This is a genomic window from Pseudoalteromonas sp. P1-25, from assembly GCF_001401805.1.
Classification (GTDB): domain Bacteria; phylum Pseudomonadota; class Gammaproteobacteria; order Enterobacterales; family Alteromonadaceae; genus Pseudoalteromonas.
This window is the reverse complement of sequence record NZ_LKDW01000016.1, coordinates 1-91252: the sequence shown is the minus strand read 5'-3', so window position 1 is coordinate 91252 and position 91252 is coordinate 1. Positions and strand designations below refer to the sequence as shown.

82 protein-coding genes and 1 other RNA gene are annotated in these 91252 nt (G+C 39.5%); 22 read left to right on the top strand and 61 right to left on the bottom strand.

Translation table 11 applies throughout. The annotated features are described in order from the left end of the window. The 4 genes from AN393_RS11635 to fabB all read right to left on the bottom strand — a co-directional run. The coding region (locus tag AN393_RS11635) for a FimV/HubP family polar landmark protein (protein ID WP_327077728.1) at positions 1-2338 on the bottom strand (2338 nt) is incomplete at its 3' end. A gap of 352 nt (positions 2339-2690) precedes the next feature. Next, complete coding sequence (locus AN393_RS11630; protein WP_055015807.1) at positions 2691-3707, bottom strand: aspartate-semialdehyde dehydrogenase; 1017 nt, start codon at positions 3705-3707, stop codon at positions 2691-2693. A gap of 45 nt (positions 3708-3752) precedes the next feature. After that, complete coding sequence (locus AN393_RS11625; protein ID WP_055015808.1) at positions 3753-4874, bottom strand: 4-phosphoerythronate dehydrogenase; 1122 nt, start codon at positions 4872-4874, stop codon at positions 3753-3755. Positions 4875-4986: 112 nt separating this feature from the next. After that, a complete protein-coding gene (fabB, locus tag AN393_RS11620) occupies positions 4987-6201 on the bottom strand; it encodes a beta-ketoacyl-ACP synthase I (RefSeq protein WP_055015809.1) in 1215 nt (404 codons plus the stop codon). Positions 6202-6382: 181 nt separating this feature from the next. On the opposite strand from fabB, the gene mnmC reads away from it, so the two are divergent. The 4 genes from mnmC to AN393_RS11600 all read left to right on the top strand — a co-directional run bounded on the left by mnmC (position 6383) and on the right by AN393_RS11600 (position 11050). After that, complete coding sequence (mnmC, locus tag AN393_RS11615; protein ID WP_055018136.1) at positions 6383-8392, top strand: bifunctional tRNA (5-methylaminomethyl-2-thiouridine)(34)-methyltransferase MnmD/FAD-dependent 5-carboxymethylaminomethyl-2-thiouridine(34) oxidoreductase MnmC; 2010 nt, start codon at positions 6383-6385, stop codon at positions 8390-8392. 106 nt (positions 8393-8498) lie between these two features. Beyond that, complete coding sequence (locus AN393_RS11610; RefSeq protein WP_055018135.1) at positions 8499-8822, top strand: hypothetical protein; 324 nt, start codon at positions 8499-8501, stop codon at positions 8820-8822. Positions 8823-8991: 169 nt separating this feature from the next. After that, on the top strand, positions 8992-9627 hold the full coding sequence (locus tag AN393_RS11605; protein ID WP_055015812.1) for an NAD(P)-binding oxidoreductase: 636 nt from the start codon (positions 8992-8994) through the stop codon (positions 9625-9627). A 355-nt stretch (positions 9628-9982) separates the two neighbouring features. Then, complete coding sequence (locus AN393_RS11600) at positions 9983-11050, top strand: hypothetical protein (RefSeq protein WP_055018134.1); 1068 nt, start codon at positions 9983-9985, stop codon at positions 11048-11050. Between the two features lie 246 nt (positions 11051-11296). Here AN393_RS11600 and AN393_RS11595 read toward each other — a convergent pair whose 3' ends face one another. The 27 genes from AN393_RS11595 to hsdR all read right to left on the bottom strand — a co-directional run bounded on the left by AN393_RS11595 (position 11297) and on the right by hsdR (position 44911). Next, on the bottom strand, positions 11297-11566 hold the full coding sequence (locus AN393_RS11595) for a hypothetical protein (RefSeq protein ID WP_055018133.1): 270 nt from the start codon (positions 11564-11566) through the stop codon (positions 11297-11299). A 13-nt stretch (positions 11567-11579) separates the two neighbouring features. Next, complete coding sequence (locus tag AN393_RS11590) at positions 11580-11975, bottom strand: type II toxin-antitoxin system YafO family toxin (protein ID WP_082422723.1); 396 nt, start codon at positions 11973-11975, stop codon at positions 11580-11582. Positions 11976-11980: 5 nt separating this feature from the next. Continuing rightward, entirely contained in the window at positions 11981-12154 is a 174-nt protein-coding gene (locus AN393_RS20280; protein WP_161804168.1) for a hypothetical protein, read from the bottom strand. A gap of 54 nt (positions 12155-12208) precedes the next feature. Continuing rightward, the gene (locus tag AN393_RS11585) at positions 12209-15484 is read right to left on the bottom strand and encodes a type I restriction endonuclease subunit R (RefSeq protein ID WP_055018132.1); all 3276 of its coding nucleotides are present in this window, start codon (positions 15482-15484) and stop codon (positions 12209-12211) included. A gap of 18 nt (positions 15485-15502) precedes the next feature. Continuing rightward, positions 15503-16390, bottom strand: coding sequence for a DUF4145 domain-containing protein (locus AN393_RS11580; protein ID WP_055018131.1), 888 nt, complete (start codon positions 16388-16390; stop codon positions 15503-15505). Positions 16391-16443: 53 nt separating this feature from the next. Then, positions 16444-17460 (bottom strand): virulence RhuM family protein, encoded by a 1017-nt coding sequence (locus AN393_RS11575; RefSeq protein ID WP_055018130.1) that lies wholly within the window; start codon positions 17458-17460, stop codon positions 16444-16446. Continuing rightward, positions 17453-18781, bottom strand: a complete 1329-nt coding sequence (locus AN393_RS11570; RefSeq protein ID WP_055018129.1) for a restriction endonuclease subunit S — start codon at positions 18779-18781, stop codon at positions 17453-17455. The genes AN393_RS11575 and AN393_RS11570 overlap by 8 nt, the downstream gene beginning before the upstream one ends. Continuing rightward, positions 18781-21204, bottom strand: a complete 2424-nt coding sequence (locus AN393_RS11565; RefSeq protein ID WP_055018128.1) for a class I SAM-dependent DNA methyltransferase — start codon at positions 21202-21204, stop codon at positions 18781-18783. The genes AN393_RS11570 and AN393_RS11565 overlap by 1 nt, the downstream gene beginning before the upstream one ends. A 1-nt stretch (position 21205) precedes the next feature. Further along, complete coding sequence (locus AN393_RS11560; protein WP_055018127.1) at positions 21206-22129, bottom strand: restriction endonuclease; 924 nt, start codon at positions 22127-22129, stop codon at positions 21206-21208. Positions 22130-22448: 319 nt separating this feature from the next. Beyond that, positions 22449-22703, bottom strand: coding sequence for a hypothetical protein (locus tag AN393_RS11555; protein ID WP_055018126.1), 255 nt, complete (start codon positions 22701-22703; stop codon positions 22449-22451). After that, the gene (locus AN393_RS11550; RefSeq protein ID WP_055018125.1) at positions 22704-23324 is read right to left on the bottom strand and encodes an inovirus-type Gp2 protein; all 621 of its coding nucleotides are present in this window, start codon (positions 23322-23324) and stop codon (positions 22704-22706) included. It abuts the gene before it with no gap. A gap of 127 nt (positions 23325-23451) precedes the next feature. After that, positions 23452-23664 (bottom strand): hypothetical protein, encoded by a 213-nt coding sequence (locus AN393_RS11545; protein WP_055018124.1) that lies wholly within the window; start codon positions 23662-23664, stop codon positions 23452-23454. After that, positions 23661-23870: an AlpA family transcriptional regulator gene (locus AN393_RS11540; RefSeq protein WP_055018123.1), complete on the bottom strand. Its 210-nt coding sequence runs from the start codon at positions 23868-23870 to the stop codon at positions 23661-23663. Before AN393_RS11540 ends, AN393_RS11545 begins: the two co-directional genes overlap by 4 nt. Positions 23871-24206: 336 nt before the next feature. Next, on the bottom strand, positions 24207-25340 hold the full coding sequence (locus AN393_RS11535) for a hypothetical protein (protein WP_055018122.1): 1134 nt from the start codon (positions 25338-25340) through the stop codon (positions 24207-24209). Further along, positions 25333-26562: an integrase domain-containing protein gene (locus tag AN393_RS11530; RefSeq protein ID WP_327077727.1), complete on the bottom strand. Its 1230-nt coding sequence runs from the start codon at positions 26560-26562 to the stop codon at positions 25333-25335. The genes AN393_RS11535 and AN393_RS11530 overlap by 8 nt, the downstream gene beginning before the upstream one ends. Before the next feature lie 376 nt (positions 26563-26938). Further along, positions 26939-28030, bottom strand: coding sequence for a cell division protein FtsZ (locus AN393_RS11525; RefSeq protein WP_055018121.1), 1092 nt, complete (start codon positions 28028-28030; stop codon positions 26939-26941). Positions 28031-28103: 73 nt separating this feature from the next. Further along, positions 28104-29003, bottom strand: a complete 900-nt coding sequence (locus AN393_RS11520) for a YafY family protein (protein ID WP_055018120.1) — start codon at positions 29001-29003, stop codon at positions 28104-28106. A gap of 150 nt (positions 29004-29153) precedes the next feature. Further along, positions 29154-29663, bottom strand: a complete 510-nt coding sequence (locus tag AN393_RS11515) for a hypothetical protein (RefSeq protein ID WP_055018119.1) — start codon at positions 29661-29663, stop codon at positions 29154-29156. A gap of 29 nt (positions 29664-29692) precedes the next feature. Then, positions 29693-30829, bottom strand: coding sequence for an HNH endonuclease (locus AN393_RS11510; protein ID WP_055018118.1), 1137 nt, complete (start codon positions 30827-30829; stop codon positions 29693-29695). Continuing rightward, on the bottom strand, positions 30829-31527 hold the full coding sequence (locus AN393_RS11505; protein WP_055018117.1) for an OmpA family protein: 699 nt from the start codon (positions 31525-31527) through the stop codon (positions 30829-30831). Before AN393_RS11505 ends, AN393_RS11510 begins: the two co-directional genes overlap by 1 nt. Beyond that, positions 31527-33293, bottom strand: a complete 1767-nt coding sequence (locus AN393_RS11500; RefSeq protein WP_055018116.1) for a MotA/TolQ/ExbB proton channel family protein — start codon at positions 33291-33293, stop codon at positions 31527-31529. The genes AN393_RS11505 and AN393_RS11500 overlap by 1 nt, the downstream gene beginning before the upstream one ends. A 334-nt stretch (positions 33294-33627) precedes the next feature. Beyond that, on the bottom strand, positions 33628-34908 hold the full coding sequence (locus tag AN393_RS11495) for an McrC family protein (RefSeq protein WP_161804167.1): 1281 nt from the start codon (positions 34906-34908) through the stop codon (positions 33628-33630). A gap of 42 nt (positions 34909-34950) precedes the next feature. Next, positions 34951-37278, bottom strand: a complete 2328-nt coding sequence (locus tag AN393_RS20565; protein ID WP_055018114.1) for an McrB family protein — start codon at positions 37276-37278, stop codon at positions 34951-34953. A gap of 42 nt (positions 37279-37320) precedes the next feature. Further along, a complete protein-coding gene (locus AN393_RS11485) occupies positions 37321-39012 on the bottom strand; it encodes a hypothetical protein (RefSeq protein ID WP_055018113.1) in 1692 nt (563 codons plus the stop codon). A 1-nt stretch (position 39013) separates the two neighbouring features. Further along, positions 39014-40846, bottom strand: coding sequence for a restriction endonuclease subunit S (locus tag AN393_RS11480; protein ID WP_055018112.1), 1833 nt, complete (start codon positions 40844-40846; stop codon positions 39014-39016). Beyond that, positions 40846-42336 carry an N-6 DNA methylase gene (locus AN393_RS11475; RefSeq protein WP_055018111.1) on the bottom strand — a complete coding sequence of 497 codons (1491 nt, stop codon included), beginning with the start codon at positions 42334-42336 and terminating at the stop codon, positions 40846-40848. The genes AN393_RS11480 and AN393_RS11475 overlap by 1 nt, the downstream gene beginning before the upstream one ends. Positions 42337-42454: 118 nt before the next feature. After that, positions 42455-44911 carry an EcoAI/FtnUII family type I restriction enzme subunit R gene (gene hsdR / locus AN393_RS11470; RefSeq protein WP_055018110.1) on the bottom strand — a complete coding sequence of 819 codons (2457 nt, stop codon included), beginning with the start codon at positions 44909-44911 and terminating at the stop codon, positions 42455-42457. Between the two features lie 164 nt (positions 44912-45075). On the opposite strand from hsdR, the gene AN393_RS11465 reads away from it, so the two are divergent. Beyond that, complete coding sequence (locus tag AN393_RS11465; RefSeq protein WP_055018109.1) at positions 45076-45915, top strand: hypothetical protein; 840 nt, start codon at positions 45076-45078, stop codon at positions 45913-45915. Next, entirely contained in the window at positions 45912-46655 is a 744-nt protein-coding gene (locus AN393_RS11460; RefSeq protein ID WP_055018108.1) for a hypothetical protein, read from the top strand. The genes AN393_RS11465 and AN393_RS11460 overlap by 4 nt, the downstream gene beginning before the upstream one ends. A gap of 329 nt (positions 46656-46984) precedes the next feature. On the opposite strand, the gene AN393_RS11450 is transcribed toward AN393_RS11460, so the two are convergent. Then, positions 46985-47170 carry a hypothetical protein gene (locus AN393_RS11450; RefSeq protein WP_055018106.1) on the bottom strand — a complete coding sequence of 62 codons (186 nt, stop codon included), beginning with the start codon at positions 47168-47170 and terminating at the stop codon, positions 46985-46987. Positions 47171-47979: 809 nt separating this feature from the next. On the opposite strand from AN393_RS11450, the gene AN393_RS11445 reads away from it, so the two are divergent. Beyond that, a complete protein-coding gene (locus AN393_RS11445; protein ID WP_055018105.1) occupies positions 47980-48858 on the top strand; it encodes a hypothetical protein in 879 nt (292 codons plus the stop codon). Between the two features lie 24 nt (positions 48859-48882). Here the strand turns inward: AN393_RS11445 and AN393_RS11440 are convergent, their stop codons facing one another. From AN393_RS11440 to AN393_RS11430, 3 genes are all read right to left on the bottom strand, one after another. Beyond that, on the bottom strand, positions 48883-49845 hold the full coding sequence (locus AN393_RS11440) for a replication initiation protein (RefSeq protein ID WP_055018104.1): 963 nt from the start codon (positions 49843-49845) through the stop codon (positions 48883-48885). A 710-nt stretch (positions 49846-50555) separates the two neighbouring features. Then, entirely contained in the window at positions 50556-50840 is a 285-nt protein-coding gene (locus AN393_RS11435) for a hypothetical protein (protein WP_055018103.1), read from the bottom strand. Between the two features lie 129 nt (positions 50841-50969). Then, on the bottom strand, positions 50970-51362 hold the full coding sequence (locus AN393_RS11430; protein ID WP_055018102.1) for a hypothetical protein: 393 nt from the start codon (positions 51360-51362) through the stop codon (positions 50970-50972). A gap of 648 nt (positions 51363-52010) precedes the next feature. On the opposite strand from AN393_RS11430, the gene AN393_RS11425 reads away from it, so the two are divergent. Beyond that, positions 52011-52196, top strand: coding sequence for a hypothetical protein (locus AN393_RS11425; RefSeq protein WP_055018101.1), 186 nt, complete (start codon positions 52011-52013; stop codon positions 52194-52196). Between the two features lie 109 nt (positions 52197-52305). Continuing rightward, on the top strand, positions 52306-53457 hold the full coding sequence (locus tag AN393_RS11420) for an Arm DNA-binding domain-containing protein (RefSeq protein ID WP_055018100.1): 1152 nt from the start codon (positions 52306-52308) through the stop codon (positions 53455-53457). A gap of 144 nt (positions 53458-53601) precedes the next feature. Here AN393_RS11420 and AN393_RS11415 read toward each other — a convergent pair whose 3' ends face one another. From AN393_RS11415 to ssrA, 4 genes are all read right to left on the bottom strand, one after another. After that, the gene (locus AN393_RS11415) at positions 53602-54075 is read right to left on the bottom strand and encodes a hypothetical protein (protein ID WP_055018099.1); all 474 of its coding nucleotides are present in this window, start codon (positions 54073-54075) and stop codon (positions 53602-53604) included. A 344-nt stretch (positions 54076-54419) separates the two neighbouring features. Next, positions 54420-55511, bottom strand: a complete 1092-nt coding sequence (locus AN393_RS11410) for an IS91 family transposase (RefSeq protein WP_055018098.1) — start codon at positions 55509-55511, stop codon at positions 54420-54422. Further along, positions 55508-56341 carry a tyrosine-type recombinase/integrase gene (locus AN393_RS11405; RefSeq protein ID WP_055018097.1) on the bottom strand — a complete coding sequence of 278 codons (834 nt, stop codon included), beginning with the start codon at positions 56339-56341 and terminating at the stop codon, positions 55508-55510. Before AN393_RS11405 ends, AN393_RS11410 begins: the two co-directional genes overlap by 4 nt. A 903-nt stretch (positions 56342-57244) precedes the next feature. Next, positions 57245-57601: a transfer-messenger RNA gene (gene ssrA, locus AN393_RS20075) on the bottom strand. A gap of 265 nt (positions 57602-57866) precedes the next feature. Here ssrA and AN393_RS11400 point away from each other — a divergent pair. Next, complete coding sequence (locus tag AN393_RS11400) at positions 57867-59492, top strand: DUF342 domain-containing protein (RefSeq protein ID WP_055018096.1); 1626 nt, start codon at positions 57867-57869, stop codon at positions 59490-59492. Here AN393_RS11400 and rnt read toward each other — a convergent pair. Next, positions 59476-60168 carry a ribonuclease T gene (gene rnt, locus AN393_RS11395; RefSeq protein WP_055015815.1) on the bottom strand — a complete coding sequence of 231 codons (693 nt, stop codon included), beginning with the start codon at positions 60166-60168 and terminating at the stop codon, positions 59476-59478. The two genes, AN393_RS11400 and rnt, sit on opposite strands and share 17 nt — an antisense overlap. Positions 60169-60369: 201 nt before the next feature. Between rnt and AN393_RS11390 the strand changes: the two genes are divergently transcribed. Beyond that, positions 60370-61248 carry an OmpA family protein gene (locus AN393_RS11390; protein ID WP_055015816.1) on the top strand — a complete coding sequence of 293 codons (879 nt, stop codon included), beginning with the start codon at positions 60370-60372 and terminating at the stop codon, positions 61246-61248. A 133-nt stretch (positions 61249-61381) separates the two neighbouring features. Next, positions 61382-62584, top strand: coding sequence for a tyrosine transporter TyrP (tyrP, locus tag AN393_RS11385; RefSeq protein WP_082422720.1), 1203 nt, complete (start codon positions 61382-61384; stop codon positions 62582-62584). A gap of 48 nt (positions 62585-62632) precedes the next feature. Here tyrP and ggt read toward each other — a convergent pair whose 3' ends face one another. Further along, positions 62633-64306 carry a gamma-glutamyltransferase gene (gene ggt / locus AN393_RS11380; RefSeq protein ID WP_055015817.1) on the bottom strand — a complete coding sequence of 558 codons (1674 nt, stop codon included), beginning with the start codon at positions 64304-64306 and terminating at the stop codon, positions 62633-62635. 95 nt (positions 64307-64401) lie between these two features. Beyond that, the gene (locus AN393_RS11375) at positions 64402-64938 is read right to left on the bottom strand and encodes a GNAT family N-acetyltransferase (protein WP_055018095.1); all 537 of its coding nucleotides are present in this window, start codon (positions 64936-64938) and stop codon (positions 64402-64404) included. A gap of 57 nt (positions 64939-64995) precedes the next feature. Here AN393_RS11375 and AN393_RS11370 point away from each other — a divergent pair, with 57 nt between their 5' ends. Further along, positions 64996-65364 carry a hypothetical protein gene (locus tag AN393_RS11370; RefSeq protein ID WP_055015819.1) on the top strand — a complete coding sequence of 123 codons (369 nt, stop codon included), beginning with the start codon at positions 64996-64998 and terminating at the stop codon, positions 65362-65364. 109 nt (positions 65365-65473) lie between these two features. Here the strand turns inward: AN393_RS11370 and AN393_RS11365 are convergent, their stop codons facing one another. Continuing rightward, a complete protein-coding gene (locus tag AN393_RS11365) occupies positions 65474-65812 on the bottom strand; it encodes a P-II family nitrogen regulator (protein ID WP_004588371.1) in 339 nt (112 codons plus the stop codon). Positions 65813-65990: 178 nt separating this feature from the next. Here AN393_RS11365 and AN393_RS11360 point away from each other — a divergent pair, with 178 nt between their 5' ends. Both AN393_RS11360 and AN393_RS11355 read left to right on the top strand, forming a co-directional pair. Then, positions 65991-66542, top strand: coding sequence for a GspH/FimT family pseudopilin (locus tag AN393_RS11360; RefSeq protein ID WP_055018094.1), 552 nt, complete (start codon positions 65991-65993; stop codon positions 66540-66542). A 79-nt stretch (positions 66543-66621) separates the two neighbouring features. Continuing rightward, on the top strand, positions 66622-67152 hold the full coding sequence (locus AN393_RS11355) for a GspH/FimT family pseudopilin (RefSeq protein ID WP_055015821.1): 531 nt from the start codon (positions 66622-66624) through the stop codon (positions 67150-67152). Positions 67153-67166: 14 nt separating this feature from the next. Here the strand turns inward: AN393_RS11355 and AN393_RS11350 are convergent, their stop codons facing one another. The 13 genes from AN393_RS11350 to murJ form a co-directional block, all read right to left on the bottom strand. Then, a complete protein-coding gene (locus AN393_RS11350; RefSeq protein WP_055015822.1) occupies positions 67167-67589 on the bottom strand; it encodes a type IV pilin protein in 423 nt (140 codons plus the stop codon). Between the two features lie 9 nt (positions 67590-67598). Further along, positions 67599-70820, bottom strand: coding sequence for a pilus assembly protein (locus tag AN393_RS11345; protein ID WP_055018093.1), 3222 nt, complete (start codon positions 70818-70820; stop codon positions 67599-67601). Between the two features lie 2 nt (positions 70821-70822). Further along, complete coding sequence (locus AN393_RS11340; RefSeq protein WP_055015824.1) at positions 70823-71326, bottom strand: hypothetical protein; 504 nt, start codon at positions 71324-71326, stop codon at positions 70823-70825. Then, entirely contained in the window at positions 71314-72309 is a 996-nt protein-coding gene (locus AN393_RS11335) for a PilW family protein (RefSeq protein WP_055015825.1), read from the bottom strand. Before AN393_RS11335 ends, AN393_RS11340 begins: the two co-directional genes overlap by 13 nt. A gap of 1 nt (position 72310) precedes the next feature. Then, positions 72311-72871 (bottom strand): type IV pilus modification protein PilV, encoded by a 561-nt coding sequence (gene pilV, locus AN393_RS11330; RefSeq protein WP_055015826.1) that lies wholly within the window; start codon positions 72869-72871, stop codon positions 72311-72313. 108 nt (positions 72872-72979) lie between these two features. Beyond that, on the bottom strand, positions 72980-73684 hold the full coding sequence (locus AN393_RS11325; protein ID WP_055015827.1) for a LytTR family DNA-binding domain-containing protein: 705 nt from the start codon (positions 73682-73684) through the stop codon (positions 72980-72982). After that, positions 73684-74715, bottom strand: coding sequence for a sensor histidine kinase (locus tag AN393_RS11320; protein ID WP_055018092.1), 1032 nt, complete (start codon positions 74713-74715; stop codon positions 73684-73686). Before AN393_RS11320 ends, AN393_RS11325 begins: the two co-directional genes overlap by 1 nt. A gap of 40 nt (positions 74716-74755) precedes the next feature. Beyond that, a complete protein-coding gene (gene ispH / locus AN393_RS11315) occupies positions 74756-75685 on the bottom strand; it encodes a 4-hydroxy-3-methylbut-2-enyl diphosphate reductase (RefSeq protein ID WP_055018091.1) in 930 nt (309 codons plus the stop codon). Continuing rightward, positions 75685-76125, bottom strand: coding sequence for an FKBP-type peptidyl-prolyl cis-trans isomerase (gene fkpB / locus AN393_RS11310; RefSeq protein WP_004588360.1), 441 nt, complete (start codon positions 76123-76125; stop codon positions 75685-75687). Before fkpB ends, ispH begins: the two co-directional genes overlap by 1 nt. Next, positions 76122-76622, bottom strand: coding sequence for a signal peptidase II (gene lspA, locus AN393_RS11305; protein ID WP_004588359.1), 501 nt, complete (start codon positions 76620-76622; stop codon positions 76122-76124). The genes fkpB and lspA overlap by 4 nt, the downstream gene beginning before the upstream one ends. A gap of 12 nt (positions 76623-76634) precedes the next feature. Next, positions 76635-79463 carry an isoleucine--tRNA ligase gene (ileS, locus tag AN393_RS11300; RefSeq protein ID WP_055018090.1) on the bottom strand — a complete coding sequence of 943 codons (2829 nt, stop codon included), beginning with the start codon at positions 79461-79463 and terminating at the stop codon, positions 76635-76637. Between the two features lie 29 nt (positions 79464-79492). Next, on the bottom strand, positions 79493-80419 hold the full coding sequence (ribF, locus tag AN393_RS11295) for a bifunctional riboflavin kinase/FAD synthetase (RefSeq protein ID WP_055018089.1): 927 nt from the start codon (positions 80417-80419) through the stop codon (positions 79493-79495). Between the two features lie 84 nt (positions 80420-80503). Next, a complete protein-coding gene (murJ, locus tag AN393_RS11290) occupies positions 80504-82042 on the bottom strand; it encodes a murein biosynthesis integral membrane protein MurJ (protein ID WP_055015841.1) in 1539 nt (512 codons plus the stop codon). Positions 82043-82336: 294 nt separating this feature from the next. Here murJ and rpsT point away from each other — a divergent pair, with 294 nt between their 5' ends. Continuing rightward, positions 82337-82597, top strand: coding sequence for a 30S ribosomal protein S20 (gene rpsT, locus AN393_RS11285; protein ID WP_004588355.1), 261 nt, complete (start codon positions 82337-82339; stop codon positions 82595-82597). Positions 82598-82667: 70 nt separating this feature from the next. On the opposite strand, the gene AN393_RS11280 is transcribed toward rpsT, so the two are convergent. Next, positions 82668-83051 (bottom strand): response regulator, encoded by a 384-nt coding sequence (locus AN393_RS11280; protein WP_055015832.1) that lies wholly within the window; start codon positions 83049-83051, stop codon positions 82668-82670. Between the two features lie 102 nt (positions 83052-83153). Between AN393_RS11280 and AN393_RS11275 the strand changes: the two genes are divergently transcribed. The 3 genes from AN393_RS11275 (at position 83154) to smrA (ending at position 84653) form a co-directional block, all read left to right on the top strand. Then, complete coding sequence (locus AN393_RS11275; RefSeq protein WP_055015833.1) at positions 83154-83591, top strand: hypothetical protein; 438 nt, start codon at positions 83154-83156, stop codon at positions 83589-83591. A gap of 106 nt (positions 83592-83697) precedes the next feature. After that, positions 83698-83943: a hypothetical protein gene (locus tag AN393_RS20560; protein WP_082422715.1), complete on the top strand. Its 246-nt coding sequence runs from the start codon at positions 83698-83700 to the stop codon at positions 83941-83943. A gap of 128 nt (positions 83944-84071) precedes the next feature. After that, complete coding sequence (gene smrA / locus AN393_RS11270) at positions 84072-84653, top strand: DNA endonuclease SmrA (RefSeq protein WP_055018088.1); 582 nt, start codon at positions 84072-84074, stop codon at positions 84651-84653. Between the two features lie 148 nt (positions 84654-84801). Here smrA and AN393_RS20450 read toward each other — a convergent pair whose 3' ends face one another. Then, entirely contained in the window at positions 84802-84942 is a 141-nt protein-coding gene (locus AN393_RS20450; RefSeq protein WP_162838342.1) for a hypothetical protein, read from the bottom strand. 96 nt (positions 84943-85038) lie between these two features. Further along, positions 85039-85956: a glyoxylate/hydroxypyruvate reductase A gene (locus AN393_RS11265; RefSeq protein WP_055015835.1), complete on the bottom strand. Its 918-nt coding sequence runs from the start codon at positions 85954-85956 to the stop codon at positions 85039-85041. A gap of 161 nt (positions 85957-86117) precedes the next feature. On the opposite strand from AN393_RS11265, the gene AN393_RS11260 reads away from it, so the two are divergent. Next, complete coding sequence (locus AN393_RS11260) at positions 86118-87824, top strand: lysophospholipid acyltransferase family protein (protein ID WP_055018087.1); 1707 nt, start codon at positions 86118-86120, stop codon at positions 87822-87824. A 41-nt stretch (positions 87825-87865) separates the two neighbouring features. On the opposite strand, the gene dapE is transcribed toward AN393_RS11260, so the two are convergent. Next, entirely contained in the window at positions 87866-89050 is a 1185-nt protein-coding gene (gene dapE, locus AN393_RS11255) for a succinyl-diaminopimelate desuccinylase (RefSeq protein ID WP_055018137.1), read from the bottom strand. Between the two features lie 261 nt (positions 89051-89311). Between dapE and AN393_RS11250 the strand changes: the two genes are divergently transcribed. After that, the gene (locus AN393_RS11250) at positions 89312-89965 is read left to right on the top strand and encodes an OmpW family protein (RefSeq protein WP_055015837.1); all 654 of its coding nucleotides are present in this window, start codon (positions 89312-89314) and stop codon (positions 89963-89965) included. A gap of 60 nt (positions 89966-90025) precedes the next feature. Here AN393_RS11250 and AN393_RS11245 read toward each other — a convergent pair whose 3' ends face one another. Then, entirely contained in the window at positions 90026-90562 is a 537-nt protein-coding gene (locus AN393_RS11245; RefSeq protein ID WP_055015838.1) for a thioesterase family protein, read from the bottom strand. Positions 90563-90665: 103 nt separating this feature from the next. Here AN393_RS11245 and AN393_RS11240 point away from each other — a divergent pair, with 103 nt between their 5' ends. Continuing rightward, positions 90666-91160 (top strand): hypothetical protein, encoded by a 495-nt coding sequence (locus AN393_RS11240; protein WP_055018086.1) that lies wholly within the window; start codon positions 90666-90668, stop codon positions 91158-91160. Positions 91161-91252: the final 92 nt, after the last annotated feature.

The window sequence follows — 91252 nt, the reverse complement described above, 5'->3', positions numbered from 1 at the left end:
CTACAAGCTCAGGTTCTTCTACAAGTTCAGGTTCTTCTACAAGCTCAGGTTCTTCTACAAGTTCAGGTTCTTCTACAAGCTCAGGTTCTCCTAGCTCTGGTTCATCAATAAGTGAAGACGCTAAAGTTTCAATATCATCTTCGTTAAAATCGCTCTGTGCATCAGCCAGTTCTTCAACAGAATCAGCCAAAGCGCTATCTATATCTCGCTCTGTATCATTATCTGTTGTTACTTGAGCTGCAGGTGAATCTTCAACTTCATCAATTAGGCTGTCTATGTCATCTAAATCAAAGTCATCGCTTTCTTCAACGAGTGCATCAGCTGAGGTTTCATCAGGTGTGTCGCCCGCGTCATCAATTAGACCGTCTATATCATCTAAATCAAAGTCATCGCTTTCTTCAACGAGTGCATCAGCCGGGGTTTCATCAGGTGTGTCGCCCGCTTCATCAATTAGACTGTCTATGTCATCTAAATCAAAGTCATCGCTTTCTTCAACGAGCGCATCAGCTGGGGTTTCATCAGGTGTGTCGCCCGCGTCATCGATTAGGCTGTCTATGTCATCTAAATCAAAATCATCGCTTTCTTCAACGAGTGCATCAGCCGGGGTTTCATCAGGTGTGTCGCCCGCTTCATCAATTAGGCTGTCTATGTCATCTAAATCAAAGTCATCGCTCTGTTCAACGAGCGCATCAGCTGGGGTTTCATCTGGTGTGTCGCCCGCTTCATCAATTAGGCTATCAATGTCACCTAAATCAAAGTCGTCGTTTTCTTCAACGAGTGCATCAGCAGAGGCCGTATCGGTGGTATCACTCGCTTCATCAATTAAGCTGTCTATGTCGTCTAAGTCAAAGTCATCGTCTTTTGGTGAGTCTGTATCAGCTTGTTGATCTAATAATTCATCAATATCAAAGTCATCGCCTTCTTCTTGGGCAAGCTCTTCGCTTAAGGCGGCCAACTCATCATTGCTTTCGACATTACTATCAACACTCGGTTGCTCAACCTCAGGCAAGTCAATTTCAGGTAAGCTATCGTCCTCATCAAATAAATCGTCTAGATCATCGCTGCTTAAAATATCGTCTGACTCTTTTGCATCACCTAAATCGAGGTCAATTTCATCCTCTGGTTTCTCATCTACAGGCTCATCAAAGCCCTGCTGCATGAAAATATCTAACTCGTCTCCTGCACCGCCTTCATCATCAAAAACAATATCATCACTTAATAAGCTTTCTAATTCGTCTTGATCGAGCAAGTTTTCAGTATCAGAAAATTCCTCGTCTAACGCATCATCAAGAGAATCGTCAAATGCAATATCACCCTCTGGCAAAATATCGTCGCTATGATTGTCATCAAGTTGAATATCTAAATCATCAAGAGGGTCAGGAATGATTGGATCGTCTGGCGCATCATTACTTTGCGGCTCGCCTTCGGTAAAGCTGGGCGTTTGTGGTAGAAAGTCGTCGTCATCTTGCGTTTCCTCATCTTTGTTGGTGCGCTTTCGTAAAAACATCACCACAGCAAAAATAATTAATAATGCAGGAATGGTCATTAATAAAATAAGTACAAGCGGTTTAGACATGAAAGCGCCTAAGTCAAAAGGTTCTTCTTTTGGTACTTCTTGTACTTTTTGTTGCGCAATTATTTCATTTTGCTTTTCAATGAGTTCTTTTAACTGTTTTTGAATTTCGCTGTCTTGGCCTAGTTGCTCTTTTACATTAGCTAGTTCTTTTGAAATGCCCGACAGTTGCTTTTTGAGATTATTATTTTCAGCTAATATTTCTTCTACATTATTAACCGAACTTTTAAATTGCTGCTGCAGCTCTACAAGTTTATTACCTTGCTGCGTTTTTATTTCATTTAATTCTTTTTGAATTTCTTTTTTAGCGTCGTCAACATCGGCTTTACGTGCTTGAGTAACTTTAGTTTGCGCAGCGTTAATTTCACTGGTGGTTAGTGTGCCATTTTTCTTTTTTTCCCACAGCGCGTCGTCTTGCTCTGAGCGCTGTTTAGCAAGCTGTGGATCTACGCGTCTAATTTCCGCTAAAGTGGGTATTTTTAAATAGGCACCACTTTGCATGTGGTTTAGGTTTTGTTCTAAAAATGAATTAGGGTTTTTGTTATACAAGGCTTGCATAACTTGGTAGATACTAACTGAATTATCTGGGCGTACTTTGGCAGCAATACGCCATAGTGTATCGGTTGGCTTTATAGGCCCTATTGATCGCCCTTGCGCACCATAGTCAGCGCCTTTTGGCCCCTTTAATTGGGTGCTGTCTTGAGAGTAAATTGGAGTTACTACCAATGCAGACGCTAATATAATAAGTGAAGCTAAACCGCGCATGCTGATCCTTTAATGTGTAAATGTTAAATGCTTTGCTATTTATTAAGCTGCTCAACATTAATTATTCTTGCCGTAACCAGCCAAACAGCTGATCTACATTTGTTATTACAATCTATTTTTATTGCAAGCTCTATTCCAGTTACAAACTATAAACCAGTTACGGTCTAATATCCATTGCAACGCTTTGAAAATAAATACCTTAAAACTTTATTCTTAATACTATTTTATCGTGATAGATCAAGGCGTTTAGCTTAGTAGCAACGCTAAGCGGCAATAATTTGGCTTCTCCAAAAACAAAAGCGGCAAACTCTTAAAGTTTGCCGCTTAATTTACACACAATATTAGCTGCTATTTATAAGTAGTTAGCGATTAACTCTTCAGCTATTTGTACGCTATTTGTTGCAGCCCCTTTGCGGGTGTTGTCACTCACAACCCACATATTTAAACCATGCGGGTGCGAAATATCGGCGCGCAAGCGGCCAATGTAAACCGTATCATTACCACTGGCATCTGAAACCGCGGTTGGGTAATCTCCTTCGTCTTCAATAAGTTCGACCCCTGGCGCATCATTTAAAAGCTGCTTAACGTGCTCAAAGTCATACGGCATGCGTGTTTCAATATTGATTGACTCAGAATGGCCAAAAAATACAGGTACACGTACACAGGTTGGGTTAACCGCAATGGTAGTATCGCCCAAAATTTTATGTGTTTCGTTTACCATTTTCATTTCTTCGCGTGTGTAGCCGTTATCTTCAAAGGTATCGATTTGAGGGATAACGTTAAATGCAATTTGCTTAGGAAAAATTTCGTTTTCCATTGGACGCGCATTCATCAAATTGGCGGTTTGTTTTGCCAGTTCATCGACTGCTTCTTTGCCTGCACCAGATACAGCTTGGTAGGTAGATACATTAATGCGGTCAATACCATAAGCATCGTAAATGGGTTTAAGGGCAAGCATCATTTGAATAGTAGAGCAATTAGGGTTTGCAATAATATTGCGGTTTCTAAAGTCTTCAAGGCTTGCTGCATTCACTTCTGGTACCACTAGCGGCACTTCAAAATCATTTCTAAAATGTGAAGTGTTATCAATTACAACACAGCCAGCGTCGGCCGCAATTGGCGCGTATTTTTCTGACACACTGCCACCGGCTGAAAACAAACCAATGTGTGCTTGGCTAAAGTCAAAGCCTTCTACGTCTTGTACTTCAATGGTTTCGCCACGAAACTTTATGTCTTCACCTGCGCTGCGGCTACTGGCTAGTAAAAAGAGTTGGTCTACCGGAAACTTACGATCTTCCAGGGTTTCAATAATTTGACGACCTACTAAGCCTGTAGCGCCAAGCACAGCAACATTATATTTTTGCGACATATTTTATCCTCTTTAAGCACTGTTATAACAACAATGCTAGTTAAATTAGTTTGCGGTGTTAAAACCAAGCTGAGCGAGTGTATTTGTATACTGCCCATTCCCTTGCACTGTTAAAGTGCTAAACTCACGCCTTACTGGGTAGTTTTTACGTAAACTATCAAACCCATCTTTTGCTAAGTGACGTAGCAAAATGCCATCATCGCGGCGTACGTCGTAGATTAAATGCACTAAGCGCGCAATATCAGCCTCAGTAAAGGTGCTTTCTAAATTTAAGTTTGTAACAGCAGGTTGTGGTAAAAAATCAGAAAGCGATTTTTCTGCGGTTACGTCTTTTAATTTACATAGAGCCTGATACAGCATTTGTGTGCCGCGGGCTTTTCCTTCAAGGGTATGCCCGGCAATGTGCACGCTGGCATAGCGCACATGATCAAGCAATGGAATTAAAATGTTAGGCTCGTTTTCCCACACATCAAGAACCAAATCTAAGTCTGCCCCTTGCTCCATAACCGATAACAAAGCCTGGTTATCAATCACTTCTCCACGGCTAGCATTTATAACAGCCAACCCAGGCTTTAACGCGTTTAGGCGTTTTTCATCTATTAAATGATGTGTTTTATGCTCACCAGTTTTAATCAGCGGCACATGAAAAGTAACCGCATCTACACGCTCAAGTAGGTCATCAAGTTCTACATGCTCGGTTAATAAGCCCTGCTCATGTTTAATTGGGTCACATAATAAAACATCAACATCAAGTGCTTTTAGTTTTTGAGCTAAACAGCTGCCAATATTACCCACCCCAACAATACCTATTGTTTGCCCACTCAGTGAGGTTGCGTTTTCTTGGCTTAAAGCAAATAAGCTACTTATTACATATTCAGCCACCGCGATTGCATTACAGCCAGGGGCACTGCTAAAAGCAATGCCTTTCTCGTTAAGTAAAGGTGTATCTATATGATCAACACCAATGGTGGCGGTACCTACAAAGCTTAATTTATTAGCCTTTGCAAGCAGATCACTGTTTACTTTAGTAACCGAGCGCGTAAGGAGTACATCAACATCAATTAACGCATCAGGTGTTAAATTTCGTCCATCAAAGCGCGTTACCTCACCAAAGTCTGCAAAATACTGCTCAACTAAAGGCATGTTTTGATCGGCAAGAATCTTCATTGGGGAGTCCGTATGGCAAAATGAGGCGCTATTGTAACGAACAACCAAGCAATTACACAAACTAAAAAGCCGAGCAATGCTCGGCTTTTAATCACTATAAAGAGAAAACGAATTAACCTTTATATTTACTCATAACTAATGTGGCATTTGTACCACCAAAGCCAAAGCTATTAGACATTACCGTATTAAGCTGTGTATCGCGGCGCTCTGTTACAATGTTAAGGCCTTGTGCTTGCTCATCTAGCTCTTCTACGTTAATAGATGGCGCTACAAAGTCGTTTTCCATCATTAAAATTGAGAAAATAGCTTCGTGAACACCCGCAGCACCCAATGCGTGACCCGTTAATGATTTAGTCGCACTAATAAGCGGCGAGTTACCACCAAACACTTCTTGAATGGCGCCTAGCTCTTTAACATCACCTACTGGCGTAGAGGTACCGTGCGTGTTTAAATAATCAATGGGTGCATCAACGCCTTGCATTGCTTGGCGCATACAGCGTACAGCACCTTCACCTGACGGTGCTACCATGTCGTAGCCATCAGATGTGGCGCCATAGCCTACAATTTCTGCGTAAATATGTGCGCCACGAGCAAGTGCATGCTCAAGCTCTTCTACGACAACAATACCGCCACCAGCAGAAATAACAAAACCATCGCGGTTTGCATCGTACGTACGTGATGCTTTTTCTGGTGTTTCGTTGTATTTAGTAGACAACGCGCCCATTGCGTCAAATTCCATTGCAAGGGTCCAGTGTAGCTCTTCACCACCACCGGCAAAAATAACATCTTGCTTGCCTAATTGAATTTGCTCAACCGCGTGACCTATACAATGTGCAGAAGTTGCACACGCAGAGCTTATAGAATAGTTAACACCTTTAATTTTAAATGGCGTTGCTAAACAGGCCGATGTGGTGCTCGCCATTGTACGCGGTACCATATATGGGCCTACACGTTTTACACCTTTTTCGCGCAAAATATCGGCTGCTTCTACTTGCCACTTTGAAGAGCCACCACCTGAGCCTACTAATAAACCCGTGCGCTCATTAGATACTTGCTCATCTGATAAGCCAGCATCTTCAATTGCTTGCTTCATAGAAATATAAGAGTAAGCAGCAGCATCTCCCATAAAGCGCATTGCTTTACGGTCTACGTGTTCTTTAACATCAATATCAATTTTGCCCGATACATTACTGCGTAAGTTGTAATCGGCAAATTCTTGGTTAAAAGCAATACCGCTTTTACCCGCTTTTAATGACTCTAAAACTTCTTGTTTGTTATTACCGATGCTTGATACAACACCGATACCCGTAATTACGGCTCTTCTCATGGGTAATTCCCTTAGCTTGAAACTAAATTACTGTGTATTTTACGCTGTTTTTAGGTGTTAAGTGGTCAGCTTTCTAGCGTACACCTGTACTCTGAATTTAATAGCTTATAAATAACGCCAGACTATTTCAAAGAAAACCCGTAAAATAATAAAAAAATACTGTCTAAAAATTTAATAAGTCATGATAAAAAACGCCCAAATACACTTTAATGAAGTAGGCACACCGGTAGCCGATAACTTTGACGATGTTTATTTTTCTAATGACGACGGCCTTGCTGAATCGCATTACGTGTTTTATCAACAAAACAATATACAGGCGCGGTTACAAAATCATGACCAAGCGCATTTTGTTATTGCCGAAACCGGTTTTGGCACGGGTTTAAACTTTTTAAATGCATGGCAGCACTTTAATGACCACCTTGCCAATCAACAAGTTCAAAATCAAGTAGACAAACGTGTTAAGCGTTTGCATTTTATTTCGTTTGAAAAATACCCGCTTAATGCTGATGATCTAAAAAAAGCATTACAAGCGTGGCCAACACTGCACAAGCTAAGTGATGAATTAACAACGCATTACCCTATTAATTTAGCTGGCTGCCACCGTATTGAATTTAATAACGGCCAAGTTATTCTTGATTTGTATTTTGGCGACGTGCTTGATTCCATAAACGCGATGAGCTACCCGCAATCGGGGGTGGTCGATGCATGGTTTTTAGACGGCTTTGCACCGAGTAAAAACCCCGACATGTGGCAACAAAGTGTGTTTAATGCCATGGTTGATATATCACGCAAGCAAGCAACACTAGCCACCTTTACCGCGGCAGGCTTTGTACGCCGGGGCTTGATAGCCGCAGGCTTTAATATGCAAAAAGCAAAAGGTTTTGGTCGCAAACGGGAAATGCTAATAGGCCAATTAGCCGATGCTAATAGTGCACAGTCATCACCCCCGTACTTTGAACACCCCCCTGCCAAGCTAGAGCATGTTGCTGTAATAGGCGGCGGAATTGCAAGTAGCTGTATTTTACACAGTTTGGCTAAGCGTGGCATTAAAAGCACCCTATTTTGTCAAGATGAAAAACCAGCTATGGGGGCTTCACATAATGTACAAGGTGCGGTTTACCCGCACTTACAAGCTAAAAATTCACCGCACAGCGAATTATTTGCGCATAGTTTTTTATACGCTAAACGCAGCTACCAGCAACTACTTAAAAACGGCTTTAATTTTGATCATAGTTGGTGCGGTGTGTTGCAACATGCGGTAAAAAAACCACTTGCCGATAAACACCTAAACTTAGAACAAAAACAGCTATGGCCTCAATCCTTAATGCGCAATGTAACTGCCGAGCAAGGAGACACACTTGCAGGCGTAACAACCGGCTACCCCGGCGTTTATTTTGAGCAAGGCGGTTGGGTAAACCCACCACAATTAGTAGAAGCAATGCTTCAGGCTGCCCACACTTTACAGCCTTTTAGCCGCCATTTTAACTGTCATGTTAAGCAGCTTAACAAAACACCCGAAGGCTGGTATTTAGCCGCTAATAACATTCAGTACGGCCCATTTAGTGATGTAATAATATGTGCTGGTGAGCATAGCGATGCGTTTGAGCAAACAAACGCACTACCTATTGTAGGAGTACGCGGCCAAGTATCGCATATTCAAGCCAGTGAACACTCTAAAAAGCTTAAAACTGTGTTGTGCCATAAAGGTTATTTTACACCCGCCTATTTAGGTAAACACTGTATGGGCGCTACATTTGAAAAAAACACAAAAAGCCGCGCTGTTACAGAAAAAGATAACCAATTAAACCACGAGCAACTCCTTAGCTTTTACCACCAAAGCGACTTTGCCACCTCATTAGGTGATATAACGTCTGCTAAAGCAGCTGTGCGCTGCACATTTATAGATCACTTGCCAATGGCGGGGCAATGGTGTGAGCAAAGTGATTACATCAACGCCTTTGCTAATTTACGCTTAGGTAAACGCTATCAATACTTGCCTTTGCAAAAGCCACAACAAGGCTTACATATTTTTACCGGATTTGGAGCGCGTGCATTATGCAGTGCACCGCTATTAAGTGAGCACTTTATTAGCACCTTAAATAACGAGCCACGTCCATTAAGCGAGCGTGTAAGCCAAGCTATTCACCCAGCGCGTTTTATAGTGCGTGATTTAATACGAAATAAAATTTAAATGACATCATTCTTTTTTTGCGTAAAATAATACCTTTAAAAGGAATTTATATTACCCATGCGCAGCCTATGTACGAATGCGAATGGGTATAAATAAAAGGAAAAAAATGAAAGCTTTAACTTATGCTGTAGCAATACTTGCTGCTATATCGTTTAACGCATTTAGCCAAAACGTAAGCGAGATCCCCTTACCCGAAGAGTTTGTCACTACCATGGATGTAACTAACGAATACCCAAAGGTACGCACTGGGTATTTAGCCGCCTCTATCAATGATATTGCTAAATTTTATCAACACGCACTTGGTGAGCCTCTCAACATTAAAGGCGATAACAACTACCGCACCCTTTACTATAACTATCAAAGTCATGCCGTACGCATTAGCTTATACCATTATAATTATGTTACCGAAGTCAGTATAATGATTGAATAAACACGGCAAAAAGCGGCTAATTTTCACGCTCAGTTCAGACTCCTACTTTATTCACCAGCAAATTTACCATTTGTGAAGAATAATCATGTTTTACCCTTTAAAAACGCATGCCTACCCCAAGGTCTATTTGTACTAAACACCTTTACACTAAATTGAGAAGGAATTAATTATGAGTAAGACCCTAATTATTGGCGCTAGCGGACAAATAGGTAAAATGGCCACCGAGCTGCTTTTAAACAATGAGCAAAATGTATCTGCATTAGTGCGCGATAAAAGCAAGTTAAGTGATTTAGATAGCCCGTTTTTAACTATTGTAGAGCAAGACCTCGAAGGCGATTTTTCTACTGCGTTAAAAGATTGCGACCAAGTAATATTTGCTGCAGGCTCTGGCGGAAGTACAGGCACAGATAAAACTGTGCTAATTGATTTATGGGCGGCTACCAAAGCAGCCACGTATGCTAAAGAGCATGGCGTTAAGCATTTTATTATGATCAGCTCTATTGGCGCTGACGATCCAGACTCGATAGAAAGCGACTTAAAACCTTACTTAGTTGCCAAACATATGGCCGATGAGCACCTTATCAACAGTGGTTTAAACTACACCATAGTGCGCCCTGGTACTTTAACCAATGAAAGCGCCTCGATGAAAGTAACCACAGAGCGCCCAAGCGATCGTTCTAAAGCTAAAATTAGCCGCGAAAACGTAGCCAATGCCTTGTTGCATATTGCTAAAAATACATTTAATGGCAACCGCGTTTTTGAGTTATTTGATGGTGAAACACCGATTAAAACAGCTGTAAAATAAATTAGGCCTTGTTGCCCTTTGCAACTCCCATGCAAAGGGCACTCTACTTAGGTGCAACAGAACCCTCTATGCACCGCCTCTTCTTTAAATTTATAAATGTAAACAACACGTTTAAATCGCTTTAATAACACAAATCAACATCGTCCCTAATAAAAGCACAGAAAAAACAAGTATTTCCGTTAAAACGGCTATAAAACAGCATGTTGAGATTATGAAAGGTTAATTTTTGTTCAGGCTTTTTTACTAGTTTAATAAGGTTAAATACTAGAAACCCCTTATTTTATCTGGTAAATTAACAGCGTGTTAAAACAATAATAAAATTCCTCAACGGAAGTTGCACGAATAAGGACATAGCGTGAGCGCCTCATTTAAAATTATTTTTAATGGTCAGTTACATCAAAATGCTGACATTAGTACCGTACAAGAGCAACTTTGTCAGTTTTTAAAAATTCCCCATAATGTCGCTGTAAAATTATTTGATGGCCGAGCCTATGCACTCGTTAAAGACCTATCGAGTATTGATGCAGTTAAAACCGAATCTAAACTAAAGAGTTTTGGATTAATAACCAAGGTTGAACCGCATGCAAGTGTGAGGGCGCCCCAAAGTACAGCGGGAACTAAACTAATTGTTACTAACAACGAGCCAGCGGTAAAAAACATAGCCAATACAATAACCAGCATTAAAAAGGCCGGCGTAAATAGCCCTGCCACCCTGCCTAAACTTGCACTGCAAAGTGCGTTATTTTTTTGCTATAGCCTATTATTCATCTGCCTTATTTGCTCAGCAGTAATAAGCTTTAACACACTTAAAATGAGTATGATAGACAGCTCAATAGCTTCACCCTCTACAAAATTAAATTACGTTAATTATAAGCAGTACTTAGCAAATCAAAAAAAGCACCCAGAAGTCACCTTGCCTAACACCCACAGCACAGATGAGCTTAACCAAAGGGCGCAGCAAAAAATTGATAGCTATTTTGCTCGCTTTTCAGCGCACATAAACAGTTACGCAAAGATTCTAAAGCAACCAAACATAAACAGCATGGGCGCAGGAAAGTTAAAGCAGCACTTACAAGAAATAGACGCGCTAGGCACGGAATATATATTTTGGGAGCAATTAATTAACCTTGCTAAATCGCTCAACAACGACGCCCATGTAATGAGCAAGCTTGCTAATGATAACCCAGATAAAATTCAGTGGATCAACGCCGTTGACTGGATAAGCCAAAGCTATATTAGGCAACAACAAAATAAGCCTAACGCTTTACCGGCCTCGCCTACAAACACACAACTCGCCAAGTCACCAATTTTAGATTTAACTCTGCTAATTAGCTTAATGTCGTTCTTAACGCTTATTATTATTAGTATTAAAATGAAAGTAAGATCGTTAAAAATGAAGCTAGCCACGATAAGCGCCGCTTAGATTAAGCCCATAAAAAACCGCCAATTTGATTGCTCAAATTGGCGGTTTTTTATGGTTTTTAAGTAACGAACTTAAATACCTGTATTGGGGGCTGGGGGAGTCTTGGTAGGAAATGCAATCTATTGATTTAGTTATAAATACCAAATCAAAAAAGGGTTGATGGTACCAACCATGGTACTAAAAACAAGTGTCATATTCGAACCCCTACGTTAAATTCGTTTAATAAAACTTTTATAACTTTTTGTCCTACATTTCTTCCCAAAGACTATCAGCATCTACATTTGGGTCTTTTTTCAGCTCTACTTTTTTAGTTTCTTCTGGCCATTCTATATTACTATCTCTTATTAAACCTTCCAGTGTAGTGTATGCAATAACTGTACCTTCATATTCAGTAAGCCATTTATTGCCATCCCACTCTATAAAATCGAATGTCCCAGCCCCTTCACCATATTTTACAGCTACAAAGTGAAGACCTACCTCTGATGGTTCATCAGTAAACCAATTGATGTTTTTCATAAATACTCTCTATCTAAAACTTTTCTCTAAATACTTCGGCTCTTTCAGCTAGGTATTCTAAATATAAAGGTTTAACCTTATATGTTTCATGTGCATTCTCTAAAATTGAAATTAAAAAATAACAGTTTTTTTGAACCGAGCCTTGGCAATAAATTAAAGCTGTATTACTGGTTTTGCTAAACGATACTTTTTTTAAATGCCAACCTTTTGATGTTGAGTCTTTTAAATGTATATGGGCAAGGCCAGATTCCTTTACAGAAAAAGGGAAATCATATGGCACATCTCTACCAAAGTGCGCAGGCCTACCCTTTCCACTTTTATACAATTTAAATTCATCAACAATTTTTTTTAATAACGGTTGTGAAGAACTGGCCTTTACTTCTTCACTAACAAAAACACGCACATCCATATACTTTACTCCACCTCAAAAATTTTAACCGTTGCTTTTCTATTTTGGCTGGTATTTATTTCATCCTCAATTCTTGAGGCTACTTTATTTAATTCATAATCACTAAGTTGTGTTTTTTGATTACTATTAACAACTAACTTCTCCTTCTTAACCAAAGTGGTTTTATTAACATTCATCATGTCACTCCTTTATCATTAAGTTTACTTCTCAAATATTGTAATCGTACCCTAGAATCACTTTCTACTATTTAATCCACTCAACATATCAAATATCACTCGTGCAAATTGCTGGTTTCTTGCGGGATCTGACAACAGTTGCATCATTTGTTCTTGGTGTGCGTCACTGCTTCCTAAAATGGCGTCATCCATCGCTTGAGGGAAATCACCTAACATAGCTTGCTCTGGGCTATTGTTTGCAATCTGGCTCATTACAGAGGCGTTTTCAGTTAGTTTATCGCGCACTGTAAAAGCGTAATTAAGCATATCTTTATTAGTTAGGTTATCAGTAATAAAAACCTCATTAAGCTTGTCGATTATCTGCGATAAGAACGCTTCTTTTTTATCCTTCGCTTTAGCACTACCCACATCATTACTTGGCTCAAGCTTGTAATCAGGCGCGTCTTCTTTTAACTGTATATCTTGCTGGCGTATTTTTGATAGGCGGTAATGGCTCATTACTACGTTGTCTAAATCAAGCTCATCTTCAGTTACTACTTTTTCACGTAACAGTGGGCGCAAGTGGCGAGCAAATAAGCTTAGCTTTTCAAGCTCTTTGTCATCGTATTCCACCAGCTGCGACATAAACTCGTAAAAGCGGGTAAAGCTGCCTAAATCCTTTTTGAATATTTCTAGGCGGTCTTTTTCTTGTTTACACTCTTTAAAGCTTGTTTCTGCGTTAGCTATTAATACAGCGTCTTCAGTCTTTTTAGTGCGTTCAAACATTTCTTTGGCTTTTATATACGCCTCAATTGCAGATGCGTAACGCTTTTGCCAACGCTCTTTAGCTGGGTGAATAATATTACTGATAGCCGCGTTTGACTTATTCTTGGTAAAGAAGGCTGCACAAAACTGCTCAACCTCAGCCCACAAAAATATACCGCTAGCACGTAGCTTTTCAAACAAGTCAAAAACAATCTGAGGGTCAGTAACATCAGCAAGTTCTGCTGTTTGGTAGTAAGGCTGAAATGCATCTAATATGTCTTCAGGGTCATTAAAGAAGTCTAATACAAACGTGCCTGTTTCAGCTTTACTTGGGTAAGTACGGTTTAGTCGCGACAGGGTTTGTACACACTCAACGCCGCCTAGCTTTTTATCTACGTACATAGCGCATAGTTTTGGTTGGTCGAACCCTGTTTGAAACTTATTAGCCACCAGCATTACTTGGTAATCGTCACTATCAAAGGCTTTTCGCATATCGCGGCCTTTAAGTTCAGGGTTCATGCTTTTTTCGGTAAACTTTTTATCTAAAAATGCAGCGCTATCAGGATCGCTTTTAGTAAATTCAACTTCGCCTGAAAATGCCACCATAGCGCGTATTGTCGAATAACCTGTTTTTTGCTCTGCTAGGGCTTCAGCTACATATTTATCAAATGCTAACTTATAACGTACCGCCTCTTTACGTGAGCCCGTTACTACCATTGCTTTGGCTTGCCCGCCTAATAAACCCATTACGTTATCTTTAAAGTGTTCAATAATCACTTTAACTTTTTGCGATATATTATGGTCGTGTAAACGCACCCATTGATTAAGCTTTACCGCTGCCTTTTTACTATCAACCTCTTCATCTGCCGCTTCTATTTTTTGAGCCAGTTGGTACATCACCTTATAGTTAGTATAATTTTTAAGTACATCTAATATAAAGCCTTCTTCTATTGCTTGGCGCATTGAATATATGTGATACGCCACTGGCTTATTTTGTTTTGATGGAGGTAGTTCTGGGTCAGGTAACCGACCAAATAGCTCGATTGTTTTTGCTTTAGGTGTGGCAGTAAACGCATAGTAGTTAAGGTTCGCACTACCACGGCGGGCTGCAACGGTTGCATCGAGTATATCCTCTGACGATAACTCAACATCATCGTCAGCCTCTTCAGTCATTAGTACTTCTTTTAACTGGCGAGCTGTAGAGCCACTTTGTGATGAATGAGCTTCATCGGCAATAACTGCATAGCTGCGCTCTTTTAAGCTCGTGCTGTTTTCAATAGCGCGTAATACAAACGGAAAAGTTTGAATGGTTACAATAATAATAGGCTGAGCGTTTTCAAGTGCACTGGCGAGCTTCTCTGATTTAGAGCCATCACCTTCTTTATTATTAATACGCCCTACTACACCGTCTGCATGCTCAAACTGATAAATAGTATCTTGCAGCTGATCATCAAGTACTGTTCTATCTGTTACAACAATCACTGAATGAAATTGTTTATTACCTTGCTCATCATACAGAGTAGAAAGCTGGTGGGCTGTCCAAGCAATAGAGTTCGACTTACCTGAGCCCGCACTGTGTTGAACTAAATACTTGTTACCTGTGCCCTCTTCAATTGCTGCATCAATCAGCTTACTTACTACATCCCACTGATGATAGCGCGGGAAAATAAGCGTTTCTTTTTTGTATTTACGCCCTTCCCAATCTTCCTTGTCTTCTATCTGCAAATGTACAAAGCTACCTAAAATGTTAAGCAGATTTTTAGGCACTAATACTTCATTCCACAAGTAATCGGTGGCATAACAGCTAGTGTCTTCAGGCACATCATTGCCTGCACCACCTTCGCTTGTGCCTCTGTTAAAGGGTAAAAAGAAGGTGTCATCTCCTGCAAGCTTAGTCGTCATATACACTTCATACTGGCTTACAGCAAAGTGGACTAATGCACCACGCTTAAAGGTAAGTAGTGGCTCTGGTTTTTTAGTCGCAGGGTCTTTAGGTAAGCGGGTTTGTTTGTATTGCTTAATTGCATTTTCAACCGCTTGTTTAAATTCTGATTTAAGCTCTAGGGTTGATACGGGCAAGCCATTTACAAACAGCACTAAATCTATGCGCCAGCTCTTGGCTTTGCTGCCTGTCGCAGCTAAGTGCTCAGCATTGGCATACGGGCTATACACCAATTCTTGTACTATACGACAGGTGTTTTGCTCATAACGCGCTAAGGTTTCGGGGTTTAGGTTGTGCTCTGGTTTAAATTGGCACAGTTCAAAACGCGCATTACGAATTTTTAAACCGTGGCGCAGTACACCTAATACACCATAAGTGCGTGAGGCTTTATCTGTGGCGTTTCTATCTGCTTTTTTAAGCTTGGCCACCAGCGCTTCTAAAAAGTGGCGTTCAGGGTCATTGGGGAACACCTTACACAGCTTTTGCCACTCTTTAGGTTGGGTGTTTTTAACAAAGGTCAGCGAATCTTGTTCATATAAAGCGGTTTCACAGTTATAGCCAGCGGCTGTGCCTTCAGCCCAGCCATTAGCTACCATCTGACTAATTATGTCGTCTTGAAAAATTCGTTCTTGAGTTAAATCGTTCATGATTTTATTCTTATTTTGTTATTTAACATTATCTAATTGTTCGAGCTTGGGTAGCTGCTGCTTCTTTTTCTCATATTTTTTAGCCAACTTGTCATACACATGGTTGAGTTCGTTGTAGCGAGCATTTCGATCATAAAGTTCTAAAACAAACTGGAAAACTTGAAAAGCGTACAATAAATCGAGTTCAGCAACATTTGAACCGTGCGTCCCTTCGTTACCAATCAGCCTCAATGCATCAAGGTATTTAGCCTCTTCAGGATGAGTTTTCTCTAAATTTTTTATCATACGTCCGAGGTTATTATTATTCTCCTCAACTTGCATATCCTTGCAAAAGTTTTCAATTGCGCGTCTTAATTTAGATGCGGACGATGGAGGATCAAAATGAAAGTGTTTAAATGCGTCTAATAGCTCTTCAGCTATATGTGAGGGAACATTTTTTGATATCGGGAATATAAAAATAGATGGAGAAAAGTTCTCAATTTTAATTTTTTTAGCCTTTGATGATGACTGACTCATACCTGTTTGATGCTCCAATAACATTCCTGAAGCACTTATACTCTGTTGACAGTTCGCACACTCAAAAAAGCTGTTAAATATAAAAGTATTACCATTCGTAGGCTCTACCGCCTCAGCATGAGCACTTGCAAAGGTAAGAAGTAATGGAATGAAAAACCCCTCACTTTTATTACTTACTTCACGACTTTTATCAATTAGTATCTGTTTTCTTTCTTTTTCAAATCGGTATTTTCGACTGGTAATAAGTAAACTATCTTTATTTACAGGACGTGTTTGTACACTGTCTTTGTCCAATTTCAGTGCATATTTATTACAATAAGGACAAGGAAGCTCAGGGTAGCTGTTTAAGTCAACAAAGCCTGAAATCCTTTTCCATAATTCTATATCCATTATTTCTCTATCCCTTTGTTATTTTTTTACTTTATGTGCAAAATATATTTAAGTTACTTTTCAGGTTTATCCTGCAGCTGCTTTAGCGCATTCGCTAAGTCTAAATCAACCTTTGATGGCTGGGCTTCAATTACTCTGCGGTACTTATCGTATTCTTGTTTGGCTTTTTCAGTCGCTTGTGCCTGTGAAATATTGCCTGCATGGTTAAGCACTTCATAATCACTTAGGCGCAAAAAGTCATCGAGCTTGCTTGCCCAGTCTGCCATTTTCATTAACTTGCCATTACGGGCTTGAAGTTCTGCAAATTCTAAGTAGGAGTTAACCAGCCTGTTTAACGTATCAAGTTCTTGCTCATTTAAGTAGTTTTTACCTGTAACTACCTCTTTACGGGTTGGCTCTGTGCCTGCAAAGCTGGTTAAGCCTAAATGAGATTTGTCGGCATCAATTCGTTTAAACACTAGCTCTGCTGCGGTATTACCATGGGCAGCCCAATGCATCTTGTTTTGTACTTTGGCAAAAAAATCAACACTGGTTTGTGCTTTGCCATCGTAATCAATGCTGGTGGCATATATGTCGCATACCTTGCGCCAAAATATTTTCTCTGATGAACGTATATCGCGGATGCGGTTTAATAGCTCGTCAAAGTATTGCATGTTATCTGGGTTTTTAAGACGCTCGTCATCCATTACAAAGCCCTTAGTCAGGTACTCTTGTAAAGTTCTCGTCGCCCATTGGCGAAACTTTGTTCCTTGCTTGGAACGCACACGATAACCTACAGCTAATATGGCTTCTAAATTATAATGCGTTACATCACGAGCAACTTCGCGCGTACCCTCTTTTCGAACTATTCGGAAATTCCTAATGGTTGCATTTTGTTCAAGTTCGCCTTCGCTATAAATGTTACTTAAATGCTCATTTATAGTCGGTACGCTCTTTTGATATAGCTCAGCTATTAGGTTTTGAGTTAACCACAGTGTTTCAGTTTCAAAACGACATTCAACCTTGGTTTGCCCTTCGTCTGTTTCAAATAAAATAAACTGCCCAAGCGGTGGCGTAACATTATTAGTCATTAGGCTGCTCCCAATTGCGCACGTCGATTTTACCTGTTACTGCGGCAGAGATTAGAGCCGTGCGGCGCTCTGAAAGTAGTTTAATTCCCAATACGGCTTTATCCTCTAACATCTGAAAAGCGCTCTGCTGTTTATTTATAAAGCTTATAATAGCTTGTTGTTCTTGCTTAGGAGGAACTGGGAAGAGGCCATTTGATAAGTATTCATATTCAATACTCTCTACCGTTGCACCATCTTTAGACCAATCAAGTAATAATGAGTTTACGCTACCAAGAATAAACCCTGCGGCATACTGAACATCAATTCTGTCATTAAATTTAAGAGCTTTCATATCTTGGTTCATTGTTACTGGCACTGTATTTATGGCAATCGGTATTGTCCTTTGTAGTATTCCAGAACGGACAACCATTAATAATGCCCCCTCATCAACAAAGTTAGTAGATGATTCTTTTACGGCTCTTTCAGTAACGTAATCTTGGGTTTTATCAATCCAAAAAGATTTCATGTCTTTAGGCGATACCCAAGGTACAGTGCCATTAGTCCAATAACTTAAGTTATCTTTGGTAGGTGTTCCGCCTCCACTGAAAGTACATAAATATTTTAAAGGGACTATCTGCCAATGCGCTGGTACTTCACCCAACCACTCAACACCTGAATATTTCATTGGGGCTTGTGGATTGAGGCCTTTAGTCACTGCATGACTGATCACCGCTTGGCGCTTTTCTTTTAGCAGCTTAATCAGTTGTTGCTGCTTTTCAATTAAGGTATCGATTTTAGCGGTTTCGTAATCGAGGAAATTAGCGATACTTTCTGCTTCTTCATATGTTGGCTCAAGCAACTGTGCATTATTAATCAATTCTTGGTTAAGTATTCTTGCGCCATAAATATTCGTTGAAGCATTCTCAATCACAAACTTAGGTAATGCATAATATAAATATGATAGAGGTAATCGAGCTGAGTCTAAAAAAGACGCTATTGCTTCATTGGTATACATATCTTCACCAGCGAAGGATACTGAGCCAACTGACAACTTAAAGCTATACATTAGCGACCCTTTAGGAGTAATACTCATAGACGCTTCTTTGGCAGCCCTGTCAGAAATGTGTTTCGATGTATTAGTAATAACCTTTTCTTTGAGGTCTGAAATATTGACCCAAAGGTTTTCACCAACAAAATTTTCGTCATTCTTTGTTGGTGGTGTCCACCCGACTTGAAAAGGAGCGATATACTTTACTTTACTAAGTATCCAATGTTCTGGCATTTCATCTAGCCAAGTTACTGAGGCTTTTTTGTAATTTGGATAAGATTGATACTTGCCCATTATGAACGTACCTCTGGTAATAACTCCCTGATTTCATTACTCACTGCATTAAGCTCTTTATCAATTTTAGATAAATCACGCGGGCGCTCGTACTCATAAAAATGGCGGTTAAACGGTATTTCGTAGCCAACTATACCCAGTTCGTTGTCTTTATCATCGCACTTAGTGTCGTTTATCCATGCATCACTTACATGGGGAGCTACTTCACGGTTAAAATAGTTTTCAACCATTTGAGTTGTACTAATACTTGGCTGAGCTGAGCCGTTTAAATAGGCCTCTTTTAACGGGACGTTTTCGTTATCGCGCAGGTCGCCATCTTGCTTATAAGTCACGACCTTACCTTGCCACTTTTTAACATTACCTTGATATTCAAATGCGCCATACATTGGGTCTGCTGAATCTTTATAGATTTTATCAACCACGCACTCTGCCGCTGGATTTTTAAAAGTAATGGCATCGAGCAGCTGTTTTTTCTCTTTGCTGTCGAGCTTAATATTGAGCGCTTTAAGCGCTTGTGTGTAGGTAATATCAAACTGGTTAAAGTCGTCTGATTGCAGCTGCTTACCACCAGCATCGTCACCTAATTGTGTTTGTAGCTGCTGCGCTTTTTCCATGAGTGATTTTTGGAATAACCAAAGCTTAGGCTCTAATACATCTTTAATTTGTTTTTCTTTCAGCTCTGGGAAGTCGGCTTTAATAATCGCTCTGGCTTCAATTTCAACAGTGCTTAAATCACCATACTTGTCGTCAGTAGTCCACTGTGCGCCAAATTTTTCATAAAGCGCCATCATGGCTGCATTGTAAGGCTTAGGTGCAAGACGCAGTGATGCAATGGCTTCATCAGTTACTTGCGCTGATAACCTAAGTGGGCGCTCTATAGTGATACGGCGATAACCAAACTCGTAGGTATTAAATATTTTACTGGCAAAGGTTTTTGCTACATCGGCTTTAGGGTTAGCCGCTTGGCGACCTCGGCTACTTTTAGCCTCGGTTGGTTTAATTAAACCTAGCTCTTCAAGTGTTGTTGTTTCTACTTGTTCAAAGTTACCAAAGCTACGAGTGATAACTTTAATGTCATCTCCGCTCATGATATTACGTTTAGAACCAAGAGATTTACGCATTTTACCGCATAGGTTAGCGCCATTAATTAGTTGAACCTTATTTTTACGCTCAGCGCTTGGCTGCTGTGCTTTTTTGTTCGACAAAACCCACACATAGGTAGCAATGCCTGTGTTGTAAAACATATCAGTCGGTAAGGCTATAATTGCCTCAAGTAAATCAGACTCTAAAATATAACGACGAATTTCGCTTTCACCACTGCCTGCCCCGCCCGTAAATAAAGGTGAGCCATTTAGAATAATACCAATACGCCCGCCGCTGTTAGTAACATCTGCAGAGGCATCGCGCATTTTACTAATAAGGTGCATTAAAAATAATAGCGAACCGTCAGACACTCTTGGTAAGCCTGCACCAAAGCGACCATCAAAGCCCTTAATTGTATGCTCTTCTTTAATATCGCCTTCAATCTTTTTCCAATCGACACCAAATGGCGGGTTAGACAGCATGTAGTCAAACTTATCTACTGCTAGCTGATCATTCGATAAAGTATTACCTAGTTTGATGCGGCTTACGTCTTGCCCTTTAATAAGCATATCGGCTTTACATATAGCGTAAGACTCTGGGTTTAACTCTTGACCAAATGCGCGCATAACCGCATTAGGGTTAAGCTCGTGTACGTATTCCATACCTGAAGATAAAAAGCCGCCAGTTCCCGCTGTTGGGTCGTAAATGGTGCGAATAATCCCTTCTTTAGTTAGGGCGTCGTCGTCTTCCATAAATACCAGTGAGGTAGTTAAACGTACAATATCGCGAGGTGTGAAGTGCTCCCCTGCGGTTTCGTTAGAACTTTCAGCAAAGCGACGTATTAGCTCTTCAAACACTAAACCCATATCGTGATTTGATATAGCTTGTGGGCTTAAGTCGGTCGTTGCGAATTTTTTAACGACTTTAAAAAGTAAGTTGGCGTCATCTAATAGCCCTATAAACTCATCAAACTTAAAGTGCTCAAATATTTCGCGGGCATCGGCTGAAAAGCATTGAATATAACGCTCAAGGTTGGCTTTAATATCACCCTGACCCATTTTGCCTAAATCCATAGGCGAGGTATTAAAAAAGGTTAAGCCGTTTGTGGCTCTGATCAACAGCTTTTCTTGTGCATCTTCTGGGAGGTTTAACGCTTTAATACGCTCAAACTCAGCTACTACTGCATCTTTACTTGGTGCGAGCACACATTCAAGGCGACGTAGTAAGGTGAAAGGTAAAATAACACGGCCATATTGAGACTGTTTAAAATCGCCGCGAAGGAGATCGGCTACTGACCAGATAAAAGCAGCGGTTTGAGAAAAGTTATTATTAGTTGTCATTTTAATCTTCCATAAAGTAATCACTATCGAGCGCTTTTACTTCAAATACATGTTTTGTGCTTACGCCTAAATTATGGGTAAGCATGAGTTCGGTTAGTTGTGCGCCATCCACCAGCACTATGCGTTTTTCTATCATGCCTACATATTCGAGGGCATCTTTACTAAAGCTGCTGGTGGTAATGAACACGCCCTTTTTAGCACGGTGCATATCAAGCGCACCTGCAAAGGCTTGTATATCTGGGCGACCAACTGTTTTATTTGTATAACGCTTGGCTTGCAAGTATATCATTTCAAGGCCGAGTTTATCTTCTTTGATTACACCATCAATACCACCATCTTGTGTGTATTGAGTAGCTTGGCCTGCATCTTTACGTGATCCGCCGTAACCCATAGCGAGCATTAAATCGACCACTAGGTTTTCAAAAAATACGGGGGATGCTGCTAATATCGCTTTAAGTATTTCGTCAGTTAGGTTGGTATTGAGGGTATCAACTGCGGCTTCAATCAGTTCTTCAGGGGTTTTATCTGAGTTATTACTGACTATGCTGGTGGCATTTGCTTGTGTGGGCTCGTTTGCGTCTTTAGAACGTGTTTTAAAATCAATAAAAGCTGCAAACTTGCTTAAGTATTGATTATTGATTGGTTCGCCCGACTCAATTGCAGCTAGCCCTTTTTGTGTGATTTTACAAAAAGCCCTTTTAGGCTGCTCTATTAAACCCGCTTGAACTAAGTAAGTTTTAGCCCATCCCAAGCGATGATAGGCATAGGTTTGCTTGCCGCTCGGTATGCGGAGCTTTAGTTGATCGGCGCTAAGCCCAAGTTTACGGTAAACATCGGCATCAATATCACGCAGTTTAACTGTTTTACCATTGGCTAAGCATGCAAGTAACGGGGTCATAAAAGATTGGTAATCAGGGAGTGACATAGAGTTCCTTTACTGGCGAAGTAGCTATAATCCATTATTAAGTAAAAGATATTATATAAAACTGACCCGTTTATCAAAACAAAGGCCGCTTTAACTCTTGCATGGTAGTGAAATGGTAAATTTAAAGACCAAAGGTGATCGAATACAAAGGCGATCACCTTTTAGAATTAATACAAGGCTTGCCACTAAAACCTTAAGCTATTGAATTTAAATGACAAATAAAAAATCTTTGATTGTTTGGTAGCTTGATCGGTTATTTTCCTTTTTTTATTTTACCGTTTTAAAGCGACTCAGCTATGTACCAAGCCCAGCGACCCCCTTAAAACTCGAACGACAAAGTGCCTTTATATCTCATAAAATGTTTATAAATTAGAAGTTTGGATTCGTAACTGTTATCTTCATTGAGCTTTTTGAGCGTTTCTAACTGCACTAAGCACAAGGCTTTATATTCAAAGTCAGATAGCTCTTTATCTAAGGGTACACCATGCATTACCTTAGCCCTGCCACCATGCTTAAGAGCATTTTTGTTGCCTTTTGGCGCACCTGCTCCTTTTCTTTTGCCACCCCTAGCCATTTAACTACCCTCATTATATTCGAGTCTACTTGAAGAATAGTTTTTTACGGATTGCGAGACACGCCGTTTAGAATAGCATTTAGCAAGGTAACTAAGTCTGTAAACGGCCTCCTTAAAGTTATCGTAAAAGTTAGGCTGATTAATAAATAACTGATAAAAGCAATGTTCAGGTACATAAAGTGTTCCACCAGCCGAAGCTTTAAACCACCCAGCCTGAATTAAACTTATGACCTTACTAGGGTGTATGATTTTATGACCATTAAAAAAGTAAGCTATGTGGTAATGCTGCTTATCAGCTTTGTTTTGCTCTCTTACCCATATATAGGCGAACTCACCGTATGTATTCTTTATTTTCTTTTGAATACTATTAATAAACTGTGAAACAACTTTATTGTCTTTACTATATTGTTCTAATCTTAAATCGAGCCTGAGTACGAGCACTTTTGAAAACTTACAAAGCATCACATCCAATTGCTTTAGGGTAGCTTTAATAATGTCGTAGTAATATCCACTTGGGAAATTCATTATCTCCAAAGCTATATAAGACTCTTCTGATAGTTTTTGATAATGTACTTCAACACCATATTTATCTTTTAATTTTTGAACTAACTGAGATGGCATGATTTTCTCTAAATATTATAAATAACCTGCACTACAACAATGAAGTTAACCGCACTATTACTGACGCTTTAAGCAAGTAAAGGTCATATAAAAGGGTCTAACTAATGAAATAACATCCCTTGTTATCCTAAGAAGTGCTAATTTGGTTGAGTTGCTTTACCTCTGTCAAAGGCCAACCAGTAACTTTTTGAGCTAACTCCACAGGCTCTGAAAGAGTCCTTTCTTTTACTAGCTTGCCGACTAAATAAGACGAAAAACCAAAGTGCTTTTGAATTGCAACTTTTGAAATAAAAATATCTTCATCAGCAATTTTAACTTCTCGTTTAGCTAAAAACCTCATGCTTGCACTCTTGAGTCAATCCAATTAATAACATCACTATATTGCCACCCCATAGCTCGCCCACTTTGCACTAACTTTATACTTTGTGGGAACTCGCCTTTACTCTGTAAATCGTAAATCATAGTTCGAGATAAACCAGTCAAAGTTTGTACATCTTTAAGGCGAAGAATTCTTTTGCTATTAGTTAATAGGTTATCTAAATTCATGATACTGCTCCGAATCATTTGAGACTTAGTCCCGTTAATTTCTAAGATAGACAGATATGTCCGTCTAGGTACGAAGCTATATTGCAAAACTTTTTTCATCGTTTAATTAACTATTCCGTGAGGAATCGGCATTAAAACAACTCAAGTGCACAAAAATCATACATAAAACTTAATTTTTTTATAAGTGAATTGAGTTGCTACTAATATGTGAGTGTAATTTAGAGAGTGTTTATGGTTAATTATTAGTTTTGTCTACAGTAAGTTTTAACTGATTAGCACTGCATACTTATAGTAAAAGCCTGTAGTTAAAAACTGACAAGGCTTTGTGGATGTGCTCTATAGTTTGTATTTAACCTTTTGGCGGTGTGCTAATCCAGCCTCCTTAAATGAGTACTTGATTCTGATCTCAAGTAGCTGTGATTCAATAGGTGTTAAATAACAATTACTTGGCTGCGAAAAAAATGTAGGGCTTATTGCTTTTATCTCATTATAAATAGACTGGCTATACATAAACTCATTTAAATCGGTTAAAGGCTTGCTACCTGTATTTTTAATTAATGATTTAAGATGTGAGAGTATATATTGAGTTACAAGCTTTGCTGAGAGCCTCATAACAAGAGGAACATGAAGTGGATCTACTTTCTCATCGTAACGCAATTCATACTTTAATAAGTAATGTAAAGCACCTAGACACTTGCTTAAATTAGCATCTATTGAGTCAGTGATAGTGTGATTCTTGTATTCGAACTCTTCACTTTTATAAAATGTTGAGTAAAGTTCATAAATATCAGAGCTATACTCGCGATTTAAAAAAGCAACAACCTTATCTCTTAATTTCAGCATTGCACTATTTGGCTTTCCTTTGCCTATTTCTATGTTTAAATATTTAGCAATTTTTTGGGATGAATTCTTTTTTTCTATAAGCATTGCACTATCTAGTGAAGCCTTCAAAAAAATATCCACGCCACTAATAATCGCCCAATCGTTATTTGCAAAACCTAGATTTTTTATTGCGCAAAAAATTTCTTTAGAAAGCTTTAAATAAGTTTGAGTTTTTATTTGCTTGCCAATATTAGCTTTTTGCGCTTTTTCTTTCGTTTGTTGATGTAGAAGTAAGCTATTAGCAAACCGATGAAGGGTGTTGTATTCGCCTATTAGAGCACCTAATGTAAACAGCTCTAAGCCTTCAGGTTGCTCATTATTTAGCAAATTAGACAAAAGTTCTTCCGCTTTTGTTTTTAAATGACTAAGGCTAACCCCTGTTAAATGCAATAAATCAAAGTCATTTAATATCCTATCCGATGTATTAGCCTCAATGGCGTAAATAGACGCGATAACATCTTTTAATATTTGCTTTAAATAAACTTTGCCTCCCTCTGCAGCCTGAAGCCGAGAGGGTTCGAAATCAATCCGTTGGATTGTTGTTTCTTGTAGCAAATTAAGGCTAGCTAACGCTTTAAAGTTAGACAAGAGACTGTACCTTCGCTTTGTGTATATACTCACTCCACCAGCACATCATTTCTCTTCTACTTTCTAGATAGTCACTTCGATTATATGCAGCTCGAACTTGGTTCGTGTCTTGATGCGCTAATGCAACTTCTATTAACTCATAGTCAAATAACCTAGATTCATTTAACACAGTACTTGCAAGTGATCTTAAGCCATGTGCAACAAGCTCCCCTTTATAGCCCATTCGACTTATTGCTGCATTTGGGGTTTGAGGGTTCATATGATCTCTAGGGTTTCTATCAGCAGGGAAAATATATTCTCGGTGTCCACTTATCGGGCTCATCAACTCAAGTAATTTTAGCGTTCTTGGAGTTAATGGTATTTTATGGACTTTAGCTGCTTTCATTTTTTCTGCAGGTATTATCCACACATTGTTTTCTAAATCTATCTCAGACCATTTTGCTTTAGTGGCTTCATTTGGCCTTACCATTGTATGTAATTGCCACTCAATCGCACACCGAGTAGGAAACTTTATACTGGCTCTCGAAAGATCCGCCATAAACTCAGATAACCTGCTAGCATCTATCGTTGGCATCGGCTTTGTTATTGGTTTTGCAAAGCCATCTCTAATTCTTTCCAAAGGGTTATGCTTTATAATTCCTGTATTTACTGCGTAGCCCATAACTTGATTGAGTACCTGACACGTCTTTCTTACTGTTTCAAGAGTGCCTTTTGCAGCAACAGGCCTCAATGCATTAATTGTTACAACAGCATCGATACTACTTATAGGCCGCTTGCCTAGTTCAGGAAATACATGATTTTTTAACTTTCCCAGAATGCCCTCTGCGTGCTTAGGCTTTATTTTTGGTTTGTGAATCTCAAACCATTCCATCGCTACTTTCTCTAAAGTATTTAAACGCGCTTGCGTCTCTTGAATATATTGTTGCTCTTTGAACTCTTTTGGGTCTTTTTCATTTGCAAGAAGCCCACGTGCTTCTTCTCTTTTAACTCTAGCAGCGGCAAGGGTAATTTGAGGATACTGTCCAAAAGAAATGTTTGTCCTTTTTTTAGTGAGTGGTTTGTAGTACTTAAATATCCAACTTTTAGTACCATTAGGTCTAATAGATAGCTGAAGCCCACTACCATCTGAAAGTAAGTATTCTTTTTCTTTAGGCTTAGCTTGCTTAATTTGTGTATCGTTGAGGGGTTTTACAGTTCTGGCCATTTCTTTTATGTATACCATGTTCTAGCCCTGTGAATTCAAGGCTTTCTTATTTTTAGTACCACAGCATTTTCACGAATAAGTGCTGTGGTACTAACCATGGTACTAAAAATACTGGATGCAGGTAAACATCTTGGGATATTACAGGCAATAAAAAACCCGCTAGCCTATATGGTTAGCGGGTTTCCTGTATCTGTTCGGATGTTATCGAACAGCGAATTGGTGGAGCTGGGGGGATTTGAACCCCCGCCTACCTCTTTAAAAACAACAACTTAAAATAATTTGTGTATAAATGGTGTATTTTTTAATTTCTATTCTTAGTATGACTCATGTTTATAGTCATCATGTCGATACAAAACTGTTGATGAGTCTGTACTGATTGAACAGTAGCAAATTTTTATTTTGTACATGGAGCCGGAGCTTGATTGCGAATAAAAGCAGGAATATCAAAAATGTCAGTTGTTTCTGGCTCGGCTTTATTAGGTTCTTTTTCTTCAGGCTGTTTGTCTTTATTCAAGTCATCAATAACCATTTTAGAACTCGCGCCCGTAGCAATAACTAGCAGCTCATAATTGGTTGATAAGCTTTCTATTTTTGAAACACCACAAATAACTAAAGCATTTGAGCTTACTTGCTGACGTACTGTATCGGTAATGAGGTTATAACTACCTAGTGAAATTTCATCTTTGCAATTGACTTGTATTATTACACCCGTACTTGATGACATATCGACCTGATTAACAAGTGGGTTATTGAGTGCACTATCAAGTGCTGTAGTAAGTTCGCTTTCATCATTGCACTTGCCAACACCCAGTACAGCATCTCCCTGGCAATCCATAATTTTAGCAAAGTCATTTAAATCAACGTTTATTAAGCCTTGATAGCAAAGCATATCGATGAGTGATTTTATCAGTGAGTGGAGTATTTGGTTGCTATGCTTAAAGGCGTCAAATAAGCCAATATCATTACCTAGCACTTCAATAAGTTGATCGTTTGGGAGAGTAATAACAGCATTAGCATGCTCTTTAAGCTCATTTAAACCTGCTTGCGCTATATTGCTTCTAAACTGCCCTTCACTACTAAATGGCAATGTAGCTACAAATATCACTGGCTTATTTTGCTCACTAGCAAGTTGTGCAATGTAAGGGCTAGCGCCAGTCCCTGTACCGCCACCCAATCCTGTTGCACAGAGTATTATATCGCAACCATTAATAAGCGTTAAAAGCTGATCTTTACTTTCTTCTGCTGCCTGCAGCCCAACTTTAGGATCTGCTCCTGCACCATATCCATGAGTAAGCTCTGCACCTATCAGTACCGCTTCATCACTCTGTGTATGCTCAAGCACTACTTTGTCGGTATTAACGCTGTATAAGTGCGCCTGCTCAGACTCGCGTTGTTCAAAAATACTGTTCAGCGTATTACAGCCACACCCACCAATACCAAATACACCAATCGATAAACCATCATTTTGTTGAATTAACTGAAACATAACTACTCCTTAACTTTAAAAGGAGCATAGCAAACAGGTGCGTCAATTTTTGACGTACCCAAACTAGTAGGAGTTATTTATAAATGTTAGCGGCCGCTTTAAGCTTGCTAACAATTCTTTGTCGCAGCTTTTCGGGTTTAACAACCTCGAGCCAATGGGCACATTTAAATAGCTCATCGGTCAATTGCTCGGTATCAATAGTTTGGTAGGTAAATAATACGTTTTTATCGTCAATCTGTTGCTTGTCACTCAGCTCGCCAAGCTCAATAAAGCCTTGATTAACCGCAGAGTGCTTGGGTACTTTTACAATTAACTCAATCGCTTCTTGCGACATGCCTTTGTTAATCGCACTACGTAACGACTTTAACTGCTCAGTGCTTGGCTCACGTCGTGTCTTTTGCAAAATGTGCACATTACGAATGCGGTAAACCGGCATCTGGTAACACTTATCGTGAAGCGTCCCCACCATAAACTGCGCCATTAACACACCGCCTTGCTGAACTAAGTTATAAAAGCTTATTTCAGCAAATTTTAACCAATGCGCCTCATCATAAAGCACCCTATAAAGCTCAGCACTCACTGCACGCTTATGCTTAATCACGTGCTCAATTTGATTAACTAACTGAGTATCAATATTCACTTTTAACGAAGGTTTTGGCAGGGTTGCAAGACAGTCAGGCACATGGCCATTAAAACGCTTAAGAGCCTGCTCTGCTTTAATGTGAACTGACTGCTTAACGTCACTCGGGACTGATTGCGGTAGTAATTGCTCAAGCAATAAATAGTGCTCTGCAACTTCGCTGCTCATTAATTTAGAGTTACCACCTCTCCAATGCGCATTGATAGACCAACCATACGGTTTACTACGCGTATCTTTTTCAAGCCCGAAGCAGCCTTGTTCGTAAAGTGATTGCAGGTCTCGTTGAAGCATGCGAGTTGAAATATCAAAGCCATACTGGTTGAGTTTAACCATTATTTCATGTGAGGAGATATACCTAGGGCTCAAGGGAATAATATCAAGAATTGTACTTTGCCTTAAAATGAGCATTTTAATCACTTATAGAGCTATGGTTAATTAGTTTAAAACAACTATAAAGATAGTAGCTTTCAGAAATATCAATTATTACGGAGCTCTAACTTCTAATTCACAGGCTATCTTAATCTGCTCTATATGCTTGCTGTTCAATTCTATTTCCCTATCAATACGCTCTATTTCATCTTGTAGATTGCGCTTTTCTGAGCCTAGCTCTGCATGGCTTAACTTCATTTCAAAGGGTATTTTTTCTATTTTCAACAATTGTATCTTAGCTTTATAGGCCTTCGTACGCTCTGTGACTAGATCATGTATTTTATTTTTAATTTCTAAGTTCCTATTAAATTCACTTATACCTTCAGTAACATCATCTAAAAAATTACTTGTGCCTAGTAGCGCCTGAGTAGCTGCAGATTTACTATCATCATAAACTTTCTGTACCTCAGCCTTTGGTTTTGTACACTTCATGATTAGGCCTGAAATGACCAAAAGTGGTAGAGCTATATAGGTTAGATAAACCCCTACATAAGTAACAGTAAATAGTGTTAGCAAATAAAGTGCTAATGTAAGCCAAAAAACAAAGCTTGCTTTAGAGTGCATATAAATTAATCCTTTAAAATTAAAATTTCTTATCTAATTTGGCGCTGAAAATTCTCAAAGTTATTTAAGGCATCGAATGCAGTAAATACAGTCCAGCCGTGTCTTCTTAATATATTAGAATTACTCATATTAATAAGCACCGCTACTTTACGCCTTGGCCAGCAAAGATCGATTGAAACAAATGTTTCTTTATCTTGAATAACAATCCCTAGCTCAGCACCTGGTAACCTAGTCGACTCACATTTTTGTAAAAGGCCATCTAATGCTGTATCTGCACACTCTCGCAGATTATCGTAATTAAACACGTCAAACTTATGTTGTTCTCGTCTTAGCTGGTTAATTTTGAGAATATCTGAGTTGCTTACATATATATGATCATGATGTGGCTGCTTTTTATGGCAATCTGCACAAAGTACTCTCAAATTATCTCGTTCATTATCTGCTTTATTCCCATTGATATGATGAGTATGTAAGAGCCTTTTTTCAGATTTAAGGTCAACGCCGCATTGCTCACATGTATAATTCAAATCGCTTCTTAACTTAGCTGAAATTGATGGCCAATCTGGCGTATAACCACTTGTGTGTTTCTTACTGTTAACAGGTAAACTTTTAAAGTAGGAGCTATAAACTTCGAAAAATTGTTCAAACGAAAAACTATTAAATACTTGATTTTTAACTTGAGGACTTTGAGTAGAGTAACCCTTGTAATTAAGTATTTTTAAGCAGTTTTTACATACACCTAAATCAGCCTCTCCCTCTGTATTAGGTCCACCTCTGTAGCTTGAGCCGAATACAGGGAAAAAGCCATCAACCCGATTAATTACATCATAGCGTTTAAACCGGCCTGTTTCTCGCATCAACTCAAGAGTAGAACACTCTGCCACATGTATACGTCGCCCTAATTTACCATTAGACAACACTGCTTCAATGTCATCTCCTTGATCTGGTATGTATAGCATAACCTGATGGCCATCATAGTTTAATACACCGTTTGACCCATCGATTTCATCTAACTGTACATCTTTACCTAAAATCATCCCTTGATTAAGATGACTGCCAATGCTTTCGAGTTCAGAAGCATCACTGGTAATAGAAAAGTCAGTTACTATTTTCCCTAAAGGTGCTACCGCTCTATGTAACGCACTAAAATCAACTGTTAGCTTCATTACTGCGCCTCCAGTATCCGTTTTATTTGAATATCAGCATTAGTAATAGCCCTAAATGATACACGCCTTGACCTTGCAGCATCTTCCACACCATTCTTTTTAATCAAGCGCGAAGATGAAAAACCAACTGCAGCAATATTAGCTTTAATCCAATCAGACTCATCAGGCATAAGTGCGTAACCATACTCTAATACAGAACGTGTTCGTCCTTGAGATAATCGCATATTGTAAAAATATGCTTGCGCCTCTGTAGAGCCTCTTAAACCAACACTTGAAGTATGACCCTCAATACGAATTTCATCTAAAGAGTCTCTAAACGGGGCAAGCACGTTGATATAACGGGGGAAAAAGTCGTTTAATATTTCTTTATATGCGTCGCTTAATCTAGTTTCATTATTAGCAAATAAAACATCAGGAGATTGAAAATTGAACGCTAGCGTTTCTTTGTCTATTGTTGCTCCCCACTTATCAAGATCTTTTTCAAATTCGCTTTCTAGAGCTTCATATATAGCAACTTGATTTTGTTGGTAAGCAACAGCAACATCTTTAATTTTGTCATTTTCTTTTTGAGTTATCATCATAAAAACAATAGCTATAAACAAGAATACAACCATTAAACCAGCCATCAAATCTGATACAGTTAACCAATGATCACCACTATCTTGTGAGTTGTTTTGAGAGCCAAATATCTTTTCCATTACATTACTCGCTGACTTACAACTTCATTCATCGCTTTAGTTAGCTTAATGTAATCATCAACAAATTTACCGCTTACCTGTGCAAGTGCTTTACCCATTTCGTTCATTACACGGTTTATTTCTTGCTGCATCGCTGTATCAATAAGTTTTAGTTGCGAGTCGACAGCTTCCCCTGTCATACCGACCTGCTTTTTAACCTCATTTTCCATTGCGTCAAAAGTACGTTTAGCTTGATTAATTTGCTGTGTCGCAGCGTCATCAATCACTTCATTAAGGCGTTGCTGTAGTTTTTCAGCCGACTTAACTACAGTATCACGCACCTGCTCTGTATCTGTCACAAGGTTTTGATTAGCTTGCTTCATAGTTGAAGTAATATCTTTAGCGTCATCGACTAATTTTTCAATCATGTCTCGCATATTGTTATTTAAGTCAGTCACTGTATCTTGTAAGTGCTGCTTAATTACTTCAGTTTGCGACTGTAAATGATCAGATGTTGTCTTTAAGCTTTCGTTGGTTCGAGCTGTATTATCTGTAAACTCATTACCTGCAGTTTGGATTTCTTTACCAATCTTGTCTGAGCTTTCAATCAAACGATCGCCAACACTATTAATGCCTTTCTCTGTTTCATGAGCAAACTTGTCTAATAAATCATTAGATGTCTGAACGTGAGCTTTTATGTAATCGTCTGATTGCGTAAGAAGGGTTTTATAATGATCACTTGCTGTTGTTACGGCAGCCGATATATCGTTTACTGTAGCTTCCACTTGTTTTTGAATTTGCGGGACGGCTTCAACAGCTTTATCGCGCATATCTTTAAAGGCCTCTAGATGGCGTTCAAGCTCAGCTAATTGATGTTGATTAACCTCCATAACACCTTTCAATTCACCCATAGATTGAGGAATTATTTGGCTTTGCTCACTAATATGGGCAACAGATGATTCAGTAGCAGAAATAGAAGCAACACCATGAGCGTATTGGTCACTCATTTCTTTAAGCTGAACTTTATAGTTTTCTTGCCATTCAACTAATTTAACTACCGCTTCATTTAATTGTTTAAAGTTATCACCAAACTGCTCTGTTAAATTATTATTAAAATCACTAATTACCTGTTTTAGCGCTTCAATAACTTGCTCTGTAGCTGACTTTGATAAAGTATCTGCAAAGTCTTGTAGTTTAAGCCATAGCTTTTCACTAAACGCCTCAAAGTTCTCTTGTTGTTTTACAGCTTGTTCTTGGGCAATATTAATCGATGTTTTTGCATTATCATTAATATCACCACGTAATATTTTTAATTGCCCAAACAGTGTTGACTCTTCATTACCAACAATCGCTTCTTTTAAAACTTTTGTTTCTGCAACCTGCGCTTGCATAGCACCTAATATCGCCTCAGGCGTTGCATGAGAAATGCTATCTTCTAGTTGCTTAGGTTTTAAAAATGAAAACGTAGACAGTGTTTTAAACACTAAAGATAAAAATATACCCGCTAAACTTGTAATAAATGCCGTTTTTAAACCCGCTAGCAACAACGGAATACTGGCTTCTATATCACTTTGGTTAAATTCTAATAAACCAAGAACTATACCTAAAAAAGTACCAAATATACCCATAGTAGTTAATAGTGTTGGAACAAACTGAACAAACTCAACTTGCTTAGCTTTTTTGGTGTAAAACAAACCTAAACCAAAAACAAAAAGCATTAAAATTAAAACAACACCACTAACAACGTTTGTATCAAAACCGCGTAGTAAACTTTCTAGTATATTCATATGATTTATCTTTTGTACTCTCGTAATTAAATAGACAACTACTTTGAAACCTCAAAGCAGAAAACACGCAATAATGGCGAGGAAAAGAATCATAAAGAGGTATAAAATTAATAGTGGGGGGTTGGCAGTACTGCTCGGCTTTTATCCATAAAATCTTTAAGTTCCCTTTCGACATCCACAACTAAAATAAAGCAATACTTTAGTCGTGGCGAGATGATATATAAATCAACTGTGATAAGCAAAAAAATAATGATAAACCACTAAAAAAGCAGGTTATATGACCAAGTTTTAAGCTTAAATTCAGTAACCATTACTGTTCAGCCAATATTGACCATTAATTATCAGCTGTGTTCTCAACTAACTCTGACTTATCAATATCAAATGGTAATACTTTGAGTGTAAGCCCGTTATCAAAAATAAAATTAGGTAAAGGCTTTAAAAATTGAGGTGTCATAGGGTAGATCAGCCAAATAACTGCGGGTTCTGATTCTTCCTTTTGGTAAGTTTGGTTATAGGCCAACATCTGGTACATATCACTTTCACTTATTCCATACTTTTTGTTAGGTAAGTTTTCATCAATCACCTTCCACTTTGTATCACCAATAATTAATTTATTTTCTGCTTGAATATGTAAGTCAGGCTTTAATTGGAAAAGCTTGCCATCATTAGTGCGTTTTTTATTGTCGCTAGGCGTATAGCTTATTAAGTATTGACTGCTGGTTTGTGTTTTTATGTCATAATTTTGAAATTGTCTTTTCAGACAAATTGGTACGTAATCCTCAAATACGCGTTCCATAGGAAATAATATAGACAACATGCTTTTTGAACCGTTTACCGATGTAGGGCTTTGATCTTTAAAAATCATCTCTATCCACGGTCTAATCGCTTCATAGTGAGATAAATGCCTGCCCCGTTGCCAAGCATTGAGATCCTGCCATATAGCTTTTGAGCTTGTTACTTCTTCAAAATGAAATAGTAACTCCCTGCAAAGATGTTGCGTTTTTGCTGTCACACGCTTGAGCGACCAGAGCAATGCACTTTTAATTAATCGGTTTTCAGGGCGGTTAGTTGTTAGCTCGTCAAAGGCTATAAAGTGATGGTGTTTATTAACTAAGTTATGCCTAATTTGCTGGCTAACCAGTATTCTACCCTTTATAAAAGGCTCATTACTTTCATGCGTTTCATACTGCCTTGCCACACCACGCTTAATTAATAAGCTGATCTCTTGCAAAAACAATTGAATGAATACGTCAAGTAACGGCATTTTAGCCATATCTAACGATGCATTGTCAGCAACCTTACCTGGTAAATACTGTGTTGCCTTTAACATCTTTATAAGGTTGGAGCGGTTCCTGCTAATATTTTCATCACTCTCAGCATGTACGCTTTTCCGATGTGTTTTAGGTAAGATTTCAATTTGATCGCCGCAAGGTAAACAAATTACACCAACGTAGTTTTGGCAAACTAATACCTCTTGTCGCTTTTCAAAGCCATATCTAAATAACTTATCATGGTCTGCCTCACTGCAAGTTAACAGCTGTTTGAGCGCTTCAAATTGAGCGTGCTCTAGTTTTAAGTTATCTCCTTTGTGTTCAGTCGTGTTACTTTTATACAAACGCGAAAACTCATAAACAGACCAAGTATGCATAAACCTTCCTTAGTTCTGTTTCAGTTCATCAAAATTATTATCATTTATATTTTGATAAGCCGCTGTATAATTTTCAATCTTGTCAAAGGCTTTACGGTCTACATAGTAAGACTTTGCTGCATACTCATCTGAACCACCAAGCCAATTACTGTGAGCATCTTTGAGCTCAGAAACAAACCCGTTATCATTAAATACTTGCTTAATTTTATCCCAATCTTCAAAAAAGTATTCTTCCAGTAGCGGCATAATGTTAGTGATAAATACTTGTTTAAGATCCGCTAAGTTACTAACTTTCATTAATAAGGCATGGCCAATAATATGCTCTCTATCTAATAAAAGTTCTATCCGTTTATTAATCGTGAATAAGAGCTTTCTTAAGTTAATACCATCTACATTATCGCTTAATAAAGAGTAATCAGTTCTCAGCTCTATAAATTCAAAGCGGCGTCTTAACGCAATATCTATATGCGTTAAAGAACGGTCAGCCGTGTTCATAGTACCAATAATATCGAGGTTGCTAGGTACCGAAAAAGGTAAGTTTGAGTATGGCAAAGTAACTGTAAGTGAATGCTCTTCACCAGCACGTTTATCTATTTCAATAAGGCTTATCAACTCACCAAATATCTTACTAATATTGCCTCGGTTAATTTCGTCAATCACTAAGGCGTATTGATGATTAGGATCAGCTTCAGCACGCTTGCACAGACGCTTTAAAATACCAGGCTTCACAACGTAACTTATATCACCATCGTCGTTAGTAACAGGCCTTAAACCTTCAATAAACTCCTCATACCCATAAGATTGATGAAAGGTCACAAATTCAAAGCGCTTTATTTCTTTTTCGACAGGGGGACCTGCCTTAAGCTCATCTAGTTGCTCTTTATAACTAGCAATTAGTTCATGTTCTTTATCAACAATAGTCCACTTACTATCTGTATTTTTATCAAAAATTAGTGGTTCGATGCGCTTAGCGTACTTAACAGTTTCTGAGTCTTGAATGGTATGAGTTTGCAAGGCAGCCCAAGCTGTCTGACGTATATTTGCGGTTCTGCCATTAAGCGCTAACTTCTTGATAAAATACTCATGATTCACAATATCTGTGACAGATAAATAGTGCTCTGAATCCAACAAAATAAGTGTAATAATTTCAAACCAACTTAACTCACCCAACTTATTGTTAAGCCAAACTACAGGCTCTTCAGAAGTTCCTGTTTCTGTGTACTGTTCTTTTAACAGCTTTTGTAGGGTAAAAGTTTTGCCAGTACCAGGTGGACCGTAGTAAATAAGGTTTTTTGATTTTTTTTCCGATTTATTTAGCTCAGTAGTCATTGAAGGATCCGCTTCATCTTCGTCTATATATAAACTTTCATCGTGGCTTTCTTTTCTCAGCTTTTCAAACAGCCACCAAATAAATGTATTAAAAACAAGTTCACTTTCAGATTTGTCTACTTTACTTTTGACTTTCTCGGTAACAACCTGATTTAACTCTGCCCAATTCCAACTAACATTAATTTCTAAACCAAAAGCATCATTTAAGTATTTCGTAAAAGCTCTTAAACCATCAACATTTAAAATCGTATTGTATTTTTTTGGGTCAGCGGCAGCAAAAACCCTGTGGATCACACCACGCTTGACGGTGTTAAACTTTCCTTCCTTCTTAGCCTCATCAGCCCATTTATATATTTTTTCTAAAGTAGTTGGAGTGGGCTCTTTGAATATCAAAGCCGTAATTTCCGGCAAGTCGTCTAAAAGATTTTTGTATTCATCATTACTCAGAGTCCCAGGCTTAGCGCTAGCAATTCCATTGGATTCAGACTTCCATAGCTTTTCTATAAATTCAGCTTCATAATTGGAGGCTGTATTACCTAAGTTTTGCTCCACTTCTGCACTAAAACGCTCATAAGCAGCGATCCAACCTTTGTTAGGCTTTTTGAGGTAATCGTTATATAAATCATTTATGGACTTATGCTCTACAACATCAGTAATACCGTAATCAAACTTAGAATTAACAAAGCGAATGACTTTCTCAGTACCATCAATGCTCCATTGGTTACTGACAAAAATTCGAGTGCCATCACCTAGAGTTAAAGCCTCTGTATCAGACTCAAAAAATCGCTTTCTTTTATCTTTACCATGCTTTTTTCTCTCTTCTAATTCTTGTGGAGTTATGTATATTGGCTTGCTTTTACTTCTACTCTTTTCGATTTCTTGGAAGTCTTGTTTCAGTTGCTCATAAGTTGGTTTTTTATCTGCAACATACTTTTTCATTACCGCTAAAATAAGCGGTGCTTTACCTAATTGTTCTCCATTGAAGTTATATTTATTATAGGTTGGCATATAATTCCTTTTTAAATGATATCAAGTATTTAGAGGTTATAATTATTTTGCAGATAACTCATTCGCAGACCCTATAGACCGATGATCTTTATATGTCAGCCTTTTCTTTGGTTCTAATCTGCCATCTGCGGTCCATTGCTTCGATTCTTCCTGTGCTAGCGTTAAAACTACACCGACTTTTTCATCATCTAATCCTATTTTTACAGTTTTATTCGGCTCGCTCCATAAAGAGATTATGTTGCTTTTAGGAAACTCACCACCATTTGTAGAGCGTTCAACTATCCCATACGGCGAAATTGTAAGAACACTACTACCTGGCTCATCGACTAAAGTGTGTGAGTAATGACCAGGCCAACGACTTTCAAGCTGGGGTCCATCTAAAAGAAGAGCGACAACTAGATGAGGGGCTAATGACCTCAGCACACCTGAGATCGGCTCTTGCCTCGCTAGGTCTTCACATATTAATGGGCAAATATGGGTTGAGCTTTTTTCAAATGAAAGTAATTTTCTAGATCCAATCAAACAGTCTTCCCACCACTTTACTTTTTTATCTTCAAAAACCTTCTGCAAGCCATAATTATTTACTTGTTGCTGATCAATAGCCCAGCGGTGGTGTTTTTGTTGAGTCTCCGCGGCAAAGCAACTCGTATTTTCGTCCCAAACTAATACAGATAAGCTATTGTCACCGTATGTACCATCTGTTCCTTTTGTAAAAACGCCAAATATAAAAGTCGGAACTTCTACATGCTTGTTTTTAAAGTACCTACTTAATTCTGAAATAATAATTTGCTTATTTTCACTATCAATTGAGCACTCTGGAATTACAACAAGATCTAAAGGGCTACCAGAACTCTCCATTGCATATATAATTTTTTTTGCTGTAATTACTTCTAAGTTAGAGTATGAGAAGAACCCAAATTCATCATCCATTTGTAATAATGGTTTTACAGCTGTGTTGAAGAAATTATCTTCAACTTTCAATGGCCAAGGCAAAAGTAAAATATTAAAGTCTTTTTGCTCATTATCGTATTCCACTTTTTGAGGTCGTGAGTATATTTTTACACCTGCTTTTATATAAGCTAAATCGTGGCTCAAACTATTTAAAGATATACCTGATTGTGGTGTGTGGGTTTTATAATGAACACTTCCGTAGCTGGAATTACAATTTGAAAAGCTCAATATGGCTGAACTTTCTGAACGTGCTAGATTTTTAACCTGGGCTGCAATATATGCTGGAGCCTCCTCTGAAAATAAAGTGTTTTTGATATTAAAAGAACAGCTATCGCTTGCATTAAATAACTCTATTAACTGACTAAAATAAGTTGGGCTATTGAGTAGATCACTCACTTGTTGACTCGCATTAGAACTCTTAAATAAATTATACAAAAGCTCATAAAACCGGTCGCTTACTTCAATTACTTTTTCATTTTCATTCGATAATATAGATTGGACCCACGTTCGCGCATGCCTTCCTGTTGAACCTCTATAGGGTAATTCACTATAGTTTTTTAAAGATACTACGTTTTGATACACATCAAATGTATCAAGCATTCGAGCAATGATATGAAATGTATTCATAGGCCAAATGATATAAGATAGGAAAGTATCTTTTTCTAACGAAATAGCAATAAGACCATTTTTACTATTATTCTTTGGCACTTTAACAAATTCAGTAGCACGCCCCTCTGCATCATCACCTAATATTGTATTTTTTAAAAAAGTAGCTAATTGCATATTATAAAGCCTGTTCGACTATGGCGTCGGTTAGGTGAAGTTTAGTGGTTTGTGCGTCGGTTATACGAGCTTTAAGTTGTTCGCATAGTGCCATTAATTCATCGACTTTAGCGACAATGCGGTGTTGCTCCTTTTGTGGCGGGAGTGCAACAACTAAGCTTCTAATTTGTTCTCTTGATACATTTTTCATGGAACTACTTGTTCCACCTGCAACTCGATTATAATAATCTCTAGAAACTTGGCTATTATTCATCAAGTTTAAATACTCACCACTTACACTTTCATGTAATTTAAATCTAATAATCTTGTCACTCATCATTAAATTTTTAGGTGCAAGATCTGGCACTATTACAGCTTTCGCAACTAAGTCAGCGGTATTAGCTCTTGAGATAAGAAAATCACCGCTTTGAACTTCATGTTCAATTCTTGGTTCTAAGTGTTCTGGAAGTTCTTTATTTTCCTCTGGATTAAATATCCCCCAAGTAACAGCACTAACTTTTAAAACTCCCCAATCTTCACCATTTCTAGGTGTTGGTAAACATTGAGGGCTCCAACCAGCACTCGAACTAAGCGCCGCATCATCAAATCGACACCACTCCCACCCTTTTGGTAATTCAAACGGTTTTTCTTCGTGGGTGATTTCTGGCAGTGGTTTTTGCTTTTTGATTTTTTTGTCTTTAATCAGTTGGGCTTTTTCGGCTGCTATGCGCTCTAGGAGTTTGGCGGCGGGTTCGTCATTTGGATTTTGTGGGACGAGCTTACCCATTACTGCTAGTTGTAAAATGGTTTGTTTTAGCGTGTCGATGCTGGCGGTGGTGGTGAATAGCGTGTCGAAGTGCTCGCTTAAGCGTTGCCAGTTTTGTTGAAACTGTGCTGTGGCTTGTTCGGGTGTTGCGGTTTGCTCTGGTACTTTTAGCAAAGCCTCTAACAGCACTTCAACTAAAGTTTGGTGTGCCGCAATGCTATTTTCAGTTTGTGCCTCAAGCGCATCACACAAGCTCATTAACTCATCAACTCTAGTAACGATGCGTTGTTGTTCTTTAAAGGGAGGAACTATTGCTATCAACTCATTTAGATCACCTAGAGAAACATTTGGCATAGCTCCTCCACGAGCTCTTTCTCTAGTTTTACCAGCGACAAAAGAATTTAATTGAATTAATAAAAATTTAGCACTGAATACTAATTTTGTCCCTCGAATAATTGCTAATGCTTGATTTGTATTAGCTGGTAAATCGTCCTGTACTACAATACAAGTTTTACCAATAGTTCCTGCTATAGAAAAAAGTAAATCTCCTGCCTCTAAACTAGAACGCTTTAGTGCCTCATTTGTCTCTTTTGATATAAATTGACTAATGCTAGGTAGGTTGATGCGATCCCTTGAGACATTTTCAATTTTAATGAAATTCACACCAGATTCTTTAAATTCAAACCCTAAAGATGTAGGTGTGGTACCTTTAGTTATTAAATAAGATAAGTTTACCAGTCGTTCAGCAAGCCACCCTTTCGGCAACTCAAACGGTTTTTCATCTTCACTAATTTCTGGGAGTGCTTTAGGCTTTTTAATTTTTTTATCTTTGACTAACTGCGCTTTTTCAGCGGCTATTCGCTCAAGCAATACTGAAGCTGGTTCGTCGTTTGGATCTTGCGGCACTAACTTACCCCGTACTGCGAGTTCTAAAATAAGTTCACGGAGCTTTTTAATACCGTGAAGCGAAAACTTCTTAGATGACCCACGCCCTGACGACGACTTTTGCTCAATGGACGTCGTCCAAATATCTAGGTGGTCGGTTATTAGCTGCTCTGCGCTTGTGTTTGGTGCTTTAGTCTCAGCCATTACTTGCCCTCAACATCTTTAGACAGCGCCGCTGACAATATGCCTTTAAGCTGATCGCGCAGTGCTTGTATATCAGCTTGTTGTTTTGAGTAGTCGGCTAATAGCTCTTCTGGGTCGTGGCTGATTACTTCCCCTATATGCGGGTTTTTAATGTCGAGGTTGTAATTACGGGCAATAATATCATCGATTGATACTTTCCATGCTTGTTCGGTTTCAGTACGGCTGGCAAAGCCGTCTGCCTCGTTGCCCCACCATTCAAGTTCGGTTTTAAATTCTTCAAACTTCATTGGTTTTGTTTTGTTATAGTTTTTAACGCCTGCTGGGTAGGGGTGTTCGTAAAACCACACATCTTTTGTTGGTGTGCCTTTAGTAAAAAATAGGATATTAGTTTTAATACTGGTGTACGGGTTAAACACGCCATTGGGTAAGCGTATTATGGTATGTAAGTTACATTCCTCTACCAATAGCTTTTTAATTTTGGTTTTTACGCCTTCACCAAACAAGGTGCCGTCTGGCAATACTACTGCGGCGCGCCCGCCCTCTTTACCGGCTGAAGGCTCATTAAGCAATTCTATAATGAGCTGTAAGAACAAGTCGGCTGTTTCACGAGTTTGCATGTCGCTTGGGAAGTTTTTTTCTATGCCGTCTTCTTCGGTGCCGCCAAACGGAGGGTTGGTGATGATGACATCTACTTGATCATCCCAGCTTGAAAGCGGTTTATTGAGCGTATTGCCGTGTTTAACTTGTACCGGTACCTCAATGCCGTGAAGCATCATGTTAGTAGTACACAGTAAGTGCGGGAGTTGTTTTTTTTCTACGCCGTGTATTTGCTTTTGAAGTATTTGGTGGTCGTCGCCCGATTTAACATAGTTTGCTTTTACGTGGTCGAACGCACACGCTAAAAAGCCACCGGTACCACAAGCAGGGTCCATGATTGACTCGCCTAGTTTTGGGTCGGTTACTGCCACTATAAATTTAGTAATGGCGCGCGGGGTATAAAATTCGCCCGCGTTACCTGCACTTTGTAAATCTTTTAATATTTGCTCGTAAAGGTCGCCAAATAAGTGGCGCTCTTTTGAGTCGGTAAAGTCTATTTCGTTTAGCTTATTAATAACCTGGCGCAGTAGCGTGCCGTTTTTCATGTAGTTAAAGGCATCGCTAAAGGCTTGGGTTACTACATAGCCGCGTGGATTTTTATCTATGGGTGCTGTTAGGTTTTTAAGCTCAGGGAATAGCTTGTCGTTTACAAACTCTAAAAGCTCATCGCCCGTTATGCCTTCGTTATCGGCCGCCCAATTGCGCCATAAAAGTTGCTCTGGGATTGGCTCGCGGTAATCGTCTAATTCTAGCTCTAGCTCTTCTTCTTGTGCGTCAAATACTTTTAAAAATAGTAACCACGACATTTGGCCAAGGCGTTGTGCGTCGCCATCGACACCGGCGTCTTTACGCATAATATCTTGAATGGATTTAATAGCTGAACTGATAGACATAGTATTCTCTTGTTTGATTACTTTTATAAACAGCGACTAAAAGCAAATATGGAAGCTGTTTATTTTGATTGGTTTAATGCTTTGCTGTCGCTAATACATAGCAACAACAAGCATAAATTTAGGCTGTTTTAGGCGTTGGCATTTGGTAAATTTCGGCTTCGAGCTCTTTGAGGGCTTGCTCGTATTGTTGTTTGCCACCAAAGCCTTTTTTTACTATTTCACTTAGGCTGCCAATTTCGTTAAACGGCGCTACTTTAAGTGCTTGCATAGATTCTATTTCTTGCACGCCTACATCGGCGTATTTTAACAGAAGGTTCTCAAGTACGGTGTGCGCGGTTCCCGAATATTTAGTGAAATAGTTACGCTTTTGTACGTTATCTGCGCGTTCTTTACGAGTAAGGGGTGGTTGGTCGTAAACTACATGGCAAATCATATCAAATGGGTCCATGTCTTTGCCTACTTCTTCTTCAAGCGCTGACCAAATAATGCCTTCTTCGGCAAGTTCGTCTATTACTGCTTGTTTACGGTCTGATTCATTCCAGCGCTTTACAAAGTCATCCAATGAACTGTACTGTTTGCTCATGGTTTTACGGGTGTAATCTATAAATGATTCGGTAACGAGTTTACCGTCGGTATCGTAATACTGGACTCGCTCTGCCACTTTATTAACGGTCACACCTGATATGCGGTACTTAACCATTTTGTTTGTTTCATCATCCCACTCACCATCAAGCGAGCCATCGCCTTTAGGATCGTTAATAGTGTCGTTATTGGCATCGCTTTCATCGCCGGTTGATTGATCATCGAATACGCTATCAGGCTGCTCTTCGCCAGTTGTATCGTCTTGTGATTCAATATCAACGTCTTCGTTTTCAATGTCGGTTGGCGTTACCTTAATTACTTTTTCTGGCGTGCCATCAAAGCGTTCATCGGCAAATAGTTCAGTGGCTTTTTTAAAGTCGAGTATGGTAAACCATAGCTTGCCGTAGCGGTCGTCAATACGGGTACCACGACCAATAATTTGTTTAAACTTGGTCATTGATTGTATGTTTTGATCAAGTACCACTAGCTTACAGGTTTTAGCGTCTACCCCTGTGGTCATGAGCTCTGAAGTAGTGGCAATTACCGGGTATGGGCGTTTAGGGTTTATAAAGTTGTCGAGCTGGCCTTTACCTAGTTCGTCGTCACCGGTGATTTTCATCACGTATTTATCGTTTTTAGCCATTTGCTCTGGGTTTAAGTTGGCAATGGCACGGCGCATACGTTCGGCGTGGTCTATGTCGTTACAAAACACAATGGTTTTAGCCATAGGGTCTGTACGCTTTAAATAGTTGGTAATGGTTTCGGCCACTAGTTGTGTGCGCTCGTCTATGACCATTGTGCGGTCAAAGTCTTTTTGGTTGTATATGCGGTCTTGTATTACTTCGCCGTTGTTATCAACCTGGCCTTTTGTTGGCCGCCAGCCTTGTAGGTCTACATCGAGATCGACACGTACCACCTTGTATGGTGCTAAAAAACCATCTTCTATCCCCTCTTTAAGGGAATAGGTATAAGCAGGGTCACCAAAATAATCGGTGTTTGATACTTCTTCGGTTTCTTTGGGTGTTGCGGTTAGACCGACCTGGGCTGCGCCATTAAAGTAAGTAAGTATTTCACGCCACGCGCTATCTTCACTTGCGCTTCCACGGTGGCACTCGTCAATAATAATAAGGTCGAAAAAATCAGGGTCTACCTGCTTAAAGGCTTTTTGAGATTCTTCTGGGCCTGTTAGTGCTTGGTATAGTGCTAGGTGTATTTCGTATGCGGGATCGATTGTTCTGCCGGTAATTTTGGTCATTGAAGTACCAAATGGCTGAAAGTCGTTAATACGTGTTTGATCTACCAATATGTTCCGGTCGGCTAAAAACAATATGCGTTTTTTTGCGCGTGATTTCCATAAACGCCAAATGATTTGAAACGCGGTATAGGTTTTACCGGTTCCTGTTGCCATAACAAGGAGTACGCGGTCTTTACCTGACGATATAGCTTCTACTGTTTTATTAATCGCTTGGAGCTGATAGTAACGCGGGTGTTTACCGCTACCATCATCATAATAGGCTTGGTTAATTATAGGTAACTGCGATTCGGTATAACCTTTGTAAGCACAATACTTAGCCCAAAGTTCTTGCGGTGATGGGAAGTCTTCTAAGCGTATTTCTGTTTCAAGGTTGTGCGCATCAGGAGTGCCTAGCTTGGTTTTATCGTGAAATATAAAGCCATCGCCATTAGAGGCGAATATAAACGGCACATCGAGCAGCCTTGCGTAATCTAAGCCTTGTTGTAGGCCTTTACCCACTTCGTGCTTATTCGCTTTGGCCTCGATAACCGCAAGCGGCATGCTGGGTTTATGGTAAAGCACTATGTCAGCCGATTTAACAGTTTTACGTACACCAAGCTGCCCACGAACGATTACTTTACCGTCACGTAATTTAACCTCTTGGCGTATTTGGGTTATGTCGTCCCACCCTGCGGTTTTAACTGCGGGCAGAATAAACTTACTGATTATATCGGTTTCGCTGAGCTTTCTTTTATCCATAACTTAAACCATCCCTAAATACTGCGCTATGAGTGCGCACAACTCGTTGATTCAACGCGTTTCATACTGTTTAGTGATGCTATATAAAATACGGTTAATAAGCAATTCTATTAAGGCGATAGCATAACTCTTAGGCTAACCTATATAAGTTGGAGGGTTTTGCTATGTCTCATCAAGTTATTTGTTTAGCAGTGCAATTACTTAATAAAGAACAACGTAACGAGCATTACAGATTAACGTTACCTACTTATTGCTTAGTTGAGTTTGCCGGAAGACTTATTAATGAAGTACACAAGGCTCGTCAGCTTCTAGAAGAAAATAATCTTTATGAGGTGGTTGTAAAAACTACGGAGGTCAATTGGTTTTATGGGCTAACCAATCGGTATCATCATTCGATGACTTCATACCTACATGTAACTAGCACAAAAATTGCGTTTTCAGGGCTTTTACCCCCAAATAAAGAACCTCACTTCATTACCCCATATGTAGATATTAACGATATAGCGCTACCTGAGCGAAATATTAAAAGCATTTTATTAGATAAAAAGCGTGTGCCATTAGTTTTATCATTAATTCGTGAACTGGAGTCTAAACAACAGGCCTTTGAAAACACCTCTGACCTATATTGGCAGCTTGAAAATATAGTTTCGCCGATTCGAGATTTAGATGACAAGTGTACTAATGTGCTAACGGCAGTTAATGATGAACTGTTATCTAACTTAAATGAAGAGTCGAACACGCTAAGTGTACAAACTGAACGACTTGAACTGGAGATTGAGCAAATAGTATTAAAGGTCATAAAGCGTATTTTTGGTGTGGTTTATGGTGACTTAATTACTCATATTGATACTAAAAATAGAACCACTAGCTTACGGTTTGAACATGCTTATTACTACGACACAGAAATTACATTTAGTGGTACAGGCATTACAAAACAAGGAAAGGTTGGCAAGCGACATCAATCTTTTAGCATAAAGATTATGGCTGAGCGTGAGTCTGTATGAATATTCAAACTTTACTATCAGAAATCAAACAGGCTAAAAAGCGCAGGGTAATTTTTGATTATCACCCATCACCTGTTAGTAGTGTAGATGTAATGGCAAAAGATTGGAAACCAACCTTAGCACTATTACATGGTTTATTTAAATCACTTAAGGCAAAGAACAGCTCTATTAAAATTACCTGGTGGGGCCAAATATTCATTACCCCTGAAAATAGCAACACTGCATTTGAGTTAGCGCTTGGCTATAAATTAGTAAATGTTGAAATGCACGATGTACACACTTTAATGAGGGAGCAAGATTTCATTATTTTAAGGCCGGCAACTCCTTATTACACAGTAAGTTTGAGAGCTCACCGAAATAGTACTAAGTGGAAGGACATACCTTTTAATATAGGCTGTGACTCTGCTGAAAAACTTGCTACTGCCCTACACTTAGACATGCTTATTAAGATTAAAAGTTACAGTAGTGCTGGGTTACAAATTGAAAAAATTAGCCTATCTGACGATGATTTACTGGCGGCGTTACATTATGGTGCTGCAAAATTTGGCAATAATTCGCAGTTTTATAGCATCTCTTCAGTAGTACTCAATTCTATGAGGAGGTGGAAAGTTGAGTTGATAGAAAATCAAATAACAGTACAAACCCAGCACCCAATAAAAAGTAGGACTTTTCAATTAAATGATAAAGAAGTTATGTTTTTAAGATCCCTTTTACCATCCATAGTTTGTGAACCTGAATAATTTAAAAGCATTTAAATACTTATAAACTAAAAAAGCGCCTTGATAAAATCAGGGCGCTTTGTGTTTAGGACAAATAAACAAGGGTTATACAAATTTAATAAGGAGATGCTTAAGCATGACCTTCATGCTTGGGGTATTACTTTTTCGATAATATTCGTAGTTATAGATACCTGTTATCAGTTTAGTGCAAAACAAACTCAAAGCTATAAACCAGGCAAAATTTTGAGTTAGTTGGTACTGTAAAAACAGTATAGCAGAGCCACTAAAAGCAATAGTCGAATAGATAGTTTCTATTCGATAACCACGGATAGCTTTTAAGATTTTGAGCATTAAAAGCCGTCATCAAATGCATCAAAATAATCGTCCTCTATTGACCCTTCTATTTCGTGCACTGTCATTACTCTGTCTAGCTGGCCTATCACATTGCCACCAACATCTACGATATTAGCGCTCGCATTAGTAATAGGCAGACCGCTGGCTGGGTTAATAGCAATATCATTAGCGTCGTTTTTCATGTTTAAACCTTATTAATTATTAATTTATACTTTCAAATTTAATGGTTTCGTGATAAAAATCAAACTTGTTTGACTGCGAAGCTCAGCAACAAAAAGTTTGAATAAGGTATTCACTTTTCTTCTATTTCACTTAATTTTTTTAAGCAAAAAACCTTTCCTCTTTATCTAAAAAGTTCATTAATAAGTTTAATTTGAAGGCGGTTTTGTCTGAAAGACTTTATTAAAAACGCATTTTTCGGCACGAAAAACTGCAAAATAGCGTCTCAGAATGAGACCAATAGCTCGCGTAATACATTGGAGGCGAAGCCGGAAATGTGTGGAGTCGCGCGAATGTACAGGCTGGTCTGTACTAACCGCGATAGTGTTTCGCATCAGCGAAATTCGATTAAAATTTTGCAAAAATTGATATCGAACCATCTATTTTCGTAGAAAATTACAGCAGATGAAAAATGCAAATTATGGGGCACCCATTGCATTGTCAGGCGCGGCAGTATGGCGGTTAGTACGGAGCGTAGCTCGTACATTCGCGCAGGGTCTACAACGCTAGCGCGATAGCGCGTTGAGCCAGCTCGTTGCGGAGCAACAACCAGAGCTGGCGGGCGTTTTAGGCCCTATGGTTGAGTAGCGAAGCGACGAGGCCATCAGCTGAAAGCTGCTTTTTGTTGCGATAATTATCGCGACAATGATTCCGTGCATGCTGTAAGAGCATCTCGGGATGAAAAACGACAATATAATTATAAAATGATGATAATTTTTGTGTTGCGGTGCTAGTTACTTTTACTAATTAACTCACCAAAAGGATTTTTGAATTGACTCAGCAACCATCAATAAATTTGGAAACGAACAACACTCTTCATACTCACTACCCTCGCTATTTTGATATTGATATGCGGTATTATCCAGGCGTAAACAATCATCAAAAAGGGGTTAACCGAACACGATTAACCGCTTTAATTGCTATTCGGTTTTCCATTGTTACACCAGGGATTATTCGCTGGCTCTACGGCATTAATCATCGGTTAGCATTAGAGCATCTGAACCGGCTAGAAAAGGACAGTTTGCTGCGTGTGGTAAAAACACACCGAAGCCCTGACGGTCGTGTCTACGTGCCTACCTATACTGCAGCCAAATTTGCCGAGGAATTAATGGGCATCGACGTATATTTTAGGAGTAATAAAAACCCTGCTCTGCAGTTCAATCAAAATAATGTTATGCATAACCTGATTAACGCATTTGTCATGCTGCGCGGTATACATAACTATCAAAGTGATGAAACATACGCGCCCATGTGGAATGGGCTTATTACTGAGCCTGAATTTAAACGTATTAATAACCTATCTGATACGCGAACGATAGATGGTGCTGTACGACTCCTCGATGGCTCTATTGCAGCAGTTGAAATTGAGCACTCATTTAAAAATAAAACGGCACGGCAGGCTATTTTACTAAAATATTTGGCCTCGTTAAAAAATAACGATTACAGTAAGATTTTTTTATTCTCTCAGTCGGTCAAAATTTTTGATGACATTAAACGTTTACATGAGCAGCTATTTACGGAGCTACCTGAACGTTACGACAAAAAGTCGCGCGCACCACTTCTCAGTGAAAGTGATGCTGAGCTGCTGCGTGCCTCAATAATATACCGAACTAAACTTTGTTCTGAAATTGAAAAAATGTTTTACTCGTAATGCAGTAGTATAAACATTAATGCGTTATGGTTGTTTTTTATTCAATTGTTTAGAGTAAAAAATCTTAGATTCATCGTCACCAAGGATTTTTGCATATTCCACGCAACGCCTTACATCTGCTTTTTTCAGCTTAAAAGTAGGATTTTGATTCTGTTTTAACAGCTCATAGGTTCCTAATAACGTGAGGTTTGCACGAGCCCACTCGCCCTCTTTAGCTGACCCTTTTTTAACTCTAGGGCGGCGAAATAGATTTGGCCTAGCTATATGTTCACTTTTACTAGGGCATTGAGTGCTGTACGCAAACTCAATGGCAGTAATACAGTTACCCACTTTTAGCGGCTTAAACGTTACGCATATATCTGTGTGGGCATTGATTTTTTCAATAGCAGGTAACAATACACGCGACTTAAAATCCCGCCATGCTCCATATGATTCAGATAAAAATAATTTATGTTTCATCTCTGGTAATTGAAAATTCACAACTACCGCGTCCCGTCGTTTGTAATTAGGGTAATTTCGCACCCTATTTAGAAGTGCGTAAAGCCGAAATGATGCTAGGCTATTTAATTTTACTGTATTATGAAAAAATAACTCTGTGAAATCACCCTCAATATTAAAAATATACGGCTCAACTTCTTTTGAAAACTCCAATGTGATAAACGAGCCCTGATTTTTCACCTTTTCGTATGTGGCATTGCTCACCCACGGGATTGATACCGCTTCACCTTTATCGTCTAAAATAGTGACAGATTTATCTCTGAGTGACTCTGCAGCTGCGCTCAGCTGCTCATAGACACTGCTTTTATTGAGGCCGAAACACTGGGCATATTCCGTTGGATAAATCAGAATTTTTCCTGGGTTAGACTTTTTGGAATTAGTTTTAGACAACGCGAGATTTATTAACCGCTGCTCATTAATCTCTAGCGAATAACCCGCATGTAATAGCTTATTGGCGAAAACAATTTTTGGAGAATTTTTACTGCTCATGTCACTACCTTATTTCTAGTTGATGCAGTTATGCTAACCGCGGCTCAACCAATAAAAGAAATTTCGGTAAGTTTTTTGGTTAATAAAATTTTTATTTATTCACGGTAAAGTGCCCCCCTAAACCGTATAAATTGCCTACTCATTTCGTATAAAGTGCCACAATAAACATATAAATCGCCCACAAACACAGTAAATATTTTATTTAATTTCAATAAGATAACATCCTCTAAAAGTATTAAAATAGAAAAAATAAAAATAAAGGCACATTTGCCACTTTCTATTTTTTATTAATTTATTTCTGACGGTTAAAAAATAAATTAATTATTTTTTATTTTTTTTACCTCACCACTATCATTTGTAATGAAACTACTGAGTGAACTGACTGCCTTACTGAAATACGCAAAAGGGAGGTAGATATAAATCTACCTCCCTTTTGCATTTGACCTCTACGCCGCCTTGCCAAACATTATTACAATGACTGCGCTTTTGAGCCACCGTAACGAAATCCTGTATTTGCGCAGGACCTCCTCCCAGGTTTGATACTCAGTAACTGAGTAAAATGCCCTATTAAACGCTATTGCAGTTAGGGCAGCGAATCAGCAAATAATGATTCACGGCATATTTGGGGAGACATGATTAGGCTGTTATTTTGATTTTGAAAATAACTATTATGACCTCAGTTTCAATCGCTAATTATTTCCAATTTAACACTAAGCAAAAACATCATCTTCAAAGTCGCACGGCAGCTCCACACGCTCTACAGGGTCGCTAATTAGAGCATGCATAAGCTCGTAGGTGAATTTTCGCATAGCATACTGGTTGAGCGCTTTATTCGCTGTAATTTCAGGGCCAATTACCTCCCAAAGCTCATCTAAATTCGCATTATCACTGCGTAATTCTAATAAGTTTATCTGGTGGTCATTCGCGGTGATTACCCGGCTAAATGAGTGTAATAAATTTAAAAAATCCAATGTTGATACGTATGTATTTTCCATACTTAACTTTCCTTGTGTGGTTTGTTATCAAAATCGATAACTCATTATTAGGTAATAATCAGGCATGGGTATTTAAATCGGTTTACGAAAAAAATATAAAAAAAAGCAGACTACAGTCTGCTTAGGGGGTTATGCATTGTCGATAATATCGACCCAATCACTCTCTGCTGCTGCAAAAAATGTAGTTGGCGTTTGCATAAATATTTGCTGGAACTCCTCAGAGAAGAGCTCACAAAACTGTGTTATTTGCTCTATGTAGACAAGTAAAAAAAGTGTCATATCTACTCCCTCTAAATATCTATTCTCAAAACTCGTATTTTTTTCTAACATACTATTTGAAATGCTAATCCCAAGTATTTTTCCAACGCTATCCCTATGTAAATAGATGTAATTATTGAAATTTAACTCCAAACTTTGTTCGTCAACTACATCTGCTAGCAATAAAATTGTAGAGCTGTCATCCCAAGGGGATTTACTTGCTCGAACGTATTGGCGAATAAATTGAGATTTAGTGTTTTTCATGATTTGTCCTCGTTAATTGTCCTGAAATTAACTAGGCCAAGCGGTGGGTAAAAATGAAGAGTTGCGTTTTTGTTGGCTAAATTTGCAAAAATAATAAAAATCATTAATGTTGATTAAGGACCTTTCACCTCGAGAATGAACAATATGACTGATTTTATTTGGATAATACCAGCGATAGTACTGACGCTAATTTTGATAAAACTTGTTCTGTCACACAATAAAGAAAGTTAGTAGGTTGCATATAACCCCCTATTCAATTGTAAGAAAGTAATATTCCTTTTTTAGTGGGTGGCTAAATTAACCATGCCACTGCATAGACACTCAACTCAATAATAAGCTTTTACCCTTACCCTCCCGCATCTTCTCAGAGTTATATTTTAAACTATACACACTCTAATTAAGGTCAAATTACACACAATAGATCTTAGAAACACCGAAAACTTTAATATCATCGATAAAAAATCAAAATATTTTCAAAATATACAACACTTTGATTTTAAAGGGATTGTCTTTTTATTTTTATTGTTTTTTTAATTTTTATTAAGTTTTTACTGCTTCAACTACTTAAAAAAAAATTTCAAATGTCGATATGTAGATAGAAAGGTTGAGAATTTTTTAAAAAATCAAATACATTTCTAGGAAATTTAAATGATAGACGTAGTACTAATCAGCAAATATTGCGAAGAGTCAGGTGAAAGTAAAAAAGCCGTAGAATCTCGAATCCAGAGAGGTGCGTGGATAGAAGGCAAACATTTTTATAAAGTTGAAGGCGTCAGGGAGCGTTGGGTTGATCTAAATAGTGTAACTGAATGGGTTAAGAATCAAGGGGGGTGATTTAGTTACTAAAGGATTTTGGGCTGAACTTCGCAGCAAAGAATCCTTAAAATACAGTATTTTATGGATAAAATATATAAGATTAAAATATTAAAGTGATAACTCTAAAATGCTATTAAAAACTCAAAAAATTAAGCCGCCCTCGGGCGTGGTAATTCGTTACAACTCAAAAGGTGAAGCAACATCATTCCAACTCACCTTCACCTACAAAGGTGTTTTATGTAGAGAAAAAGTACCATTCATACCTAATAAGCAAGGCCTAAAATCTGCAGGATTTTTTTTGGGCCAAATTAAAAATGAAATAGCGCATGACACTTTTGATTATGCCAAACATTTTCCAAAATCTAACAAAGTAAAGCTATTTACAACTATCCCAAACGACGCAAAAGTTCTTGATTACATGAACCTATATATTGAAAGGGGGATAGAGAGAGGGCTAGAAAAATCAACGATTGCTGGGTACAAGAAAGCTAAAAACGGATTAAAACCATTGTGGGACTGTAACATTTCCGAAGTAGAAAGCATTGATGTTGTAAAGCTAATCGAAAAATCAACTGTATCGAGAAAGACGCTATCAAACCGGATTTCATTTTTACGTTGTTGCCTAGCTCGAGCTGTGATCGATAAATTAATAAAATCAAACCCTGTTCAAAATATACGAATAGGGGAATATTTACCTAAAATAAATAACATAGACTCAAGGGGAGCACATAAAGATGTGTACCCATTCACACCACTAGAAAAAGCCAAGATCATAAACGGTTCATCTGGGACAACACGAGCAATTGTAAGCCTTGTATTCAACACAGGCATTCGCTCTAGTGAGTGGGTTGCATTAAAAAAAGCTGACGTATGTTTAAAAACAAAACAGGTGTCAATTTACGAAGCTATTGTTGACGGTATAGTTAAGGCAACTAAAACCAAAGCCGGTCGAAGAAAAATTCCTATTTCTGAAGATGTTTGTGATCTATTAGCTATAGAAATGAAAAAACATGACTCTGAATACCTATTTTTAAATTCTCAGCAAAGAATTTGGAACCAAGACTCGTTTAGAAAGCACCGGTGGAAAAACTTACTAGACTCTTGCGGTGTACAGTACCGTTACCCCTACCAGATGAGACATACGTTTGCATCTCAGTTGATTTCTGAGGGAATAAATCACTGGAAGGTATCGAAACTTATGGGGCACTCTTCACCTAATATACTCTATCAGCACTATGGTAGTTTTATCGATGAGTATGAAAGAGAGCTTAATGCTTAGTTAAATACATTTGAAGGGGGTGGTGTGTGGGCTTGATACGCATTCTACTCAGCTAACCCACCCCTACTATTAATTAGTGCTATTTAGCCCAAGTCAAACTTCTGGAAAGTGCCAATTGCGGACAGTCATAACCTTAGTCACTTGTTAAGCGTTTTTTGCACTTACTATCGGTTTGTTAATTACAAAAAAGTAAATCCACTTTAAACAATTATAAAAAAGGAATGATAAGGTTAAAATAATAGCAATAATCCCAACTACACCATACTTTGCTTTTAGGTGTTCATAGAAGGAATCTCCTTCAAAACCTACTCTGACGTTCGTATAATCGGTTTTGCTATAAACAACATTAAGCTGAGTCTGGTTTGGATATATTCGATCTAGATTTATCCATGCGATTTTATTATTAGCATAACGAATTTGATGACTGTACTTAGTTTTTGTTTTTCCCTTTCTTCCCCTAGTTGTATTAACTTTAGAGTCAATTATTGTGGCTGTACTTTCGATTCCATTTAATGATATTTCATATAAATCATTTATAGGGCTTCTAAATACCCAAAGAAATAATGCAACCCCAATACAGTAAAAAACAAATGCCAAAAGGGAATATAATCTATCCATGATAACTCCATACTAGAGAAACGCTTAACACTTTAGTATTTATGCGACACGCAGTTTGTGTTGCATAATCGCTTGTTGGACTGAGGCGCTACCTGCTCGGTGTGTCAGAGTTGGTGTTGTTTATGCTATGGGAATTTGCTTTTTAGAGGCTCTAGCTAAATCAGCTAATTTAATAAGCTTACCTATTATAATTTAAGCTTTCCCTGCATTGCTCAGCGTTTATTATCTATTCATTAAACCGAATGTTTAACCGTTAAGCAAGGATATTTTTCGCTCGCACAGTCGCTATTAGCCTGAGCAATTAAGCAGGTTAACTTATTGATTTGATGCAGCAAGCAAGGCTGCTAACTCGTTCGCGCTATTTTATTTATCGCCTCATCTAAATTCATCACACCAATAAATCGTAAGGTACCCGTCTTGCATGACTGGCAAGACCAATGGGGTATTAATCGTTCTTGCTCTACCTTCGGCTTGACCGCTTTGCATGGGGTTGCTGATACTTGAGCCTTTATTAACCCTAACTTTCGCTTGCGACACGCATTAGCTAAAAAGCCATAGTGGCGAATGCGCATAAACCCTTTGGGTAATACATGTTGTAAGTAGCGCCGTAAAAATTCATCACAACTCAGAGTCATGACTTTATCGCGGTTGTTATCTGCATAATCGCGGTATTTAAAGCTCACTGTTTCTTCAGTCGCTGACACTAATCGCGATTCTGACATCACGCCTTTTCGGGTATAACGAGCAAGGTAACTAACTAGCTTTTCACTGTACGTTAAACAGGCTTTGCTATACACGCACCATTTGGTTGGTGTGCTTACCTTCGCGAATGAACTATCGCATTCATTGAGCGCCGCGAGCATTTTCCCTCTAAACACTGTTGATAATGCTTTAACGGGGTATAAATAGCCTTTTTCTATTTCATGCCAGTGCGCTTTATCAAGCGCGCCTGCGGGTATCAAGCAATGCAGGTGAATATGCTGACTTAAGTTCTGCCCCCACGTATGCAGTACGCTTGTCATGCCTAACTGGCCATGCCTCTTTCGTTTCGCAAATTTACACAGCGTTTGCCATGCGGCTTTAAATAAACAGTGATACAACGCGTTTGGGTTGTAGTGCGCAATGATATTCAACTCATGGGGGAGCGTAAAAACAAGGTGGAAATAGCGACACGATAATAAATCCTCTTGTTGTCTTTGCACCCATTTAGCCGTAGCCATGCCTTGGCAACGTGGGCAATGCCGATCTCGACAGCTACATCCAATTTGTTGTACTTCACCACAGTTATCACATTGCCACGCTTGATAACCGAGCTGACCTGTTCTGCATGATTGAAGATGCTGACAGACACGCAGTTGTTGATAGCTCATCGTATGATGCTGGCGATAATTCTCAAGATTCGAGTTTAAAATATCAGCGAGGTGTAAAGCGCTCATTGTTTACCCCAGCTCGCAAGTAAATCAATGCCACCATGACCTAATTCAGGTAACCAGTGTAAGTAACTTTGCGTGGTTTTAATATCACTATGGCCGAGCTGATGTTGCAGTTGATGAAGTGGCATACCTGATTCAAGTTGATGTGTTGTATAAGCATGGCGTAAAGCATGAGGATTACAGTGCGCTAAACCACATGCCAGTGAATGTTTTTTCAATGCCTTTCTGAAGCTTGAGGGGGACATGGGTTTATCCATTAACCATCGTGAATAAAACATCCAGCCCGTTGGGTGATACATTTTCCAATAGCAACGTAATTGATTTAGCACGCTATCTGATACAACAACATAGCGTGACTTATCTCCTTTACCCTGTTCAATTAAAATGGTTTTACGCTGCCCATCGATGTCTTGCACTTTGATGCGCAGCAGTTCGCCAATACGCAAACCACATCCATAACACACTACTATTAATGTTTTTAAGCGCATATCCGTGCAACTCTCTATAAGTCGTCGAATATCATCACGTGATAAATAGGTGGGTGCGCGCGACTTCGCTTTTGGCAATGCGATATCTAAGTTCAATGGCCGGTGTAAAATATTCTTAAACAAAAACCAAATGCTGTTTATTTGTATTTTTTGACTCGCTCTGGAGAGCTTGCGAATAGCGGGATCTTTAAAAAAGATATTCAGCTCATCATCAGTAATTAAATCGAGTGGTTTATTAAAATAATGGCTGAGTTTAAGTAAATGCTCGCAGTAACTTTTACATGTACTTTGCGAATAACCACGGTAGGCTATTTCAGTTTTGACTTGTTCAATGAGTGTATTCATGACTTACCTCCAAATATGGGATAACCCCAAGGTAAGTGTGGCTCAAATGGTCAGAATAGGATCTCCGCGTAGCGGCTTAGTTCAACAATTTAATAGTGCGCTCATCGCGCATATTTCTGCCGACTTAACGCTCATTTATCTATTTGTATAGTTTTAACAAATTAACTAAGGCATTACTATCAGTAAGTTTTCTAAATTTTTTAGGTAAAGTTAAATGAACTAACATACGCGCAGCGCTCATTTTCGTGAATATATGCGCAAAGAGCAGTCTAACGAATCAATTAACGATGATATTTAGCCAACCTCAATGTCCGGTTATCGCTCCAAGCAGAAGTTCGCTTTAGTGGCATCAAGAGCTACTAAGCTGCAGCTAAAATCTCACTCAAAGCATGGTAAAGGTTTTTTAAACTGCTCTCTTCTTAACAATTGTGAGCTGAGATGGCTTTCCTGTACAAATCTTAATAATGTTTAATTATAAGAAGCTTTATAAGCGATAAATTTTGGGTTTTGAAATTAACTACTTTATTAATTAGAGTTTTAAATTCTTAGCCTAATTACTTTAAGTATTTTCAAAAACTCACCCTTATCAAAATTAATGACGAGGTGGCAATCAATAAACCTCCATCTATTAGCTCGTACGAAATTCTATCTAAAGTGGTGCTACCTACTCCTAATAAAAGGCTGTTATATAAAATTATTTAATGGTTTATCACACAAAAACTGTGTGTATATTTTGTGTATTTTTGTGAAAAAGCACTGAAAACATAAAATATACAATTAAGCCAAACAGCCCGTATTTACTGGTGTGTAGAGCTTGTGTATTTTGTAGAGTGTTATAGAGGGTTGTAGATGTGAAAAAACCGCTGAAAGCTACGTATTTACTAGCTTTCAGCGGTTTTAAAGTGGTGGAGCTGGGGGGATTTGAACCCCCGTCCGAAAAGCCTCGACCGTCGGTACTACATGTTTAGTATTGTCATTTAATTAACCTTTAAATCCCGGACAAACACGGTAGATAAAGGCGAGGCCGCTTAGTTTTAACGCTTCAACCCCGGCCAGGGTTTCCGTCGCGATCAGGTGTTAGGGTGACACTCCAAAAACCAGTCCACAAGAATACATGGAAGGAGCGCTAGCCAGCCTAAGCTGCTAGAGAGTAGTTATCGTCGTTTGCGATTACTTTAAATTGCGGCTTTTTTACGAGGCAAACCGCACCTCGACATGCACCTCAGGCTTCTTGAATTCCGTCGAATCCTAATCAGCCCCTGAAATATGAATTTCTTTCAGTGAGGGCAGTATAACTGAGTAAACGTCTGATACTCAAGGGGTGTGACACTTTTATTTTAGCCTACAGAATCAAGTGAACAGTTAATAAGCACAAGTTTGCAAAAAAGCAAACAAATACTGAACATTTACTTAACATACCGTTCAAGTTGTGCTCAAATAAGGAGTTAATTTTTACGCAGAGGCTTAAGTTTTTGTAGTGAAAGTAATAATCATAATAACAGGCATAATCGTAGGGAATTTATAAATGTCGGTTTTTTTATTTAATGAACAAACGGGTGAGCTGGCGTTATCTGCGCACCCTATTGATAATGGATTTCCGGTAACAAGCGCTCAGCTTATTGAGCTACTTGAGCAGTCGGATTATTGCGAGTTTGAAGTGCTCTCTGGCAATATTGGTAAGTTATTTTCACCAAGTAAAAATTATCAGCAAGAGTCATTAGTAATTGCCAAAGCAACGGACGCGAGCCTTGTTATTAATGTTGATGAAAAAAACATGGTTGCTGAGGCAACACTTACCACGGCCAGAGGCGGTGCTTTACTTTCTATGGAAGCCGCTCAAGCCGCGCTGGCTGAAGCTGGTGTGAAAAAAGGGATTAGCCCTCGTGCACTTGATACGTTTTTAGGACAGCAATTTTCTCACCCTGCAGGTACAGCATATAGCGCTATTGTGGCCCATGGCCGAAACCCCAAAGAAGGCAGTGATGCGAGGTTTGTTCGCCTTTGCTCTACTGCGCAAGACCGCGTACTTAGCCCTCAAGCAAAAGAAGGTGGCAAGGTGGATATGAAAGACCTTGGCGCCATTATTACCGTAAAACCCGGCACTCCTTTAATGCAGCGTGTAGCTGCTACACCCGGGGAGGATGGCTATACGGTTTTTGGCGACCTAATTAGGGCCACGCCAGGTAAAGAGCATGAATTACAGCCCTTTGAAGGCACAAAAATAGACCCTAACAACCCAAACATGCTCATTGCCGATTGTAAGGGCGTGCCTGTTGCACTACCCAGAGGCATGCGGGTGGACGACGTTTTATGCTTTCATAATGTAGATGTAAGCACAGGCCATGTTGATTTTGATGGCAGCGTAATTATCTCTGGTGATGTAAAAGACGGTATGCGGGTCAAAGCCAATGGCGATATTACTGTATTAGGGTTTGTTGAATCAGGCACGATTGAAAGCCAAAGCGCGGTCACTATTATGCTCGGCGCTATTGGGCGCAAGCGTGAAAATGAAGAAGCATTTACTTGTGAAATTTCAGCTAAGCGTACCATTTCTATTGGCTATGCCCAGTACTGTAATATTAAAAGTGCACAGGATTTGTTTATAGAGCGCCAGGCCTTGCATTGTAATTTAAGTGCAAGGCGCTTAATACGGGTAGGTAAAGCAGGTAACCCGCGCGGAAAAATAATTGGGGGTAATATTCTTGATGCTATGCGTATTGAAACAGGGGAACTAGGTGCACCTGCAGGCACTAAAACACGCGTGTTTTTAGCTCAAAACTGGCATGAACTGCGCTCAAAGCAGTCTCAGATAATTGATTTTGAAAAGGTGTTAGCAAGTAAAACATCGGCGCTTAATCAAGCTAAAGAAAAAGCGATAAAAATTCCTGTTGCAGCTCAACGACAACAGCTGTTAGATAAAATTGCCGCTAATGAGCAGCATATAAAAACGCGTGCTATGCACGTACAACGTCAAAAAAGATTGGTGAAGCAAAAAATTTCTCAGCTATTAGCCACTAGCCGCTTAAAAATTAATGAAATAATGCACCCAGGTGTGGAGCTTAAAATAGCAAAAGACACAAAACAGTTTTCGCGTATTTACCCACCCCACTTGGTAAAACTGTCTGAGGGGAAAATCACTCAGTCGTTTTAGTATCCTCTTGAGTGTTTTCAGTTTCTTGAGCGTCACTTTCAGGTAGTGGCGCTAACGGCCAGCCCCCTAATTCTTGCCAACGATTTACTATTAAACAATACAGCTCTGCTGTGCGCTCTGTATCGTAAAGTGCAGAGTGTGCTTGGCTGTTATCAAACTCAATGCCCGCGGCTCTACATGCTTTAGCCAGTACCGTTTGGCCTAACGCTAATCCTGCAAGCGAGGTTGTGTCAAAGCTTACAAATGGATGAAATGGCGTACGCTTAATATTGTTACGCTCAATGGCTGCATTTAAAAAACCATGATCAAAGGCAGCATTATGTGCCACTACAACTGAGCGTTGACACCCGGCGGCTTTTTGCGCTTTACGTACTGCTTTACAAATTTCTTTTATTGCTTCTTCTTCAGGTACAGCGCCACGCAGTGGACTAAACGGGTCTATGCCGTTAAATTCAATGGCAGCTTGTTCTATATTAGCACCTTCAAAAGGCTCTACATGAAAATGAACGGTATGATCTATGCTGAGTAACCCTTGGTCATCCATTTTTAAAATGGATACGGCAATTTCAAGTAAGGCGTCGGTTTCTTTATTAAAGCCGGCGGTTTCAACGTCGATTACAACAGGAAAAAAGCCGCGAAAGCGTTGTGCGAAAAGTGTTTGCTCAGTATTTGCCATAGTCTTCTTGGTTTGTGAGGATAAGCTCACTATTATGTCAAAATTGAGGGCGACTCGGCTAGGGCTTTATAATTTTTTTAATGAATATATTGTAGGCATGCTATTTGCTTTCTAATAACTGCTACCCGTATTGGCTATTAATTGAGCCTAGCTTTTGTAGCACGCCAAAATATTGGCTTAGTAGATTAACTGGAGCGTTTTATGAAGTGTAAGTTGTTTTTTATTAGCGTAAGCCTTGGCACCGTCCTGATGAGCTATTCATCGCAAGCGGCTATGCGTCAATACAGCGCAAATCAAGATAACTCTAACTGGGAAGTTATAAAAACAACACGCTTACAGTGCCAGCTAAACCACGAAGTGCCCTACTATGGCGAGGCTATTTTTAAGGCATCGGCAAGTAAAAATAAAAATTTAACTTTTAATTTAGATATGGTTGTGCGTCCGGAAAATTATGATATAGCAGGTTTAAAGGCGGTGCCACCAGCATGGCGAGCAGGCTTGCCCACGCGTGATATAACTTCTATGAAGTTACTTAAAAAGTTTGATGGTGAGCTTGGTAATAAAACCGCATGGGAAATGCTGAGCGAACTTGAAAAAGGGTTTCATCCTACCTTTTACTACCAAGACTGGCAAAATAGTGCCGACAAAATTGCCGTTGGTATTTCAAGCGTTAATTTTAAACAAGCCTATTGGGCATTTTTGCAGTGCCGAGATGAGCTTTTACCGTACAGTTTTGAGGATATTTCATTTACCGTAATGAACTACCAATCAAATAGCAGCAAGCTCACTAAAGAGTCACAAAAGCGCTTAGATAAAATTGCTGAGTATTTAAAAAATGACACGAGTATTGAATCTATCAGTATTGATTCGTATACCGATAGTTACGGTGGCCGCTGGAATAACTTAGACTTATCGCGTAAGCGTGCCAATGCGATAAAAGACTATATGGTCAGCTTAGGTGTTGATGAAAACAAAGTACAAACCACAGGCCTTGGTGAAAAACGCTTTGTTGATACCAATGAAAATATTTTAGGCCGAAATAAAAACCGCCGCTTAATTATTCAAATAGCGAAAATGTAACTACTTTAAGCGCGTAAATACAGCTGTAAATTCATGGTTACATTATTATTTACGCGCATTTATTACAAAACTATTTATGTTTTAAGTAACTAGTTATATCTTGAGTGCCTCTCACACATTTTAGGATAGTTAAGTGCTTAAAAATAAAACAATAGGCAGCATGTTAATTGTTGCAGGCACCACCATAGGCGCTGGTATGCTAGCGTTACCCATTGCCTCTGCTGGGCTTGGCTTTAATACTGCACTTGCACTGATAATAGCCAGTTGGTTACTAATGACCTACACCGCTTTATTAATGCTAGAGCTCCACCAACACGCTCCCAGAGATGCAACCTTGAACACTTTAGCAAAACGCTGGTTAGGAAAGCGTGGGCAATATATTGCTAATTTCTCGATGGTATTTTTATTTTACGCCCTGTGTGCAGCTTATATTGCCGGTGGTGGCGCACAGTTACAGTCGCGGATTAGTAGTGATTTAAGCATAAACATCGCACCACAAATAGCCTCTGTGGTTTTGGCCGCTGTAATTGGTAGCGTGGTTACTTTAGGTACCAGTAAAGTAGATAAACTCAACCGCGTATTATTTACCATTAAAATTATAGTATTAGGCAGTTTGTTTTATATGCTTACGCCCCATGTACAAGGTAAGCATTTACTTGAAATGCCCGTAGAGCAAGGGCTTATTTTATCTGCCTTGCCGGTTATTTTTACCTCGTTTGGTTTTCATGGCTCTATTCCGTCAATTGTTAAGTATGTAGGGCTAGAAACAAAAGTATTGCGTAAAGTAATGATTGCAGGGGCTGCTTTACCTTTAGTGATTTATATTTTTTGGCAACTGCTTAGCCAAGGTATTATGCAGCAAAGTGATTTACTCAATAGTAATGGCTTAACTGGCTTTGTAGAGAGTGTCGCGAATATTGCGCATAATCCGCAAGTAACAAGCGCCGTTACACTGTTTGCCGACTTAGCATTAGCCACCTCTTTTTTAGGTGTTAGCTTAGGCTTATTTGATTTTTTTGCTGATGCATTTAATAAAGGCGATACCAAATCAGAGAGAATAAAAACCGCACTAATTACCTTTATTCCTCCTTTAGGGTTTGCGTTGTTTTACCCTCAGGGATTTATAATGGCGCTGGGTTATGCAGCCATCGCCCTTGTGGTACTAGCTATATTTTTACCCGTGTCGATGGTTTATAAGCAGCGTAAGGTGGGCCCGCAATCAGGGTATAAAGTACGAAGTGGTAATGTTGGTTTAGCCGTTGCTGGGCTGTGCGGTATTGCAATTATTGTCGCCCAATTTATGCAAATGTTGGGATTAGTACCCGCTATTGGTTGATAAATTAAAGGCTAACCCCTTTAGCTTAAAGGGGTTAGCTCCAAGCCTTTAAAAAACGCGAGACTCACCGCGACCTGTAGCCTGAGACGCAGCTTGTAGCTCACCGTCTTTGTTTACAATAACCTGCAAGTCACCAAAGCCTCGCTCATCCAGTGTGTAGCCCATTTTTATAAGCTCAGTTTTTGTGTTTTCACTAAGCCCTGCATGCACTCTGATCACGTTTTTAGGCCACAACTGATGATGAAACCGCGTGCTGTTAACAATCTCCTCGGCGCTCATGTTAAATTCAACCGCATTTAAAATCGATTGATACACCGAGCTAATGATTGTTGTACCCCCAGGCGACCCCGTAACCATTTTAACGCGATTGTTTTTAAGCAGTATGGTTGGCGACATTGAGCTAAGCATACGCTTTTTTGGCTGAATTTCGTTTGCTTTACCACCGAGCGCGCCAAAGGCGTTCATTACCCCAGGTTTAGCGCTAAAGTCATCCATTTCGTCATTTAATATAAAGCCCGCACCTTCAACCACAACGCCACTACCAAAGCTTAAATTAATTGTTGTGGTATTGGCCACCGCATTACCCATTTTATCAATAATAGAAAAATGTGTGGTTTGCTCACTTTCTTTAAGCCCAGGTTTTATATTTTCGGTGGTGGAAATAGCGGTTAAAGAAATATCTTTACTGCGCCCTTTTAAATAATCAATATCAGTAAGCTCAGTCACTGGTACGTCAAAAAAGTCAGGATCGCCCAAGTACTCTGCTCTATCGGCAAACACACGTTTGCCTATTTCAGCAAGTAAATGTACGTATTGAGTAGAGTTATGTACTAGCCCCATTTCGCTTTTTTTAAGCTCAAACATTTTTAGCCACTGTAAAATAGCTATTCCACCAGAACTTGGTGGTGGAGCAGTTAATACTTCATAGCCATTCCAATTAGCCTTAATAGGCGTGCGCGACACAGCAGAGTATTGAGCCAAATCTGCTTCATTAATAATACCGCCATGCTGGTGCATAAAGTTGGCAATAATGCGGGCTGTTTCACCTTTATAAAATCCGTCTTGGCCGTTATCTCTTATTCGTTTTAAAGTAGCCGCTAGCTCGGGTTGTTTAAACACCTGATTTGCTTTTATATCTGCAAAATAGTGCTTAAAATTTACATTTATTTTTTGCTTGTCTAAATGAGCAATGTATTGCTTAACGCCTTTGGCCAATTTGGGCGGCACCTTAAAGCCTTGCTCTGCTAAGGTAACCGCCGGCTGTACTAATGTTTGCCATTTTAAGGTGCCGTGTTTTTTGTGAGCCAACCACATACCAGCTACACTCCCCGGTACGCCACTGGCGTGAATACCATAAATTGACTTGTTTTTAATTACATTGCCCTTGGCATCTAAATACATATCTCTGTGCGCTGCTTGGGGGGCGGTTTCACGATAGTCTATAAAATCACTTTTTCCTTCTTTTTGTATAAGCATAAAACCTCCCCCGCCAATATTACCTGCCTCGGGAAGTGTTACCGCCAATACAAATTGCGCAGCTATAGCTGCATCAACAGCATTTCCACCTTGTTCTAAAATAGCTTGCGCGACATCTGCACTGAAAGCGTCAGGCATTGCTACCGCGCTTTTAGCAACTTGCTCTGCCTGCACGCTAAATATGCAAAATTGTGCAATCAATACACTCTTAACAATGAGCCTGCTTGGTCGAAAAAATAACCCCATAAAACATCCTTACTTTATTATTTTAATCTCGCTTGGCTCATTTATGCATACCATAGAATGCTAGGTCAATGTTTATACACGTTAATTTTTGTATGCTATAACGGCTTAGCGTATAAAACGGCATTTAAGTCGCCTTGCTCATCGGTATGCACATAATTTTTGACCCACCTAAGCCCAAGCTTTTGCATGACGCTAATTGAAGCTTTATTATCGGCCAGTGCCATTGCCGATAATGTTTTTATCTCTGGCTGCATTTTTAAAGTGTTACATAATGCGCTCGCAGCCTCAGTTGCAAAGCCTTGCCCCCAACTAGATTGTTTAAAGCGCCATCCTATTTCAATATTTGAAAAATCGGGCGTTTGAGTAAAAAAGTGCATAGGCCTAATAAGTACCCACCCTATAAAAGAGCCGTCTTTTTTTAGGGTGATTTTCCATAGCCCCCAACCTTTGTTTGCATTTTTGTAGGCAAGCATTCTGGGGATTCCTATTTCTTTAATTTGCTTTAATGAAGAAGGGGTGCCCCGATTTATATATTTCATTACCGCGGGGTCTTGATCTAGTTCATACAACAAAGGCCAGTCGTGTTCATTCATTAATTCAAAATTTAAGCGTGTTGTTACAGGTGTGTTCATTTTCGTTGTTCTATTATTAGGGTGAATTAATTACTTGTCTCTAAGGAGAGATAGCACATGAACAAATTAGCAGGTTTAGCTTTATTAGGCACTTTAATTACACTTACGGGCTGTGAAGATGCCCAACAAGCACAAGAAGATGCAAAAGATAAAAGCGCACAAATGCAAGAGCAGCTTGGTGATACATGGAACGATGTAAAAGATAAAGCCAACGAGCTTAAAAACGATGAGTCGTTAAATGAGCTACTTGAGCAAAGTAAAGCGATGGGCTTAGACATGTACGACGATGGCAAAGAAATTGCCGTTGATGCATGGATAAAAAGTAAAGAAGCCGCAGGCGAGCTAACTGAAAAAACAAAGCAAAAAGCGCAAGAAATTGCACAAGAGATTGAAGAAGCTCGTGAAGCGCATTCTCAAGAGCAATAAGCTTTAGTAGTTTTACTACTTAAAGATTAGTACCTTACAAAAAAGGCTGCAAATATAACTATTTGCAGCCTTTTTAGCTTTATATACAAAAATGTTTTGCGCTATAAAATTAAATTGCTTCTTCGTCTTCTTCTGCTGTACGGATACGCACTACACGCTCAACATCAGTGACAAATATTTTACCATCACCAATTTTGCCGGTTTGCGCTGTTTTTACTATTACTTCTATTGCGCGCTCAACGTCTTCATCGGTTAGTACAATATCAAGTTTAACTTTAGGTAAAAAGTCCACCATGTACTCAGCGCCACGGTAAAGTTCTGTGTGCCCTTTTTGACGGCCAAAGCCTTTTACTTCACTTACAGTCATACCCGTAATACCTACATCTGATAAGGCTTCGCGTACATCGTCTAACTTAAAGGGCTTGATGATTGCTTCTATTTTTTTCATGCTCACTACTTATTAAAGCTTTAGTTGCCTCGATTTTAGACAATCATGGGGTTCATAGCAAACAAAGCAATTGAATTCGATGATAAAACAACCAAGCATGGTATAATTACTTACAAGTCCAATTTATAAATATTCTCAACTCGCTATAACAATAACAAATGTAGTAGGTGTAAAAAATATGAAAAAATTCCAAACCGGTTTAACTTTATTAGAGCTTATGGTGGCAGTGGCCATAGTGGGTATTATTGCCTCTATAGCGCTTTGGGACAGCAGCGATATGCTTGAAGAAAACCGCGCTGAAAACTTCTTACTTGAACTAAAACGTAATATTAGTTTTGCCCGTTCGCAAGCCGCCAGTACAGATGAAATTGTTGTTGTATGCCCTACCGGTCAAGGTAAAATTAAAAACAGCAAAGACACTTTCAATTGCAACAAAAAGTGGGACGAGAATAAGATTATTGTTGTGTTTATCGATTTAGATAACGACGGGCACTATAATGGTGCTACCGATACATTGCTGAGAGTAATGGAAGAAATTTCAGATAACGACAAACTAACCTTTACAGGCAATGAGCGTCGCTTACGATTTAATACCAGTGGACGAATTACCACTAACCCAGGTGACTTTGTTTTTTGCCCCAATGGTGGTACTGAAAATAATAAAGCCCTTACTTTATCGCAATCTGGCACCGCTTTTTATGCCGGTGACAGCGCACTCAACTGCGGTTAAAAAATACACAATTTAAGTTGTCATATTTTTATCATTTACTACACTGAGCTAATACATTTTTTGACTCAGGGCTTCAGGGATGAGGTTATCTACCCAAACTCAGGCTGGCTATACGCTTTTAGAATTGATGGCATCTATTGCTATTGTGAGTATTGTTAGCCAAATTTCTCTATCGGTTTTTCCTGACTTTTTAGCGAAAAACCGCGCCGATAACCATGTTAGTTTGCTGCACCGAAACATTAATTATGGCCGCCTTTACGCCATTGAAAATGGCACTTATGTTACTTTGTGTGCTTTAAAAAATAATCAATGCACTAAAGATGAGTGGGATGGACAAATGTCGTTATTTATTGATAACGACAAGTCTACATCATTAGACACCGACGACTTGTTAATAAGCACTTTTGAAAAAATCCATAATGCCGATTCTATGCAGTACCCCCGAAGTGCAATTACCTTTCGGCCCGATGGCTCTTTAAATGGTTTTCAAAATGGAACATTTATATACTGCCCAAATAAAGAAAAAGCCAACCTTGAGGGGCTGGCTTTATCTGTTAGTCAAACAGGGCGTATACGAATTAAATCAACCGACAAATGTCAGCGCGACTAGTTAACCAGATTAAGTTAACGTCCCCAACAGTACTCAACGTCTGAGTTACCTTTAGTGCCTTTTGCGCCTTTATAGCCCGTATCAGTGATTGTAATTTGTGTGCAATCACCGTCGCCTTTTACTGCACCTGCAATAGGTTTAGCTGTAATTACAAAGGTATTGTCGTCCTCTTCCACATCAATCGACAGCTCAAAATGGCCGTTTTCTGTGGTGTCTTGTATACCTAAGTCTGAAAATGACTCTGTGTACTCACGATTGTCTACAAAGTATTGCTCTTGTTTGTTTGCGGCATCTAAAAGCGCTGCTGCAGCCTCTGCGCGAGATGAGCGTTTTACATACTCAGTATAATTAGGCAGTGCTATTGAGGCTAAAATACCTACAATAGCCACGGCTATCATTAACTCTATCAACGTGAATCCGCGTACGTGTTTATTCATTAATATTCCTTAATCATCAATTTCATCATTCTCTTCACGTTTATAAATATAGGTTTGTTGGGTTTTAAAACCAAACCCTACATTATCGTCGTCATTAACTAATTGTACTGTACCATCTACAACCGTTAAGCCTGGGCCCATTATTTCTACTGGCTTCATTGGATTTTGCGCATTTTCGCCTTTTATCCCCGGCCCAATTAGGTAAAACTGGCTTTCTTCGGTCACTTCAATGGTTGGGTTATCATCACACATGCCATCACCGTTGCCATCTGCACACGATGGGGCTTCACCGAAGTACAATTGTGGTGTATCGGGTACATCATAACTAGTGGTAAATTTTAGGTCATCGTAGACTTTGGTGCCATAATGTAGATGGAACGCATATAACGAGCCGCCACCGCCACTTAACGAACATTGGTTCTCTGTGGAAGTTTCAGATGAAGGTGTAAAGCTTGTATAATAAGCGACACCGCCAACCACTGTTGCAGCGGCTAAAGATTTTTCGCCCGTGCTTAACTCATAACGCCACCCTTTGAATTTAGCTAAATCAACTTCTAAATCAACAAACTCATCTACATCGTCTAATGCATTACCAAACGGGTCGCTGTTCATTAGCATTAGATCTGCTGGTTTAATCGCTGCTGGTGCAGTCGTGAATGACTGAGTTACTGTGTTTTCGTCTCTTATCATAAACAGTTGATCGTCTTCATTGGTCCCGGTGGGTTTTGAGCGGTTACCGCTACCAATCACAATCGCGTCATAAGGTGTATCTAAACGTGTAATAACTGTTTCGCCATTAACGGTTGTTTCACTTACCTTGCTATATAGTGTGCGCGCCACCATTGGTTGATAAAAAAAGCGACGGTCTTGGCTTGCTAAACTGCTACCTAGTTCTGCAAGTTTAAAATGCGTAAAATTACTGGTGCTAGTGCCTGGCATGTCAATACGCCAAATATCGCCCCCAGTATCGGCAGCATAAATTCTGTCAATGTAACCATCGTAATCTGAATCAAGCGTAGATACATTTGCTGCAATAGAGTGCTTACCTTTAAATCCGTTTTCGCTTGGTGTTAAAGCCCACACTTTTTTGCCTGTTTCGGCTTCTACAATATAAATACCACGGCCTACAGAATCTTCACTTCTCACCACGGCATCTTTATTCGTGTCATACCCTGCACCAAAAACAAGTAATGGTTTATCGCCAAATGCTTTTATGTAGGCTATTTGGGGTTTTGACCACGTTTGAGCAAGCTCTTTAAAATCGCCTTTACCACCCTCTATAGGATTATCCCATAGTTTTTTAGGCTGATCGGGGTTAGTGATATCAAAGGCATAATAGTTTTTCCCGCCACGGCGCATGCCTGCAAACGCCCACACGTCATCACCATCGCTCGCATCAACAATACCATCATTGATGCCATCATCATTTAAGCTTTTATCACTAAAGTAAACACTGATTGGGCCGTCCATACCATAGAGTTTACCGGTGTTTTCATTGCGTAAAGGCTGAATAATATCGTAAAGATCGGAGGGAATGAATGCCCAACTTTCGGTTACTTGATTATTAGTATCATCGTCTTTAAACATATGTAAAAAGCCGGCATTAGTACCAATCAATATGCGTATGTCGTTATTACCATAGTCGATTGCTACGGGCTTAGAGTGTAAAGGGTCACCAAAAATATCACTACGTTGATCGGTGTTAGAGCCATCGTTATCTTCATCATCAACATCTATTCCCATTGCCCATTTTATATCAGAACTGGCTAGGCTAATCGGGTTGTTAGTTACTAAGTCTAAAATGTCGCTCACAATACTGGTTGTAAACTCAACTATATCGCCTTGTTTATCGGTATAGAGGTTACGTCTGCCCTCAGCGGGTGAGCCTGTTAATGAAGACAAGTGATAATTTACTCCCCCTTGTGCTACTAAGTTACCATCAGCAGACTGGCCATCTGGCAACCAAAATGTTTTAGCATCAGTATCGATTAAACCATCAGAGTCAAGCGCGGTGTTGCCAACTGAGTCGACTATTTCACTGCCTGATACTTTTAATTTTTTTAAGTTACCGCCCCAGCGTGTGTTTGTTTCTGGATAAAACATGGCAAAGTAAATGGCATCACGGCTACGTGTTTGGTCTACGTTGTTACTTGCTACCGAAGGCGATGAAAAGCTATCGTTAACTTCACGAATGCGAGAAATTGCACTATTTAATGAGTTAGAGAGCTCGTCAGGTGTACTCGCTGGTAAGTTTTCACCGCCACCTAATAAGGCTGCACGCCTTAATAACTCTTGACCTTCGTCACTCATGCCAGACCCAAAACCTATGGTGTATAAGCGGCCTGTTTCGTGAATATCAGCAGTAGCAGGGTATAAATCAACAGTAACATCACTTGTACCATGAATAATTTTGGCCATTTGGTGTAAATAATTACTGTAATAACTATCGGTGTCCCAGTTTAATGGCTCTCCAAAGTACTTTTCGTGTTCATCACTAATATCACTATCGCTGCCGTTATCATTAGATGGATCACCATCGGTCATGTAAATGATGTTGATTGAATTATCACAACGAGCCGCTTCAGCTTCACTGTCTGCAAATGGCGATATATATGTATACTCGTAATTATCTCTGACTATATTTTCACATTCATACACCCAACCTCGACGGCGATTCCAAACCCATTCACACTCAACATCTGTCCATTGGCTACCCGTGCGTAACTCTACATTTGTATCACGCTCTGCAGTGGTAACCCCCTCTCCGTATTGAACCTCCTGTCCAGTGATATACAAATATGCTTCCCAAAGCGTCTCTGTCAGTGGTGTCCCCCCATCTGCTGGTAACCCTGCGATAGAAGTACGTACTACTGATGAATCACTACCAACTCCATTTACAACATATCCTCCGGCTGAATTTCTTTCAAAGCGCATTAGGCCAAAATCGATAGTGTCTTCATTATCTAATACCACTTTATTCATCGCGAATTGCGCAGCTGCAAGGCGGCTGTCTATACACAAGTTATACAAACCTAAAAAATTATTATAACCACAGTTATTACCATTAGAGGATGAAAAAGCCATACTGCCTGAGGTATCAAATATAAGTAAAACCCTTGGCTTTTCTTCCACATCTACATCGTGGTTTACATACAACTCTATATCTTCGGCAGCAACATAGCTGCTTAAGGTGATGCCAATTAAAGAGGCGAGAACTTTATTCGGTTTCATCTTTAAATCCCCTTACTTATACTGGCCATTTCTTGAGCAACCCCGGTTACAATTGTAAGTTCGTGTTTTGCTTTAGAGCCATATTTTATAGTGGTAGAAACTTGCAGCATGTTGCACGATATACCCGCAGTAAAATTAAATCGGCGTGGGCATTCTAAATCAAGCGCCCCCTGATTTAGGTTTACCATTTTGCTTTGCATGTCACCGTGCGTAGCGATGACCATTCCCTCATCGTCTGCGCCTGCATGAGTTGAGACTTCATCTGGCGTTAAAAAAAACTGATTAGCAGCGCCTTTACTTGCTTCATCAGAAATCATGCGCTGTACCTCACCAATAAGCTCATTTTCAGCCACTTCACGCTCTTGGGCAGCATTGGTAATTTTTATGTCAACGCTACTACTGCTCATTAATGTAACGGCAATACCCGTTACTGCAATAACCATAATGAGGGCTGTAATAAGCACTACACCTTGTTGTTTATTTGCGTGTTTACTTAGATACGCCATAAATTTGCTCCCACGTTATTTAAACGAATGGTGGTGGTAAATACTGTTCTTCTGTAAGAGTCATTAAAAGTAAGCTCTCGAGCGTCTTCATCTTCACCTAAAGTATATGTTTGATTTTTTATTTTAAGTCCCGGATCTGGCTGCAATGCTCTTACTAATAAGAAAACTTGCACTGTTAAAATGCTTTTGCGGTTTTCCCAATCAGTGTGTTGCATGTCCTTAATGCTTCGGTAAGAGTCTACACGGCTATCACTATCTGTATCTAAACCAAACACAAAGCGCATATTTTCAACGCCCTCCATAATGGTTTCGGCTTTCATGTTAGCGCCATTTAAGCGTTTTCGCATTAATGCTGGTACTGTAAGGCTTTTATTATTTACCGTATAAGTTTGCTCTGCGAGGTAATAAACATGATGGCTATAGGGCCACACCGTGGCATTTACGTTTAAACTACCAGCAGCTACAACGCCTCGGGTAAATTCTGCGCTTTCTTGCTCAGCTATAAAATAGTTCTCACCCGCCTGTGTTTCATTCGTTGTACCATCAACAGTAAGCTGCTCGCCTTGTAAAAACTTAATTTGTAAAATATCAGTCCCTGCAATTGGCTTAGTTATACAGTTAAGCTCGCTTGTTGAACTGGCTTCTTTTGCATAAATAGTTCTGAAATTACTAGAAGATGTTAAATCTGGAAAGCTGCCGTTATTAAGCCCCTCAAAGCAATCTCCACCAGGGGTAGCAAGCGTTTGTGTGTTTGCTGCCGTGAACGAATCATCATAATAAGTTCCCCAAAAGCCTACCTGCTCAATATCACGCTGCATAATATTAATTGCTAAGCGACCAGACTCTTGCAATTCACCTATTGTCATTGTGTCTTTTGTGGTTACCTTCATACCAATATAGGTAAACATCACCCCACCTAAAATAAGCCCACCAATAAATAATGAAATCATCATTTCTATTAGTGTAAAACCTTTTTCTCTCATGTTAGCTCCTTAGGTATATATAGCTATTTAATGCGACCAAGCGGCGTTTTTTGTCATCAGTACCACATTTAAGCGCTTTGGTTTCATCATTAGCATTAAACTCTTGGCGACCTTGCCAAGACACTATGACTTCAATATTAAAGCCACGCCCCCCCGTGCCTGCTGCAGCCGTAGGGTTTATACACACTGTGGCATCATCAAGTGTGCCGGTATTTTCGCGTGCACGAATGGCGCGCTTCCATTGTTGTAAATCGAGGGCTGCAACTTGCGCTGCAGTGCACGACCCACTAAAACACGCAGTAGAAGTAGATGTTGAGGTTTTGCTCGTGAATGTTTGCGTATATAAGGCAACGAGCTGTGCGGTATCATTTGCTCTAATGCGTTGAATAATGTCATTTCCTAACGCGACTGCTGCTGCGCGCTGCATAGAGTCAAAGCTTGCCTGCTTAGCTTTTGCCTGCAGTGCAACAGCGCCTAATAAGCCAAAGCTTAAAATAATAAACGCAATCAGCACTTCAATTAGGGTAAAGCCTTTTTGAGGTTTTTTGTGAGATGAATGCATAGTAAAAACCAAATCAATTTTATCTGATCATAAGTTTATGCATTGAAAATGTAGATGCAATATATACTAGGATAAACGGTTAAATTTGTTGATAAACGGTAAACAAAGCTACTGTAATATATTTTTTACTGTTTTTAGCTCTCGCCTACTCACGTTTAATTGCTCCTTACACCCAGCGAGTTCTACACTATGTACACCTGAATTTAGGGTGTGTAAGGCAACAAGCCTTTGCTTATTTATCAGTGTATTTCTGTGAATACGCAATAATTGCGTTGGGAAGCGCTGCTCAAGTTGCTTTAAGCTTTGCTCAATTAGCGCCTCGCCCCCTTCAAATACCATATTGGTGTATTTTTCTTGAGCATTAAAATAATATACGAGATCAAGTTCAATACTTTTAATCGTACCGCCAAGCTGATAACTAATTTTTGTAGACTGCTGCGTTTGCATGTGTGCTTTATTTAAACGCCCTACCTGTGCTAATACTTTATCTAATGCTTGCTCAGTGACTGGTTTTACTAAGTAGCCTGCTGCACTAAGCTGTAATGCATCAAGTGCATGCTCTGGATAGGCTGTCACAAATACTATCGCTGGTGGCACACTTAAAGTATTGAGCTGCTGTGCCACTTCTAAACCATTGATCCCGGGCATATCTATATCTAAAAACACCAAATCGGGTTGAATCTGCTTGATAAGGGCAAGCCCCTGTGCGCCATTATCCCCTTCACCCTGCACTAAAATATGCTCATTGTGCTGCAGTAAACGTTTTATTCTAGCGCGAGCAAGTGGCTCATCATCAATAATTACAACATTCATTAGGTATTCTCAAACTGTTTAGGGATCACCACTTTTACTCTAAACACATTTTCTTTGTGCGTGACTGAAAGCTGTGCTTTTTCTTTGTAATATATAAACAATCGCTGGCGAATATTTTCAAGCGCCATACCGTTATTTGGTCTTGTTAACGCCTCATTATGAGTAATCGGGTTGGCAACAATCAATGTTAAGTATCCCGTGGTTACATGCAGTTCTACATTAATCACAGCCCCCGTTTCACTGGGCTCTACCCCGTGGCACACCGCATTTTCTATTAACGGCTGAAGGGTTAAGCACGGAATACTAATATCGGGCAAGTCATCAGGCAGTTGCCAGTTAACCTCTAAGCGGCTGCCAAAGCGCCATGTTTCCAGCGCAACATATTGTTTTGATAAGGTCAGCTCATCCTCGAGAGAAACGCGTTGCCCTGAACGCATAGCTGCTTGCGATAACGCTGCAAGCGCAAGAATTGCTTGCTCTGCAGCATCGGCATCGTGGTGTGTTAGCTCAGCGGCGGTATTCAAGCTATTGTACAAAAAATGTGGGCGTATTCGGGCTTGTAAAGCGTCAAGCTCTGCGCGCGAAAGCGCTTTTGTTTGCTGCTCTTTTTCAAAATAAATCAGTAAAAACTGTACAAATAAAGCCGTAATCAAAAAAACAATTAAGCAGTTTCGTAGTACAAAATAAATACTCGTTTCATTATTTGCAATATCTAAAAAGTAGCGGGCACACAGCGCACTGAATAAAGCGGTACTGACTAAAAAGGAAATAAAAAAAGCAAAAAGTTGAGTGGTTTGCGGCTTTTTTTGTAAAACACGCTGAAAAGAGTATAAAGCAGAAATACTGACCAGCACGGTCATATGAGAAAATAAACTAATTACGCCAAGGCTTTGCCAGCTATCCCCCTCAACAAAAGGAGCAAACGCTAAGATGGTAGCAACAACTTGGGTAACAATAAGCGTGGCAAGTACCCCTCGCTCATTAAAAAGAGCCGAAAAAAGCAATGTTTCACCTTGCGGCAACTTGCTCATAACGGCTCTCCTTGTAATCTAAATAATTAATTTATATAGACTAACGCAGCTCAACAGGAACGGCAAATACGATATTCTCTTCTTCACCTGGGTTTTCCACTACCTGCGTACCGCCAAGCTCTTTTAAGCGCGCAATAACTTGTTGAACAAGCACTTCTGGCGCAGAAGCCCCCGCAGTTACTCCCACAGCGCTCGTGTTAGCAAACCACTGTGCTTCAACATTTGTTGCATCATCGATTAAATAAGCGGTTGTGCCCATTTTATCTGCAAGTTCACGTAAACGATTAGAGTTAGAGCTGTTTTTTGCTCCCACAACTAAAAGCACATCAACTTTATCTGCTAAATCACGCACCGCATCTTGTCGGTTTTGTGTGGCATAGCAAATATCATCTTTACGCGGGCCATCAATTGCTGGGAATTTTTCGCGCAGCGCATCAATTACATCTGCAGTGTCATCTACTGAGAGCGTTGTTTGGCTACAATAAAATAGGTTATCAGCATTTTTAACGTTAAGTTTGGCAACATCTTCTGCGGTCTCTACAAGGTAAATACCACCGTCGTTGTTGTCATACTGTCCCATAGTCCCCTCAACCTCTGGGTGACCATGATGACCAATTAAAATACATTCAATACATTTACGGCTCGCACGTGTTACTTCCATATGCACTTTAGTAACTAATGGGCATGTTGCATCAAATACTTTTAAATCGCGGCGTTTAGCTTCTGAGCGTACCGCTTGCGATACACCGTGAGCGCTAAAAATAACTATGCTGTCATCAGGTACTTGGTCTAGCTCTTCAACAAATACGGCACCACGGTTTTTTAAACCATCTACTACGTAGCGGTTATGCACTACCTCATGGCGTACGTAAATTGGCTTTTCAAAAATATCTAAAGCGCGCTCTACTATGCTAATTGCACGATCAACCCCTGCACAAAAGCCTCGCGGATTCGCTAATAAAATATCCATTAGCCTTGCACCTCAATAATATCTACTTCAAACGTTAAGCGTTGGCCCGCTAACGGGTGATTAAAATCGATAGTAACCGACTCACCTTGTACTTCGCGTACTAGTCCTGGCAGCTCAGTACCATCTGGCTGAGTAAAGGCAATAATTGCGCCGACTTTAGCTGGCGTTTCTGCACCAAATTTACTGCGTTCTACATAGTAAATATTATCTGGATTAGGTTGGCCAAATGCATCTTCTGGTTCTAGCTCAAACGTTTTGCTTTCGCCTGCGCTTAAACCGAGCAAACACTTTTCAAAATTAGCCGTTAAGCTGCCATCACCCATCGTTAACTTGGCTGGTTTATTATGCACCTTTGTTGAGTCTGCGGCAGAGCCATCTTCTAGTTTAATAGAAAAGTGAAAAATAACCTCTGAGTTTTCACCAATTACAGCTTGGCTCATGCTTTATGCTCCTTCGGACTTTCGCCTGTAAAGGCATCAAATAATAATAATGCGGCACCAATACAAATTGCACAGTCGGCAATATTAAATACTGGAAAATGCGAGTTTTTATAAAACACATGTATAAAGTCAATTACATAACCATAAGCAACGCGGTCATACAAATTACCAATAGCGCCAGCAAGTACTAACGCATAAGCACTACATAATATTTTATTTGTCGCTGGTAAGCGCTTCAACCACCATACTAATAGCGCGCTAATAGCAATGGCAATAAAACTTAAAAACCAACGTTGCCAACCACCAGCTTCACTTAAAAAACTGTAGGCCGCTCCATAGTTATGTACGTAGGTAATACTAAAAACAGGCAGTAAATTAATCGACTCTTGATAAGCCATGGTATTTACAACAAGTGTTTTAGTGGCAAAGTCTATTACAAGCAGTAATAGACTTAACCAAAGCCACACTAAACCACTTTTTTGGGCTAGTTTGCTCACTGAGTAAAACTCCTAAGCGAATTGACGCTTTTCACCTTCGCCGTCAACATTGCTTACACAACGACCACAAATTTCAGGGTGTGCAGGCTCTGAGCCTACATCATCGCTGTAATGCCAACAACGCTCACATTTAGTTGCATCTGTGGCTGCTACGCTAATGTATAGACCTTCAATTTCGGTTGTTTGTGTATCACTAGGCTGGCTATCTACAGCAGATACAGTGACCGCAGACGTTAATAATACAAAACGTAGCTCATCACCTAATGCTGCTAACTTATCAGCCAGTGATTTTTCGGCGTATAAGTTAACGCTTGCTTGCAGCGTTGCGCCAATCACTTCTTCTTTACGGGCAGCTTCTAGTACACGGTTTACTTCGTCACGTACATTCAGAATCGCTTGCCAGTCATCGTTGCTAAATTGGCTGTTTGTCGGTGCATGTAAACCGTCGTACCATACCGATGTAAATACGTAATCGCTACGCTCGCCCGGTAATGCTTCCCAAATTTCTTGCGCTGTAAAGCTCATAATTGGCGCCATCCAACGCGTCATTGCTTCTGCAATGTGGTAAAGCGCAGTCTGACAAGAACGACGTGCATGACTGTCGCTTTTTGCTGTGTACTGGCGGTCTTTAATAACATCTAAGTAGAATGAACCCAGCTCACCTGTACAGAAATTCATTAGCTTTTGCGTTACTAATAGCATTTGGTAGCTATCGTAGGCTGCTAAAATTTCTTCTTGTAATTGGGCGGCACGGCCAACAATCCACTTATCAAGCTCAACCATGTCATCAACAGCAACTTGGTCTGTTTTAGGATCAAAACCACTTAAGTTAGCTAATAAGTAACGGCTTGTGTTACGAATACGACGGTAGCGATCGGCAGAGCGTTTAAATATTTCATCCGATACGGTCATTTCTGCCGTGTAATCGGTTGAAGCAACCCATAAACGTAAAATGTCAGCGCCAAGTTTGTTCATCACATTTTGTGGTGAAATAACGTTGCCTAACGATTTTGACATTTTGCGGCCGTTTTCATCTACGGTAAAGCCATGCGTTAGTACTTGCTTGTAAGGAGCGTGACCGTTAATAGCAACTGAGGTCATCATTGATGACATAAACCAACCACGGTGCTGATCAGAGCCTTCTAGGTATAAATCAGCTGGGCCAACTAACTCTTCACGTGCATCAACAACACAGGCATGTGTTACGCCCGAATCAAACCATACATCTAACGTATCTTGTACTTTCATGTATTGCTTGGCATCGTCTTCGCCTAACAAGGTGGCAGGCTCTAGGTCATACCACGCTTGAATGCCTGACTTTTCTACTAGTTCTGCAGCTTGTTCTATCAGTTCTTGCGTATTTGGGTGTAAAGAACCGGTGTCTTTATCAACAAATAAAGCAATTGGCACACCCCAAGTACGTTGACGAGAAATACACCAATCTGGGCGACCTTCAACCATGTTTGCAATGCGGCTTTCGCCCCACTCTGGCAACCATTGCGTGTTTTTAATTTCGCTTAACGAGTCTTGGCGTAAGTTAGCCTGATCCATGCTTACAAACCACTGCGGTGTAGCACGGAAAATAATAGGTGTTTTGTGGCGCCAGCAATGCGGGTAGCTATGCGTAAGCGCATGATGGTGCATTAAGGCACCACGCTCTGTTAATACATCAATTACACTGGCGTTTGCTTTAAATACGTGCTGACCTGCAAATAATTCTGTATCAGGTAGGTAAACACCATTAGCGCCTACAGGGTTTGCTACTTCAAGATTGTAATTTAAGCCTGCCGCGAAATCTTCTTGACCATGGCCTGGCGCAGTATGAACCACACCCGTACCTGATTCAGTAGTAACGTGTTCTGCTACAATGACCGGTACATCAAAATCGTAAAATGGGTGAGCAACCTGTAAATTCTCTAGTGCTGCGCCTTTGACATAACCTAGTACGTGGAAATGATTAAACCCGTAACGGTCCATTGCATCTTTAACAAGCTCTGAGCCTAAAATTAAACGTTGCTGCGACCCTTCATCATCTACTTGTACTAAGGCGTACTCTAAATCTGCATGCACAGCTACTGCACGGTTAGCAGGTAGGGTCCACGGTGTTGTAGTCCAAATAACAGTGCCAACACTACCTTGCCCTTCATGGCCTTCTGCTAAATCAAAAGCTTTAACAACCGCGTCTTGATCTGCAAAAGTAAAGCGCACATCGATTGCTGGTGATTGCTTATCTTGGTACTCAACTTCTGCCTCTGCAAGTGCAGAGCCACAGTCTGTACACCAATGCACAGGCTTTGCACCTTTATGAAGGTGGCCGTTTTTAATAATACGGCCAAGCACGCGAATGGCGTTTGCTTCAAAGTCATAGTTCATTGTTAGGTAAGGTTTGTCCCAATCGCCAAACACACCTAAACGTTTAAAGTCTACTTTTTGACCTTCAACTTGCTTTTTAGCGTAAGCACGGCATTTTTCACGAAACTCGCTCGCAGTTACTTTAACGCCAGGCTTGCCTACTTTTTTCTCAACCATTAACTCAATTGGTAAGCCATGACAATCCCAACCAGGCACGTAAGGGGCATCAAAGTCAGATAAAGTTTTAGACTTTACAATAATGTCTTTTAAAATTTTATTTACTGAGTGGCCTAAATGGATATCGCCGTTTGCATACGGAGGACCGTCATGCAAAATAAAGGTTTTTTTACCTTTTTTAGCGCTGCGAATTTGACCGTACAGGTCGTCTTCATACCATGCTTTAAGCATTTTTGGTTCACGTTGTGCCAAATTGCCACGCATTGGAAACTGTGTTTCCGGTAAATTCAAAGTATGTTTGTAGTCGCTCATTAATCCTACTTTCCGTATCTATCGGCTACCTAATTTAAACCAAAACACTGTTTTGCGGCGGCAACATCGGTTGCTATTTGTGCCGTTAACTGTGTTAATGTCTCGAATTTTTTCTCATCGCGAAGTTTTTCAATTAACTCCACGTGCATAAACTGTCCATATATATCGTGTGCAAAGTCAAAAAGGTGAACTTCTAACAAAGCACGCGTTCCATTAAAAGTGGGCTTATTACCAATATTGGCTACCCCATAAACCTGCTTGCCGGCAATGTTTGCTTTTACAGCAAACACCCCATTTACAGGGCAAACTTGGCGTTTAAGCGCTATATTTGCAGTTCGAAAACCAAGCTCTCGCCCTCTTTTCCAACCATGTATTACACGTCCTGAAATAGCATAATTATGCCCTAGCATTAACTTAGCATTTTCTAAGTCGCCTGCTGCTAATGCTTCACGTATTAGTGTGCTGCTTACTCTAGCATTTAATTGGCGAAAACTCGCGGTGCTTTTTACATCCATGCCCGCTTGTTTGCCCATACTGCGCAGTAAATTAAAATCCCCTTGGCGCTGTTTACCAAATTTAAAATCATCGCCTACTGTTAATGCTTTTACACCTAGCTTTTTAATTAAAATATCGCTAACAAATTGCTCAGCGTGCATATTGGCAAATTGTTGATTAAAGCTAATGCAAATAACGCGCTCAATACCTAAGTTACTAAGCAGCTTAAGTTTATCGCGTAACCGAGTAAGTCGAGCAGGTGCATTATTTTTGGCGAAAAACTCTTGCGGCTGTGGCTCAAATAACATCACCGTACTGGGTAAGTTATGTGCTTTGGCATCCGCTAACAGCCCTTTTAACACTTCACCATGGCCTAAATGCACACCGTCAAAATTACCAATAGTCAATACGCAACCATAATGTTGCGCTCGAATATTGTGTATACCTCTAATTAACTCCATGCCACCTAATGCCTTTTTCAGCGAGTATTATTAACGAGTTTAAAATTGTTCAAAACCACAGGGCTGCCGATTATAATCTTTTTTTTAGTTTGATTCAGTAGTTGCTACACTTTTTATCGTATTTAGTCTTACGCCAAGTAAAAACAGCACTGCAAAGTAACTTATTGCAGCAACCACCAACAGTACAATTAACAACATTATTTGCTCATGAAAGTGCCATGTAGCCCAATAATAACGGCTACTAACATACCAAGTTAGCGCCCCCATGGCTAAGCTTGCCACTATGCATTTTATGGTAAAGCGTAGGCTCATAGCAGAAAACTGATACACGTTTTCTTTTTTAAGTTGCCTGTAAAGTAAAAAGGCATTGCAGCTAGCCGACATAGACGTTGCTAAAGCAAGCCCCAAATACCCAATAAATGGGGCTAACATAATATTGAATACCATATTAAGTACCAACGTAATAATTCCAATGCGCACAGGCGTTTTAGTATCTTGGCGCGAGTAAAAACCCGGCGCTAAGACTTTAATAAGCATAAAGCTAACTAACCCTACCGAGTAGGCGACCACCCCTAAACTTACCGCTTTGACATGATCAACATCCGCCTCCTTAAATGCGCCATGATCAAACAGCACAGTAATAATAAGCGGGCTTATAATCATTAACCCGACCATAGCGGGTATGCCTAAAAAGATGACAAAACGCACCCCCCAATCCAGCGTATGCTGAAAATCGCTGCGTTTTTTACTGCTATGTAATTTAGAAAGTGCAGGTAAGATAACAGTAGCAATACCAATACCAAATAAACCAAGTGGAAACTCAATTAATCTATCCGAGTAATAAAGCCATGCGATAGACCCCGTCATTAATAACGAGGCAATCATAGTATCGAGTAGAAGATTAATTTGGCTTATCGACACACCAAATAAGGCCGGTAACATAAGCTTACGCACTTTTTTAACGTTTTCGTCTTGCCAAGCCCAGCGCGGGCGCGCCAACATTTTTGCGCGGTATAAAAATGGTAACTGAAACAACAATTGCACCACCCCACCCACAAATACACCAACGGCTAACGCATATGCCCCAACGCTAAATTTGTCGTGCAATAAAATAGCGCAGGTAATAATAGAAACATTAAGTAATACGGGCGTAAAAGCAGCCACTGCAAAGCGATTATATACATTCATTACTGCACCGCTAAGTGCCACTAAACTTACAAATAGCAAATACGGAAAGGTTAATTTTAGTAATGAGCTTGCCAGTACAAATTTTTCTGCATTGGGTCCTCCTTGCCACCAATCAATGAACCAGCCGGTTCCAAACAACGCGGCAATAACAGGTGAGGCAACAACGCCAAAAATAGTTACGCACAGTAAAATAGTGCCCAGCGTACCAGCCGCTTGTGCTACAAATAACTTAACTTTATCATCACCATGGTGTTCTTTAATTTCGCTAAGTACAGGCACAAAAGCCTGAGCAAAAGCCCCCTCTGCAAATAGACGTCGTAAAAAATTGGGAATACGGTTAGCAAATAAAAAAACATCGGCAGCAGCACTTGCACCTAATAAGTTTGCAACAACGGCATCTCGTACTAACCCTAAAATACGCGATATCATTGTCATAGCACTTACAATCATACCGGAGCGAAATAATCCTTTTGACACCTTAAACCTACTTAAAAACCTTTAATTGAGGTAATTATGCCACAGTCTTTTTTATAAATCGCTTTAAAGCACTAGGCTGGGCGTCTGTGCTTTGTTACAATAGCGATATTAACTGCTGAAGCGGCAAATTGATGTTCGTTATAAGGAGCAGTTTTTCTTGAATTGTTAAATTTACATTGACATTCATGATAAAAACAGGCATATTCCACGGCCTTTAATTTAAGCTTTATTTAAGATTGTTAGGAGCAAACCTTGGCTAACATCAAGTCTGCAAAAAAACGCGCTATCACTAGCGAAAAAAACCGTCAGCACAACGCAAGCCGTCGTTCAATGATGCGTACTTACTTCAAAAAAGTAACCGCTGCTATTGAAGCTGGCGATAAAGAAGCTGCACAGCAAGCTTTCTCTGTTGCTACACCTATCCTAGACCGTTACGCAACTAAGGGTCTAATTCATAAAAACAAAGCAGCTCGTCATAAGAGCCGTTTAGCAGCTAAAATTAAAGCGCTATAATTTGTTTTATGATTAAAAAACCGGCTTAGGCCGGTTTTTTTATGTCTACAGTTTAGTGCTTAAAAAATGACTAAACGCTTTCTAGATCGGGATAAAACTTTTTCAACATAGCTGCTATTTTTTTAGGTGTAAATGGCTTTACTACAAAACCTTTAGCACCTTTATCAATGGCTTCTTTCACGTTTTCTACTGCTGAATGGGCCGACACCATTACTACATTAGTTTCAGGGTTAATATTATTAATTTGCGCGATTAACTCTTTACCATCACCATCAGGCAGTTCTATATCTAAAAAAATCATATTGTAATTAGCAGCCTGGCATTCGCTAATACACTGTTTAGCCGTTGAAGCCTCTTTAACGTTTTCTATTCCTAAGTGCATGAGCGTTTGGCTCAAAAAACTACGCACTGTGCTAACATCATCCACTATTAAAATTGATAGCTGCGTATCCATGTATCTTCCTCGTAGGCTAAAAGCATTGTATAAGTTATTATATAACTAGATATTTAATCATTTTATTATAGAGACCTAAGCTCAAAAGGCCAGATTTGCTTTATGTCAAACAATACAAAAAAACAATCATTGCTTGGTAAAACACCACAAAAAAGAAAAACCCCTGTAAAAAAGCCTCGCAATAGGTCGCAAACAGCACCGCAATCTTCGGCTAACTCAATAGCTCCCCCAGCAGAGCAGCCAGTAAAGTCTAAAAAAGGGTTACTTATTACGTTGGCTATAATTTTTGCTATAGCCATTATTTTTCCAAAACCAACTTTGCTCACCTATAAAAAATTAGGGTTAGTAAGCGAAAGTATTTATTGGCCTGGCGTTTTTGGTTATGGCCGTACACTGCTTGACTCAAACTTACACCCGCAACTAGACGAGAAGCGCAATGCCCTTTATTTATGCGCAGATATGAAGGTCCCGCAAAGCTGTCAAAAGTACCAACTAATAAAAAATAATGGCTTTTTTGCTGCATTGACTAGCTACATTTAACATTAAAAAAACTAATCTGAAAATTTAAAATTACTTGGTTGAAAGGTGTGCAAAAGATCACCATAATGGCGCTCCTTTTTTCAACAACTGAACTATTGAAACGACCATGCTAAACGAGCTAGATTGGCTTTTAAACACTGTATTACTTGCACTAGGACTAGGTGCATTCTTTATTAATAATATAACAATACTGCGCGTTGCAGCCATTAGTGCGTGTGGACTGTTATTTTTGTCTTTTAGCTTGGATTTGATGTCGTCGAGTGTTATTTCGAATATGAGTTTAGTGTTGATCAATACATTTTATTTGTTCAAAGTGTATACGTTTGGGCAGTTTAATGTAACGCAGAGTTAACATTTCCCCTTAGAATATTTTATAGCCCAGCCTTGCTGGGCTTTTTTATTTAAAAAATTAAAAGGCTTGGGGAACAGATTGAACTAAGATAATATTTACCGCGTATTAATCCTCATTTAGGTCTTACTATGTCTTTATCTGATTTTGATTTATTTTTATCTTCTATGGAAGATGTAACACCTATAAACCACGATACTGTAACTCCTCTTGCAAGTAATCCCAGTGTCACCCTTGCACAACAAGAGAAACGCAAAGCTGCTGAGCTTAGCCTTGCGAATGATGAAAATTACTTACAAACTGAGCATGTAGAACTATTAGACCCACATGCATTATTAAGCTTTAAAAAAGACGGTGTACAAAGCGCTGTTTTTAAAAACTTACGCTTAGCAAAGTACCAAGTTGATGCCACATTAGACTTACATGGCCAGCTACTTAAAAATGCCCGTACAACATTATTTAACTTTATCACTGATTGCCATCAACGAAACATTCGTGTTGTATTAGTGCGCCATGGTATTGGCATAAAAAATAAAGCGAAGCCCGGTATACTTAAAAGCTATGTTAATAAGTGGCTACAGGCGCTACCCGCAGTTTTAGCTTATCATACCGCCCTCAAACATCACGGTGGCAGTGGTGCAACCTACGTATTACTTAAAAAAAGTGATGAGAAAAAACACGAAAACCGAGAGATCCATGCTAAGCGCTATTAACTAGCTACTAACTAACTTGTTGCTAGATAATTAAAGCAAGCTAAAGCAATTGTAAGGTTATATGAAAGGAGGGATACTCTTGAACATTCAGGCTTAGCCATGAATGAATTAAAAGAGTTCCCTTTTTAGAGCATACTGAAGAGTGTAACTACTCACTTTGCGTTGACTGTGCGTTGCCACTTTGAGGTAACTGATCGGCACTCGCTTGGTTTAACCAAGCAGAAACGCCCAACACAATAATAGAAACCACCACTAAACTTAGTTTTACTCCGCCTTGACTTGATTTCATACGTCACTCTTATTATTTTTATTTTGGTGTTTAAATTCTACATTAATTAAAATTACAAATGTTAACAAGGTGTTTTCTAAACCAATTTGTTATCTATTAATAACCTTTTGTTCTATTAACACGATTGTTTAACTTAAGCCCCCTATTTAAGCGATTAATATTCTCTGCTATTTGTATTGCCACACTATTTAAGTCTGATATTGCTGCGCAATGTGGTGTGATAGTCACTTTAGTGTGCTGCCAAAATGGGTGTGAACTCGGTAATGGCTCCTCAGTGAACACGTCTAGGGTTGCTGATCTTAGATTATCTGAATCTAAAGCTGATAATAAATCCGATTCAATAATATGCTGCCCTCTTGCTACATTTATTACGCAGGCGTGTTTGGGAAGCTTTGCTAATAATTGTGCATTTATGATGCCTTTCGTCTCGTCAGTTAGTGGCAATAAACACACTAAAAAATCTATTTGAGGTAACATTTCATCAAGCCCTGTTCCAGTGTATAGCTTAACATGTTGACTCTCTTTAGCCGTTTTAGACCATGCGCTTAGCGTAAAGCCATTAATAAGTAGCTTATCTGCGCATGCTTTTGCGAGTTCACCAAACCCCAAAATACCGACATGCTTATATTTGTAACCGCGTTTGGGTTTCCAGTTACCTTGCGATTGCCTAACAAAGTACTCTTGTAAGCGTAGCTTTTGAGCTAACACATGGGTTAGTACATACTCTGCCATATCGTCAGCTAGTTGTTTATCTACAATACGCACCACATCTACATGCTCATGTAATAGCGACAGATTAATACTATCCACACCAGCTCCAAATGAAGAAACAGCTCTTAAATTAGGCAATTGTTGCCACAAGTCATTTGGGGCATTCCAGGCGAGTACAAACTCTACATCACTGGGGTTTTTACACGATGGCCATTCTTCAATGGTCTCATTTGGTAGCAACTCAGTTAGCCTTGCGATTAACTTTGTATTATCACGCCCTGTAATGGCAACTAAAACTGACATGTAAACTCCTAATAAGCTTAAATAATTTTATATTTCTCACTGAGTAAATGTACTCTTGGTTATTTACTCTTTAAAAAGTCACACTACTGCAAAGTAAATGTCACACCCTTTTTTTACTCTAAACAGGATGGCGAATAGGCCAAATTGTAAATGAGGTTAATATGATAAGCGTTGATAAAGTAATAGCAGCAAACTTACCACAGTTAGAGAACTCCCCTAAAGTAAAAGGTTTAGTTAAAAAAGGGCTTGGCTACTTATTACATGAACAAGAATTTGTTGCCTTTGGCGATGCTTACCCTCATTTACAAGGGCTAGAATTTGTTGAACAAGTACTTGATGAACTTGACTTTGATACCCGCTACAAACCAAAGCAAATTGAAAATATACCCAGCGAAGGTAAATTAGTAATTGTAGCTAACCATCCCATTGGCTCGCTCGACGCGCTCGCACTGATAAAGGTACTATCAAGCGTTAGGCAAGACTTAAAAGTGGTTGCTAATCGCATGCTAATGTCTGTTACCCCTATGCATTCATTGCTGTTGCCAGTAGATAACTTATCTGGAACCAGTAAAAAACAAGAATTAGGCAATATTCAAAAACACTTAAAAAATGAAGGTGCTTTGTTAATTTTTCCTGCCGGCGAAGTCTCTAGATTAAGCCCTACCGGAATTAAAGATTGCAAGTGGAACAGTGGCTTTTTACGCATGGCTAAAAAAGCAAACAGCCCTATTTTACCTATTTATATAAAAGCTAAAAACAGCCCACTCTTTTATGGTACATCAATGATTTACAAGCCGCTTGCGAGCTTATTATTAGTAAAAGAAATGTTTAAGCAGCGACAAAAGTCATTAGAGTTTGAAATTGGCGCTTCCATTCCGCCTGAATCATATTTAATCGAAAATTTAAAAGATAAAGAAATCGTTAACCTCATTCGCAAGCAACTTTATCGCCTTACCACTAAAAAGCCCCTTCCCCTTAAAACCCAAACCCCTATTGCAATACCCGAGTGCCGCAAAGAGCTAAAAAAAGCCATAGAGAGTTGTCAGTTATTAGGTAAAACACAAGATGGTATGCATATTCATTTATATCAATACACGGGTAGCTCAGCGGTGTTTAGAGAGCTTGGGAGGCTCAGAGAAATTGCCTTTCGAGCGGTAGGTGAAGGCAGCGGTAAACGCCGCGATATTGACAAATATGATATGGATTATCAACACTTAGTGCTATGGGATCCTACGCAATTAGAATTAGTGGGGGCATATCGCCTTGCTTGTGCAAAGGAAATAATAAATAAACATGGCCGAGAAGGCTTATACACCGATAGTTTATTTAGTTACACACAAGCAATGCAACCGTATTTAGAACAAGGTATAGAGCTTGGTCGCAGTTTTGTGCAACCTAAGTATTGGGGGCGAAAAAGTTTAGACTACTTGTGGTATGGTATTGGTGCATTTATTAAAAACTACCCGCAATATCGTTACTTATTTGGCGCAGTTAGCGTCTCTAACGCCTTGCCTGAACAAGCAAAAGCCATGCTCGTGTATTACTATCAACATTATTATAAATCAGAGCAGCACCTCGCCACCCCTAATAACGAGTTTAAATTAAGCGAACAACAACTTACTCAGTGTAAAACTGTTTTTAATGGCAATGATGTAAAAGAAGACTTTGTAGAATTAAAACACGTACTGGCCAATATGGGTGCACACGTTCCCACCCTATTTAAACAATATACCGAACTGTGTCAGCCTGGTGGCGTAAAGTTTTTAAGCTTTAGTATCGACCCCGACTTTAACAACTGTATTGATGGGTTAGTGCTGGTAGACTTACAAAACGTAAAAGAAAATAAAGCTAAGCGCTATTTAGGTTAGTCAAACAGCGAGGTAATTCTCGCTGTTTATTTTTATAAGGCCTATTTATGGCTAAAAATCCGCGCTAATAAGTCGGTATAAATGGCCTCAATTTTAAGTAAATCCTCAACTGGAACATGCTCGTTTACCTGGTGAATGGTACTATTTTTAACTCCGCACTCAATAACTTGGGTATGCTGGTTTGCATAAAATCGCCCATCAGACGTGCCACCGCTGGTACTTAACATGGGGTAGTTTCCTGTTTGCGCATAAATGGTGTGCTCTAACTGCTGTAATAAACTCCACCCGTTTGTTGGTGCTGTATAATAGGGCTCACACGCTCGCTCCCATTCAACATCAAGGTGCTGAGCGTACTCACTCAGTGCCGCTGATATACACTGCTTTATTGTACTGCTTGTATAACCATGGCTATATCGCACATTAAAGGTAATTTCGCACTCACTAGGCACTAGATTATCAACAACATTATTTATATTAATACCAGTCACTTGCAAGGTGGTTTTAGAGCTAGGCTCATCTTCAGGCCATGTTAAATTGCTTAAACAATTTACAATATTACCCGCAATATGCGCCGCATTTATAGTGTTCTGCGGGTAGGCAACATGTCCAGTCTTGCCATGTACTTTTATACGAGACGATATAGCGCCTCGGCGACCATTTTTAATTGTATCGCCTACGTGTGCAGAGCTTGTCGGTTCACCAACAATACAGCCATCAAGTTGTATATTATTTTTTGCAAGGCGCGTGGCTATTACCTCTGAGCCAAATTCTGCCTCGCCTTCCTCATCGGAGGTGATAAGCCAGTAAAAACGCCCTTTTTTACTTTTTGTATCATTTAATAGTGCCTTAGTGGCACCTAGCATAGCCGCCACGCCACCTTTCATATCAGCAGCGCCACGCCCATACACGGCATTATTAATAATATTGCCGGCAAAAGGCGGACTTAACCAGTTGCCCGGCTCTGCAGGTACAACATCAATATGCCCAGAAAACGCAACACAAGGCCCTTCTAGCTCAAAATTAATGTAGGCAATTAAATTGGTAACGTCTTCACACATAAACTGCTCACAGTTAAAACCAAGCGCAGCTAACTCATTGCTAAGCCAATCTATGGCACCGCCTTGGTGAGGCGTTACAGATTCAAACCTAATAAGCGTTTGCGTATTTTTGACCACCGCGCTTAAAGGTTTACTTACACTGTTTTGCGATACTTTTGCAAAAGACATAACAACACACTCAATAACCATAAGAGAGATTATTAAAGCGCGCTAATATGACCAAATAATGGCAAAGTTAATACAGTGCGATGACTGTTAAATACATAGCAGTGTCAATTAATTAAAATACTTTTTGCAGCAACTTTAATCTAAATCAATAAAAGGATTCACATGCTTCAAACATTTTTGAAACTTTGATCTAGAACAGGTTTTTAACGCTCGGAGGTTGTAATAATAGCGGCAATCAAAAAGTAGTTATTGGAGCACAACATGAAAACCCAAATCAGCATTGCATTACTTACCTCTTTACTAGCTATGACCCCTACGGCACACGCTAACTTAAGCGTTAATGTTGGCGCTATTAATGTAAATCCAGATAACAGCAGCTCGGCCATTAACGAAGCGCCAACACTGGGCCTTAAAGGCGACTCTGACACGCAGCTAGGTATTACAATCGACTATGCATTTAACGATAAGTGGGTGGTAGAACTTATTGCCGCTACGCCGTTTTCGCACGATGTAAATGGCGCGGGTGGGCTAGCGGGCAGTAAGATTGCCGACATAAAACAGCTTCCGCCATCATTGGTTGCGCAATACCACTTTTTAGATACCAGTTACGCGCTACGACCGTTTATTGGTGTAGGGTTAAATTACACCACCTTTTTTGACGAGCAGCCTTCACAAGCGCTAAAAGCAACCCTAGGTACTGATGATGTTGAAGTAAAACTCGATGATTCGTTTGGCTTTATAGCACAAGTAGGCGCTAACTATAAAATCGATCAACATTGGGGGCTACATGCTATGGTATCAATAATTGATATAGATACCGATGCCACAGTGTATGCAAACGGAGCAAAAGCCCTTACATCAACCGTTGAGCTTGACCCAGTCGTTGCTATGTTTGGTGTAAGGTACAACTTTTAGTTAAGTGTGCAGTGCCTATGTTCTATGTGTTTAAGGCCGAAAGGCCTTATTTTATGAAAATTATTTAGGCAGGTTATTCACCTTTTTTTGCTCAAGCATTTCTTTCCAATGCATAATTTCAGCGGGTAAAATAGGCGCCACGCCATCAAACTCGGCTACTTCAAGCATTTCTTCAATAGAAACTATGCCTTTTTTGTTTTTAAACACACCACGCACATACGCTATAGCGTGCAGGCCACGCGCAGAATGAAATTTTTGTTCAATGTAAAAATATTTATGATCCCACCCCACCAGCCGGGTACTGATGGTATAACGCTGCATAGGTTTAATATCGCGAATATAAGTGATGGCTGTCGCATTAACTATAGGAAACCAACGGCGCTTCATTACTTGTTTTAATAAGCCTATTCGCTCAATCATCCAGGTGCGCGACAAGTCCATCATCGCCAAATAACGCGAATTTGTTAGATGCAGGTTTATATCGCAATCTGTGGGTAGTGCTTTGTAATCAATATCTACCGTATCAAGTAACTGTTGGTAGTCACGGTTGCGCTTAATTTTAAAAAATAATAAAAGAAGTCTAATATATAAGTTCACGAGAAGGTCTTACCAGTATAAAGTTAACTCAGTGTAACATAACCACTTGTTAAGGCGAATGTTCCGTTTTACTCTCAAATTATAAATATAAAAAAGTCATAGTATGAAATATAAATTAGCGACACTTTTTACCATCAGTTTATTATGCATTAGCCCCAGCGCATTGGCCGATTTTACAATTAAAGGCTCAGGCGCGGTGAGTTACCCCACAGGCATAGAAAAACCATTTAATTTTGGGTTTGCATGGCAGCAGCAACTGGGTAAATTTACAATAGGAAATAAAAGCTACGATATGTCGCAATTACCTAATTCATACTCGGTGGCAATCACGTTAGCTAAAGATGATAGCCAAGTGTGGGTACAAGAGTTTAATAATGGCTTTATTGAAACGTTTGAATGGCATATAGGTAAACATACTGTCAGTCTAAAAAAGCAGCAATTTAAAGACCCCGTAAAAGGCAATTACGTGATTGAGCTCAATGGCCGCAGTTACTTTTTTACTCGTAATAACGCAAGCATAGTGATTAATTTTGATGAAAATGGCATAGAAACAATCGCCATTGATGGAGTTACAAAAAACATGGGCACTAAAAACTAGGGCGTGTTGACCTTTGCGGATTGAAATTTGTTCAACCTAGGGGCGATTAAATCGCGGCGCGAGGTTTGTAACCTAGTGGGCTCGATAACTGC

What these genes read in the sequence shown, in the direction of transcription:
- AN393_RS11480 (WP_055018112.1), bottom strand. Translation starts at nt 40,846, where the DNA reads ATGGCTGAGACTAAAGCACCAAACACAAGCGCAGAGCAGCTAATAACC.
- AN393_RS11375 (WP_055018095.1), bottom strand. Translation starts at nt 64,938, where the DNA reads ATGAACACACCTGTAACAACACGCTTAAATTTTGAATTAATGAATGAA.
- AN393_RS11605 (WP_055015812.1), top strand. Translation starts at nt 8,992, where the DNA reads ATGAGTAAGACCCTAATTATTGGCGCTAGCGGACAAATAGGTAAAATG.
- AN393_RS11260 (WP_055018087.1), top strand. Translation starts at nt 86,118, where the DNA reads ATGATAAGCGTTGATAAAGTAATAGCAGCAAACTTACCACAGTTAGAG.
- AN393_RS11540 (WP_055018123.1), bottom strand. Translation starts at nt 23,870, where the DNA reads ATGAATTTAGATAACCTATTAACTAATAGCAAAAGAATTCTTCGCCTT.
- AN393_RS11595 (WP_055018133.1), bottom strand. Translation starts at nt 11,566, where the DNA reads ATGAAAAACATCAATTGGTTTACTGATGAACCATCAGAGGTAGGTCTT.
- AN393_RS11430 (WP_055018102.1), bottom strand. Translation starts at nt 51,362, where the DNA reads ATGAAAAACACTAAATCTCAATTTATTCGCCAATACGTTCGAGCAAGT.
- AN393_RS20450 (WP_162838342.1), bottom strand. Translation starts at nt 84,942, where the DNA reads ATGAAATCAAGTCAAGGCGGAGTAAAACTAAGTTTAGTGGTGGTTTCT.
- AN393_RS11410 (WP_055018098.1), bottom strand. Translation starts at nt 55,511, where the DNA reads ATGAGCGCTTTACACCTCGCTGATATTTTAAACTCGAATCTTGAGAAT.
- AN393_RS11355 (WP_055015821.1), top strand. Translation starts at nt 66,622, where the DNA reads ATGAGGTTATCTACCCAAACTCAGGCTGGCTATACGCTTTTAGAATTG.
- AN393_RS11630 (WP_055015807.1), bottom strand. Translation starts at nt 3,707, where the DNA reads ATGTCGCAAAAATATAATGTTGCTGTGCTTGGCGCTACAGGCTTAGTA.
- AN393_RS11335 (WP_055015825.1), bottom strand. Translation starts at nt 72,309, where the DNA reads ATGAGAGAAAAAGGTTTTACACTAATAGAAATGATGATTTCATTATTT.
- AN393_RS11550 (WP_055018125.1), bottom strand. Translation starts at nt 23,324, where the DNA reads ATGCCATCTCAGTTAGTTCAAAAATTAAAAGATAAATATGGTGTTGAA.
- murJ (WP_055015841.1), bottom strand. Translation starts at nt 82,042, where the DNA reads ATGACAATGATATCGCGTATTTTAGGGTTAGTACGAGATGCCGTTGTT.
- dapE (WP_055018137.1), bottom strand. Translation starts at nt 89,050, where the DNA reads ATGTCTTTTGCAAAAGTATCGCAAAACAGTGTAAGTAAACCTTTAAGC.
- AN393_RS11580 (WP_055018131.1), bottom strand. Translation starts at nt 16,390, where the DNA reads ATGGATATAGAATTATGGAAAAGGATTTCAGGCTTTGTTGACTTAAAC.
- AN393_RS11265 (WP_055015835.1), bottom strand. Translation starts at nt 85,956, where the DNA reads ATGTCAGTTTTAGTTGCCATTACAGGGCGTGATAATACAAAGTTAATC.
- AN393_RS11465 (WP_055018109.1), top strand. Translation starts at nt 45,076, where the DNA reads ATGTCTCATCAAGTTATTTGTTTAGCAGTGCAATTACTTAATAAAGAA.
- AN393_RS11460 (WP_055018108.1), top strand. Translation starts at nt 45,912, where the DNA reads ATGAATATTCAAACTTTACTATCAGAAATCAAACAGGCTAAAAAGCGC.
- ribF (WP_055018089.1), bottom strand. Translation starts at nt 80,419, where the DNA reads ATGGAGTTAATTAGAGGTATACACAATATTCGAGCGCAACATTATGGT.
- AN393_RS11515 (WP_055018119.1), bottom strand. Translation starts at nt 29,663, where the DNA reads ATGCACTCTAAAGCAAGCTTTGTTTTTTGGCTTACATTAGCACTTTAT.
- hsdR (WP_055018110.1), bottom strand. Translation starts at nt 44,911, where the DNA reads ATGGATAAAAGAAAGCTCAGCGAAACCGATATAATCAGTAAGTTTATT.
- smrA (WP_055018088.1), top strand. Translation starts at nt 84,072, where the DNA reads ATGTCTTTATCTGATTTTGATTTATTTTTATCTTCTATGGAAGATGTA.
- pilV (WP_055015826.1), bottom strand. Translation starts at nt 72,871, where the DNA reads ATGCATTCATCTCACAAAAAACCTCAAAAAGGCTTTACCCTAATTGAA.
- mnmC (WP_055018136.1), top strand. Translation starts at nt 6,383, where the DNA reads ATGATAAAAAACGCCCAAATACACTTTAATGAAGTAGGCACACCGGTA.
- AN393_RS11510 (WP_055018118.1), bottom strand. Translation starts at nt 30,829, where the DNA reads ATGAAGCTAACAGTTGATTTTAGTGCGTTACATAGAGCGGTAGCACCT.
- AN393_RS11340 (WP_055015824.1), bottom strand. Translation starts at nt 71,326, where the DNA reads ATGGCGTATCTAAGTAAACACGCAAATAAACAACAAGGTGTAGTGCTT.
- AN393_RS11345 (WP_055018093.1), bottom strand. Translation starts at nt 70,820, where the DNA reads ATGAAACCGAATAAAGTTCTCGCCTCTTTAATTGGCATCACCTTAAGC.
- AN393_RS11555 (WP_055018126.1), bottom strand. Translation starts at nt 22,703, where the DNA reads ATGGCTAGGGGTGGCAAAAGAAAAGGAGCAGGTGCGCCAAAAGGCAAC.
- AN393_RS11325 (WP_055015827.1), bottom strand. Translation starts at nt 73,684, where the DNA reads ATGAATGTTGTAATTATTGATGATGAGCCACTTGCTCGCGCTAGAATA.
- AN393_RS11240 (WP_055018086.1), top strand. Translation starts at nt 90,666, where the DNA reads ATGAAATATAAATTAGCGACACTTTTTACCATCAGTTTATTATGCATT.
- AN393_RS20280 (WP_161804168.1), bottom strand. Translation starts at nt 12,154, where the DNA reads ATGATGAATGTTAATAAAACCACTTTGGTTAAGAAGGAGAAGTTAGTT.
- AN393_RS11570 (WP_055018129.1), bottom strand. Translation starts at nt 18,781, where the DNA reads ATGGGCAAGTATCAATCTTATCCAAATTACAAAAAAGCCTCAGTAACT.
- AN393_RS11360 (WP_055018094.1), top strand. Translation starts at nt 65,991, where the DNA reads ATGAAAAAATTCCAAACCGGTTTAACTTTATTAGAGCTTATGGTGGCA.
- AN393_RS11390 (WP_055015816.1), top strand. Translation starts at nt 60,370, where the DNA reads ATGAAGTGTAAGTTGTTTTTTATTAGCGTAAGCCTTGGCACCGTCCTG.
- AN393_RS11610 (WP_055018135.1), top strand. Translation starts at nt 8,499, where the DNA reads ATGAAAGCTTTAACTTATGCTGTAGCAATACTTGCTGCTATATCGTTT.
- AN393_RS11370 (WP_055015819.1), top strand. Translation starts at nt 64,996, where the DNA reads ATGAACAAATTAGCAGGTTTAGCTTTATTAGGCACTTTAATTACACTT.
- AN393_RS20560 (WP_082422715.1), top strand. Translation starts at nt 83,698, where the DNA reads ATGCTAAACGAGCTAGATTGGCTTTTAAACACTGTATTACTTGCACTA.
- AN393_RS11560 (WP_055018127.1), bottom strand. Translation starts at nt 22,129, where the DNA reads ATGTCACTCCCTGATTACCAATCTTTTATGACCCCGTTACTTGCATGC.
- rnt (WP_055015815.1), bottom strand. Translation starts at nt 60,168, where the DNA reads ATGGCAAATACTGAGCAAACACTTTTCGCACAACGCTTTCGCGGCTTT.
- AN393_RS20565 (WP_055018114.1), bottom strand. Translation starts at nt 37,278, where the DNA reads ATGCCAACCTATAATAAATATAACTTCAATGGAGAACAATTAGGTAAA.
- AN393_RS11415 (WP_055018099.1), bottom strand. Translation starts at nt 54,075, where the DNA reads ATGGATAGATTATATTCCCTTTTGGCATTTGTTTTTTACTGTATTGGG.
- AN393_RS11575 (WP_055018130.1), bottom strand. Translation starts at nt 17,460, where the DNA reads ATGACTAATAATGTTACGCCACCGCTTGGGCAGTTTATTTTATTTGAA.
- AN393_RS11565 (WP_055018128.1), bottom strand. Translation starts at nt 21,204, where the DNA reads ATGACAACTAATAATAACTTTTCTCAAACCGCTGCTTTTATCTGGTCA.
- AN393_RS11475 (WP_055018111.1), bottom strand. Translation starts at nt 42,336, where the DNA reads ATGTCTATCAGTTCAGCTATTAAATCCATTCAAGATATTATGCGTAAA.
- AN393_RS11625 (WP_055015808.1), bottom strand. Translation starts at nt 4,874, where the DNA reads ATGAAGATTCTTGCCGATCAAAACATGCCTTTAGTTGAGCAGTATTTT.
- AN393_RS11425 (WP_055018101.1), top strand. Translation starts at nt 52,011, where the DNA reads ATGATAGACGTAGTACTAATCAGCAAATATTGCGAAGAGTCAGGTGAA.
- AN393_RS11585 (WP_055018132.1), bottom strand. Translation starts at nt 15,484, where the DNA reads ATGAACGATTTAACTCAAGAACGAATTTTTCAAGACGACATAATTAGT.
- AN393_RS11320 (WP_055018092.1), bottom strand. Translation starts at nt 74,715, where the DNA reads ATGAGCAAGTTGCCGCAAGGTGAAACATTGCTTTTTTCGGCTCTTTTT.
- fabB (WP_055015809.1), bottom strand. Translation starts at nt 6,201, where the DNA reads ATGAGAAGAGCCGTAATTACGGGTATCGGTGTTGTATCAAGCATCGGT.
- AN393_RS11440 (WP_055018104.1), bottom strand. Translation starts at nt 49,845, where the DNA reads ATGAGCAGTAAAAATTCTCCAAAAATTGTTTTCGCCAATAAGCTATTA.
- AN393_RS11250 (WP_055015837.1), top strand. Translation starts at nt 89,312, where the DNA reads ATGAAAACCCAAATCAGCATTGCATTACTTACCTCTTTACTAGCTATG.
- fkpB (WP_004588360.1), bottom strand. Translation starts at nt 76,125, where the DNA reads ATGAGCCAAGCTGTAATTGGTGAAAACTCAGAGGTTATTTTTCACTTT.
- AN393_RS11365 (WP_004588371.1), bottom strand. Translation starts at nt 65,812, where the DNA reads ATGAAAAAAATAGAAGCAATCATCAAGCCCTTTAAGTTAGACGATGTA.
- AN393_RS11275 (WP_055015833.1), top strand. Translation starts at nt 83,154, where the DNA reads ATGTCAAACAATACAAAAAAACAATCATTGCTTGGTAAAACACCACAA.
- ileS (WP_055018090.1), bottom strand. Translation starts at nt 79,463, where the DNA reads ATGAGCGACTACAAACATACTTTGAATTTACCGGAAACACAGTTTCCA.
- ggt (WP_055015817.1), bottom strand. Translation starts at nt 64,306, where the DNA reads ATGGGGTTATTTTTTCGACCAAGCAGGCTCATTGTTAAGAGTGTATTG.
- AN393_RS11350 (WP_055015822.1), bottom strand. Translation starts at nt 67,589, where the DNA reads ATGAATAAACACGTACGCGGATTCACGTTGATAGAGTTAATGATAGCC.
- AN393_RS11400 (WP_055018096.1), top strand. Translation starts at nt 57,867, where the DNA reads ATGTCGGTTTTTTTATTTAATGAACAAACGGGTGAGCTGGCGTTATCT.
- AN393_RS11450 (WP_055018106.1), bottom strand. Translation starts at nt 47,170, where the DNA reads ATGAAAAACGACGCTAATGATATTGCTATTAACCCAGCCAGCGGTCTG.
- AN393_RS11485 (WP_055018113.1), bottom strand. Translation starts at nt 39,012, where the DNA reads ATGCAATTAGCTACTTTTTTAAAAAATACAATATTAGGTGATGATGCA.
- AN393_RS11545 (WP_055018124.1), bottom strand. Translation starts at nt 23,664, where the DNA reads ATGAGGTTTTTAGCTAAACGAGAAGTTAAAATTGCTGATGAAGATATT.
- AN393_RS11505 (WP_055018117.1), bottom strand. Translation starts at nt 31,527, where the DNA reads ATGGAAAAGATATTTGGCTCTCAAAACAACTCACAAGATAGTGGTGAT.
- ispH (WP_055018091.1), bottom strand. Translation starts at nt 75,685, where the DNA reads ATGGATATTTTATTAGCGAATCCGCGAGGCTTTTGTGCAGGGGTTGAT.
- AN393_RS11530 (WP_327077727.1), bottom strand. Translation starts at nt 26,562, where the DNA reads ATGGTATACATAAAAGAAATGGCCAGAACTGTAAAACCCCTCAACGAT.
- AN393_RS11435 (WP_055018103.1), bottom strand. Translation starts at nt 50,840, where the DNA reads ATGGAAAATACATACGTATCAACATTGGATTTTTTAAATTTATTACAC.
- AN393_RS11520 (WP_055018120.1), bottom strand. Translation starts at nt 29,003, where the DNA reads ATGGTTAAACTCAACCAGTATGGCTTTGATATTTCAACTCGCATGCTT.
- AN393_RS11500 (WP_055018116.1), bottom strand. Translation starts at nt 33,293, where the DNA reads ATGAATATACTAGAAAGTTTACTACGCGGTTTTGATACAAACGTTGTT.
- AN393_RS11590 (WP_082422723.1), bottom strand. Translation starts at nt 11,975, where the DNA reads ATGGATGTGCGTGTTTTTGTTAGTGAAGAAGTAAAGGCCAGTTCTTCA.
- AN393_RS11405 (WP_055018097.1), bottom strand. Translation starts at nt 56,341, where the DNA reads ATGAATACACTCATTGAACAAGTCAAAACTGAAATAGCCTACCGTGGT.
- AN393_RS11525 (WP_055018121.1), bottom strand. Translation starts at nt 28,030, where the DNA reads ATGTTTCAGTTAATTCAACAAAATGATGGTTTATCGATTGGTGTATTT.
- AN393_RS11420 (WP_055018100.1), top strand. Translation starts at nt 52,306, where the DNA reads ATGCTATTAAAAACTCAAAAAATTAAGCCGCCCTCGGGCGTGGTAATT.
- AN393_RS11280 (WP_055015832.1), bottom strand. Translation starts at nt 83,051, where the DNA reads ATGGATACGCAGCTATCAATTTTAATAGTGGATGATGTTAGCACAGTG.